Below are 115,343 nucleotides of genomic sequence, written 5' to 3' on the forward strand. Positions count from 1 at the left end.
CAGTTGCCGCCGAGGCGGGAGGTGATGTGCAGGCGGGTGACTTTGCCCTGCTCCCAGGCCAGGTCCACCACGTAGCCGCCCCGGGCCACGAGGCCGCGTACTTCGCCGGTGGGCCAGGCATCGGGCAGGGCCGGCAGGATGTCGATAGCACCATCGTAGCTCTGCACAAACAGCTCGGCCAGGCCCGAGGTGCAGCCGAAATTGCCGTCAATCTGGAACGGCGGGTGGGCGTCGAGCAGGTTGGGGTAGGTGCCGCCGCCGGTGGCTTCGTTCACCTTTTCCACGGTGCCGGGCAGGAGGCGCAGCTGGTTGGTGAGCAGCTTATACGCGTGGTTGCCGTCCTGCATGCGCGCCCAGAAATTCACCTTCCAGCCCATCGACCAGCCCGTGGAAATGTCGCCCCGCTGGGTGAGCGTGACGCGGGCGGCCTCGAACAATTCGGGCGTGTGGTAGGGCGAAATCTGCCCGCTCGGGAACAGGCCGTAGAGGTGTGAGATATGCCGGTGCGTGCCCTTGGGGTTGTCGAGGTCCTGCAGCCACTCCTGCACCTGCCCGTACTGGCCAATCTGCATGGGGGCCAGCCGCGCCCGCATGGTGCGCAGTGTATCGGCAAAGGCCTTATCGGTCCCCAGCAGCTCACTGGCCCGGATGGTTTTGGAAAACAGGTCCGTCACCAATTGATTGTCCATGGTGGTGCCGGCCACGATGCTGATTTTGGTATTGTCAAGCTGGTAAGAGTTTTCGGGCGACATCGACGGGCTCACCACCAGCCACTTGTGTGTGGGCTCCTCCTGCAAGGCATCCACGTAGTAGGTGGCCGCGCCCTTCAGCACGGGGTAGTATTCGCGCAGAAAAGCCTGGTCGCCGGTGAACTGGTAATGGTCCCAGAGGTGCTGCGAGAGCCAGGCCCCGCCCATCGGCCAGAGGCCGTAATTGGGCTTATCGACTTGCCCGGTGATGCGCCAGATGTCGGTGTTGTGGTGCATCACCCAGCCGCGGGCGCCGTACATGGTGCGGGCGCTTTGCTGGCCGGTCACGCTCAGGTCTTTGAGCATGGCGAAGAGCGGCTGGTGCATCTCCGGCAGGTTGGTGGGCTCGGCGGGCCAGTAGTTCATTTCCGTGTTGATGTTCACGGTGTACTTGCTGTCCCAGGGGCCTTTCAACTTGTCATTCCAGATGCCCTGCAGGTTGGCCGGCTGCCCGCCCGGCTGCGAGCAGCTGATGAGCAGGTAGCGGCCGTACTGAAAATACAGGGCCGCCAGGGCGGGGTCCTGGCCGTTGGCGAAGTTGGCCAGGCGCACATCGGTGGGCTTTTGGGCGGCGGGCGTCACGCCCAGGCTCAGGCTCACGCGGTTGAAATACTGCTGGAAGGCGGCCACGTGCGCGGCCCGGGCGGGCTCGTAGGGCTTGCCCACGGCCTGGGCCAGGTAGGCGCTGGCCCGCTGGGCAGCATCGCCGCTCACGTCGTGGTAGTTGATGAAATTGGTGCCGATGGAAATGTAGAGCGTGGCGCTGGTGGCGTGCTCGATGCGCAGGCCCTGCGGCTCGGCCAGCACTTTGCCGCCCTCGGCCACCACTTGCACGCGGGTCTGGAACTTGATTTGGCCGGGCTGGCCTTCGTGCTCGTTGCCGCTGCCGTCGAGAATCAGCTGATTATTTTCGGTGCGCAGGGTGGATTTTACCAGCGTTTCTTCGCTGAGCTGGCAGTCGATTTTGCCCGGCTTGCTGGCCGTCAGCCGCACCACCATCACTTGGTCGGGAAACGAGCTGAACATTTCGCGCTTGTAGCTCACGCCGTCCAGCTGGTAGCTCACCGAGGCCACGGCGCGGCCAATGTCCAGGTCGCGGTAGTAGCTGGTGGCTTTTTCATGGCCGGGGAAGGTTAGGTAGAGGTTGGCCGCCATCTGGTAGGGCATGCCGCTGTTGCCTTGCGGCAGCATTTTTTCCTGGGCCAGGGCCTGGGCTTCTACCTGCTGGCCGGCTTTCAGCTGCTCGCGCAACTGCCGGATGATGGGCAGCGCGTCGGGCTTCACGTTGTTGTTCGGGCCGCCGGCCCAGATGGTCGACTCGTTCAGCTGTAGCCGCTCGCGCTCGGGCGTGCCGAAGACCATTGCGCCCAGCCGGCCGTTGCCGATAGGCAGGGCCTCGTTCCAGTTGGCGGCCGGGTGGTCGTACCACAGCTTGAGCGGCGTGACTGGCAATGGTTTGGCAGCAGCGGGCGATACGCCCGCCGCCAACAGGCCCAGGCCGATGGACAGGTACGTGGAGGCCTTCCGGCGCAGCGGCACTACTTTCATCAGGAAAGAATAACGTGGAAAAAGCAAGCGAACAGGGCGAAAAAAACGGTGGGCAACCCCACCCGATGCTCGTTTACAGCACCGGTTGGAGTTGCCCGAACAGCCCCCATTTGGACTCCCACCCGAATGAGGCTGTTCATGTCGTTTCAGGCTTACAGGTAGCCGAAATTCTGCTTGAGGTTGGGGTTGGAATCAACCACGGTTTGCGGGAACGCCAGCAGCTCGTCGCCCGAATTGGGCACGTAGTTGGCGGCAAACAGGTCGATGAACGTGGACGTCGTCCCCCCCGTCAGCGCCTGGCGCCAGCTGAATTTGGCTGCCGTGGCGGTGGAGCCCGGAATCGGAATGGTGTTGGTGCTGACGTCAAACGGCCGGTAGAGCGAGCGGACGTAGCGCAGTTGGTCGTTCACGGCGTAGCCGTACACATACAGCGGAACTCTGGCCCCGATGCCCGTGCCATTGCGGATATCGGTCATGATGGCCTTGGCTTCGGCGATTTTCGCGCCCAGCAGGTTCCACCGAATCAGGTCGTATTTGCGGATGCCTTCGCCGCCGAATTCGAGCAGGCGCTCTTTCACCAGCGCGTCGAAGAAGCCGGTTTTGGTGCCCACCTGGGTGGTGGGCAGGGCAGCGTAGCGGCTGGCGGGGTAGGCCCGGCGGCGTACTTCTTCCAGGGCTTGCACCGGTGTGGTGCCGTGGTAGGCCGTGGCGGGGTCGGCCAGTTCGTTCTGGGCTTCGGCAAACATCAGCAGCACGTCGGCGAAGCGCACAATGGGCCAGTTCAGGCCCAGAGTTTGCGACGAGCCGGTGAGCAGCGGCACGCGCCAGTCGCGGCGGAATTTGCCGTCGCGCAAGGCGTTCAGCGTGGTGCTGGTTTGGGTGTTGGGCGTGGCGGCCACGGTCTGGTAGAGCGTCACAGTCACGTCGCGGCGCACATCAGTCGAGTCGAAGGTGTAGAAGTAGTTCGGGTTGATGGTGTAGGAGCCGCCGCCCTGGCCCCATTTCGAGGCCACGTCGAGGCGCGGGCCGTTGTTGTAGCCCAGCTTGCTGTCCGAGGCGGCCGAGCCCGAGCCCATGCCCACTTCAAACATGATTTCGCCGTACTGCGTGTCGAACTTGGCCTCGTTGATGTTGCGCCACACCTGCTCGTAGCTGGGGTTGAGGGTGTGCTGGCTGCGGTTTTGCAGCAGCGTGTCGCATTCGGCGCGGGCCATGGTGTAGTAGGTCAGGTAGTCGCTGGGGCGTTCCATCTGGCCGGTGCGGGCGCTGGAACGCCAGCCGCCGCGGGCCAGGGCAATGCGGGCGCGTAGGGCCTTGGCCGCGCCTTTGGTGAACCGCTCGTAGGCGTTCACGTCCGACTCCCGGCGCCAGGGCAACAGCTTCGAGGCCAGGGCGAGGTCGCCCAGAATCTGGTCGTAAATCTCGTTGCGCGGGGTCTGGGGCAGGTTCAGGTCGGTGTAGGCCGAAGAGGGCTTGAACTGCGCCGGCACGTCGCCCCAGTTCCGCACTATTTCCATGTAGTACAGCGCCCGCAGGGCCAGCACTTCGCCGTAGGCGCGGCGCAGGGCCTTCTGCTCGGCGGCGGTGCCGTTTTTATAGAGCGCCATCTGCGGGATGTTCTGTATACAGATGTTGGCGCGCTCCACGCCTTGGTAGAGCGTGGTGAAGGGCCCAATCAGCTCGGTGGTGCCGGCCGTCACGCGGTAGCGGTTGATGTCGCGGCTGCCACCGTCGGCCGCGCCGGCCCGGTTCTGGCCCTCGTCGGTGTCGGAGGGGTAGCCCGTGGAGAGGCGCACGCCGTAGCCGTTGTCGCCCGACAGCGGGTCGTAGGCGCCAATCACGGCGCTGTTCACGTTGGCCACGCTGCTGAATACGTCGTCAGAAATGTAGGACGAGGCCGGGCTTACGTCGAGGTAGTCTTTGCAGGCCGTGAGCAGGCCCGTGGCACCCAACAAAGAGCTGGTGGCCAGGGCGGCGCGAAGGATGAAGGAAGATTTCATATCAGGAAGCGGGTGGGAATTAAAGGGTCAGGTTCAGGCCGGCCAGGAAAGCGCGGCTGCGCGGATAGGCCGCGTAGTCGACGCCCGGCGTGAGCGGCGTGCCGCGGCGGGTGTTCACCTCGGGGTCGTAGCCCGAGTACTTGGTGAAGGTGTACACATTGTTCAGCGTCACGTAAAAGCGCAACTGCGTGAGCTTGGCGCGCTGAATAATCGACTTCGGCAGCGAGTAGCCCACCGTGATGTTGTTCACGCGCAGAAACGAGCCGTCCTCGATGGCCCAGGAGCTGAGCAGGTAGCGGCCGCGGGTGGGCCGCCACACCTGGGCGTTTTCGTTGAGGGCGGCCAGGGCCGTGGGCTCGGTCACGAGGTTGCCGGCGGCATCAATCGTGCGAAACCGGTCGCGCATCAGGCCCAGCACGTTCTGGTTGGCGTTGTAGCCGCTGGTGAAGTCGATTTTGTTGGCGTTGTAGATGTCATTGCCCACCACGAAGTTGAGGAACATGCTGGCATCAAACCCTTTGTAAGCAAACTGCTGGTTGAGGCCGCCCGTGAACTTGGGGTTGGCGTTGCCAATCACCGTGCGGTCGTTGGTGTCCACCACGCCGTCGCCGTTGATGTCCTTGAACTTCATGGCGCCCGGGGTGGGCTGCAGGTAGCCGCCCTTGGGGGCCGGCACGCCGGTCACGGTGGGCACGGTGTAGCCGGTGTTGTCGGCCACCACGCCGTTGTTGTTCGGCACGCCGTCCTTCAGCACGTAGTTCCAGCCGCCGCTGCCGTTGGGCGTGGCGTTGAAGTCGCTCACTTTGTAAAAGCCGTCCGACACGTAGCCGTACATCAGGCCCACGGGCTTGCCGGGCTGCACCAGGTAGTCGGTGCCGGTGTCGCTGGTCCAGCCCGAGTTGATGCCAGGCAAATAAGCCTGGCCGCCCAGGTCCTCCACCCGGTTGCGGTTGAAGGAAATGTTGCCGTTGATGTTCCAGGTGAAGTCTGGGGTCCGTACCGCCGTGCCGCTCAGCTGCAGCTCAATGCCGCGGTTAGACGTCTCGCCGATGTTGCGCAGCTGCGTGGCGTAGCCCGACGTCACGGGCACGGGCTGGGCAATGAGCAGGTCGTAGGTCGAGTTGTAATAGAGGTCGGCGGTGAGCTGCACGCGGTTGCTGAACAGGGCCAGGTCCACGCCCAGGTTGCGGGAGTGGGTGGTTTCCCATTTCAGGTTGGGGTTGGCCAGGGCCGAGGTGGCCAGGCCCGGCGTGCGGCCGTTTTCAACGGAATACTCCACGCCGCTGGTCGAGTAGGTTTCGCGGAACAGGTTGTTGCTGATGCGGTTATTGCCGGCCAGGCCGTAGCTCAGGCGCAGCTTCAGGTCCGACACGGCTGTCAGGGGCTGCATAAAGGTTTCCTTCGACAAGCGCCAGGCCACCGAAGCCGCCGGGAATACGCCCACGCGCTTGCCCTCCGCAAATTTCGACGAGCCATCCACGCGCATCGTGCCCGTAAACAGATATTTATCATCATAGGCATAGTTCACCCGGGTGAAGCCCGACAGAATGCGGTTGGGGTCTTCGTTGGTGGTGGGGGAGGGCTGCACGAAGCCGGCCGGAGCCTGGGCCTGGTTGAAGTTGGCCAGCGCCTTTTCGGGCTCGATGTCGGTGGGCAGGTAGAAGGCCGAGATGTTGAGCGAGTTGTTCAGGGTCTGGTACACTTCCTGGCCCAGCAACACGTCGAAGCTGTGCTTGCTTTTGGAAAACAGCTTGTAGGTCAGTACGTTCGAGTTGTTGAGCGTGAACTGCGTGCCCGTGCCGATGGAGGCCGTGGGCTGGTTGCCGTTCTGGCGGGCCACGCCGGTCACCTTGCTGTTGAATGCCTCCGTGCGGGTGGCGCGGTAGTCGATGCCCACCGTGGAGCGGAAGCTCAGGCTCTTGGTGAAGTTGTAGTTGACGTAAGCGCTGGAGTTCACCAGGCGCTGGCCGTCGCGGCGATACTCCGAATTGGCCAGCACGATTGGGTTAATCAAGCCGTTGTTGCCGCCGCTCAGGATGTAGTATTCCTCGTCTTCCTGCGTAGGGTCGAGCACTACGCCGGTGCCCAGGTTGGTGGTGAAGGGGCGGTACTGCACCGTGTTGCGCAGGCGCGACGAACTGGCCAGCCCGCCGCTGGCCGTGCCGGCCCCATTGATGGTCTGGTCGTTCAAACGCACGTTGAAGCCAAGACGCAGCTTATCGGTAGCCTTGTTGTCGAGGCGGAAGTTCAGTAGCTTGCGGTCGAAGTCCGAGGCCAGCTGAATGCCCTGCTCGCGGTTGCTGGTCAGGCTCAGCGAGTACACCGTGCCCTTGCCCCCGCCCGACACCGTCAGGTTGTGGGTTTGCTGGAAGGCATCGCGCCCAAACACCTCATTCTGCCAGTCGGTAAACGGCGACTGCCGCGCCCGCGCCAGCGTATCGCTCAGGAAGTTTCGCGAGCCATACGCCCCGCGAAACGCGGCCAAATCCGCGCTGCTGCGTGCGGCGCGCTCGTATTGCAGGTCGATAAATTCGCCGGGCTTCAGTACGTCCAGGCTTTTCACCAGCCGCCGCACCCCGGCAAAGCCGCTGTACGCCACCGTAGTGCGGCCCTCAATCCCGTTTTTGGTGGTGATAATAACCACGCCATTGGCCCCGCGAGCGCCGTAAATGGCCGTAGAAGCCGCGTCCTTCAGCACATCCACCGAGGCAATGTCCTGGGGCGAAATCACGTTCAAAGCATTCTCAATTTGAATGCCGTCCACCACGTACAGCGGCGAGTTGTCTTGGGTAATAGAGCCGCCGCCGCGCACCCGGATGGTGACGTTGGCCCCCGGCGTGCCTTCCGATGACGTGAGCTGCACCCCGGCCAGTCGGCCCGTAAGGGCCTCGGCGGCGGAGTTTACCGGAATATCCTTGATTTGGGCAGCGCTCACCGATGATACCGACCCCGTCAGCTCGCTACGCTGCACCGAGCCGTAGCCAATCACCACCACGTCGTCGAGCTGCTTGTTGTCGGCCGTCAGGGTCACGTCGTAGGTGGTGCCGCTGCCCACGGCCACTTCCTGCGACAGGAAGCCCACGTAGCTGAATACCAGCGTAGGGGCCGCAGTGCCCGCCGGCACGGCCACTTGAAAGCGGCCATCAGGGCCGGTCGAGGCCCCGCTGGTGGTACCCTTTACCAGCACGGTCACGCCGGGCAGGGCATCGCCCTTGGCATCCTTCACCGTGCCGGAAAGCGAGCGGTTTTGGGCCGCCGCCAGACTAATGCTCAGGCAGAACAAAAGCCAGTAAAGCAGGAAATTTCGTTTCATAATAAAGGTCATTGAGAGTGGGAATTTTGAATCTGAAGCAGGGCTATTCCTTGAGCAGGGGCACCGCAAACTGAGTTGCGCCACTGGTGTAGCGCACCAGGTAGCGGCCGGCTGCGAGGCCGTGGAGGTCGAGCGATGTTTGCTGGGTGCCGGGTGCGCAGGCCACCGTGGCCACCCGCTGGCCCGTGGCCGAGTACAGCGAAATGCTGGCCTCGCGGCCCACGGCCGGGTGTAGTAGCAGGCACTGCGCCGTAGCCGGGTTGGGGTAGGCTTCCAGGCCCATTTTCCCTTCGGCGGCTTTGGTAGTCAGCAGCACGCTGGCAATGCCGTTGAGGTAATTTTCGAGGTTCGTGTAGCCGTTGGCGGCCACGCCCTGGCGGTCGGCGGCGTTGTTAGGATTCAGGCCGTTGGCAGTTTCGTAGGCGTCGGTCATGCCGTCGTGGTCCGAGTCGGCGGGCGCGGTGCCGCAGCTTAGTACCGGCCAGGCCGCCTGCGACACGCTGTAAGGCGTAACGTGAGCCGGGTAGCCCCCTTGCACGTCAATCAGCCCGCCGGTTCGGTTGCGCACGTCGTTGATAATGCGCTGGTCCAGCACATCGCGCACGGGCAGCACGCAGCCAGCCTGGGCCAGCACGGCCGTGTAGGCATCCTGCGCCGTTTGGGTGGGCAGGGGCGTGGTGGCAAACGGCACGGTCACCTTTATGCGCGTGGTATCGGAGCGGGGGGCGCTGCCGGGGGCCACGCCCAGCCAGTTGTTGCGGGTCACGGCGGGGTAATTGTCCACGTAGTTGCCGCTCAGGTAGGCCTGCGGGAAGGGTAGGGCCGCGCTGAAGAACGGGTAAAACATCATGGACTTGATGGCCACGCCGCTGGTCGAGCCACTGGAAGTGGCCGGGCCATACTTATAGTAGTTGTTCACCAGGTTGTAGGCCCCGCCCTCGCCGCCGTTGGTGTTGTAGGAGCCCCAGTCGTAGATGACGTTGTTGCGGAAATCGGCCATTTCCGCGCCGGCCACTGCTGGCGTAAGGCCGCCGCTGCCCGAGAACCGGGGCATGCGCCCCTTGCAATGCGCAATCAGGTTGTGGTGGAAGGATGCGTGCCGCCCGCCCCACACCCCGCCAAATCCGTGGTGCTCAAAATCGGTATCGCCCGCTTCAAAGTGGTAGGAATAGTCCAGCGGCTCCGAAATCAGATTCCATTGCAGCGTAGTGCTGTCGCCCTGGTAAAAGGAGCAGGCCTCGTCGGTGCTCCAGCTCATGGTGCAGTGGTCCACCATGGTTTTCACATTGAAGCGGCCCCCAAAAGCATCATCGGAGCCGGCACCATCTACCATGCCTTGGTTCTGATACCGGTCGCCCATGCGGAAACGCACGAAGCGCACCAGCACGTTGTTGCCGTTCACCGTTACGGGCCGGTCGGCCAGGCAAATGCCATCGCCGGGAGCGGTCTGGCCCGCCAGCGTGGTATTGGCCGGAATGCGCAGCTGCGTGAGCAGGTGGATGGTGCCACACACCCGAAACACCACCGTGCGGTTGGGCACAGTGGTGACCGACTGGCTCAGCGCGTAGCGTAACGTGCCCGCCGTATTGGTGTCGGCCAGACTCGTCACCTCATACACTGTGGTTGGGGCGGCGGCCGTACCGCGCCCGCCAGAGGTGTACTTCCCAGCTCCTTCCGCCCCCGGAAAAGCAATGAGCCGCTGGCCTTGAGCAGTCAGCGCGCCGAAAAACAGGGCCGCAAATACGGGGATAACACCGATGTTGGAATGCAATAGCTTTTGACTGTTGCTCGGTCTGTTTTTCATGGTCCGGGTGGGTGGGGTAAGGATGGAATGAAAGTGTGGACTCAGCCTTCATGAAGTAAATGTGAATATCATTTTTAATAGAAACAACAAAGTTGGGATATAAATCGTCGGGAACGATGCCGGGAACGATGCCGAAAGATGATTCAATATGTAAAGGGAGCGGGGCGAAGTGGTTTTTGCTTTTGCAGGAGCGTATTAAATATCTTCTTAACGAATGTAAAAGATGCTGCTATACAATTGATTGCAATTAAAAATTAGCAGTCATGCGTTCGTTGCTTCGATATAATCGAGCCAAAAATAAGTAAAGTACTATTATTTTGACTGTCTTATCACAAATCAAAGAATGTGTACACAGTACAGATAATTGGCTGCTAAATTCGATTGGTTCAACAATGCGGTATCGATACCGAATTGTATAAAATCATAAAAGAGTCGTTAATTTGTGAATCAATTAATGACTCATTCAGCAGCTGTTTCGATAGCTTTGCTCAATCATGAAGTGCTTCCATCCGCTCTATAGCTTCCTGCTTCCTTTTATGGCAAAGAGTAGTATCCGCTACCGGTTTATCCTGCTGCTAGCACTCGTAGGGAGCTACCACCAGGATGGCCAGGCGCAGTCGTTGCCGCCCGGCGTTTCCAAAGTCTGGGTACCCGACCTAGGTAATGGCACCTATAAAAACCCGGTGCTCTACGCCGACTATTCCGACCCCGACGTAGTGCGGGTTGGCAGCGACTTCTACCTCACGTCTTCCAGCTTCAACGCGGTGCCGGGCCTGCAAATCCTGCATTCCAAGGACCTGGTGAACTGGTCCATTATTGGGGCGGTGTTTAAGCAACAGCCGCCGCTGGCCCGCTACCGCGAGCCCCAGCACGGCAATGGCGTGTGGGCGCCCGCCATTCGCTACCACAACCAGGAGTTCTATATCTACTACCCCGACCCGGATTTAGGCATCTTCGTCACGAAGGCTAAGAACCCGGCCGGCCCGTGGTCGGCACCGGTGTGCGTGAAGCAGGCCAGCGGCTGGATTGACCCTTGCCCGCTCTGGGACGCCGACGGCAAAGCCTATCTGGTGCACGGTTTTGCGGGCTCGCGGGCCGGCATCAAAACCGTGTTGGCCGTGAGCCCGATGAGCCCCGACGGACAGCGCCTGACCGGTGATGATGTGCTGGTATTTGATGGCCACGCCGGCCACCCCACGCTGGAAGGCCCGAAGTTTTACAAGCGCAACGGCTACTACTACATCTTCGCGCCGGCCGGTGGCGTGCCCACTGGCTGGCAACTGGTGCTGCGCTCCCGGAACGTGTACGGGCCTTACGAAGAGAAGATTGTAATGGACCAGGGCAAAACGCCCATCAACGGTCCGCACCAGGGTGCGTGGGTAGACACCGATGCGGGCGAGGACTGGTTTCTGCATTTCCAGGACCAGGGCGCCTATGGCCGGGTGGTGCATTTGCAGCCTATGGTGTGGAAAAACGACTGGCCCGTAATTGGCGAAGACCCGGACGGCGACGGCAAGGGCCAGCCCGTGCTCACGCACCGCAAGCCCCGCATCAAGAGCCCCGCGCAGCCGCTGGCCACGCCGCCCACCTCCGACGAGTTCAGTGCCGCTAAGCTGGGCCTGCAGTGGCAGTGGCACGCCAACCCGCAGGACTACTGGGCCTACCTGAACCCGGCGCAGGGCCAGTTGCGCCTGTATTCGGTAGCTCTGCCCGAGGGCTTCAAAAACTACTGGCAGGTGCCCAACCTGCTGCTGCAAAAGCTGCCCGCTGAAACCTTCACTGTCACCACCAAACTGACGTTCACGTCGCGCATCGAAGGTGAAAAAGTGGGTCTGATGATGATGGGGCTTGATTATGCGTACCTCTCACTCACCAACCAGGGAGGCAAGCTGCAGCTCAGTCAAACGGTTTGCAAGGATGCCGACAAGCTGAAGCCGGAAACCACGACGGCCCCGGTGGAGGTGCCCGCCGCGCTGGCCGGCAAGCCGCTCTACCTGCGCGTGACTACCAAGGCCGGGGCCAAATGCCAGTTCAGCTACAGCTTCGATGGGCAGACTTTTCAGCCGCTCGGGGCGGAGTTCATAGCCCGCGAAGGCAAGTGGATTGGCGCGAAGGTGGGCTTGTTCTGCTCGCGCACGGCCAAGTTCAACGATGCCGGCAGCGCCGATGTTGACTGGTTTCGCATTGATAAATAAGCCGGTTGTAGTGGCTTGTTATCCTGTTCTTACTCATTGATTTTCAACTATGCTGCTGCTCGGAATAGACCTGGGAACTTCATCCGTCAAGGTGTCGGTGGTAGATGCCGACACGCGCCAGTGCCTGGCCTCGGTGAGCTACCCCGACACGGAGCGCGAAATTCTGACCCGCCAGCCCGGCTGGGCTGAGCAGGACCCGCGCCAGTGGTGGCTCGATGTGCGGCAGGCTATTCTGAAAGCCAATGCCACCCAAGCCTATGACCCGCAGGAGATTGGCGCTATCGGCATTGCCTACCAGATGCACGGCCTGGTGGTGGTGGATGCGCAGCAGCACGTGTTGCGCGACGCCATCATTTGGTGCGATAGCCGGGCGGTGCCCTACGGCGAGGAGGCCTTCGCCGCCATCGGCGCAACCCGCAGCCTGGAGCATCTGCTCAACTCGCCGGGCAACTTCACCGCCGCCAAGCTGGCCTGGGTGAAAGCCGAGGAACCAGAGGTGTACGCCCGCATCGACAAGGTGTTGCTGCCCGGTGACTTCCTGGCCCTGCAGCTCACCGGCAAAGCCACTACCAGCATTTCGGCGCTGTCGGAAGGCATTTTCTGGGACTTTGCCGAGCACGCGCTTTCTGAGGACGTGTTCCGCTTTTTCGGGTTTGACAAGGAGTTGATTCCGCCGGTGCAGCCGGTTTTTGCGGCGCACGGCCGGGTGCTGGCGGCGGTGGCCGCAGAGCTGGGGCTGCGACCGGGCATTCCGGTGACCTACAAGGCGGGTGACCAGCCCAATAACGCCTTGTCATTGGGTGTGTTGGAGCCGGGCGAGGTGGCGGCTACGGCCGGCACCTCGGGCGTGATTTATGCCGTGACCGACCAGCTGTTTGTCGATGCGCAGTCGCGGGTGAATGCCTTTGCTCACGTCAACCACGCCGCTGAGCAGCCCCGCCTGGGCGTACTGCTGTGCATCAACGGCACGGGCAGCCTCAACCGCTGGATGAAGAGCATTGCCGGTCCGCAGCTGAGCTACCCCGAGATGAACGAGCGCGCTGCCGCCGTGCCCGCCGGCTCCGACGGCCTGCTCTGCCTGCCCTTCGGCAACGGCGCCGAGCGCATGCTGGCTAATCAGCAGGTCGGCGCGCACCTGCACAACATCGACCTGAATCTGCACACGCCCGGCCACCTGCTGCGCGCCGGGCAGGAAGGCGTGGCATTCGCCTTCCGCTACGGCCTGGATTTGATGCGCGAAAACGGCCTGCACCCCACGGTGGTGAAGGCCGGCAAAACCAATATGTTTCTGAGCGAGGTCTTCGCCCAAGCTTTCGCTAATGCCACCGGCCTCACGGTAGAGCTGTACCAGACCGATGGCAGCGTGGGCGCCGCGCTGGGCGCGGGCATTGGGGTAGGGGCTTACACCACACCCGCTGAGGCTTTTCAGCGCATGGAGCGCCTGCAAACCATTGAGCCCGATGACGAAGTCGATATTTACGAGCAGGCGTATCAGCAATGGAAAGCGCTGCTGATGAGCCGGCTAAATCTGGCAGCTATATCCCAACACCAGCCGGCATAACACGCCGAATCATTTCATACGAACCTTTAAAATACCCCTAATATGAGCATCCTCACAAGCGAAAAAACTTTGTTTTCCAGCATCCCACAAATCAAGTTTGAGGGCCTGGAATCCGATAACCCGCTGGCTTTCCGCTGGTACGATGCCGAGCGTGTGGTGGCTGGCAAGCCGATGAAAGACTGGCTGCGTTTTGCCGGGGCCTACTGGCACTCCTTCAACGGTAGCGGGGCCGACCCGTTTGGCGAGCCTACGCACCTGTTTCCGTGGGATACCGAGCGCGACCCCATCACCGCCGCCAAGGCCAAGATGGATGCCGCTTTTGAATTCCTTACCAAGCTCAACCTGCCGTATTACTGCTTCCACGACGTGGACGTGGTGGACTACACCAACGACGTGGCCGACAACGAGCGCCGCCTCCAGACCATGGTGGCATACGCCCAGGAAAAGCAGCGCGAAACCGGTCTGAAACTGCTCTGGGGCACGGCCAACCTGTTTTCGCACCGCCGCTACATGAACGGCGCGGCCACCAACCCCGACTTCCACGTGCTGGCCCACGGGGCGGCCCAGGTGAAGGCGGCCATTGACGCCACTATTGCGCTGGGCGGCGAAAACTACGTGTTCTGGGGCGGCCGTGAGGGCTATATGTCCTTGCTGAACACCAACATGCAGCGCGAGCAGGAGCATTTTGCCAAGTTCCTGCACACCTGCAAGGACTACGCCCGTCGCAACGGCTTCACGGGCACGTTCTTCATCGAGCCCAAGCCCATGGAGCCCACCAAGCACCAGTATGATTACGACGCGGCCACCGTCATCGGCTTCCTGCGCCAATACGATTTGCTGGGTGATTTCAAGCTGAACCTGGAGGTGAACCACGCCACGCTGGCCGGCCATACCTTCCAGCACGAGCTGCAGGTGGCCGCCGACGCCGGCATGCTCGGCAGCATGGACGCCAACCGCGGCGACTACCAGAACGGCTGGGATACTGACCAGTTCCCGAACGACATCTACGAGCTGACCGAGGCCATGCTGGTGGTGCTCGAAGCCGGTGGCCTGCAGGGCGGCGGCATCAATTTCGACGCCAAAATCCGTCGCAACTCGACCGACGTGCAGGACCTGTTCCACGCCCACGTTGGGGGCATGGACCTCTTCGCTCGCGCCCTCATTACGGCCGATAACGTGCTGCAAAAATCTGACTACAAGCAGATTCGCCAGCAGCGCTACGCTTCCTTCGACAGCGGCGCGGGCAAGGCCTTCGAGCAGGGCCAGCTCACGCTGGAGCAGCTGCGCGACTACGCCGCCGAAAACGGCGAGCCCGCCATCATCAGCGGCCGCCAGGAGTATATGGAAAACCTGCTGAACCGCTACATCTAGCGCCTTTCGACCGGACCCAAAGGCCGTCCTGCGGTGCGCCGCCGAAGCAGCTCGCGTGTGGTGGTAATTCTCTTATTGCGATTGGATTACTCACTACGTGCGAGCTGCTTCGGCGGCGCGCCGCAGGACGGCTTCTTTGTGCCATTGCCGACCATTCTTAAAGCCTAATCCAGCCATCATTCCTCAATTTATGCCCGTTTTCACTGCCTTCCGCCGGTTATTGCTCGCCGGGTTGTGTAGCCTCGGCTTCACGGCTAATGCTCAATCCGATAATGGCCGATTCGTGCAGGATTTATCGAATCAGGACTGGCGAATGTGGCTGGATAAGGCTGCACCTTGGGCGATGGACCGCCTTTATGCGCCACCAGTGAACATCAGTCAACTGCCAGTAAACCAGCCCACGGGCGGTTGGGCGACGTTGGCCAAAGGCGAAGGGAAAATCGTGCGCCTGCCGGCCACGGTGGAGCAGTATTACTGGGGGCAGAATGGCAATAGCTTCGGGCTGAGCGGCAATTACCTCGGCGTGTCGTGGTTCAGTACGCGGTTGGCGGTACCGGCCGCGTTACAAGGTCAGCGAGTGGTCCTACGCTTCGAGAGCGTGCGGTTTCGGGCCGAGGTGTTTGTGAACCAGCAACTGGCGGGCTACGACTTGGTGAACAGCACGCCGTTTGAAATCGACGTAACGAAACTGCTGCACTACGGGCAGGCCAACGACGTGGCCGTGCGCATCACCGACCCCAACGGCAATTTCGACTGGCGCGACTCGCAGAATTTTATGTGGGGCAGCTACCGCACCCAGCCCACGCACGGCTTCGGCGGCATCACGGGCAAGGTGGAACTGGTGGCCACGCCGCTGGTTTTTGTGCAGGATGTGTTCGTGAAAAACAAGCCCGCCCTGCGCGAAGTCGACGTACAGGTGACCACCGCCAACCAAACCAGCCAGCCCACCAGCGGGACCCTGCGGCTGGAAGTAAAGGAATTTGGCGGTGCGCAAAAGACGGTTTTCACCCAGGAACTGCCCCTGGCACAAGTGCCGGCAGGGCAGAGCACCCAAACCGTGAAGGTGAAGGTGCCCGAAGCCAAGCTCTGGAGCGTCGAAAGCCCCAACCTATACCAGTTCACGGCCACTTGGAAGGGTGCCAATAACGCCACCGATACCTATCACCAGCGCTTCGGCTTCCGCTGGTTTGAGGCGCGGGACGTGGCGGGCGGCGACCGGCAGTTTTTCCTGAATGGCAAACGCATTGTGTTGCGCACGGCCATTTCCTGGGGCTTCTGGCCGGTGAATGGCATTGCGCCGAGCGATGCGCTGGCCCGCAAGCAGGTGGAAACCGCTAAGGCGCTGGGGTTGAACATGCTCAACTTCCACCGCACCATCGGCCAGACCAACGTGCTGGACTACGCCGACGAGCTGGGCCTGCTCTACTTCGAGGAGCCCGGCGGCAACCAGTACCCGGCCAACCTGATGAACGCCACCGATTCGCTGGGCAAAAAGCAGGCGGATTTTTACCTGGCCGCCCGCACCGAAAAGGTGCTGCGCATGGTGCGCCGCGACCGCAACCACCCCTCGCTCATCATCTACAACTTCCACAACGAGCGCGGCGCGCCACCCGAACCGCAGGACCGCACCGAGATGAGCGCCGCCCACGCCCTCGACGAAACGCGGCTGCTCACCTATAATTCTTCCAACGGCGACCCCACCCTCAAGCCCAATCCGCGCTTCAAGCTGCACCTGCGGCCCTACGACGCGAAATTTTACGATTACGGCTGGTTCGACCAGCACCACGCCGGTGGGCCAGGCGTGTACAACAATGCCCTGTACTCCGGCCCCGGCAAGTACCTGCGCTTCACCGACCACAAGGACGAAATCATCTATTGGGGCGAGGACGGGGCCATCGGCACGCCGCCGCGCCTGCAGCTCATTCGGGACGAAATTCTGAAAACCGGGAAGGACATTGGCTGGGAAAGCGCCAGCTATCTGCAGTGGTACAATGCCTACGACCAATTCCTGACCAACACGCCCGGCTTCCGCCAGGTCTTTCCGACGGTGGATGCCCTGACCACGGCCATGGGCAATACTGCCTACTACTACCAGGGTCGGGCCATCGAAAACGTGCGCCTCAACAACGTGGCCGATGGCTACGCCGTGAACGGTTGGGAAAGCATGATGTTGGAAAACCACTCCGGCATCGTGGACAATTACCGCAACCCCAAGGGCGACGTGCAGCTCATCGCCCGCTACAACCGCCCGGTGTACGTGGCCGTGAAGCTGACCCGCAAAGTGCTGGGCGTGGGCGACACCGCCCGCGCCGATTTCTACCTCATCAACGAAGTCAACCTGCACGGTAAATACAAGCTGCGCGTGCAGGCCACCGACGAGCAAGGCAAGGTAGTTTTCACCAAAACCCTGTCCGTAAAAGCCACCGGCGGTACCACCTACGGCGAATTGCTGACGGCCGGGCTGCCCATTATCCCCACCAATGCCGGCTACACTACCGTGCGGGCCGAGCTGCTGAGCGGCAGCACTGCCGTGGCCAACGGCGACGATAAGCTCTACGCCGTGCGCCTGAATACCGCCGGCCTGCCCGCCACCGGCATGGTGGCCGATACCAGTGGCGTACTGGCCGGCTACCTCAAATCCGTCGGTGTCAACTCGTTCAAAGAATTTAAATCGGGCCGGCCAGTGGGCGACTATCTGCTGGTGGGCGCCTTCAATCCGCAGCAAACCGGCAACCCGCTGGTAACCGACATTCTGGAATGGGTGAACGAAGGCCACACGCTCATCGTGGTGAACAACATTGACAAATGGGCCACCCATCTGGGCCGCAAGGAAGTGGTGGACTACCGGGGCTCCAAGGAACTGGGCACCAGCTGGTACGGCGGCAACTACTTCGCCAAAAGCCACCCGTTGTTTGCCGGTCTGCCGCCGGCCGGGGTTTTCAACTGGGAGTACCAGTGCTTTGCCACCTACGACCGTGCCCGGCTGGGCCTGCGCCTGTTCAATGGCGAAACCATTGTGGGGTGTGTGTCCGACCACAAGAAGGAAGTGTACTCAGCCCTGAGCGTGGTGCCGCACGGCCGCGGCCGCATCATCCTCTGCGCTCTGGATATGTTCTCGACCCTGCGCGGTGTGAAAGTGGGCAAAAAAGCCGAAGGCGACGGCGAAAATGCCGCCCTCACTTCGCTCGACACCTCGCGCGGCAACCGGGCCAACCTCGTGGGCCAGCAACTGCTGCTGAACATGCTGCGGTGGAATGGCGCGCCGCAGTAGCCTGTTGCCCGTGAGCTATTGCGACTTCGTGGTGGCTGCTTGCCCGTGCAGCGAGGACTCGCGAATCATCAGCTTGGGCTTGAGCACAATGCGCTGCCCGGTAAATGTGTCGGAGCGCTTTTGCAGCTGCAGGAATAGCTGGACCGCCGCCTCGCCCATCAGCTCGCCGTGCTGGTCTACCGAAGTCAGTTGGGGCTTCACCATGGTGGTGAACGGCTCGTTGCTGAAGCCCGCCAGGGCCATGTCCTGCGGCACCCGGATGCCGTGTTCCTCCAGCACCCGCAGGGCCCCGGCCGCCGCAAAATCATAGGCCGAAAAGATGGCATCAGGCCGTGCCGGGCCTGCCAGTAACTGTTCCGTTGCCGCTGCGCCGGCCTTTTCGCGGGAGTTGGCCAGCGGAATCACGAGGGCCTTCTCATAAGGCAGTCCGTGTTTTAGCAGGGCATCGTGGTAGCCTTGGTGGCGGTTGAATGTAATGTTGAGGTGCTGCGGGCCGGCCAAGTGCGCAATGCGCCGGCAGCCCTGCGCAATCAGATGTTCGGTGAGCTGGTAGGCCCCGCGGTAGTCGTCGGCCACCACGCCGCACACGTTAGGGATATCCGGCATGCGGTCGAAAAACACCAGCGGAATGCCTTTGCGGCGCACCTGTTCAAAGTGCGCAAAATCGCGGGTGGTGTTGGACATGGACACCAACACGCCATCGACCTGCGCCTTCAGCAGGGCGTTGATGTGCTTCTTTTCGCGGTCCACCTCCTCGCTCGACTGGCATATCATCACGTTAAAACCTGCCTGGCTGGCCAGGCGCTCGATGCCGTGCACGACGGCCGGAAAAAAGGCCCCGTTGATGTGGGGCACAATGACACCCAGTACGTTGCTGCGCCCGCTACGTAGCGATGCGGCCATGCTATTGGGCTGGTAGTTTAGCTTTTCGGCCAGCGCCCACACCTGGGCCTTCGTGGCATCGCTCACATCGACCGCATTGTTGAGCGCCCGGGAAATGGTCGATACGGAAAGGCCCAGTTCCGCCGCCAGGTCCTGAATAGAAATACGTTTGCTGCCTTTGGCCATAGAATTATCGAGGAACACCGCCAGTAACCAGCTATCGGTCAGCCTGCCAACTATGCCTTAACGTGACTGTTCGCCAAGACTATCAGTCAGGTTCGGTAGTTTCCGGTCAACGAATCTACTTCGTTTTCACGGAGTGGGTCATTGCCTGCCGCGGCTTCAGGGCGCACCCATCGCATTCAAACCGGCGCATAGCCCCGAGCATCTGCTGCACGCCTTGCAAACCAATGGGTGCATTTTTAATAGATTAAGGATAGTAATTGCTGTGAATAGTTGAATGCCACAGGTTCGATATAGCTTGGGTTGACTTTGTGCGCATTTGGCATGGCTAAAGGGTTGCTGGTTTCTACAATTCACCTGAATCATCATATAATGTGTAGTTTGCAGCAGGCATGAGCTGTTGGCTCACCTGGCTCATACGTTTACCCCGTAGTTTCTTGTTTTCAATATATAAGTGGCTGATTACCTGAGCTTATTTTGGTGTCGAATCTTGCTGCTGATGCAAGTAGGGGCCTTATTGGGAGGCTGCGCCGCTGCTCCGCCCGAACCCGTTTACCGCATCGGCTTTTCGCAGTGCACCATGGGCGACGACTGGCGGCGGGCCATGCTGGCGGGCATGGAAAAGGAGCTGAGCTTCCATCCCAATGTGCAGTTTCAGGTACTGGATGCCCACAATAACAGCGAGTTGCAGCGCCAGCAGGTCGAGCAGCTGATTAAGCAGAAAGTCGACCTGCTGATTATTTCTCCCAACCAGTCCGGCCCGCTCACGGCCCTCACCGAAACGGCTTACAACCAAGGGATTCCAGTGGTGATACTGGACCGCCGCACCACTTCGCGCCTCTACACCGCCTACGTGGGCGGCAACAACCTGGAGGTGGGCCGCACCGCTGGGCGTTACGTGGCCCAGCTGCTGCACCAGCGCGGGCAGGTGCTCGAAATACTGGGCCGGCCGGGCTCCTCACCCGCCACCGACCGCGCCAAGGGCTTTGCCCAAGTGTTGGTCGCTTACCCCGATATCCGCCTGACGGCGCAGATAGCCGGCGACTGGCAGCCCGCCTCGGTGCTGCGCCAGCTGCCGGCGGTGCTGCGGGCGCACCCCGAAACCGACCTGATTTTTGCCCACAACGACCCCATGGCCCGCGCCGCCTACCAGGTGGTGACGCAACTGGCGCTGCCCCACCCCATCCGCATCATCGGGGTTGATGGGCTGGCCGGGCCCGGCAATGGCCTGCAATTGGTGGAAGATGGTGTGCTGAATGCCACCATGCTCTACCCAACGGGCGGCGAGGAGGCTATCCGGACGGCGCTGCACATCCTGCGCCACGAGCCTTTCGCCAAGGAAAATATGCTGGAAACGATGGTCATCGACTCAGCCAACGTGGGGCCGATGCGCGCTCAGACTGAGCAATTAGCCATCCAACAGCACGACCTGCGGCGGCAGCAGCAGCAGCTCGAATCGGAGATGCACCGCTATGCCAGCCAGCGCACCGCCGTGTATCTGCTGTTGGCCAGCTTGCTGGTTGCTACGCTGTTGGGCGCGTCGGCGTGGCGGGCGCTGCGCCTCAACCGACGCATCCGGCGGCAGCTGGAGCAGCAGAACGCCGAAATCAGCACCCAGCGCAACCAGATTGAGCAGCTGGCCGAGGCCGGCCGCCGCACGGCCGAAGAAGCCAGCCGCTCCTCGGAAGCCAAGCTGCGGTTTTTTACCAACTTCTCGCACGAGCTGCGCACGCCGCTCACCCTAATTTTGGGGCCGGTGGAAGAGCTGCTGACCGATGGGGCCGACCTCTCGGACGGGCAGCGTCAGGACCTGCAGTTAGTGCGCCGCAACGCCCAGCGGTTGCTGCGGCTGGTGAACCAGCTCATGGATTTCCGTAAAATCGACGTGGGCCGGATGTCGGTGCGGGCCACCGAGGGCAACCTCGTCGACTTCGTGCGCGAGTTGATGGACGTGTTTGAAAAAACGGCGCGGCGGCGCAACATCACCTACCGGTTTCTGCCGGCCGAGCCGGTGGTGCAGCTCTGGTTCGATGGCGAAATTCTGGACAAGGTGTTTTTCAACCTCTTATCCAATGCCTTCAAGTACACGCCCGATGGCGGCCACATCACGGTGAGTCTGCAGCCTGATTTGGTGGCCCACGTGGTGCGCGTGAGCGTGGAGGACAACGGCCGGGGCATTGCCGAAGTCGACCAGCCGCACGTGTTTGAATGGTTTTACCAGGGCACCCGGTCGTCGGCCAACAGCTCGGGCATCGGCCTAGCGCTGGCCGAGGGCCTGACGCGGCTGCACGAGGGCTCGCTCACGTTTCGGACCGAGCACGGCCATGGCACCACCTTCGAAGTGAAGCTGCCTCTGGCCCGGCCCGCCACCTTCCTCGAAGCCGACCCCGAGTCGCGCTCAGCCCCCACCGCCGAGCTCCTGCCCGATGACGAGCTCGCCGAGCCCGCCCCGCCGCTGGCCCGCACCGATGCCACCGCCCTGGTGATTGAGGACAACGACGACGTGCGCAACTTCCTGCTCCAGAAGTTGCAACCGTACTTTCAGGTCAGTTCCGCCGCCGATGGCCTCACCGGCCTGCGCCTGGCCGGCGAAACCATCCCCGATGTGGTGGTGTGCGACGTGAACCTGCCCGGCCTGAGCGGCCTGGAAGTGGTGGCTAAGCTGCGGGCCGACTGGCGCACCTCGCACATCCCGCTGGTGCTACTCACGGCCCGCAGCGCCCCCGAGGAGCAGGTGGCCGGCGTGCAGGCCGGAGCCGACCTCTACCTCACCAAGCCCTTCAATCCCACTTTCTTAGTAGAAAGCCTGCGCACGCTGCTGCGCAACCGCGACCAGCAGCGCGAGCATTTCCGCCGCGAGCTGAGCGTGGACACCGCCACCGTAGCCCCGCAGCGCGTCGACCAGAAATTCCTCGCCGACCTCACCGCCATCATCGAAGCCAACCTCGACCAGCCTACCCTAAGCGTGGACGACGTGGCCCGCAGCCTGGGCGTGTCCCAAATGCAGCTTTACCGCAAGGTGAAAGCCCTGCTCGGCACCGGCGTGTCGGACTACATCCAGAGCCTGCGCCTTACCAAAGCCCGGCTGTTGCTGCTGCAGGAAGGCAGCACCATCGCCGAAATAGCCTACCTCACCGGCTTCTCCTCGCCCTCGTACTTCTCCACGGCCTTCAAAGGCAAGTACCAGGTGTCGCCCTCGGAGTTTAAAGCCCTGCATACGCCCGGGCGCACCTGAAATATTTTTGCAAATCGGGTCGGATTAATGAAAGCCAGGCTGAAGTAGCACGTTGATTGGATGAAATTAAGTCGCAGATAATAAGTTATTTGTGATGAGTGCGAGCTTATGTAAGAATTCTGTAAGGAATTGAAAGAAACGAGCAAGCCATTGGGATGCCCGCACCGGACTTTTGAGCAAACCTCATCTCGTCCCGCATTCTCATGGTGCAGCGCAAAGTCCTTTTCTGGTCCATCGTCACGGCACTGGGCGGCTTCCTGTTCGGCTTCGATACGGCGGTAATATCGGGCGCGGAGAAAGCCATTCAGCAGCTCTGGCACCTGAGCGCGGTCGAGCACGGCTTCACCATTTCCATTGCCCTCATCGGCACGGTGCTGGGGGCCATTTTCGGCGGCATTCCGTCCGATGCGCTCGGGCGGCGGCAAACGCTGCGGTGGATTGCGGTCTTGTATCTAGTATCGGCGGTAGGGGCGGCGCTGGCCCCGGCTTGGGTGCCGTTCATGGTGTTTCGGTTTTTGGGTGGGCTGGGAGTAGGGGCGTCGTCAGTGACGGCACCGCTCTACATCTCCGAGATTTCGCCGGCCGAATCGCGGGGCAAGCTGGTGGGCTTGTTCCAGTTCAACATCGTGTTCGGCATCCTTGCCGCCTACCTTTCCAACTACCTGCTGGCCAATGTGGGCGAGCATTCCTGGCGCCTGATGCTGGGCGTGCAGGCCGTGCCGGCGGTGCTGTTTCTATTGTTCCTGTTCCGGGTGCCCGAAAGCCCACGCTGGCTGCTGCTACACGGCCGCCTCGAAGAAGGCCGCGAAGTGCTGCGCATCATCAGCCCGGCCACCGTGGATACTGATGTAACGGCCATCCTCACCTCCCAGGCGCATGATGCCGGGCAGGATGAGTCGCTCTGGAGCACGCAGTACCGCACGCCGGTGCTGCTGGCCGTGGCCTTCGCCTTCTTCAATCAAGTGTCTGGCATCAATGCCATCATCTACTACGCGCCGCGCATTTTTGAGATGACCGGGCTAGGGCAGGGTGCTTCGCTGCTGTCGTCGGCGGGAATTGGGCTGGTCAATTTCATCTTCACGCTGCTGGGGGTCAATCTGATTGACCGGTTTGGGCGGCGCACGCTCATGCTGGTGGGCTCGGTGGGGCTCATTGCCACGCTGGGGCTGGTGGCGCGGGCCTTCTACACGCAGCAGTTTGGCGGGGTGCTGGTGCCGGTGCTGCTGTTCGTGTACATCGCCTTTTTCGCCTTCTCGCAGGGGGCGGTTATCTGGGTTTTCATCTCCGAGATTTTCCCCAACGCGGTGCGGGCCAAGGGCCAGGCGCTGGGCTCCAGCACGCACTGGGTGATGGCCACGGTCATCGCCTTCACCTTCCCCTGGTTTGCCGAGCACCTAGGTGGGGGCAACACATTCGCCTTTTTCTGCGGCATGATGGTGCTGCAACTCATTTTCGTCCTGCGCTTTATGCCCGAAACCAAGGGCACTAGTCTGGAGCAGGTCGATAAAGCTTTGGTTATGCACTAGCGCGTCGACCACGGTCATTACCGCCCGCCGCCACTCACTCTCACCTCCAAAACCCACCCCTCACGCCATGGCCATTGCCTGCTTCGGAGAAATGCTCTGGGACGTGCTGCCCACCGGAAAGCAACCGGGCGGTGCCCCGCTCAACGTGGCGGTGCACCTGCGCAATTTCGGGCTCGAAGCGCAGCTTATCAGCCGCGTGGGGCACGATGATTTGGGGACTGAGCTGCTGGCTTTTGTAGAAAGCAAAGGCTTGAGCACGAAGTACGTGCAACGCGGCGAAACCCACCTGACGGGCGTGGTGAAAGCCAACGTGAGCAATACCAATGAAGTGACTTATAAGATAGTCCAGCCGGTGGCCTGGGACTACATTCAATATGAACCCGCGCTTAGCGACTTGGTTCAGGGGGCCGAAGCCTTCGTCTTTGGCAGCTTAGCTGCTCGCAGTCCGGTGAGCCGCGAAACCTTGTATCGCCTGCTGCAACAGGCGCCACTGAAGGTCTTCGACGTCAATCTTCGGCCCCCTCATTATTCGCGCGACGTGGTGCAATACCTGTTGCGCCACGCCGACATCGTGAAGCTCAACCACCACGAGCTCACCGAAATCATGGACTGGTTCGGAGCCAGTCCGGCCGAGGAAACGGCCCTGGAATGGCTGGCGGCCCGCTTCCAGCTGCAAGCCGTGTGCGTGACCAAAGGAGCCGACGGGGCCGCCCTCTGGACCGGCGGGCAGTTCTACCGCAGCCCGGGCATCGCCGTGGCCGTGCAGGACACCATCGGGAGCGGCGATGCTTTCCTGGCGGCCCTGCTTCGGGGCCTGCTCAGCCACCAGCCGCCCGCCGACAACCTCGCCTTTGCCTGCGCGGCTGGCTCGCTGGTGGCCACTTTCCAGGGAGCCACGCCGGCCATCTCCGAAAGTATGGTGCGCGAGCTGGCCGCCGCTACTGCCTGATTATTTGACTCTATCATCTGCCTCAAGCTGTCCATTTCCCACCCGATGAACCGATTGCTCCTCTGCGCTTTGCCTCTGCTCGTGAGCATCTCCAGCCCGGCCCAAACTCCGGTGCCGGCCGCCGACCCGTACCGGCCGGTGTACCACTTCACGGGCCCCAAAAACTGGATAAACGACGCCAACGGCTTGGTGTACAGCAATGGGCAGTACAACCTGTTTTATCAATACAACCCGCAGAGCGCCCAGCCCGGCCACCTGGCCTGGGGCCACGCCACCAGTCCCGACCTGCTGCGCTGGACGCATCAGCCCGTAGCCCTGACCGAGTACGCCAGCCCCGACGGCAGCAATACCATGATTTTTTCGGGCAGCGCGGTGGTCGATAAAGACAACACCTCGGGCCTGTTTCCGGCCGGCAAAACCGACGGATTGGTGGCCTTTTACACCGGCCACCAAGAGCGTGCCGGCGCGGTAGTGGCCCAGCACCAGAACCTGGCCAGCAGCCAGGACGGTGGCCGCACTTGGCAGCGCTACGCCGGCAATCCTGTGCTCGACATCGGCAGCAAGGAGTTCCGCGACCCCAAGGTGTTTTGGTACGCGCCGCAGCAGAAGTGGGTGATGGCCACTGTGAAAGCCGACCGCCAACAGGTGTACCTCTACGAGTCAAAGAACTTGAAAAACTGGACCTTCCTGAGCCGCTGGGGCCGCGCCGGCAACACGGTGAAGGAGTGGGAATGCCCCGATTTATTCGAGCTGCCCGTGCCCGGCGGCGGCACCAAGTGGGTGCTGCTGATTTCGGCCGGCAACCCGGTGGAGCAGTTCCGGGGGCAGCAGTATTTTCTGGGGCATTTTGACGGCAAGACGTTTACGCCCGACCAGGCTTACGAAGAGCCGGCTTACCTCGACTTCGGCAAGGACTACTTTGCCGCCGTCACCTTCAACAACGTCCCCGATGGCCGCCGCCTACTGGTGGGCTGGGCCAACGACTGGGCCTACGCTCAGGCCGTGCCCACCGGTACCGAGTGGCGCGGCAGCTTCGCCGTGCCCCGCGAGCTGAGTTTGCACCGCACCGCCGCTGGCCTCGTGCTTGCCCAGCAGCCCCTGGCCGAGCTGCGCCGCCTGGGCAAGGAAACCCTGACCGTGAAAAGCCGCGACCTCAAGCCCGGCGCTGCCGGCTACGAGCTGCCGTTTCGCGGAGAATCCTACGATTTGGAGCTGACCCTGAAACCCGGCAAAGCCAATTTGCTTACCCTGAACCTGCTGCAAAGCGCCGACGAGAAAACCGTGCTGCGCTATGACGTAGCCAAACAGGAACTCACGCTCGACCGGCGGCAGTCGGGCAACGTGGCCTTCCATCCCATGTTCGCTATGAGTCTCGAAACTGCGAAAGTGCCCCTGCGCGACGGCCAACTCCAACTGCGCCTGCTAGTGGACAAGTCAGTGGTCGAGGTTTTCGCCCAGGATGGCGAAACTACCCTCACGGACCTGGTTTTTCCCCGGCAGCACACCGGCCGCATCACCATAGTCACTGACGGCCCAGCGCAACTGACCAGCTTACGTCTGGTTGACCTCAGTCAATCGGTAACGCCTTAAAAAACTGTTTGTTAAAGAAAATAATTTCTGTTAACTTTTCGAGTGATGCCACTTTCCACATCCGCTTCCTTCCTGCTGAATACCACCGGGCTGCTGTTGCGGCGGCTGGTGCCGGGCGGCGCGTTGCTGCTGGCGCTGGCGGGCTGTGGGCATAGCGAGAAAAAAGCTGAAACTGTCGAAAAGCCCACAACGGGCGCGGCTGCCGTGACGGACAGCACGGTGGCCAAAAAGCCCGACTGGTGGAAGGAAACGGTGGTGTATCAGCTCTATCCGCGCAGCTTCCAGGATAGCAACGGCGACGGCGTGGGCGACCTCAAAGGCATCAATTCGCGGCTCGACTACCTGAAAAGCCTAGGTGTGGGCGCGGTGTGGCTGAATCCCATCTACGCCTCGCCCAATGATGATAACGGCTACGATATCAGCAACTACCGGCAGATTATGCCCGAGTTCGGCACCATGCAGGATTTCGATGCGCTGCTCAAGGGCATGCACCAGCGCGGCCTGAAACTGGTGATGGACCTGGTGGTGAACCACAGCTCCGACGAGCACGAGTGGTTTAAGCAGTCGCGCAGCTCGCGCACCAGTCCCTACCGCGACTACTACTACTGGTGGCCCGCCGAAAAAGGTACGCCCCCGGCCCGCTACAGTACCTTCGACGTGAAGCGCAACGCCTGGCAGTACGACTGGCTCACCAACGCCTACTATCTGCACTACTTCTCGCGCAAGCAGCCCGACCTGAACTGGAACAACCCCAAGCTGCGCCAGGAAATCTACGCCATGATGAAGTTCTGGCTGGATAAAGGCATCGACGGCTTCCGGATGGATGCCTTCCAGTTTGTGGCCAAAGACCCCACATTCCCGCCCATGCCGGGCCTGAATGAGCGCAACTACACCAACGCCTATAACCACGGCCCGCACCTGCATGACTACCTCCAGGAGATGAACCGCGAGGTGCTGAGTAAGTACAACATCATGACCGTAGCCGAAGGCGCGGGTCGCAACCCCCAGGAAGCCATGGTCTTCGTGGACCCCGCCCGCAAGGAACTGAACATGACCTACCACTTCGACGCGGTGGGTGTGGGCAACTCGGCCGCCGGCTACAAGCTCACCGACCTCAAGCGCGTGTTCACGCGCTGGGACAGCGCTTTTGCGGGCAAGGGCTGGCAGTCCATTTACCTCGGCAGCCACGACCAGCCGCGCATCGTGAGCAAGTTTGGCGACGACCGGCCGGCCTTCCGCGCCGCCTCGGCCAAGCTGCTGAATACCTTTCTGCTCACCATGCGCGGCACGCCATACTGCTACAACGGCGACGAGCTGGGCATGACCAATATCGGCTTCAACAGCATTGCCGACTATCGCGACGTGGCCGCCCGCAACGGCTACCAGCTGGTGAAAGCGCAAGGCGGCAATCTGCCGGCTTATATAAAGAATCTGGCCCGCTTCTCGCGCGACAACTCCCGCACGCCTTTCCAGTGGAACGCCACGGCCCAGGCCGGCTTCACCACGGGCACGCCCTGGCTCAAAGTCAACCCCAACTATCTTACCGTCAATGAGGCGGCGGAGGAGAAAGACTCGGCTTCGGTGCTGAACCATTTCCGCCGGGCCACGGCCCTGCGCCGGGCGCATCCGGTGCTGGTGTATGGGCAATACCACGTGCTCGACGCAGCCAACCCGCACATCTACGCCTACACCCGCATGCTGGGCGCTGATAAGGTGCTGGTGGTGCTCAACTTCTCCTCGGTGCCCCGCAGTTGGGCTGTGCCCACGGACCTGAAGCCCGCTGGAGCCGCCTGGCTCAATAATTACCCCACCATTCAGGCCAGTTCACCGGCGCTGGCGCTCCAGCCTTGGCAGGCCGTGGTGCTCCCGCTGCAATAAAAGCAGCGGGCTTTTCTCGACAACTCATCTTTCTCACCTAACGCTGCAATACATGAATAGACCCGGAGTTCGCCGCCAATTATTCCAGAATCGTTTGCAGGAATCGTTTTCTGGGAATTGCCAACCACTCGCTGCTTAAAAATTTCCCACCATTTCACTTTTAAAATCATGAGAAACAACGTGTACAAACGGTATAATCCGGGGGAGCTGCCGGCCGCCCCGGCGGGCCGCGGCCCAACAACGCTTCTGAAGCTGTTGCTGTTGGGAGCCTTATTTATCTTGTTTCCGCTGTTGAGCCAGGCCCAGGCCAACCGTTCGATTTCGGGCAAGGTGACGGATGAATCTGGGGTCGGCCTGCCCGGCGTGACAGTACTGGTGCCCGGCACCAGCACCGGTACCAGCAGCGGGGCCGATGGCGGCTTCCAGCTCGATGTGCCGGCTACGGCTACGAAGCTGTCGTTTTCGTTCGTGGGCTATTCCACGCAGGTGGTGGACATCACGGGCAAATCCACGGCATCGGTGGCGCTGAAAAGCGACGCGCAGGCGCTGGGCGATGTGGTGGTAGTGGGCTACGGCACGGTGCAGAAAGCTGACCTCACGGGTGCCGTGAGTACCCTGACCCCCAAGGATTTCAACAAAGGAACGTTCACCTCGCCCGACCAGCTCATCCAGGGTCGGACCTCGGGCGTGCAGGTAACGCAAAACAGCGGGCAGCCCGGCGGGGCCGCTACCATCAAAATTCGCGGCAATTCGGCCGTGACCGGTACCGGCCAGCCGCTGTACGTGGTGGATGGCGTGCAGCTCGACGGCCGCTCGGCGCGGCCGGGCCTGACTACGGCTTTCGGCGACAGCCCCGACAGCAACCCGTTGAACTTCCTGAACCCGGCCGATATTGAGAGCATTAACGTACTGAAGGATGCCTCGGCTACGGCCATTTACGGCTCGCGGGGAGCTTACGGCGTGGTTATCATCACCACCAAGCGCGGTAAAATCGGCGAGGCTAAAATCGACTTCAGTGCTTCGAGCGGCTTCTCGAAAATCCTGCGCAAGATTGACGTGCTCGATGCCAGCCAGTACCGGCAGGCCCTCACTTACTACGGCGCGCCCGCAACCAACGACAAAGGTCTGAGCAACGACCCATTGGGTGCCATTTTGCAAACTGGTACCGTTCAGAACTACAACGCGTCGGTGAACGGTGGCAACGAAAATGCCCGCTACCGCCTCTCCATTGGCTACCTCGACCAGCAGGGTATCATCAAGAAAACCGATTTCAAGAAGTACACCGCCAACTTTGCGACCAACCTCAAGTTCTTGGAAAGCAAGCGTCTGGGGGTAGATATCAACATCACCACCAACCAGTTTCGCGAGCAATTGGCGCCCATCACTAACAATGGTGACTTCCGGGGCAGCCTCATTGGGCAGGCCCTGGCCTGGAACCCCACCGACTCGCTGTACAGTGCCAACGGCCAGCCGGTATCGCGGCTGGGCAGCTCCACCATCAACCCGGTGGCGATGCTGGAATACACCAACGATAACTCGCGGGTGACGACGGCGCTGGCCTCGGTGTCGCCCTACTACAAGTTCACCGACTGGCTGGAATATCGGGCCCTGATAGCCGTGAACTACAGCACCGGTATCCGCCGTACCTCCTATGACCAGCGGCTGAACATCAGCGACTACCAGCAGTACGGCTACGCGTCCGTGAACACCACCGAGCTGCAGACCCAGCAGCTGACGCAAACCCTGAACTTTACCAAGCAGATTGCGACTGACCTCAACCTGACGGCTCTGCTGGGCTATGAGTATAACAAATACTTCTACTCGGGCACGGGCCTGAGCGGGCTGGGGCCGGTGAAACTCGTGAATGGCGTGTCCGTACCGGTCGGCTTTGGCACCTACGGGCTCGATTACACCAATTACCTGCAGTACTCGAACCCCTCGGGCCGCAAGATTTCATCGTTTGCCGACCCGGAAACGACTCTGCAATCGTACTTCGCCCGTGTCGTGCTGAACTACAAAGGGCGCTACCTGCTCACGGCCACCATGCGCGCAGATGGCAGCACCAAATTCGGCTCGAACAACCGCTATGGCTACTTCCCCTCCGCGTCGGCGGCCTGGGATATCAGCCAGGAGGACTTTCTTAAGGTAGAGGCCATCAACCAGCTGAAGCTGCGGGTGGGCTACGGCCGCACCGGCAACCAGGAGTTTCCGGCCGGCTCGGCGCAGGGCCAGTACACGTTCCAGGCCGATAACAAGGGCCTGGGCCAGCTCACCAACCCTAACCCGGACCTGAAGTGGCAGTCCGATGAGCAGTACAATGCCGGTATTGACGTAGCCCTGTTCAACAACCGCGTGACGCTGACGGCCGACTACTTCAATAAGCGCACCACGGGCCTGCTGTATCCGCAGCCTCCGGGGCAGCCCGCGGCCCCCGGCGGAGCCGTGGTGTGGAGAAACCTCGACGGCGTGGTGGTGAACAAAGGAGTGGAGCTGCTGGCTGGCCTTACGGCTATTGAAAGCGAGCGTTTTGGCTTGACTTTCAATGCCAACGCCACCTTTGTGAAGAACGAAGTATCGGGCCTGCCCGCTGCGCTCATCATTCAGACGGGCGCCCTCAGTGGGCAGGGTTTGTCGAACGTGTTTGCCGAAACCATTCAGAACGGCCAGCCGCTCAACGGCTTCTACGTGCCCACCTACAACGGCATTAACAGTGCCACCGGCCTCTACAACGAGTTTGGGAAGGCCAGCTACGTGGGCAACCCCAACCCCACCACGCTGCTGGGCCTGGGGGTCACCGCACGCTTCATGAAGTTCACGCTGACGGGCAACTTTACCGGGAGCTACGGCAACGTGATTTACAACAACACGTTCAACAGTGTGCTCAACGTGAGTCAGATACGGGCAGGCAAGAACATTGCCCTGTCCGAATACCAGTCGGGCGTGAAGGAGTCGCTTTCCAACGCTGTGACGCCCTCGACGCGCTACCTGGAAAGCGGCAACTACACGAAGCTCTCCAACCTGACGCTCTCGTACGCCATCGGCGACGTGGCCAAGGTAGTTAAAGGAGCCAGCGTTTTCGCTACGGGCCAGAACGTGTTCCTCATCACTAAGTACCACGGCTTCGACCCCGAAGTGAACACCAGCAAACCCAATGGCGTGGTGCCGTCGGTCGGCATCGACTACACCGGCTTCCCACCGTCCCGCACGTTCACGTTCGGCCTCAACTTTTCGCTGTAACCCACCCTACTCGCCTTATCGATATGAAAAAGATACTCAGCACCGCCGCCTTGCTGGCGCTGCTTCCGCTGGCCAACAGCTGCCAGATTACCGAGCGGCTCGATGCCACCCTGACACCCGAGCAGGCAGCCTCGGGCAATGCTTCCTCGCTGCTTGATGGGGTTTATTCATCCATGCGCAGCCCCTTCCAGGGCGCTACCCAGGTGTTTGCGCTTTCGGAAGTGACCACCGATGAGCGCCTGATGCCCACCCGGGCCGGCGACTGGGACGACAACGGCCAGTGGCGCTCTCTGCACCAGCGCACCTGGGATGCCAACCACGGCCAGATTCGCGACGCGTTCAACAACCTGAGCGGGGTGGTTTTTGCGGCTACCGACATGCTCCAGCCGAAGTTCAAGGCCAATACCCAGCAGCAGGCCGAAGCCCGCTTTCTGCGCGCCTTCGCCATGTACTGGCTGCTCGACCTGTTCGACCAGGTGCCCTACCGCGAACCCGGCGAGCTGGTAGTGGCCGCGCCGCGCGTGTACAAGGGCAGCGCGGCCCTCGACTACATCATCAGCGAGGTAACGGCCGTGCTGCCCAACCTGCCCGATGCGCCCGCCTCGCAGGCGACTAAGGATGCCGCCCGCACCCTGCTCATGAAGTGCTACATCAACCGGGGCGTGTATGCCAACCGGCAGACGCCCACCTTCGCGGCGGCCGACATGAACCAGGTGATTACCCTGGCCGACCAGGTAATCAACGGCGGCCGCTTCCGGTTTGCCGCCAACTACTTCGACAACTTCGCGCCGGACAACTCCAACATCGGCACGGAAAACATTTTCACCGAGCTGAACCAGGGTGGCGTAAGCAGTGGGGCGCAGTATGATTTGTGGCGCTTCATCTCGCACTACAACATGACCCCCAGCGGCTACAACGGCCCCTGCGCGCTGTCGGATTTCTACAACAAGTACGAGGCCGTGGATAAGCGCCGGGGCCAGTATTACACCTACACCAACGGCCCGACCAACCCCGGCCACCGCGTGAATGTGGGCTTCCTGATTGGCCAGCAGTACAACCTGACCACCGACGCACCACTGAAGGACCGCCTGGGTGCGCCGCTGGCGTTCACCGCAAGCGTGGCCATCATCGAAACCGGTGCCAACCTGGAAGTAACCGGCATCCGGCCGATGAAGTACCCTCCCGATTTCACCAATAACTCGGCCGGCGCCATCGATAACGACATGGTACACTTTCGCCTGCCCGACGTGTTGCTGATGAAGGCCGAAGCCATCCTGCGCGGCGGCACCGGTACCACGGCCGGCGTTTATGGCAGCACGCCGCTGGCCTTGGTCAATTCCATCCGGACGAATGCCTCGCGCGGGGCCACTGCGCTGGCCACCGTGGACCTGAATACTCTGTATGACGAGCGGGGCCGCGAGCTGTATCTGGAGCTGTGGCGGCGGCAGGACATGGTGCGCTTCGGCAAGTTCCTGGGGCCATTGCAGGAAGGCCCCACCAGCACAGATGCCCACTACCTCATCTTCCCCATCCCGAACCAGCAGCTTGCGGTGAGCCCCAACTTGGTGCAGAACCCGGGCTACTAAGGGATAACTGCGGAGGCAGGCGAGCTGGCAACAGCAAGCCACCGCCAGGAATTGTAAAAAAGGGTAAGCCTGTGCTTACCCTTTTTTATTCCACCTCATTACTTCTCTGGCATTTTTAACATGGTGATTTCTGAATCCAACTGGCTGCGTCCATTCCGTTGCGCGGTGGCGTTGCTGTTTATAGCCGCCGCCCAGCTTCCCGCCGCCGCCCAAACGCCCGACCCCTGGCGCATCGTTGCCGACAAGGTGGACCCGGCCAACTACTACGGTGTGACGGTGGCCAATGGCATCATGGGCGTGGTGTCGTCGCCCGAGCCCTTTAAGGTGAAGAACGTGGTGCTGGCCGGGGCCTACGACCAGTACGGCCGGGGCCGGGTGAGCAATTTCCTCAACGGCATCAACCTGCTGAATATGTACATGGAAATCGACGGCCGCCGCCTGGGTGCCGCCGATGCCAGCCACTTCCGGCAGGAACTGGACATGCAGAAAGCCACCCTCACCACCACCTTCGACTACCAGGACAAGGCCACCATCAGCTACACCACTTATGCGCTACGCCACCTGCCCTACACGGTGCTGCTGGACGTGTCCATCGTGGCCAAAAAAGACATTGCCCTGACCGCCGCCAGCGTGATGGACACGCCCGACGCCCTGCGCGACGTGCAGAATTACTACAACGAAATCGACCGGCCGCACGCCACTGTGCGACTTCTCACGTCCTCAGCCAAAAGCCCGACGGGCAAGCTGCTGCTGTGCGCGTCCACCACGTTTTTGTTCACGGAAGGGCAGGGGCTGGAGCCGCGCGTCATCCACGAGATGTGGGACAATGGCGAGCACCTGATGAAGTTCAGCAAAGCCCTGAAAGCCGGGCAGACCTACGGCTACGCCGTGGCGGGCTCGGCCATCACCTCGGCCCACCACCCCGACCCGCTGAATGAGGCCGAGCGCATGACCATCTTCGCCCGCCTCGAAGGCCGGGAGCGGCTGCTGGCCTTCCACGCCAAAGCCTGGCAGGACCTGTGGCAGAGCGACATCCAGATTGGCGGCGATGCGCAAGCGCAGCAGGACGTGCACAGCATGCTCTACCACCTCTACAGCTTTTCGCGGGCCGGCACCGATTATTCGCCCTCTCCGATGGGCCTTTCAGGCTTGGGCTACAACGGCCACGTGTTCTGGGATGCCGACCTGTGGATGTTCCCGGCGCTGCTGGTGCTGCACCCCGAAATTGCTAAGTCGCTGGTCGAATACCGCTTCCGCCGGCTGGAGCCGGCCCGACGCAACGCCTTCGCCCACGGCTACCAGGGGGCCATGTACCCCTGGGAAAGCGCCGACTCGGGCGTGGAGGAAACGCCGGTGTGGGCGCTGAGCGGCCCCTTCGAGCACCATATTTCGGCCTGCGTGGCCCTGGCCGCCTGGCAATACTACTGCGTGACGCAGGACAAAGACTGGCTGCGCGAAAAAGGTTGGCCGATGCTCTCGGCCACCGCCGACTTCTGGGCCAGTCGGGTGGAGCGCAACGGCCCCGGCCACTACGATATCAAGAACGTGGTGGCTTCGGATGAGTGGGCTGAAAACGTGGACAACGACGCCTTCACCAACGCCGCCGCCAAAGTCAACCTGCAAAACGCCGCCGTCGCCGCCAAGCTACTCGGCCTGCGCGCCAACCCCGACTGGGCGCTGGTAGCCCAGAACATTCCCATCCTGAAAATGGCCGACGGCGTGACTCAGGAGCACGCCACCTACCACGGCGAAGGCATCAAGCAGGGCGACGTGAACCTGCTGGCCTACCCGCTGAACGTCATCACCGACCCCGCCCAAATCAAAAAAGACCTCAGCTACTACGAAACCCGCGTACCCAACGAAGGCACCCCGGCCATGACGCAGGGCATTTTCGCTCTCCTCTACGCCCGCCTGGGCAATGCTGATAAGGCCAAGCTCTGGTTTAAAGATGCTTACGAGCCTAACCTGCTGCCGCCCTTCCGCGTCATCGCCGAAACCAAGGGCGGCACCAATCCTTACTTCGCCACGGGAGCGGGCGGGGTGCTGCAAGCCGTGCTCATGGGCTTTGGCGGCTTGGATATCACGCCGGCCGGCATTGCGCAGCGCAAATCCACGCTGCCCACCGGCTGGCAATCGGTGAAGATTACGGGCGTGGGGCCGCAACGCCGCACGTACTCTGTGAGTCGATAAAAAATTGATTGTCAATTAGTAAATTCTGGATTTATGAGCAACCTGTATCACGCGTATGGCCGCCTTAGCGGCAAGTTTTCGATGGTGGTTTTGCTGGCTCTGCTCGGCAACCAAGCTGCCTCCGCGCAGGCTCTCGCGCCGCAGCTGGGTAAGGCTCCGCTGAAGGAAATCCTGGCCGCCCTCACCACTGAGGAAAAGGTAAAGCTGGTGGTGGGCATGGGCTTCTATCCCGCCGGCTTCCCCGAAGGCATCCTGCCGCCCTCTGACCCTGCCGACCGCAAGGTGCCCGAGAAAGTGCCCGGCGCGGCCGGCCGTACCCACGCCATTGCCCGGCTCGGCATCCCGTCGCTCACGCTTTCCGATGGGCCGGCGGGTGTGCGTATTGCCCCCATTCGGGGCGGCGACAGTACCCGAACCTATTACGCTACGGCCTTCCCGGTGGCCACGTTGCTGGCGTCGAGTTGGGACACCGAACTGGTGTACAAAGTGGGCGTGGCGTTTGGGAGCGAGGTGCGGGCCTTTGGCATTGATGTGCTGTTGGCCCCGGGTATGAATATCCACCGTAACCCGCTGGGTGGGCGCAACTTCGAGTATTATTCCGAAGACCCGGTGGTGACCGGCAACATCGCGGCGGCTTTCGTGAATGGCGTCGAGTCGAACGGCGTGGGCACGTCCATCAAGCACTTCGCGGTCAATAACCAAGAGTTCAACCGCATGAAAATGAACTCGCAGGTGAGCGAGCGGGCGTTGCGGGAAATCTACCTCAAAGGCTTCCAGATTGCCGTGCGCAAGGCCCAGCCCTGGACGGTGATGTCGAGCTATAATCTCGTGAACGGCACTTACACATCCCAGAGTCACGAATTGCTCACGGCGCTGCTGCGGCAGGAGTGGGGCTTCAAAGGCTTGGTAATGACCGATTGGTACGGCGGCCAGAACCCGGTAGCCCAGCTAAAAGCGGGCAACGACCTGCTCATGCCCGGCACCACGGCCCAGACGCAGGCCCTGCTGGCGGCGGCCAAAAGCGGCCAGCTCACGCCCGCACAGCTCGATGCCAACGTGACCCGCGTGCTGGAACTGGTGCTCAAGTCACCCACCTTCCTCGGCAACAGCTACACCAGCCGCCCCGCGCTGCCCGCCGATGCCGCCGTGGCCCGCCAGGCCGCCGCCGAAAGCATGGTGCTGCTGCGCAACGAAGCCCTGGCGCTGCCGCTGGCCGCTGGCCAGAAGTTGGCCCTGTTCGGCAACACGTCCTACAACCTCATTGCCGGTGGCACTGGCAGCGGCGACGTGAACCGCGCCTACACCATCTCCATTGAGCAGGGCTTGAGTAAGGCTGGGTTTTCCGTCAGTTCTCCCATTAGCCAAGCCTACACGCAATACCTGCGGGCCGAAAAAGCCAAGATTCCCCCGAAAAAGACCTTCTTCGAACCCGTCCCGGTTATTGCGGAAATGGGGCTGGATGCGGCTACGCTGCAACAGCAGGCCCAGGCGGTCGATGTAGCAATTGTCACCCTCGGCCGGAGCGCGGGCGAAGGTGGGGACCGTAAAGTGACCGACGATTTCACGCTAAGGGCCGATGAAAAGGCCATGCTTCAACAAGTTGCCACAGCTTTCCATACCCTGGGCAAGAAAGTGGTGGTGGTGCTGAACGTAGGCGGCGTAGTGGAAACCGCCAGCTGGCGCAACCAGGCCGATGCCATTCTGCTGGCCTGGCAGCCCGGCCAGGAGGGCGGCCACGCCGTGGCCGACGTGCTGAGCGGCCAAACCAACCCCTCGGGCAAGCTGGCCACCACGTTTCCGATGGCCTACACCGACATCCCATATAGCCAGGATTTCCCGGGCAAAGTGAAGGCCGGCGCAGCCGCGCCAGCTAATTCGTTGGGCGGCCAGGAATCGGAAAACACGTATTCCGAGGGTATCTACGTGGGCTACCGCTACTTCAATACTTTCCAGAAACAGCCGGCCTATGCCTTCGGCCACGGCCTGAGCTACACCACCTTCGCCTATGGCCCGCTGAAACTCAGCGCGTCCGCGCTCAACGACAAGCTCACGGCCACGCTCACCGTCACCAATACCGGCAAAACGGCGGGCCGTGAAGTGGTGCAGCTTTACGTAAGCGCCCCCAAAGGCAAGCTCGCTAAGCCCGTAAGCGAGTTGAAAGCCTTCGCCAAAACCTCCCTGCTCGCGCCCGGCAAGGCGCAGACGCTCAGCTTCACCCTCACCGCCGCCGACCTGGCTTCCTACGACACTGCCGCCTCGGCCTGGGTGACGGATGCCGGAACCTACACCGTGCAGGCCGCCGCCTCATCAGTAGACGTGAAGCAGCGCGCCACCTTCCAGGTGGGTAAGCCGGTGGTGGTGGCTAAAAGCCGCCATTTGCTGGCCCCGCAGGCCCCGGTGACGGAAATGGCGCCACCCACGGCCAGTAAATAACAAGCTTGCCTACTCGCGCTGGCCGCAGGTTAGCACGTTGCGCGCTAACCTGCGGCCAGCGCAGCACAATATAAGCCGCGTGCGCGGAGTAGCTTCGCAAGGCCGCCCCCGTACCAGCGGGGGCGGCCTTGATTATTTATGCGATATTCTGACTTTCCTGCGGGTCAATCGGGCCGCGCTCGTCGCTTTCGGCGCTTCCGCTATGCGATGTTGGGCGGGCTTCTGATGCTGGCCTTTCTGCCCAAAACTGCCCAAGCGCAGGCGGTGACGCCCGCATCAGCCGCCACACTGTTGCGCCCCGCCGCCGTGTTCGATGGCCAGGAAATGCACTCAGGCTGGGTCGTGCTGGTCGAAAACGACAAAATCACGGCTGCCGGCCCAGCCGCTAAAGTAGCGGTGCCGTCAAACGCTCGCACCTTGGAGCTACCCGGCCTCACGTTGCTGCCCGGCCTTATTGAAGGCCATTCGCACCTGCTGCTGCACCCCTACAACGAAACTACTTGGGACAACCAGGTGCTACTGGAGTCGCAGGCGCTGCGGGTGACGCGGGCCACGGTGCACGCCCAGCGTACGCTGCTGGCCGGCTTCACCACCGCCCGCGACCTTGGCACTGAGGGCGCAGGCTTCGCCGATGTGGGCATCAAGCAAGCCATTAATCAGGGCATCATTCCCGGGCCGCGCCTGCTGGTAGTCACGCGGGCACTGGTGGCTACGGGCAGCTACGGCCCCAAGCTTTCGGTAGATGAAAATGTGCCCCAGGGCGCGCAGGAAGCCGATGGTGTCGACGGCATCATCCGGGCCGTACGCGAGCAGATTGGCAAAGGGGCCGATATTATCAAGGTGTATGCCGACTACCGCTGGGGGCCCGACGGCTCGGCCCAGCCCACGTTTTCGCAGGAGGAACTGACGCTGATTGTGCAAACCGCGCGCTCCACCGGCCGGGGCGTGGTGGCCCACGCCAGCACCCCCGAGGGTATGCGCCGCGCCATCCTGGCCGGCGTCGAAACCATCGAGCACGGCGACTATGGCACCCCCGAAATCTTCGCCCTGATGAAAAAGCGCGGCGTGGCCCTGTGCCCCACCGTGGCCGCCTCCGATGCCACCGCCCAATACAAAGGCTGGCACAAGGGCACCGACCCGGCCCCGCCCCGCATCCAGCAAAAGCACGCGAGTATGGCCGCCGCCCTCAAAGCCGGCGTGACGCTGGCCCAAGGCGGCGATGTCGGCGTATTCGCCCACGGCGACAACATCCGCGAAGCTGAGCTGCTGGTGCGCGACTACGGCCTCACGCCGCTACAGGTGCTACGCCAGGCCACCAGCGGCAACGCCCAAATCTTCCACCTCGCCGACCGGGGCCAAATCCGCCCCGGCCTGCTGGCCGACCTCGTGGCCGTGGCCGGCGACCCCACGCAGGACGTGGCCGCCCTCCGCCAAATCCGCTTGGTGATGAAGGGTGGCGTACTCTACCGGCAGCCTTAGCGGCTATTCCCGTTTTCCTTTCAGCATGGTTTTCAGCGCGGCCAGCTCGTCGCGCAGCTTGGCGGCCGTGAGGAAGTCGAGGTCCTTGGCGGCGGCTTCCATCTGCTTTTCGGTGGTTTTGATGAGCTTTTCCAACTCGGGCCGGGTCATCATGGCTATCACCGGCTCGGCAGCCATGGCCAGGGCGGCCCCGCCGTCCGTGTCGGCGTAGGGCAGGGTATCGAGCACGCGGTAGTCGGCCAAATCGGTCTGGCCCATGATTTCGGCGTGGCTCTTGCGCACGGTGCGCGGCGTGATGCCGTGCTCCTCATTGTAAGCCGCCTGCGTGGCGCGGCGGCGGTTCGTCTCATCAATGGCCCGCTGCATGGAGCCGGTCATGCGGTCGGCGTACATAATTACCTTGCCCCGGTCGTTTCGCGCGGCCCGGCCCATGGTCTGAATCAGGCTGCGCTGGTCGCGCAGGAAGCCTTCCTTATCGGCATCAAGAATGGCCACGAGGCTCACCTCAGGCAAGTCTAGACCTTCGCGCAGCAGGTTCACGCCAATCAATACATCGATTTCGCCCAGCCGCAGCTTGCGCAGAATTTCCACGCGGTCCAGCGTTTTCACGTCGGAGTGCACGTATTCCACCTTGATGCCGAGGCGGTCCATGTACTTGCTCAGCTCCTCGGCCATGCGCTTGGTGAGGGTGGTCACGAGCACGCGGTCGCCCATTTTCACGCGGTTGTCCACTTCGTCCAGCAGGTCGTCAATCTGGTTGATGCTGGGGCGGAGGTCAATTTCGGGGTCGAGCAGGCCCGTGGGGCGGATAATCTGTTCCACTACCACGCCATCGGCCTGGGTCAGCTCATAGTCCGACGGCGTGGCCGATACATACACCGCCTGTTGGAACATGCTCTCGAACTCATTGAAGGTCAGCGGCCGGTTGTCCAGGGCCGAGGGCAGGCGGAAGCCGTACTCAATCAGCGCCGTTTTGCGGCTGCGGTCGCCGCCCCACATGGCCCGGATTTGGGGCATGGTGGCGTGGCTTTCGTCCACTACCAGCAGGTAGTCTTTGGGGAAATAATCGAGCAAACAGAACGGCCGCGAGCCCGGCGTGCGCCCATCAAAGTAGCGCGAGTAGTTCTCGATGCCCGAGCAGTAGCCCAGCTCCCGAATCATCTCCAAATCGAACTCCGTACGCTCCATGATGCGCTTGGCTTCCGAGTCGCGCCCTTCCTTCTCGAAGTAGGCGTGCTGCTGCACCATGTCATCCTGAATCTGCTTGATGGCCGAGTTCAGGGTGTCTTTGCCGGTCACGAACAGGTTGGCCGGGTATAGCGCGATGCCGTTGGCCTCATCGCTCAGTTTCTTGCCGCTGATAGGGTCAATCTTGTGCACCGACTCAATCTCATCGCCGAAAAAGTAGATGCGCACGGCGTAGTCCGCATAGGCAGGAAACACGTCCACGGTATCGCCCTTCACCCGAAACGAGCCACGCGTGAACTCCACCTCGGTGCGCGAGTACAGAATCTGTACGAACTGATAGAGCAGGTTATTGCGCGTGTAGCGCATGCCCGGCTTCAGGAAAATGACGTTTTTGGCGAATTCCTCGGGGTTGCCGATGCCGTAGATGCACGACACTGAGGCAATTACAATCACATCGCGCCGCCCGCTGAGCAGGGTGGAAGTGGTGTGCAGCCGCAGCTTCTCGATTTCCTGGTTGATGGCCAGGTCTTTCTCGATGAAAACGTCGGTGCTGGCGATGTAGGCTTCCGGCTGGTAGTAGTCGTAGTAGCTGATGTAGTACTCGACGGCGTTGTTCGGAAAAAACGCCTTGAACTCGCCATAGAGCTGCGCCGCGAGGGTTTTGTTGTGGCAGAGCACCAGCGCCGGCTTGCCCGTCTGGGCAATGACGTTGGCCATGGTGAAGGTTTTGCCGGTGCCGGTGGCGCCCAGCAGTACCTGGGCGTGCTCGCCGTTGTTCACGCCTTCCACCAGCTTGGCGATGGCGGTGGGTTGGTCGCCGGTGGGCTTAAATTCTGAGGTCAGTTGGTACTCCATGCAACGCGAAAGGTAGGCCGAAATGGTCAGCCTACCTTAACCCAAATGCCGGGGAATGGGTTTCGCGGCATTTGGAAAAGGGCAGGGGAGGCTTGAGAAAACACGACCGTCATGCTTCGCTGCGCTCTGCATGACGGTCTTTTCTTCCTTCAAGCGGCTCTACCGTCCAAACTCCACGCCTGCCTCTATACCGAAGCTATATGGGTGGCTCTGGGCCAAATAGCTTTGTACCGGGTGGGCATTCAGCGCCACCAGACCGATTTCAGCAACTGGTCCCATCGTGAAGGCCCATTTGCCCGTGCTGGTGCGGAACTGCGTGCCCGCCGCGCCGCGCAGGCTGCCCATCACGCGGCGGTAAGGCCCGCCCGTGGAGGCGATGGAATAGGTGCGGGTGGCTTCCGGGTCGCCTTCTACATCGCTGCGCACACCCAGCAGGGCCGTTACTACACCGCCCAGGCGGCCGTAGATGCTCCAGCCGCGCTTCACGGGGTTAGAATAGCGCACTTCCAGCGGAATGCTGGCCATGCTGTAGCGGAAATTGGTGGTGTGCAGCGTGTGTTTGCTGCCCTGGCCCAGGTCGAACAACTGCTCGCCCACGAAGGACGACGAGGACGCCGACTGTGCCGTGGCCTGGCTGAATTCGGCCCCGGTGCTCAGCGACCAATGGCCGCGCAGGTGGCGCGTGGCCAGCAGCGCGATGCGCTGGCTCAGGCCCGGCCGCAGGTTGTTGCGGTATTCGGTAGCGGCTACTTCGGTAAGCTTCGGGGAGTCCGTGCCGAAGGCGGGACCCCGGTCATAATCGAACTCTGGCTCGATGCCGGCCCGCGAGAAATTAACGTTAGGGTTGAATACGCCGGCCGTGTAGCTGGCCCCGTAATGCCAGCGGTGTGCATCAATGGCGGGCAGTTCTTCAACCGGCACCGTGGCTAAGCCGTTGGGCAACGTGGTGGCGTTGGCCAAACTCAGTGAAGTTTGACGGGCAGCCAGCAGGCTCACTTCCTCGGGAGCAACTGTGGCTGCCGAAGCGGTGGTAGCGGCCAGCGAAGTCGTAGCTGCTACACCGCTGCCCATTGTGCCAGCCGAACTGCCGCCCGCAACCGCCGAAGCGCCGGCCGCAGCCGTGCCCGCTACGTCAGCCGCTGCCAGCATCCGGCCGGAATTCTGATTTGAGGTCGATTCTTCGGACTGTGCCTGGGCTGCCACTTGGTTGGTGGCCACAACGGAGGTTTCGCCAGCGGCTACTGCTACAGTAGCGGCTACCGTGCGGCTTGCCGAAGCAACGCCAGGCTGCAAAGCGGATTCAGCCGCTGAATTTTTGCCAGCTGAATAGCGGGCCGTTGAAGCCGAACCGAAACCGGTGTACTGGCTTTGAGTAGCCGCAGCTACGGCCGCCCGGTCCGCAGTAGCAAAGCCCTGATTACCTGATGATGTAATTGTGGAGTTGTTATTCGTTGCGGTGCTGTTATTAATAGAAGCCTTACCCGACAAAGCCGCACCCCTAGTACCAACTGCCGAGCCGTTAGCCGCCAGCGACGCATCGGACGGTCCCGCTACGTCTTTCATGCCCAGCGTGGCCGGAATGTTGGTGCGGCCCATCCGAGTGCCCGTCGCCGCTGGCCGGCTGTTCGTAGCCATTTCGGCACCGCCAAGCATATCGGCGCGGTTGGCCCACCAGCCGGTGCCGGCCAGCGTGGCCAGCAGCAGGCTGGCCGCCGCCACCCAGCGCGTAGCCACGAGGCGACGGCGGTAGGTTTCGTTCTGCCGAATCAGCAGCGAGTTATCAATCTGGTCCCACAGCATGGGGCGCGGGGGCACGGCGGCCTCTTCGCCCAGGTGGTGGCGGAATAATTCCTCCAGGCTGCCGGTGGTTTTAGGCGTAGTGTTGTCTTCGATAGGATTAACGGACATGGCGGGTTGGGGCACCGAGGCGCTCCAGTTTAGTTTGTAGGATGACGCGGGCCCGGGAATATTGGGATTTGCTGGTGCCCTCGGTAATGCTTAATAATTCGCCGATTTCTTTGTGGGTATAGCCTTCGATAGCATAGAGGTTGAAAACCATGCGGTAGCGCGGAGCCAGCTCCTGCACCATTTCCAGCAATTCGTTGAAGTTGAAGTTGCTGAGGGTGAATTCTTCGCTGGATAGGGTTTCGGGGTAGTCACCGTCGCTCACTGCTACCAGCGAGGCGTTGCGACGGTGCTGGCGCAGGGCCGCGTTAATCATAATACGGCGAATCCAGAATTCCAGCGGGCACTCGCGCCGGAAGCTGGCCAGCGTGCGAAACACCGTCAGGAAGCCTTCCTGCAACACGTCCTCGGCCTCAAAAGTGGTTTGGGCATAGCGCAGGCACACAGCCATCATTTTGCCGGCGTATTTGTCATAAAGCAGCTTCTGGGCCAGCTGGCGGCCGCGCAGGCAGCCGTCAATCAGCTCGGCTTCGGTGGGCGGGCTGGTTACGGCCGCGCTACGGCTGGCCGTGAGGCGCGGTGCCGTGGCGGGCTGGTCGGGCAGCACGTCATCGGCCCCGAACGCGAACCAGGAGAGGGCGCCGCTGCTCATGCCTGCGCCCGGTAACCCGTGCCGGCCAGGGAAAGAAGGGTAGAAGAGTCCATTTTCGCTTGCATAGAAAGGTGTGTCAATCAGAAAGTAGCCAGCAATGTGGTGGGCTGGCTTATGGGAGATGCACACCCATCGGAAAAGGTTGCAAATGGATTTTAGTTATCAGTCTGCGGTCCCATTATTCCAGATATCCCAGGCGGCTTCGGCTTGCAGACACAGCATTTCGAAGCCGTTTTTCACCTGCGCCCCGGCCGCGCGGCCTTTGGCCATAAACAGCGTTTCGGCCGGGTTATACACCAAATCATAGAGGTAGTGCTGCGCCGTCAGGGCCTCGTAGGGCAGGCGTGGGCACTCGTCTACCAGCGGAAAAGTGCCCAGTGGCGTGGTGTTGATGATGAGCTGATGCGCGGCCAGCACCTGCGGCGTCAGGTCGTCATAAGTCAGGCCGTGGCCCAGCGGGTTCCGCGTTACCGACCAGTAGGCGATGCCCAAATCATTCAGCGCCACGGTCACGGCTTTAGCCGCGCCGCCCGCGCCCAGTACCAGCGCCCGTGCCCCAAGCGGGGCCGGAAAAAACTGCCGCAACGACTCCCGAAATCCCACCACGTCGGTGTTGTGGCCGCGCAGGCGGCCGTCGGGCAGCCACTCAATCACGTTCACGGCCCCCACGCGGCGGGCCGAGCTGGCCAGCTCATCCAGGTAGGGCACCACGCTTTCCTTGTACGGGATGGTCACATTCAGGCCCGCCAGGTCAGGATTTGCCGCCAGCAGGGCCGGCAACTCGCCGATAGTAACCATCTCAAATAGCTCATACGCGTGGTCGGCCAGGCTCTGCGAGTAGAACTTCTGGCTGAAGTACGTCTGCGAGAACGAGTAATTGAGGGTGCGGCCAATGAGCCCGAACTGACGCATGGAGTTAAAATTAAAACCGAAAAACAACCTAAAGTAGCGCAAAAAAGCCGTCCCGGATATGAAAATCCGGGACGGCTTACGGTTTGGCGGAAGGTACGCTTCCGTGCGGAGCGGCCCGCCGGCTACCGGGCCGGTGCGTCGGCCGGGCCAGCCAGCTTGCCTTTCACAAACGACCACAGCGGCGGCAGCACCGACAGCGCAATGATGCCCAGAATCACCAGCTCGAAGTTCTTTTGCACCACCTCAATGTTGCCGAACAGGTAGCCCGCCAGCGTGAGCACCACCACCCACAGTACCGCACCCATGATGCTGTACGACGCAAAGTAGCGGTAAGTCATGGTGCCAATACCCGCCACAAACGGCGCAAACGTGCGCACGATGGGCACGAAGCGCGCCATGATGATGGTTTTGCCGCCGTGCTTGGCGTAGAAGGCCTGCGTCTGGTCGAGGTACTTGCGGTTCAGGAACTTGAAGTCCTCGCGGAACACTCGCGGCCCCAGGTAGTCGCCTACGGCATAGTTCACGTTGTCGCCGATGAAGGCGGCCGCAATCAGCAGCGGAATAATTATCCACACGCTCAGGCCGGTTTCGGGGCGGGCAGCTAGGGCGCCGGCCGCAAACAGCAGCGAATCGCCGGGCAGGAAAGGGAACACGATGATGCCCGTTTCGGTGAAAACGATGAGGAAAAGCACCAGATAGGTCCAGGTGCCATAGTTGTGGACAACGTCTACCAGGGTCTTGTCGAGGTGCAGCAGAAGGTCGAGAAAGTGTTTGATAATTTCCATGCCGGGCGTGAAGTGAGCCACAAAGAAAACCGGTGGCCGCCGAAACTACCCCGTTCACTGGGCATCAGCGGTTCGCGCGTCCGGTTTATTATTCCCCGCAGTTAGTGTCCCGAGCCTGTGCTTCTTACCTTTGCGGCCCGATTGGCTAACCGGGTACCGGACTTGGTATTTATCAGGTATTTTTTTCAATGCGACTAAATCATCCGGTTCCGGGTAGTGAGCCTGTTATTGAGCAGTGTAAAGCATCGACGTACGGTTCAGGTAAGCGTGGTGCGGCAAAACGTGGCATGACCTGTGATGAGGCCCGCCGCACCGCACCTACGAATTGGCCAGCTGCCCATTTTCACTATTCTACTGTGCGGCTAAGCAGGCTCAACCCCGGCAAATGATTTGCCGTTGCAGGACAAAAAAAATACTTACTCAATGATTGTTTATCAGGGCGGAGATTGGTGGCGGGCCTTGTGGCACTTTCATACTTCGGCGGTTATCCGCCTGTTGTTGAAGCGCGTAGCCCTGGTGGGACTCTACGGGTCGGCCATTGCCATCATCAGCCTCGATTTTCATACCCTCAACGTCCGCATCGGGCGCGAGTACCTGTCCATCCTAGGCATTCTGCTCAGCTTGCTGCTGGTGTTCCGCACCAACACCGCTTACGACCGGTACTACGAAGGCCGCCGCGTGTGGGGCCAACTGGTGTCGCACTGCCGGGGCCTGGCCATGGAAATGAACGCCCTGTTGCCCCGCGAGGCCAAATCCAGCCGCCGTTACTTCGCCGCCCTCATCTCCAACTTCCCCATCGCCCTCGAAGGCAGCCTGCGCAACAAAGTCCGCTTCGATAAGATGGAGGCGACCCCCGACATCATCGAGCGCCTCCAGAAGGCCGAGAGCGTGTGCTCCACCATCATTGCCGTGCTCATGGAGAGCGTGGAGCAGCTGCGCCAGGTCCAGATTTTCGACCCCATTCACCTCATCAACATCAAGCAGCACTACCTGGGCATGATGACCGTGAATGGCACCTGCGAGCGCATCAAGTCCACGCCCATCCCGTATTCCTACAGCTTTTTCATCAAGTGCTACATCACCGTTTTTATCATGGTAATGCCCCTGGTGCTGGTCGATTCCTGCGGCTGGTGGATGGTGCCCGTGACCATGATTGGGGCCTACGCCATGCTCGGGCTGGAGATGATTGGCAACGAAATTGAGAACCCGTTTGGGTACGACAGCAACGACCTGCCCATCACCCAGCTCTCCAATAAAATCCGGGTAAGTGTACATGATTTGCTGGGCGTGGAACTACCAGCCGAGAAAAAGGCTTTGGCGACCGTGCCCTACAGCGTAGTCCATTAACCGACGGTTTTTGTGCATTCAGCCAGTAATAAATAGCATTCATCCATAGTCGCTTGATAATATCAAAAAAGCCTTATTTGGATAGATTCGGCATTTGTGTAAATTTTCTCAGACCAGCCCAGCCTTTTTTTAAACCCCTGCGTATATGCGCCTCGTCGTGTAATCCGCATTCCAAGCGTTTCATCCTCTCTAACATTCAACCCCCAATTACATGCAAACTTTAACCTTTACTCAGAAGCTGTCGCGACAGCGGCGCTTTCTAAGCTCCTTACTTCCGCTCTTCGCCATCTTCTTGGGCCTGGGCTCCTCGCTGACCGCGCAAGCTGGCATTATCATCTCCAACTCGACGGTGACTATTAGCCGTAATGGTGGGGCCAATGAGAACATTGCGGCAGCGCAGTTTGATACACAGCGCCTTGGTACATACAATATCAATACTGGCCGTCTATTGCTCAACGGTGGCAGCTTTACGGCTACTGCTACGTCCACGACTACTCTTAACGCAGGCTTTGTAGATTATACGGTCGCCGACTCGCTTGGCAATCCTGTAAGCAGTGGTTCAATTCAGCTCACCGGTACTCCTGCTTCTGGTAGCCCGAGAAGTTTCACCTTTTCGACTGCTGGTATAAATCTGTTGAGCGGCATTACTACTGCTGGTGATGGGTACAACGTATCGGTTGTCTTCAGAGCTACAGGTCGTACTGGTGTAACCAACACTACAGTTCGTGATGACAACGGTGGCAGTGGTTATACTGGCCTTTTCAACGTAGTCGGCGTTATTCCTCCCCCCAGCTCGGTTGTCTTCTCCGGCGAATCGGTTACTGTTGACCAAGGCAACGGCAGCGTTAACTACCCCGGCTCTTCCTTCAACACGAAACTGCTTGACCAGAAGCCCGGCGCGACAGCACCTTTTGCTTTCGACATTAATGCTGGTCAGCTTATCCTGCAAGGCGGCACGGTAACGACTACCGAAACCGGTTCTTTCGTTGTGAACGGTGCCAACTTGGACTACACCCTGTATGACCCGAGCTTCAATCAAGTGAGCACGGGTACGCTGCAACTGCAACAGAACGGTGCCGTCAACAACGGTGTGCGCCAATTCTCTATTGGTAGCGGCAACACCAACCTGATTAGCCTGATTGCCAGTGCTGGTAACGGCTACACCATCCAAGTGTCGTTCCATGCTACCTACCAGGTAAATGGTACAGGCCTGCCGCAGCGTGCCAACGACAATAACTCGTACGCCGCTACTTTCGATGTGACCGGCACCAAAACGCCGCTACCTACCGTGCAGGGCAATACCATCGGCATCGCTCCGAACAACAGCGGTACCGTTATCTACAACATCAACCCCAACACGCCGCGCCCCTTCCAAAATGCTGACCTGAGCTCGTCGGCCAACAACGGCACGACTTACGACGTGAACAACGGCCAGCTGCGCCTGAACAGCACGACGGTAACCACCACCGAAGCCGGTGCCAATACCATCACCAGCGTGGTGCTCTACTACCGCACTCGCCTGGCTGGTACGTCCGGTGGCGCTTTCCAGCCTATCAACCTCACGCAGTCCGGCAACACCGTTAACGGCACGCGCACGTTCATCCTCGACCCCGGTGTTAACGGCATCAACCCCCAGCCTAACCTGATTGCTACGCCCGCCGTCACGGCTGCCGGCAACTATGTGGTTGACGTGTACTACCAGGCCAGCGGCTCGAACTCGATTACGAACACCAACTTCACTATCACCGACCCGAACGGTGCTCCTGGTAATGCCTACTCGGCTGGATTCACGGTATCGGGTACGCCGGTCGCCCAAACCATCTGGACGGGCTCTATCAACGACAACTGGTTTGATGCCCGCAACTGGAGCAATGGCGTGCCGGACCAAACTAAGAATGCCCTGATTCGTGACTTGGGTGCTGGCAGCGGCGTTCCTTACCCCAACATCAACTCCGACGTTGCGACGCCTACCTACAGCAACATCGGCTCCGGCCCGGCCAAGACCCGTAACCTGATTATGGGTGGTACCTCGCAAGGTTCGCGTTCCATTACCCGCCTCGTGCGCGGCCAGTTGCAAGTGTTCGGTGATTTCGACAACAGCTACGACAGCTTTATTCAGCGCGAAAACACCATCATGGAGTTTGCCGGTGGCGTAACCCAGACCATCACGGGCGGCTCATTTGTCCGGATTGATATCTCGGGTGGTGGCCGTAAGGATGTAGTTGGTATTATGAACGTTTCGGAAGCTATTAACTTCCTGACCCCCACCGTAAGCGCGGTTAACACGGTCATCCCGAACCCATACACTACGCTCAATGCAAATGCCGGCATTCTGACTACTGACATTCTCCAGCCCCTGCTGTCGGTGATTGTCCTTTCTGACCGCGCGCTCACCAATGGCAACAACGGTGCACAGCTCAACGGTGAAACCGATGATTCCTACCTGCGTGGCTTTGTTCGTACTACCCGTCAGGGTGTACTGGTAGGCGAAACGCGTACGTATGGCAACATGGGCATGACCCTGACTTTCAACGGTGCTAACAGCCCCGGCAACGTGGATGTGACCCGTAACACGGTAGAGGCTTATGCTCCGGTGAGCGGCCGCTTCGGCATCCGTCGCATCTTCGGTGTGCGTCCTTCCGACCAGGCTACCAACAACGGCGGCCTCACTGCTACGATGATTTTCCACTACCGCGATTCGGAAACCCGTAACCTGAATGGTGCCGACATCCGCACCCCCGGCAACAGCACCATCCCGGAAGACCAACTGACCATCTTCATCTCGACCAACGGCGGTGGTGCCTTCGGCCTGATTGGCCGCGACGGCCCGGTTGACCAGGTGAACAACAACGTGACCAAGACCGGCGTAACTCAGTTCGCCACCTTCACGCTGGGCAGCACCGAAACCCCTCTGCCCGTTCGCCTGATGGCGTTCGATGCCAAGCGCATCGGCAACGATGCTCTGGTGACCTGGCAGACGGCTTCGGAAGAAAACAGCAAAGGCTACGAAGTGCAGGTTTCGACAAATGGCACTGAGTACCGCACGCTGTCCTACGTTCCGAGCGCTTCGCCGAACACCACGCAGGTGACCAACTACAGCTACGTAGACAAAGAAGCCAACAAATCGGGCAAGCGCTACTACCGCCTGCACCAGATGGACTTGGACGGCAAAGATGCCTTCTTCGCCCCCACGGTGGTTAGCTTCGATGGCAAGGCTCCGGCCTCCAGCTTCGTGGCCTACCCCAATCCTCTCAATGCTGGCAACGAACTCCACGTAGCCCTGCAATCGGCAGCTACGGGCACGGCCAAACTGTTGGTGACCGACATGACGGGCCGCACCCTGCAGCAGCAGAACGTTGTCCTGAACGGCAGCCTCACCGATACTTCGGTAGCTGGCATGGGCGACCTGAAAGCTGGTGTGTACCTGGTGAAAATCACCTTGCCTACCGGCGAAGTGAAGAACCTGAAAGTGGTGAAGCAATAAGCTAACCACGGCTTCGGCCCACAGAAAAGCCGGCTTCCGCAAGGAGGCCGGCTTTTTTTGTGAACGATAGATAGGCAAGCGAGCCTAAAAAAGCCCTTCATGCCGAGCATGAAGGGCTTTTAATTTACTGGTCAGCGCACTCGGCTGGCGGTGGCTGCTTAGCCGCGGGGCATGGAAGTGCCGGGCTTGCCGGTCTTGGCCGCTGGCTGGAACATGGGGTCCACGGCATCCATATCGAGGAAGTGCGAGAACGTGTCGCCACGCAGGCCCAGACGAATGGTTTCGAGGCTTACTACTTCGTTAGGAGCAATGTTGCCGAGGTTTACGTTGGCCCCCAGCAGCTTGATGAACCATACTTGCTGGGCTTTCTGTGGGGCTTCCCACAAGATTTTCTCCGAAGGAATCTTGGTCAGAATTTCCTCTACCAGGCCCGAGCGCACCTCGCCGGTGCTGCGGAACAGGCCCACGTTACCGCCCTCGCGGGCCTCACCGATTACCTTGATGGCCCCGGCCTCAAGCTCGGTCTGCATCTGCGAAATCCACTTGTAGGGCGGGATGATTTTCTCGGCATCCTTCGAACCTACTTCGCTCAGTACGCGCACGCTCTTGCTCAGGTCGCGGATGTACTCGCATTTGCGCTCGTGGTCGAGGTCGATGCTGCCGTCCGATACCTCGGCGTACTCCATGCCGTAAGTGTCCAGCAGACGGCGGTAATCGTCGTATTGGTTGCGGATTATGAAGGCCTCAAACAGGGTGCCGCCGAAGTACACCGGAATATTGGCTTCGCGGTAAATTTCGAGCTTGCGCTTCAGGTTGGGCACCACGTAGGAAGTGGCCCAGCCCAGTTTCACCACGTCGGTATAGGTCTCGCCTACCTCCAGAAAATCTTCTACTTCGCGCAGGCTCATGCCTTTGTCCATTACCATGGTGTAGCCCTGCTCGCGGGGCTTGGGGGTGCGCTCCGGCAGTTGAGAGAGGTCGTAATTCATTAAAATTGAGTAAAATATGAGAATTTGGGGAAAGCTTGCCCGCTCTAAAAAAACGGGTGGCGCGGGCAAAGAAAAACCGCCCGTCGGCTGACGGGCGGTTACAAAAGTAGCATTAAGCCAAAATGTTATTTCCGAAACTGCTCAATAAGCCGTTTCAAACCCGGCTGCTCACGCAGTTGGGGGAAGTAGTCGAACAGAATAACGTGCTGTTCATAGTTGAGCGTGAGGGCCGTTTCGAGTACGCCGTATGCTTCTTTCATCCGCCCATCGGCCAGCAAATAAGCGCACAGCATGTAGTGAAAATGAGCTTCGTGGGGGTGCAGCTCCACGGCGTGGCGCACCAAATCCACGGCTTCGCTGAAATGGCCCTGCTCGTAGAGGATGGCGCTCCAGCTCACCCAGCCCTGCACGTCGTCGGGGGCCACTTCGGTGGCTTTCTCGTACGATTCGAGCGCGCTCACCACGTTGCCCACCTGGTTTTCGGCCGCGCCCAGCGCCGACCAGTACTCGCCGCTTTCGGCGTACAGCTCAGTCGCCTTACGGAAGTAGTGAATGGCCTCGAACCAGCGCCCCTGCTCCTGCAGCAGCACACCCTGGCCAAACCAGGCCTCGTCCATCTCGGGGTTCAGCTCCAGCGCCTGACGGTAGAACTTGCGGGCGGGCTCCCACTCGCGCAGCTTCTCATAGCACTCGCCGATGTTGCACAACGCCTCATCGGTCGGCTCGCCGGGTGGGTAGGCCATTTCGAACTCCGGAATGGCTTTTAGGTACTCCTGCTGGCACACAAAAGTGTCGGCCAGCCAGTGGTGAGCATCATAGAAATCGGCCCGGATGGTCACAGCGAAGTCGAATGCCTCGGCAGCCTTCGTGAAATCCTCGCGGCGGTACCAGTACTGGCCCAGGTTGTACCAAGCCGTGGCCGAATAAGGGTCGTCGTCGGTAAAGCGTTTGAAGAAATCTTCGTGCTCCTCCAGCCGCGCCGTGATGTCGAGGCAGTGCAGAAGCTCCTGCACGCCGGTTTCGTTGTCGGGATTGAGGCGCAGGCTCTGCTTGTAGTGCTTGGCCGCGCTTTTGAACTTCTGCCAGCTCTGAAAAGCCAGGCCCAAGTTGAAGTGAATGTCCTCACGCTCGGGCTCCTGCTCCAGGCCGGTGCGGAAAAACTCCACTGCCTGCGCAAATTCGCCCCGCTGCGTGCTGATAATGCCGCGCGTCACCGCCACGTCGGCGTTGGTGGGGTCCAGGGCCGCCACGGCGTCAATCTGGCGCTCGGCTTCGGAGTAGTCGCCACGCATGGCCGTCACTTGCGCGCGGTCAATCAGCAGCTCAGTAGAAAAAGGGTATTGGCCGAGGGCAGCTTCGCAGGCCTGGAGGGCCTTGTCAAACTCTGCACTCGTCACGTAATGGTCAATGATGTTCTCGAAGTCTTCCAGGTCGAAGAAAACAGATTCCTGCTGGGCCACCATGCGCTCGAAGCGGCGCACGGTATCCAGCACGGTCCGGTCGTTTTCAAAATGTTCGTTCATGCGCATAAAACCGCAGTTAAGTGGATTAATCTGGTTTTGTGAATTAGCGAATCCAGCAACCGGAGGTGGTTATGCCACTGCTTGCCAGAAACGTTCCACTCCACTTTTTCAGTACTCTATCAATAATAACAAATATTGGCCAAAACCGTGCAATCTAGTTGTTGCTAAGATACGATAACCGGTTCGAGGCGCTTGGGTTTTGCCGCTAACTCAGCCGCGCACCACGTCAGCGTATCAGGTAATGGGCGGAATTTCAGTCCTGTAGCGCTTTGCACTTTGGCGTGGCTGTACACCACCGGCTGCCGGCCCGCCCGCGCGGTGTCTTTGGTGATGAGCGGCCGGGCACCTGTAAGCACCGCCCGGGCATGCTCCAGCCGCCAGATAATTTCGGCGGCCCAGTCGGGCACGGCCACCGTGGGCGGGCGGCGCTGCATGGCCTCCGCCGCCTGCCGGAAGAAGTCGGCCAGGGGCACGGCCTCGGCACTCAGAATGTAGCGCTGGCCGCTGGCCTCGGGCTGGTCGAAGGCCAGGGCCAGCAACTGGGCCACCACGTCGCGCACGTCCACGAAGTTGATGAGGCCGCGGGTATAGAAGCGGTGCTGCTGGTGGGCGTAGCGCAGCAGGCGGGTGCTGCTGCGGTGCCAGTCGCCCGGCCCCAGCACCACCGATGGGTTTACGATGACGGCCGCCAGCCCTTCGGCCACGCCGCGCCATACCTCCAGCTCGCCTAAGTATTTGGAGGTGGCGTAGGCCGGATGTGCCGCGCCCAAGTCCCAGGAAGCCTTTTCAGTCACCGTCAGTACCTCACCGGGGGCGGCCGTAGCGCCCGCCGCTGGCCCGCCCAGCGCCGCCACCGACGACATGTGCACCAACCGGATGCCCGGCCGCTCCAGGCAGGCATCGACCACGGCGGCGGTGCCCTGCACGTTCACGCTCAGCAGCAGGTCCTCGTCCTGCGGCGCGTAGGAAACCAGCCCGGCGCAGTGGAAAACGTGCGTGACATCGGGCGTGAGGGCCACCCGCAGCTGTTCGGTATCGAGCAGGTCGCCGGCCAGCCATTCCACGCCGGGAGCAGCGTCGGTCGGCACCGCGCCCCGGTGCAACGCGCGCACGGCCAGTCCCCGCTCCCGCAGCGCCCGCAACAGAAAAGAGCCGATGAGGCCGGTGCCGCCGGTTACAAATATCATGAAATCAGTAGTTAACGCTCAGAGGCAAATGGATGGCATCAGCCGGCCCACAACGGCCTGCTAATTACTACTAACGGACCAGGTGTTAAAGCGTATTGTTCAGCAAAGGCAGCCGGAGCAGCTTTTCCATATAGGGCTGCACGAGTGTGCGCTTGGTCAACGTATCGGTGTGGCGCAGGTGGTGCGTATCGGTGCCCACAAAATCAACCAACTCGCCGTCAATTAATTGCTCAGCCACTTTTTTGGCGGCAGGGGAGTAGTAGCCCGCCAGCGAATTTAGGTTTACCTGGAGCAGCACGCCGTAATCGCGGCGCATTTTCTCAATCTCGGCAAAACGGCCGTATAAATAAGTATAGCGCTCAGGATGGGCCAGTACCGGCTGGTAGCCCTGGGACTTCATCTCGAAAATAATGTCGAACAGGTTCAGCGGCTCGTTCATGTAGGAGGTTTCGAACAGCAGGTAGCGCTTGTCGCCGCCGAAGGTGAGCATCTCGGTGCCATCGGCCAGCTTCCGGCCCAGAAACTCGTCGAGGTAGTATTCGGCGGCGCATTCGAGGGCTACGTCGTGCAGGCCGGCGGCGGCGGCGGCTTCGCGCAATAGCTTGAGCGCGGCCCGAATGCCTTCCGGCGTGTTCTTGTAGAAGTCGCCCATGATGTGGGGCGTCATCACCAGCTTGCGGTAGCCGAGGCCGCGCAGGGCCCGGAGCAGGTCCAGCGAATGCTCCACGGTTTCGGCCCCGTCATCGAGGCCGGGCAGCAGGTGCGAGTGCATATCGGCCATCAGGGCCGCCAGCGAAGCCGTAGCCACCGGAGCGGAAGTCGCCCCGCCAAAAAGACGTTGCCAGAGCGAAGCCATTTATCCTGTGGATATTAGGTGAAAAACTTCTTCAGCTTCTCGCCAAAGGTCAGTTGTTTGGTCGCGGGCTCTTCGTAGTAGCCCTGGCCATACGCGCCATAGCCGTAGCCGTAGCCATAACCGTAGCCATAACCGTAGCCGCCACCCGACTGTGCATCGTTGAGAATCGTGCACATGCGCGTGAAATTGTTGCTGCGCATCAGCCGGTTCATGTTCTTCACGAACGTCTTACGCGAGTAGCCGGCCCGCACGATGTAGAGCGGAATATCGGCCTTGCGCATGATGAGAATGCCGTCCGTAACCAAGCCCACGGGCGGCGTATCAATCAGGATAACATCGTAAAGCTGAAACAGCTCCTGAATCATGGTATCGAACCGGTCGCTCAAAATTAGCTCTGAGGGGTTGGGCGGCGTGGGGCCGGCCGAGATGAACTGCAAAGAGTCGATGCTCGTGGGCTGAATGCATTCCTGCACGCTGTGCCGGTCGATGAGGATGGTGCTCACCCCGCGCGTGTTTTCGGCCCCAAACGCCAGGTTGACCTTGGGCTTGCGCATGTCCAAATCCAGGATGATAACCTTCTGCCCCGAAAGAGCAATAATGCCGCCGAGGTTAACGGTTACGAAGGTTTTGCCTTCGCCGGAGATGGTGGACGTCACCGAAATCAGCCGCTTCTTTTTGGCTGAGCTGATGAAATCCAGATTGGTTCGGATGGAGCGAATGGACTCGGAAATGGCCGATTTAGGGTTCTTATCCACCACCAGGCGCGACACTTCCATCTTCTCCTTGTCGTAGGTCGGAATGATGCCCAGCACCGACGCTTTGGTGTTTCGCTCCAGCTCCCGCACGTTCGTCACGGTGTTGTGCATGAGGTAGCGCACCGCAATCAGGCCCAGGCCCAGCAGCAGCCCGCCGGCCAGCCCTACGGCATACACAATGAGCCTATTGGGGAAAATGGGCGGCGAGGGCGGCGAGGCCGGCGACAGAATCTGGAAGTCGGCCGTGGTGCCGGCTTTCTCGATGTTGAACTCCATTTTCTTGTCCAGCAGCATCAGGAAGGACTTTTCGTACAATTCCAGCGGGCGTTGCAGGCGGGCCAGCTCGGTGCCCTTTTCGGGCAGGCTTTGCAACTCGCCGGTCAGCTTGGCCCGCTGGGCATTGAGCTCGTCCATGCTGCGGCGCAGCAACTTTTGGTTTTGCAGCAGCAGGCGCTGGATGTTGTTGCGGGCAAAGTCGATTTTGGCCTGCTCGGCCTGCACTGCTTCCGTTTTATCGGTGTAGGAGCGCGACAGCCGCCGCAGGTTCCATTGCAGGCTGTTGAGCTCGGCCAGCTGTTCGCCCAGCTGCGGGTCTTTAATTTCCGCCAGCGCCGGGATACTCTGCTGCACAGTCTGGTTTTCGTCGCGCGTGAGGTTGCCTTGTTGCGCCATCTGTGCCACCTGGCTCAGCAGCGTCAGCGTTTCCGCCAGTTTCACCCGTTCTTCCTCCAACTGCTCCAGCTTTGTGCTAATCGTGCCTACCTCAGCCTTCACATCGTACGTGCCCGAGCTCTGAACAAAAGCCTGCAGGTTGTCTTCAGCTTCCTGCAGGTTTTTACGGGTTTCTTGCGAAATCTGGTCCAGAAACCGGAGCTGCTTCTGGGTGGCTTCCTGTTTGCTGGCAATTTTCTCGTCCAGGTATACCGAATCAATCTTATTGACAATGTCCTGCGCCTTCACGGCATTAAAATCGTTAAAGGAGATGCCAATTGTGTTGGCATCCGGGTTCACAATCTCAACAGTCAGGTTTTTATCCAGGTAAGCACTCACGGTATTATCGTCCTGCACCGTGAAGTGGTAGCTGCCCTCCAGCGCATCCGTGTCCAGGCGGGCTGTGGGCAGGATTTGCAGTGTAATGCCCGGCAGCGCGATGGTTTGCCCGAGGGCATATTCGCCGCCCTGCGGCCGGTTCTGATTGGTGAAATCAAGCTTAAACCGCTGCCTGTTCACAAATTTCAAGTCAAACTTCCGGTTGTACAGCGAGTTGTCTGTGATTTTGTACACCACCCGGAAAGGGGAGGTGCCGTACAATTCCGACTCCAGCACCGTGCCCTGCATGTAGTAGTTCACATCAAGGTCCAGCGAGTCCTTCAGCCGCCGGTAGATGATGTTGGACTTAATCAACTCCACCTCACCGGCCAGCTTGCTGCCTTGGGCCTTGTCTACCACGGCGGGGGCCATCTGCCCGGCCAGGCCTAGGGCGCTGCCCTGGTTGCGCTCCTCAATCTTGAGCAAGGATGTCGACTTATACACTGGCTTGGTATACCGCAGGTACAGCCACGACGCCGTAACGCCCAGAATAATCAGTAAGAGCATCCACAGCAGGCTGCGCCGGGCTACCAGTACCAGCGTGGCCACATCCAGGCTGGCGGAGTCATCGTCAGCCTCATTGCCTCCGGCGTTGGACACAACCGAAGGCTCCACGGCTCCGCCGTTGGCATTTCGAATAAGCTCTTCCAGCTCCGAGTTTTCGTTTACGGCCATTGTAATGCTATTACCAGCAAGCGCTGGGTATGATACTGGATATGATAAAAAGCTGCCGCTCAGCGCGCTATTTCACGAAATTTATGATAACAAGGGTAGTAGTCAGAATAAGCGAAGCAAAACTGATAATAGGTCCCGCGTCGTTCAGAGTTTCCAGCAACGGACGGTGCACTGGTTCTATGTAAATAATGTCATTCGGCTCCATTTGTAAGTTGGCCCGGCGCATCCCGTCCAGGGTTGTCAGGTCCACTTGCTGGATACGCGGGTTTTTCAGGTCGCCCCGGATAATCCGGATATTACTGGCCTTGCCGCCGTAGCGGTAAAACCCGCCGCCGCCGACGATGCTTCCGCCGCCGCCACCGCCGCCGCCGTCGATGCCACCGGCCAGAGCCAGTACCTCAATCAGGTTCATGTTGTCGTTGGCCAGTGTCACCACCTGCCCCCCTGGTGCCCCCAGAATGAACACCCGATTGTTGGTCACCCGCGTGGTCACGAAAGATTCCTTGTAGTATTCATTATAGCGAACCTGCAGCACACTGTCGGCCTGTAGCAATGATAAGCCACTTACCTTCACTCGGTTCACCAGGGGCAATACCACCGTGCCATCGGCCTGCACCAGAAACTCGGAGCCCGCCGTGGCGCTGCCAGCCGATTGGCCCACGGTGCGCTGGCCCGCGGCCGCGCGGGCATTGCCGCCGCCACCGCTACTGCTGGGGCTGGCACCGGCACCCGCGCTGCGGCTGGGCAGCGCCCCGCCGGGCTGGCCAAACTGCAGTTCGCCATTGGGGTCCAGAATGCGCTCGCCTTTATTCGTATTCACCCGCACTTCCAGGAAATCGTTGGGCTGGATGAGGTAGTTGCGTGCCGTGCGGTTCACGGCCAGGCGCAGCTTGGTGCTATCCAGCTGGCGGCCCTGGCTGTCGGTGAGCCGGAACATGGTGCGCTGGTTGTAATAGTGAGTGGAAACGCACGACGAAAAAAGCAGCAGCGCGGGCAAGGCCAGCAGCCACAGCGGCTTGAGGCGACGAAAGTGAAATGTCGGCATGAAGGCCAATTAGGGCGATATCAAACAAAAACCAGGAAAAATTTTGGCCTCGAAAGGCAGATTCCCCCCAAAAAGCCTCAAAAGTAACGCTTTTGCCGCGCCCATTCAACAACAGGCGGTTGCGACGGGCCGCGCCCTCCCCGTTGCCAACTGCCTGAATCGTACTTTTGTGGACTGCGAAGGGCCAAACCGCCGTTGCAGTACCGACGACCTTATATTCTCTCCAATCCCACCCTTAGTTCCCTTTACATGGAAGCCGTAGCCACCGAAAACCAGACCATGATAGCGCAGATGGTGCGCGACTTTGGCGCCCAGCACATCAAGCCCGAAATGATGAAATGGGATGAAAGCCAGGAGTTTCCCATCGACGTATTTCACAAGCTCGGCGAGCTGGGCCTGATGGGCGTGCTTGTGCCCCAGCAGTACGGCGGAGCCGGTTTTGGCTACGTCGAGTACGTAACCGCCATTGCCGAGCTGTCCAAGATTGACGGCAGCATCGGCCTGAGCATGGCCGCCCACAACTCGCTCTGCACCGGCCACATCCTCCAGCACGCTTCCGAAGAGCAGAAGCAGAAATACCTGCCCAAGCTGGCCTCCGGCGAATGGATTGGCGCCTGGGGTCTCACCGAGCCCAATACCGGCTCCGATGCTGGCAATATGCGCACCACCGCCGTGCTCGATGAGAGCGGCGAAAACTATATTATCAACGGCGCGAAAAACTTCATCACCCACGGTAAATCCGGCAACGTGGCTGTGGTTATCGTGCGGACCGGCGAAGTGGGCGACTCGCACGGCATGACGGCCTTCATCATCGAGCGCGGCACGCCGGGCTTCGAGGCTGGCCGCAAGGAAGACAAGCTGGGCATGCGCGCTTCGGAAACCACCGAGCTGATTTTCACCGACTGCAAAGTGCCCAAAGAAAACGTCATCGGCAACGTGGGCGACGGCTTTGTGCAGAGCCTGAAAGTGCTCGACGGCGGCCGAATCAGCATCGCAGCCCTCAGCTTGGGCATCGCCCAAGGCGCTATGGAGGCCGCTACCAAGTACAGCAAGGAGCGCCACCAGTTCAACCAGCCCATCAGCAACTTCCAGGGCATCGCCTTCAAACTGGCCGATATGGCCACCGAAATCGAAGCCGCCAGCCTGCTCACCTACCGCGCCGCCGATATGAAGGACCGCGGCCTGAACGTGAACCTGGAGTCCGCTATGGCCAAGCTCTACGCCTCGGAAGTGGCCGTGCGCACTGCTAATGAAGGCGTGCAAATCTTCGGCGGCTACGGCTACACCAAAGATTATCCGGCCGAGAAATACTACCGCGACGCCAAGCTTTGCACCATTGGTGAGGGCACCAGCGAAATTCAGAAGCTGGTTATTGCCCGCGTGCTGCTTAAGTAAACCGTGGATTCTGGCAGATTTCGCGGGTTTTGGGGTCAGTTCGGCCGCCAGCGCCTAGGCGTTGGAAATGAATCGACTACAAAATCCGTGAAATCCGTTTGAATCCGATAAATCCGTGATTATCTTTGCGGCCCGGTTTACACCGCCTCCCTCTGAAAATCTCCCTCATTCCCTGATATGATTATCATTCAAATCAAAGACAACGAATCGGTTGACCGCGCTCTGAAGCGTTTCAAAAAGAAATTCGAGCGCACCGGCGTTCTGAAAGAGCTGCGTCGTCGCACGTTCTTCCAGAAGCCCAGCATCACCGAGCGCAAGCTGAAGCAGAAGGCTGTTTACAAGCTCGCCACCTACGGCCAGCCTGGCGAATAGTCCGAAAGTTTTTCGGCCCGTTTAGCTTTGTTGAAAACCGGCTGGTTTGCCTCTATTGGCAAGCCGGCCGGTTTTTTCGCGTCCATACCGGAGCGATAAGCTTGGTGGAAAATAAAAAAATGCTACATTGGATGCCCGGCCCAACCGCCGGGCTTTTTTGGTGTTGGTATGGATGCTTTTCTCGATTTTTTGCGCTTTGAGCGGCGCTACAGTCCGCACACGATTGTCTCTTATCAGACCGATTTGGGGCAGTTTGCGGCCTACCTCAAGTCGGCCTACGAGCTGACTGACCTCACCCAAGCCACGCATCCGCTTATCCGGGGCTGGGTGGTGGAGCTGATGCAGGAAAACCTCGACCCGCGCACCGTGAACCGCAAAGTGGCCTGCCTGCGCTCATACTACAAGTTTCTGCTCCGCAACGGCCGCATCGAAGCCAACCCCATGCTGCGCATTAAGGCCCCAAAAATGGCCAAAAAGCTACCCGAATTCGTGCCCGAAGAGGCCCTGAACGGCTTGCTGAATACGTTTGAGTTCGGCGACGACTTTGCCGGGCAGCGCGACCAACTGGTGCTGGAAATGCTCTACGGCACGGGTATCCGCCTCTCGGAGCTTATCGGCATTCACGCCGACGATGTGAGCCTGGGGGCCAGCACCGTGCGCGTAACCGGCAAAGGCAACAAGCAGCGCCTCGTGCCACTCAATCCCACGCTGAAGCTCGTGATTGAGCGCTACCAGGCGAAGCGGGCGCACGAGTTTGGTACGGTGGGTGGCCCGTTGCTGCTCACCGACAAGGGTGACGCGATGTACGAAAAGTTCGTCTACCGCACCGTGAAGCGCTACCTGAGCCAGATTACGACCTCCGGGGCGCAGCAGCACCCGCACGCGCTGCGGCATGCCTTTGCCACCCACTTACTAGGCAAGGGAGCCGACCTGAATTCCATCAAGGAATTGCTGGGCCACGCTAGTCTGGCGGCCACGCAGGTGTACACGCACTTGTCCGTCGACCGCTTGAAATCCGTATTTGAACAGGCCCACCCACGGGCCTGAGTTTCTATTTACCCTTTTACCTCTTAATCACCCGCTTTATGAAAGTACAGATGCATTCGGTGCACTTCGACGCCGACCAGAAATTGCTTGATTTTGTTCAGCAACGTTTGAATAAGCTGGAAACTTTTTACGATAGGGTCACCGAAGGCGAGGTTATTATGCGCCTCAACAACAAGGATGGCATCGAGAACAAAACCGTCGAGATAAAGCTGCTGGTGCCCGGCAACATCTTGTTCAGCCAGGAAGATGCTGCTTCGTTTGAAGCTGCCGCCGATGCCGCTACCGAAAGCCTGCGCCGTCAGATTACGAAGCACAAGGAAAAGGCCATTGCCCATTAATAGATTCGGCATTCTGCCCAACAAAAAGCCCCGCCTGATGAGTCAGGCGGGGCTTTTTGTTATTGTCGGATGAGGCTTACAGCCCAAATTCAGCCTTAATCTGGGGCACGTAGTCGAGCTTTTCCCAGGTGAAGGTTTCGAAGGTTTTCTTCTCGCCGTTGGGCATCACCACGTCCACGGTGCCGGGCTGGCGGCCCATGTGGCCGTAAGCCGCCGACTGGGCGAAGATGGGGTTTTGCAGGCCGAAGCGCTTCACGATGGCGTAGGGGCGCAGGTCGAACAGCTTGTTCACTTTCTCGGCTACCTCGCCGTCGGTGAGGGGCTGGCCGGCCGCGTTTTTCACCTTAATGGTGCCGTAGGTGGTCACGAACACGCCCACGGGCTGGGCCACGCCGATGGCGTAGGCCACCTGCACCAGCACCTGGTCGGCCACGCCGGCGGCCACCAGATTTTTGGCGATGTGGCGGGCGGCGTAAGCGGCCGAGCGGTCTACTTTGGAGGAGTCTTTGCCGGAGAAGGCACCGCCGCCGTGGGCACCCTTGCCGCCGTAGGTATCCACGATGATTTTGCGGCCGGTGAGGCCGGAATCGCCGTGGGGACCACCGATGACGAACTTGCCGGTGGGGTTGATGTGGTAGGTGATTTTGTCGGTGAACAGGGCCTGGGCATCGGCGCTCAGGCCGGCTTTCACGCGCGGGATGAGAATCGACAGCACATCGGCTTTGATTTTGTCCAGCATCACGCTTTCGGACGCATCGAACTCGTCGTGCTGGGTGCTGATGACAATGGTATCGATGGCCTCGGGCTTGTGGTCGTCCGAATAGCGAATGGTAACCTGGCTCTTGGCATCGGGGCGCAGGTAGGGCATGGCCGTGCCCTCGCGGCGGATGGCGGCCAGCTCCTGGAGCAGGCGGTGCGAGAGGTCGAGGGCCAGCGGCATATAGTTGGCCGTTTCGTGGCTGGCGTAGCCGAACATCATGCCCTGGTCGCCGGCGCCCTGGTCTTCGTCCTTGGCGCGCTCCACGCCCTGGTTGATGTCGGGCGACTGCTCGTGCAGGCGGTTCATCACCTCGCAGGTGTCGGCGTTGAAGAGGTATTCGGGCTTGTTGTAGCCGATGCGGCGAATAGTCTCGCGGATAATGGGCTCGGCATCAACGTGGGCCGTGGATTTGATTTCGCCGGCAACGAGGGCAAAATCGGTCGTCACGAGGGTTTCGCAGGCTACTTTGGCAGTGGGGTCCTGGCGCAAATACTCGTCGAGGATGGCGTCGGAAATCTGGTCGGCAACTTTATCGGGATGGCCTTCCGAAACCGATTCGGAAGTGAACAGATAGGGCATTGAATGCGCGAAAAGAGCGGAAGATAGAAACGAAGCGCGCCCGCCAGGCCGAAACCGGCGGGCGGGCGCGGCACAAAAGTACGGAAATCCGGGCTATTGGTGGCTATGCAGTTGGCGAGGAAATGCAGTAGGGTTCAGCAGCCCACGGAAAATAGCTGCCGTAAGTGGTGAGGCTACAGTTGAGCCAGCCGGCCGCCATCTACCACCAGCGTGGTGCCGTGTACGAAGCTGGCTTCGGAAGAAGCCATGAAGGCAATGGCGGCGGCCAGCTCCTCGGGCGTGCCCACGGTGGCTTTGTCGATTTTCTCGGTGCCGTTTTTCACGTTGGGGTTGCTCCAGAGCATGGGTGTGTCCACGGCCCCGGGAGCCACGGCGTTGATGCGGGTCTGCTTTCGGTCGAGCTCCAGGCTCATGCCGCGCACGAAGGCTTCGAGCGCGCCCTTGCTGGTGGCGTAGGGCACCACGTTGGCGGTAGTCTGGTGGGCGTGTACTGAGCTGATGGCCACGATGGCGCTGCCGGCCGGCATATGCGGCAGGCAGAGTTGGGTGAGCTGGGCCAGGGAGCGCAGGTTCACCAGCATCAGCAGGTCCCATTGCGTGAGGGGCAGGTCCACTAGATGGTCAAAGGTCATCATGGCCGCGTCGCATACCAGCACGTCGATGCGGTGATACTTGGCCAATACTTTTTTCACTACGCCGCTAATGGCGCGGGGCTTGGACAGGTCGCAGGCCATGAAAATAGCTTTGCCGCCGGCTTTGGTAATCAGGCGCACGGTTTCGGCCCCGTCGGCTTTATCGCAGCCCAGCACCACTACGGTGCCGCCTTCGGCTCCCAGCCGCACGCAGCAGGCCCGGCCAATGCCGGATGTTCCGCCCGTCACCAGGCACACTTTATCTGTAAAACGCATTCCTGAATTATTGAGTGAAGAGCCCCGCGCTAATTGCGCAACTGCTCTACGGCACACAACCGGCTAAGGCGGGTTTTGTGCTGGATAAATGGTGTGCCGCGCCAGGTTTCAGGCAACAGCAGGGACGCCATTCACCGGGGCCGTAAGCTTTTCGCACACCAGCACCACCAGCCGGCCGCGCAGGTCGGTGGTGGCAAACAGGTACACCTCGCCGCCCTCGCGGATGCCGGTGCGCCGCCGGAAGTCGGCCACTGAATCGGGGAAATTGCGGGTAGTGACGTGGGCGCGCGCCTCGGGTCCCAGGTGCGCCTTGAGGGCCGCGCCATCGGCTTTCTCCACGGCCAGGATTTTGAAAACCCGGCCCGGGAAATCGGCCCGCAGCACATCCGAAGTGTAGAGGTGGCTGTGCTGGTGCAGCTTGAGCAGTTCGAATGCGGTGCCGATGCTGCGAAAAGCCCCCGCTTTGAGCACGGCCGCGTTGGGCTCGTAGAGGTACTGCTGGGCCTCGGCGTAGCGGGGCGTGGCGCGGGCCTCGCGGGCGCGGTTGAGGCGGAATTCCTGCTGGGTGCCGTCGCGGCGCAGGTTCAGGGCGTAGCGCTCGGGGTCCACGGCAGGCTCCTGGCCCAGCTCGTAGAGCACTTCTTTCACCTCATTATCCACGGCCACCACCCAGAGGCGCCGCACATGGGCCAGGCCCTGCACGGCAAGCTCAATGTCGAGCATGGGCGAGGTTTTGAGCAGTACCTTATCGGCCTTGTGGAGCAGCAGCGGCAGCAGTTTTGCCACGTCGGGTTCGCAGTCGCGCAGCAGGAAAATCTTGCGAGCGGCGGTGTCGCGCCGGGCCGGGTCGAGGTAAACCCAGTCGTAATGGTGCGGCGTGCTTTTCAGAAATGCCACCGCGTCGGCCGCATTAATGGTCACGTTATCAATGCCGAGCTGACTGAAATTATAACGCACTACGCCAGCCAGCGCGGGGTCACGCTCCACGTAGTCGACCTGTGCCACGCGGGCGGCGAAGGCGGCCGAGTCGGCCCCGAAGCCGCCGGTGAGGTCGGCCAGACGCTGGCCTTCCACCAAATTGGCTTTGAAAGCCGCCGTGCGGGCCGACGAGGCCTGCTCGACAGATAAGGCGGGCGGAAAAATCAGTTCCGGGTTATCGGCCCAGGCGGGGAGCTTGGCGCGGGCTTTCTGGCGGGCCTGAATCTGGCGCACCAGCTCGGGCACGGGGAGGCCGGGGTGGCGGCGGGCTTGGAGGGCCAGGTGGGCGGGGTCGTCGTGCAGGTGCGCGGCCACGTACCGCCGGGCCGCTTCGGGCAAGGGGTAGTCCATGGATGACCTTATACGGAGAAACGCGGCAGTTAGCGCAACGCCCAGCGCAGCGAAAGCAAAGGCTGGCCCGTGGGCGCAGCCGCAAAGCCGATGGCGGCCGGCTGCAAGCGCTGCCACGTGCCGTTGTGAGCTACGTCGTGGTTAAAAGTCTTTACCGCCCGTTGCAGGTGCGAGTTGGTATTGCGATTGATAAAAACCGTGGCCAGCAGGCTGGTAGCGAACACGCCGATGGCTACCTGCTGCGTCGAGTTGAAATACACCCGGTCGCCGTGAGCCAGAATCTGCTGGCCGTACAGGCCAAACGACCCGACGGCCACCAGGCGGTCAATCAGGAAAAAAGTCTTCTGGCGGCGGTACTCGTCGAGGTGAGCCAGGGCATCGGCGTTGCCCGCCAGATAGGGGCGGAGCTTCTGTCCAAAAAAACCAGCCGTCTGGTAATTGTCGCCGCTGGCACCGGGGGCCAGGAAATCAAAATTGTGCTGCGGGCCACCCAGGCCGCGCCCCTCATCTTCGGGCGATAGGCGTATGCTGCCAGGACCTTGCTGCGCCAACGCAGGAGCTAATAAGCTAACTGATAAGATAATAGTGGCTGCGCCACGGAGCTGCCAGTTAACTGTGCGCAGCTGGTTGATTTCGTGCATAGTAACAAATATAATGATGCCTGAAGAGCTGAAAAGAACACCTCCGCAATATTTTCTGGCCGCCAACCCAACAAAGCCGGGTTGTCACACGTTCAGGCCGAACCGGCTAATCACCCCTTGGGCCGCGTGTTTCACCATCCAACCGAATATTTTACATGAAAACATCCTTTGTATTCCGCCGCGCCATTCAGGCCCTTCTGCCGGCTACCCTGCTTTTGGCCGCCTGCGGCAAGAGTGACACACCCGCGCCGGCGGTAACTCCCGATACGGCCAAAGTATTGGCCGTTCACGGAGCGGTAAACAACTCAACGCGTCCAATCAAGGTGACGGTGGGTGACAAAGAAGGCCCTTCGGTGACTTACGGCACCAACACCCCCTACCAAACTGTTGCAACGGGCAACCTGGCCGTAAAGGCGACCATTGATGCCTCAGGCGGGGCAACGCTATACAATATGCCGCAAACAGTGGCGAAAGACAAAAGCTATTCGTTTTTCGCTTACAGCGTTCCGGGGCAATCAACCGCTACTGTATCCGGCCTTTGGGTAGAAGATGTGCTGACCGCCCCGGCTGTTGCGACCAACGCCAAGGTGCGGCTGGTACACATTGGCCAGGACCTCGACTCTCCGCTGACACTGAGCAAGACGCCTAGTGGCGGCGGTGCATTGGTACCCGTGACCACTGCTACTGCTGCCGGGCAGGCATCGGCATTTGTCGAAATTCCAGCCGGCGCAGCCAGCTATAACTTGGCTAACAGCAACAATAGCGCTATCCAGCCAGCGTTCGGAGGAACAATCTTGAATACTGCATTCGTTGCCGGAGGTATTTACACCATCATTGTACGGGGAGCCTCCGCTGCCACTGCGCCTACCGATAATGAGAAATTTACATTGCAATTGATAAAGAATAACTAAAGCAATTGCCAAACCTTGCTGCAAAAGCCCGCGCCCAACCGGCGCGGGCTTTTTTGTGTTCCACGGCGAACAAATCCCGTATCTTTGCGGTTGAATCGCCACACAATAATTAATCCGTATCATGGTGGAAACCACGACGAAAACGTACGTTCCGTACAAAGTAAAGGACATGAGCCTGGCCGAGTGGGGCCGCAAGGAAATCCGCCTCGCCGAAGCCGAAATGCCCGGTTTGATGAGCCTGCGCGAGGAATTTGGCGCGGCGCAGCCCTTCAAAGGGGCCCGCATTGCCGGCTGCCTGCACATGACCATCCAAACGGCCGTGCTCATCGAAACCCTCAAAGCATTGGGCGCGGAGGTGACGTGGTCGTCGTGCAATATCTTCTCGACCCAGGACCACGCCGCTGCGGCCATTGCCGCTGCCGGCATCCCGGTGTATGCCTGGAAAGGCATGGACGAGGCCTCTTTCGACTGGTGCATCGAGCAGACGCTGTTTTTCGGTGAAGACCGTCAGCCGCTGAACATGATTCTGGACGACGGTGGTGACCTCACCAACATGGTGCTGGACCGCTACCCCGAGCTGGCCGCCGGCATCAAAGGTGTTTCGGAAGAGACGACGACCGGCGTGCTGCGTCTGTATGAGCGTGTGAAAAACGCCACGCTGCCCTTCCCCGCCATCAACGTTAACGACTCGGTGACGAAGTCGAAATTTGATAACAAGTACGGCTGCAAAGAGTCGGCCGTGGATGCTATCCGCCGGGCTACCGACACGATGATGGCTGGCAAAGTGGCCGTGGTGGCCGGCTACGGCGACGTAGGAAAAGGCACCGCCGCCTCGCTGAGCGGCGCGGGTGCCCGCGTGATTGTAACCGAAATTGACCCCATCTGCGCCCTGCAGGCGGCCATGGACGGCTACGAAGTGCGCAAGATGAAGGACGCCATTCCGCGCGCCGACATCGTCATCACCACCACCGGCAACTGCGATATTATTCGCGAGGAGCATTTCCGCGCCCTGCGCGATAAGGCAATTGTCTGCAACATCGGTCACTTCGATGATGAGATTGATATGGCGTGGCTGAACTCGAACTACGGCCACACCAAAGACACGGTGAAGCCGCAGGTGGATATCTACACCATTGAGGGCAAAGAGGTGATTATCCTCGCCGAAGGCCGCCTCGTAAACCTGGGCTGCGCTACCGGCCACCCCTCGTTCGTGATGTCGAACTCGTTCACCAACCAGACGCTGGCCCAGCTGGAGCTGTGGGAGCGTGGTGCGCAGTACGAAAACCAGGTGTACACCCTGCCCAAGCACCTCGATGAGAAGGTGGCCCGCCTGCACCTCGCCAAAATCGGCGTGGAGCTGGACGAACTGACCGCCAAGCAGGCCGACTACATCAAAGTGCCGGTAGAAGGTCCGTTCAAATCGGATTTGTACCGCTACTAGTAGTTAACCGTAGTATTGAAAAAGGCCGGCTCACGCAAGTGAGCCGGCCTTTTTGTTGTTGATAAAACTGAATCAGGCGATGGGCTGACTAATGAGCGCCGCCCGTACGGCCGGTGCCACCTGCGTGCCCAGCAACTCGATGGACCGTAGCACGCTTTGGTGCGAAATGCCTTCGATGACGAGTTGGGCCAGGAAACGGGTGTTGTTGAACAGCTTGTGCTGGTAGAGCAGCTTGGCGATGATATCCTGCGGGCTACCCACCAGGAGCGGACCCTGCGGGCCGCAGAGATAGTCGAAGTGGCGGCGGTCCATAGGGGACCAGCCGCGCTCACGGCCGATGCGGTTCATGAGCGTGGAGTAGGGCGGGAAGAATTCGTCGCGGGCCTGCTCGGCGGTATCGGCGAGGTGCAGGTGGCAGTTGATGGCGAGTTGTAGCGACTCTATGTCGTAGCCAGCTTTCTGGGCCGATTCGCGGTAGAGCTCGGCAAACGGCACGTATTGCGCGGGCGCGCCGCCCAAGATGGCAATGGTAAGCGGCAGGCCCAACTGCCCGGCCCGAATGACGGACGCGGGCGTGCCGCCCACGCCAATCCAGACTGGGATTTTGGCCTGCGCCGGGCGTGGGTACACGCCTTTGGCCTCAATAGAAGCGCGGTGCTTGCCCTGCCAGGTTACCACTTCGTTGTCGTTGATTTTGAGCAGCAGCTGGAGCTTCTCAATGAACAGTGCGTCGTAATCCTTCAAGTCCTGCCCGAACAGTGGGAACGACTCGATGAAGGAACCGCGTCCGGCAATGATTTCGGCCCGGCCGTTGGAAATGAGGTCGACGGTGGCGAAGTTCTGGAAGGTGCGGACCGGGTCGACGGAGCTGAGGACGGTGACGGCGCTGCTCAGGCGGATGCGCTTGGTGATAGCGGCGATGGCGGCCAGGATGACTTCAGGGGCCGAGATGATGAAATCGGGGCGGTGGTGCTCGCCGAGGGCCAGCACGTCGAGGCCAGTTTCATCGGCCAGCTTGCCCATGGCTAGGAGCTCCTGCATGCGTTGGGCTGCGGCGTGGTCCTGGCCGGCTACGTGGGCGGGGGCGATTTCGCCAAATGAGCTGATGCCTATTTGCATATGATGGGATAAATTGATAGGGAAAGAACTGGGAAGCGTTGGGACAGCGAAAGGTTTTAGGGATAGTAAAACGTCATGCTGAGCGCAGTCGAAGCATCTTTACCGCCAGAGTAAAAATTACTGCTGCGGTAGAGATGCTTCGACTGCGCTCAGCATGACGTTCTTTTTTGTTCAAATAAACTGGCTACTTCACCTCCGGCGTCACGCCCATGTTGGCGTAGCAGAAGCTCCAAACGTCGGCCCACTCGTCGATTTGCAGCTTGGTGCTTTTGCCCGCGCCGTGGCCGGCGTTCACGTCCACTCTAATCAGGGTGGGGTTGGGGCCGGTGTTAGCGGCCTGCAGGGCGGCGGCGAACTTGAAGGAGTGCGCGGGTACCACCCGGTCGTCGTGGTCGGCCGTGGTTATCATGGTGGCGGGGTAAGCGGCGGGCTTCAGGTTGTGCAGGGGCGAGAACTTGCGCAGGTTTTCGAACTGCTTCTGGTCGGCCGAGGTGCCGTATTCGGGGGCCCAGTTCCAGCCGATGGTGAAGGTCTGGTAGCGGAGCATATCCATTACGCCCACAGCGGGCAGGGCTACTTTGCAGAGGTCGGGGCGTTGGGTCATGGTGGCCCCTACGAGCAGGCCACCATTCGAGCCGCCCGCGATGGCGAGGTGGTCGTAGTCGGTGTACTTGTTGGTTTTGAGGTACTCGGCGGCGGCGATGAAATCGTCGAACACGTTTTGCTTGTTGGGCGTCATGCCGGCTTTGTGCCAGGCCTCGCCGTACTCGCCGCCGCCGCGCAGGTTAGGGATGGCCAGCACGCCGCCATTTTCCAGCCACAGCATACGGGCCACCGAGAAGCTCGGCGTGAGCGAGATGTTGAAGCCGCCGTAGGCATAGAGGTAGGTGGGGTTCTTACCATTCAGCTCCACGCCTTTTTTGTGGACGATGAACATGGGAATCTTCGTACCATCCTTGCTGGGGTAAAATACCTGCGTGGTCACGTATTCCTGCGGGTTCACGTCCACTTTCGGGGCGCGGAAAACGGTGCTGGTGTTGGTGGCGAGGTCGTACTTGTAAATCGTGGTGGGGTAGGTGAACGAGGTGAAGGCGTAGTACACCGCCTTGGCATCGCGCCGGCCGCCGAAGCCGCTGGCCGTGCCGATGGCCGGCAATTTCACGTCGTGCTCAAACTTGCCTAACTCCGAATACACCTTCACCTGCGAGCTGGCATCGTTCAGATAATCCGCCACCAGCTTGCCGCCTACCTGCGTCACGCTTTCCAGCTTGTTCTTGCTTTCGGGCAGCACGTCGTGCCAGTTCGCTTCGGCGGGCTTCTTCGGGTCGATGCGGATGACGCGGTAGTTGGGGGCCTTATAGTTGGTGTACACCAGCACCTCGCCGCCCACGTTGCCGATGACGTTGTTGTTGAATTCGTAGCTCGAAATGAGCATGGTCCAGGTTTTGGCCTGCTTGGGGTCGGTGAGGTCGCGCACCAGCAGCTGGTTGCCGTCGGCCTTGCCGTCAGTGAGCGTCAGGGCCAGGAACCGCTCGTCTTCGGTGGCCGTGGCGAAGCGGAAGCCGAGGGGCATTTTGGGGTTTTCGTACACCAGCTGGTCGGCGCTTTGGGGCGTGTTCAGCTTGTGGAAATAGACTTTGTGGAACTCGTTCTTGCCCGAGAGGCCGTTTTCGCCGGCCTTGGGCGCGTCGTAGCGGCCGTAGTAGAAGCCGTTTTTGGTCCACGAGGTGCCGGAGACTTTCACCCATTCCAGGGTTTCGGGCAGCAGCTTATTCGTCGTCAAATCCATGATGCGGACCTTGTGCCAGTCGGAGCCGCCGCCGCTGGTGGCGTAGGCCAGGTAGCGGTGGTCGTTGCTGAACTCGGTGCCGGCCAGGGCGGTGGTGCCGTCGGCCGAGAATTTGTTGGGGTCGAGGAGGACCTGCGGCTCCTCGGTGCCGCGCTGGCGGTAGAGCACGGCCTGGTTCTGCAGGCCGTCGTTTTTGCTGAACACCAGCTCCGCGCCCACCTGCTCGGGCACGCCAAACCGCTCGTAGTTCCAGATTTTGGTGAGACGCTCGCGGATTTTATCGCGGAACGGAATCTGCTTCAGGTAGCCAAAAGTCACTTCGTTCTCGGCCGTCACCCAAGCCTTGGTTTCGGGCGAGTCGAGGGCTTCGAGCCAGCGGTAGGGGTCGGCCACTTTGGTGCCGAAATAGGTGTCGGTGAAGTCGGTCTTGCGGGTTTCGGGGTATTTCACGGGGGGCAGGGGAGTGGGCAGCTCCAGGCCGGCGCGACGGCTGGGCTCGCCTTTTTCGGGCACGGTGGTTTCGGTGAGGGCCTGGTGGTTGGGGAGGGTGTTGCGGGCGGGCGGGGCAGTGGCCCGGCAGGCCGTGGCCGCCGCCAGAACGGCAACCAGAGGTAAAACAGCTTTCATATGGTTTGGGAAGAATAAAAGAACGTCATGCAGAGTGCAGCGAAGCATCTCGCGTGCAACAGTGACTCAATCGATTGGATTACTTACTACAAGCGAGATGCTTCGCTGCGCTCTGCATGACGTTTTGCTAGTCCAGCTGCACATCATCAGCCACCGCGCCGCCCTGACTGCGGGGAGTAGCATCAGGCGCGGGCGCGGCTTCTGTCACCGCCGCATCCGCTGTAGGTTGGCTGATGGCGGAAGCCACCAGTTCGGGCAGGTTGGCGCGCAGCCAGCGCAGCTCCTCGTCCACGCGCTGGCTCACCAGGCGCTCCACTTCCAGGCGCTGGGCGGGGCTGAGCCGGTCGAGAACCGGCTGGGCGGGGGCATTGTTGGCCTCGGGCGCGGCCGAAGCGGCGAGTATCAGGGCTTCGGCGCGTTTCACGCGGGCCACGGAGTCGGCCACGGCGGCGCTGGTTTCAGCGGCGGCGGCTTGGGCGGCGGTGGCGGCCTGCTTGGCCAGGAGGGTTTCGCGGCGCTGCTGGCGGCGCCACTGGCCCAGCGTCACGCGCAGCATGATGTAGAGCACCAGGCTCAGAATGCCCAGAATGAGCGCCAGCGGGGCCGCAAACCGGTAGAGCAGGCTGCCCGGGCCGGTAGCGGGCAGGGCCACGGCCGAGGTGCCGGCGGCGTCGCGCTCGGCGGCGGCCTGGGCTTCGGCGGCCTCGGCCGGGCCGGGCGCGCCGGGGGCAGTGGCGGCGGTATCGGCCACTTCGGGGGCCATCGCGGCCGAGACTTCGCCCAGCGGCGTGCCCGAGGTCACGTAGTTGGTGAGGGCGGTTTCGAGGGCGGCCACGCGGGCCATGCGGGCGGGGGCTTTGCGGCGGGCAGGCGAGCTTTTCAGCTTGCTTACAATGGCTTTGGTGAGGGCGGCCAGCCGGGCGGGGTTGTCTTTCTTGCCCTGATAAATGGCGCCCCGGCCTTCGATGGACTGGTAGAGCACGCTGTACACGCGCAGGCTGTCGGGCCGGATGCTGGCGGCCAGGGCGTCGAGGTTGCCGCCGTCGCAGCGCACGGTGCTTTTGAGGTTGGGCCGGCCGGCATCATCGTACACGAAGCGCACCGTGGCGCACCAGATTTGCACCTTGGATTCATCAAGCGAGGGCTGGCCGAGGGGCGTTTGGGCGCGGGCGGTGAACAGAACAAGAGCCAGCAGAAAGGCCAGAACGGGGCGGAAAGTCATAAGCAGCGCGATTTTACCGGAAAAGTACGGTTTTGGGCGCAACTTATTAGGGTTTTCATACTATCGCCCCACGGTGGCAGTACCCACCGGGCCAGGCCAGGGCTGAGCCGGCCAAGTGCAGGTGTTGCCCAAATGCCCCGCCGGGGAAATAGCGGAAGCATGGCTTTCACATAATATTGATTAACAATATTTATTTGAGGTTGGATATGATTAAGTTTGGCCAGGTATCTATCATAAAATCAGAAATTCATGTTTTGCAGCCGTTTCAATCCTTTTCTACCCCGGCCAGTAGCCGGTTTTATGGTCTTTCTGTTGATGGTTTTGCTGGAGGCCTGCGCCCCGCGCATGGCCCGCAAAGCCTTGGAGCGTGACCCCGATGGCGATGGCGTGGCCCTGGGCCAGGACAAATGTCCCGACACGCCGGCCGGGGTAGCAGTGGATGCCAACGGTTGCCCCCTCGATACCGACGGCGACGGCGTGGCCGATGCCCAGGACCGCTGCCCCACCGCCAAAGGCTCACCCGCCCTGTCGGGCTGCCCCGACCAGGACGGCGATGGCGTGGCCGATGTCCAGGACCGCTGCCCCACCCGGCCCGGACCGGCCTCCAACAAAGGCTGCCCGGAAATCCGCGTGACCATGAGCCCCCGGCCGGCTCGCGACCCCATCGAACAGATGGTGCAGGCGCAGGAGCAAAAGGAGAAAGCCAAACGCATGGTCACCGTTTTCTTCTGCACCAACCGCAATCTGCTGCCCGTAAACCCCAAGGCCAGGCAGGCCATTAATTTTGGCAAGGAAAAGGCCATTACCCGGTATGGCACTTGCCAGGTCAGCATTCCGCGCGACCACAAGCTGGGGCAGGTGGAGCTGCCGGCGACCTTCATGGGCTACGAAATCGGGAAGCCCAACCCGGCCAAACACCTCATCCTGGAGTCAACCAAGCTGCTCTCGCAGGAGGATTTGCTGAACCTGATGAACTACAAAAGCGACGCGTCGGCCAACCGGGATGCGTTCGTATTCGTGCACGGCTTCAACAACGACTTCCGGACGGCGCTGTTTCGCACGGCCCAGTTCACCTACGATTTGGGCTTCAAAGGGGCTCCGCTCTTGTTTAGCTGGCCTTCGCAGGGCAGCGGCCTGGCTTACCGCATCGATGAGAAGCGCAATCAGGCATCGGTGGCGCAATTTGAAGCCTTTATGCGCACGTTTCTGCAAAAATCCTCGGCCACCAACATCTACCTGATTGCGCACAGCATGGGCAACCGCATTATGCTGGCCACGCTGCAAGACCTGATGCAGAAGGAGCCGCAGTTGTTTCGCAACCGCCATGTGCGCGAAATCGTGCTGACGGCCCCCGACATCAGTGTGGCGGATTTCAAGACCAAAATTGCTCCGGTTATCAACGGCAAGCTGAACGTGACGCTCTATGCTTCCAGCAACGACAACGCGCTGCGGTTGTCGCAGCGCATCAACCATAACATGCGGGCCGGGCAGGCGGGGCCTGGGATGCTCCTGATGCGCGGCGTGGAGACGATTGATGCCACGGGGGTGTCAACCGACTTTCTGGGGCATTCATACTTTGCGTCCGAAGGCACCGTGATGAGCGACTTGCACTACCTGTTTGTGGACAGCATGCGCGCCGGCAAGCGAACGTGGCTGATGCAGCCGAAAGGCAAATCCTACTGGACGTTCCGGCGGCCGCTAAAGCGCTGATTTTAAAGAGTGGGGTTGGTGCGTGTTGGCGTTTCTGCTGACATTCTGGGTGAGTGGTTTGGGGCTGGAAACGGGGTGCCGGGGCCTATGAGGCAACCGGGGGCGGCGGGGCGCAGCCCGGGTTAGCTGCCGGGGAGCTACCGCCGGGTGTTTGGCCAGCGCCAGGACGGCAGCCAGGCGGCCGAAATGGTAAAGAACCGAATGACCCTAAAAGAATTACGCAAACAACGGCTAACGCACTAGATTTGCCGATGTGTTTTCCCCGAACACTTTTTTCACCCCCTTTTTCTTTTTTAAGCATGGTAAATCATTTACAAATCACGCCCCGCCGCGCGCGGAGTGGCCGTTGGGCCGGCGCGCTGGCGCTGCTGGCCTGGCTGCTGCCGGCGCTGGGCCACGCCCAGAGCCGGGCCGATGCCTACGGCTTCACCCAAAGCACGGGCACTTACACGGCCATCACCGGCACGGTCATCAGCACCGCCAGCGACGATAACGTGGTGTACCCCGCCACTACGCTGCCCTTCACGTTCACCTACGCGGGCACGGCCTACACCACCCTGCGCATCACCTCGAACGGGTACATCACGTTTGGCGCTACCGCGCCGGGCACTGCTACCTACACGCCCATTTCCTCGACCACCGGCTACGACGGGGCCATCTCCGCGTTTGGCCTCGATGGGGGCGGCCGGAGCAATACGGGGGCGGCCATCAGCACCTCTACCGAAGGCACGGCCCCGAACCGCGAGTTTGTGGTGCAATACGCCAACTGGGGGGCCTACGGCGGCCTGAACGGGGTAGAGAACTACCAAATTCGGTTGGTTGAAACCAGCAACGTTATCCGCATCGTGTACGGCAGCTTCACCGGCCTGGGCACGGGCACCAACCCGCAGGTGGGCCTGCGCGGGGCCGCCGCCACCGACTTCAACAACCGCGCGAGTGCCGTGGGCTGGGACCAGACCAACACCGGGGCCGCCCTCACCAGCACCTCCACGGTAGCCGTGAGCGCCACCCTGATTCCAGCCTCGGGCCTCACGTATACCTACACGCCTTCCGCTAAGGCGGAGCTGCCGGCCATCCGGCCCACGACCACGGCCGTCACGGGCAACTCGGCCACGGTGGCCTTTGTGGCCCCGGCTGCGGCTACCGCCCCCACTTCTTATACCGCCACCGTGACGCCCGCCGTCACCGGCAGCCCCTTCACGGTCACGGCCTCGCCCTTCACCATCACCGGCCTGGCTGCTAATACGCCCTACGCGGTGAGCATTGTGGCCACCTACGCTACCGGAGCTTCGCTGCCCACCGAAACCCGGTTGGTGACGGCCACGGCCTGCGCGGCTCCCACGGCGCTTACCATCAGCGCCATTACCACCACCTCGGCCAGCCTGTCGTTTACCGCGCCCACCTCGGGCGTGGCCAACTACACCGTGACGACGACGCCCGCCACCAACACCTACACCATCACCGATGCCACGACGGCCGCCCCGCTCGTGCTCACCGGCCTCACGGCGGGCACGCCCTACACGGTGAACGTGGTGAGCAACTGCTCCGTCGGGGGCGTTGCGGCCACCGCTACCACCACCTTCACCACGGCCTTTGCCTGCGTGACGCCCACGTATGCCACGCTGCCCTACACGCAGACGTTTGAGAACACCTGGGTGAGCAACTGCGCCCTGCGCGACGTACCCAGCCTGAACTGGAAGCTGACCCCCGGCGCTACCGACCCGGACGCCTCGTTCCGCCGCTACGACGACGGCGTGGCCGGCAACTGGACCGGCGGCTCGACCAACTACGGCTACACGCCGGCCGGCAGCAACGCCGGCGGGGCTACGTCGGCCTTCTCGGCCCGCTACCACTCCGGCAACGTGTCGCCGGTGACGGAATTCGCCTTGTTCGACCTCTACGCCAACGCGGGCGGTAGCACGGGCACGCCCACGCTCACGTTTGATTACATCAATACTTCGGGCTCGGATAAAATTGAAGTGCTGCTGAGCACCGATGGCGGGGCCACGTTCGGCACGCCCTTGTTCACACAAATCCTGGCTGCCAGCTGGACCACCTACACCGTGCCGCTGACCGGCGCCACGGCCACGAGCATCATCCGCTTCCGCGCCACGGGCGACAACGGCAGCACCGACATCGGCCTCGATAACGTGAATGTGAGCTACGTGACTTGCTCCATCGTGGCAAGCCTGGGTGTGGCCAACATCACCGCCACCACCGCCAACGTGACCTTCACCGCTCCGAGCGGCGGGGCCAGCTACACCGTGACCTATACCCCCGCCGGCGGCACGGCTACCACCGTCACGCCCGCCCCCACGGCCTCTCCCGTGCCCCTGACGGGCCTCACGCCCAACACCACCTACACCGTGAGCGTGACCACCAACTGCGCTGGCAGTACCACTTCGGCGGCGGTCACCACTACCTTCACCACCGCCTGCGTGGCGGCACCCTACGTCGCCCTGCCCTACACGCAAACCTTTGAGAGCACCTGGGCCAATGCCTGCGGCACCCGCGATGTGCCCGATGCCAACTGGCGCTCCTCTCCGCTGACGGGCAACAACGCCTGGCGGCGCTTCGACGACGGCACCGCCGGCGGCTGGAGCACCACCAGCGGCGCCTACACCCCGGCCGGCAGCAATGCCGCCGGCGCTACGTCGTCGTTCTCGGCGCGCTTCCACTCCTATAACGCCACCGCGGGCAGCCAGGGCCAACTCGACCTTTATGCCAACGTGAGCGGCGGCACGGGCACAGCCACGCTGACTTTTGACTACATCAACACCTCGGGCACGGATAAGCTGGAGGTGCTGCTGAGCACCGACGGCGGGGCCACCTTTAGCACCACGCCTTTGTTCTCGCAGGTGCTGGCCGCTACCTGGACCCCCTACACAGTGGCCCTGACGGGTGCCACGGCCACGAGCATCATCCGCTTCCGCGCCACCGGCGATGACGGTCTGAGCGACATCGGCCTCGACAACGTGAGCATCAGCTACGTGACTTGCGCACCGCCCACGACGGTGGCAGTACCGGCGGCTAACATTACCACGACTACGGCCCAGGTGACCTTCACCGCTTCGCCCAGCACCCCGACCAGCTACACGGTGACCACCTTGCCGGCCACCACCCAAGCCAACGCCACGACTTCGCCCATCACTCTCACCGGCCTGACGCCCGGCACCACCTACACCGTGACGCTGACTGCCAACTGCTCAGGCAGCAGCGGCAGCTCGACGACCACGGCCCCGGTGAGCTTCACTACGGCCTTCGCCTGCGTGACGCCCACGTATGCCACGCTGCCCTACACGCAGACGTTTGAGAACACCTGGGTGAGCAACTGCGCCCTGCGCGACGTACCCAGCCTGAACTGGAAGCTGACCCCCGGCGCTACCGACCCGGACGCCTCGTTCCGCCGCTACGACGACGGCGTGGCCGGCAACTGGACCGGCGGCTCGACCAACTACGGCTACACGCCGGCCGGCAGCAACGCCGGCGGGGCTACGTCGGCCTTCTCGGCCCGCTACCACTCCGGCAACGTGTCGCCGGTGACGGAATTCGCCTTGTTCGACCTCTACGCCAACGCGGGCGGTAGCACGGGCACGCCCACGCTCACGTTTGATTACATCAATACTTCGGGCTCGGATAAAATTGAAGTGCTGCTGAGCACCGATGGCGGGGCCACGTTCGGCACGCCCTTGTTCACACAAATCCTGGCTGCCAGCTGGACCACCTACACCGTGCCGCTGACCGGCGCCACGGCCACGAGCATCATCCGCTTCCGCGCCACGGGCGACAACGGCAGCAGCGACATCGGCCTCGATAACGTGGGTATCAGCTACGTGGCCTGCGCGCCGGTAACGGCTCTGGCGGTGCCGGCGGCTACCATCACTACCACCACGGCCCAAGTGACGTTCACGGCTCCGGCCAGCGGTTCGACCAGCTACACGGTGACGACTGTGCCGACCACCACCCAGGCCAACGCCACCACCTCACCCATCACCCTCACCGGCCTCACGCCCGGCACTAGCTACACCGTAACGCTGACCGCCAACTGCACCGGCGGCGGCAGCTCGACCCCTGCGACGGCCACCTTCACCACGGCCTTCGCCTGCGTGACACCAACCTACGCCACGCTGCCCTACACCCAGACGTTTGAAAACACGTGGGTGAGCAACTGCGCCCTGCGCGAGGTGCCCAGCCTGAACTGGAAAATGACGGCGGGCAATGACCCCGACGCCTCGTTCCGCCGCTACGACGACGGCGCGGCTGCCAACTGGACGTCGACCTCGTATGGCTACACGCCGGCCGGCAGCAATGCGGGCGGGGCTTCGTCCTTGTTCTCGGCCCGCTACCACTCCGGCAACGTGTTCCCGGTAACGGAATTCGCTCTGTTCGACCTCTACGCCAACATCAGCGCCGGCACGGCCACAAGCGTGCCTACGCTGAAGTTTGACTACATCAATACTTCCGGCTCGGACAAAATCGAGGTGCTGCTGAGCACCGACGGTGGGGCTACGTTCAGCACCACGCCCTTGTTCACGCAGGTGCTGGCCGCCAGCTGGACCACCTACACCGTGCCCCTGACGGGTGCTACGGCCACGAGCATCATCCGCTTCCGCGCCACGGGTGATAACGGCAGCACTGACATCGGCCTCGATAACGTGAACGTGAGCTACGTCGTGACCACTGCTACCACCACGGCCCTCACGGCCACCGGGGTGAGCGTGTACCCCAACCCGGCCCACGAGAGCTTCACCGTGCGGGTGCCCGCCGTGGCCAACGCCACGAGCGTACAGGCCGAACTGCTCAATGCCCTCGGGCAGGTGGTGCGCAAGCAGTCGGTAGCGTTGCCCGCTGCCGGTGCCTCGTTCACGGTGCCTACCGCCGATTTGGCGACCGGCGTGTACACGCTGCGTCTCCGGGCCGGCGATGCCAGCCTGGCCAAGCGCGTGGTTATCAACTAGATTTTCTGAGCCGGCTCCGCGTTGGGGCCGGCTCTCAGGTAGGCTTGATTGAGCATACTAAAAAGCCCCGACTGCACTGGCAGTCGGGGCTTTTTGGTTTTGATAGCAGCGGTAATCGCGCGGCCCGCGCCGTCTTAACTGTAATCAATTTCCGTGTTATCACCGATGTTCAATGAGTGGTTCATGCCCCGGAAAGAGGCGTCGGAGCCCACGATGCAGTCGTGCATCACGGCCGCCCGCAGCTCCGAGTAGCTGCCGATGATGGAGTCGCTCAGGATGCAGTTTTTGACAATGGTTTTGTCGCCGATGGCTACGTTGGGGCCGATGATGGAGTGCGAAATCTGGCAGCCGCGCCCGATGCTGACCGGGGGAATAATAACCGTATCGGGGTATTCGGAATAGTCCTGGCCTTCCAGAAACTCGGGGCGGTTCAGCAGGCGGGCGTTGGCTTCGAGCAGCGTTTCCTTGCGGCCGCAGTCGAACCAGTTGTCTACCGGGCACGTCGTCATCACCTCGCCTTCTTCGATGAGGTGCATCAGCGCATCGGTAAGCTGAAATTCGCCGTGGGTGCGCACGTCCGAATCGATGAGCCATTCCAGGGCCTGAGCCAGCTTTTCAGGGTAGGCCAGCTTGTAGAGGCCCACCATGGCGAAGTTCGATTTCGGAATTTTGGGCTTCTCCACCACCTTGTTTACCCGGCCGCTGTTGCCGGTTTCCACCAGCCCGAACATGCTGGGGGTTTTCACTTCCTTCACGGCGAGTACCGAGCCGGGCGTGGCCATCAGGGCGGCCAAGTCCACGTCCACGATGGTGTCGCCGAGCATGATGAGCACGCCGTCGGGGTCGTGGCGAAACTCCTCGCGGGCCAGCCACAGGGCGTGGCCGATGCCCTCGCGCGGCTCCTGTACCACAAACGTGGCCTTGAGCTCGGGGTACTGGCGGCGCACGTAGCGCACGATTTTATCGCCCAGATAGCCCACGATGAACACAAAATCGGTGAGGCCGGCGGCCTGCAAACGGTCGATGATGTGGCCCAGAATGGTGTTGCCGGCCACCGGCACCAGGCTTTTGGGCTGGGTGTGGGTGTGGGGGCGCAGGCGCGAGCCAATGCCGGCAACGGGAATAACAGCTTTCATGAAACAGGGCTGTGTAATGAAGTAGGCGGGAGGACGATAAATGAAGGCGTTCGGGCCAGCTAAGCAGCAAGCTACAACTACTAGGGCTAAGCTGCGTACTTTGCCCCAAACCCGGTACCCAACCGGGGCAGCGGCCGTAGGTTTGGCCCGCGGCGCTTTCAACCCCCGAATACCCTTCACCAACACCCTTCACAACCCATCATGAAACGCTTTCTTCTCTATTTCGCGGGCCTGGCCCTGTTGCTCACTCAGTCCTCTTGCGGCTACAACGGCATGGTGACGCGCGACCAAGCCGTGAAAGCCCAGGCCGGCAACGTGCAAAGTGCCTACCAGCGCCGCAACGACCTCATCGGCAACTTGGTGAACACCGTGAAAGGGGCCGCCAAGTTTGAGCAGGGCACCCTCACCAGCGTCATCGAAGCCCGCGCCAAAGCCACCAGCGTACAGCTGAATGCCAACGACCTGACCCCCGAAAACATCAAGAAATTCCAGGAAGCCCAGAGCCAGGTTTCGGCCGGACTAGGCCGCCTGCTGGCCGTGTCGGAGAATTACCCCGACCTGAAGGCCAACGCCAACTTCCAGGAACTGCAGGCCCAGATTGAAGGCACCGAAAACCGCATCAACGTGGAGCGCAACAAGTTCAACGCCGTGACCAACGACTATAACACGTTCACCCGTTCGTTCCCAAATAACCTGTTTGCCGGGATGTTCGGCTTCCAGCCCAAGCCGTATTTCGAGGCTGACGCGGCCGCTAGCAAGGCTCCTACGGTTCAATTCTAAGTTTAATTGATAGAACGTCATGCTGAGCGGAGTCGAAGCATCTCTACCGCGCAAGTAATTAATTGCTATTGCAGTAGAGATGCTTCGACTGCGCTCAGCATGACGTTCTGTTAACTTCTAACTTACCATGACTTCCCCCCTCACTCCCGCCCAGGATGCAGCCCTAGTAGCCGCCATCCGGCAGGCCGAAATCACCACTTCCGGCGAAATTCGGGTGCATCTCGAAGACACCTGCCCCACGCCCGAGCCGCTGGACCGCGCCGCCCAGGTATTTGGCGAGTTGAACATGCACAAAACTGCCGCCCGCAACGGCGTGCTGTTTTACCTGGCCTGGCAAAGCCGGCAGTTTGCCGTGGTGGGCGATTCGGCCATCAATGCCGCCGTGCCAGACGACTTCTGGGAAACCACCAAGGAAGCCGTGCTTGAGCAGTTCCGGCACGAAAACTACGTGCTGGGCCTGGAGCGCGGCATCAAAATGGTGGGCGAGCAGCTCAAGCGCTATTTCCCCTACAACGCCGCTACCGACCAGAACGAGCTGGACGATTCCATTTCTTTCGGCGGCCAAAAACCGTCTTCCGACGCATGAAAAATTCCGTGGCTACTGCCAGGATATCGACTTTGTTCCGCTTCTCCCTGCTAAAACCGGGCGTGCCAAAGCGGTGGCTGCCAATGCTGCTGCTGTTGCTCGGGCTGGTTTCAGCCCTCAGTAGCGCGGCGCAGAACATCCCGCCCCGGCCCAATCCCCCGCGCCTTGTCAACGACCTGGCCGGGCTGATGCAGGGCGGCGAGGCCGACCAGCTGGAACGCAAGCTGGTGGCGTACAACGACAGCACGTCGTCGCAAATCGCCGTGGTCACCGTGCCCACCCTCGACGGCGACGACATTGCTGACTACGCCCAGAAGCTGTACGAAGGCTGGGGCATTGGCCGCAAGGGCAAAAACAACGGCATCCTGATTCTGGTGGCAAAGCAGGAGCACACCGCCCGCATCCAGACCGGCTACGGCCTGGAAGGAGCCGTGCCCGACGCTCTGGCCAAGCGCATCATCAGCAACACGCTGGTGCCGGCCTTCCGCCAAAACCAGTACTACGCGGGTCTTGATAGAGCCACCGACCAGCTCATTGCCCTCGCCAAAGGCGAATACCAGGCCGACCCCGCCGACGCCCAGCGCCAGGACCGGGGCGACCGCACCGGCTCGGGCTTTCCATTCTGGATTATTATTCTCGTGATGGTCATCGTGTTCACCATGATACGCAACCGGGGCGGCGGCGGCGGGCGCGGCAACCGGGGCTTTGGCGGCGGCTTCATTCCGCCCATCATCTTCGGCGGCGGCGGCTTCGGCGGCGGTGGCGGCGGCTGGGGTGGAGGGGGCGGCGGAGGTGGCGGCTTCGGCGGATTTGGCGGTGGTAGCAGCGGCGGCGGCGGTGCCAGCGGCAGCTGGTAAAGTCCCCGCTGCTGATAATTGAAAAGAAAACAGCCCGGTCGAGAATATCTCGGCCGGGCTGTTTTGCTGAAATAACTACTGTTAGCGAGGGATTGACGCTAACCTTTTTGGTACGGGCACAGTATCAGCCCTAACCCCGCAGCCAGCGTGCTACGCGGCTTTCACCTCCCTTCTTCATTCTTTCACGCCATGAACGCCTCCCGTCTTTCCATCTTCATCTTTCTCTTCGCCCTGGCCACTACACTCACCGGTTGCGCAGTCATTGGCGACATTTTTAAAGCCGGTGCCTACACGGGCATCATCGCCGTGTTTATCGTAGTGGCGCTGTTGTTCTTCATCGTGAGCAAAATGCGTGGCCCCCGCCCCTAATTCGGCACGTAGCGACAATAAAAAAGCGCGGCTCCTAAGCAGGAGTCGCGCTTTTTGCGTCTTAGCCTTATCGAAAAGCTAGGCGCTTTTCTTGCTGGGCATAGTGCCGATGATGTGGTCCCAGAGCGTGCTGCTCACGCCGAAGGCTACCTCGTCCTGCCGGTAGTGGTGCTGGCTGTGGTGCGTCCACCACACCTTCAGGAAGTTTTTTGGCGGCGAGTAGGCGTGAATGGCGTAGTGCACAAACAGGTACATGGCGTAGCCAAACGTGAAGCCCGACAGCAGCCCAAACGCATACGAGCCGAAGCTGAAGCGGAAAATGAAGAACAGCAGCGACGCCACAAACACCGTGATGATGGGCGGCATAGCCAGCCGGGTCTTGTCCTTGGGGTATTCGTGGTGCACGCCGTGCATGGTGTACTGGAACTTGGCGCGGCCCGGCGTGGTGGCCGGAATGTGGTACACGTAGCGGTGCACCAGATACTCAACGAACGTAAAAGCCAGCAGCCCCACCAGGAACAGCCCCAGCGCGGCCACGCCCGTCATGAAGCCGTGCGTGAGGCCATAATACATGCTGATGATGCCCGTAGCGGCAAAAATGCCCACCGGCAGCGCAATGTGCGTGTGCGAAAGCCGCTCCAGCACCGGGTTCTGGAAAAGCTGGGCAGAGCCTTTGTGCTTGGGCCGGACAGGGGCTGCTGTAGCGGGTGTAGGAGCCTCGTTTACAGCCGGTTCTTCGGTGGATACTGATTGCATAGGGGTAACAAACGTCGAACGAATCAATTAACAAAATTACGATGCAGGCGGCAATGTGGCGGGCAGAGCAAATCCGGCCCCCGCCAGCTGGGCCACCACGGCCGGCAACGTGCAGGCCGCCCCGCACCGCAGCCGCGCCTGGGCATAAAACTTACTTCGGGCGGCAAGAGTTTCGCGCAGCCAGGCTTCGGCCCCGCCGGCGGCGGCCAGCAGGGGGCGTTTAGCTACTTCCTCGGGGGGCAGGCGGGCGGCCAGCACCTCGATGGGCACATCGAGCCAGAGCGTGGGGCCGGCCTGGTTGAGCAGCGCCATGTTGTCGTGAAAACACGGAGTGCCGCCGCCTGTGGCCAGCACCAGCGGCGGGCCGGCGTGGGCGAGGGCCTCGCGTAGCACCGAAGATTCCACAGCCCGAAAACTCGCCTCGCCGTCTTCGGCAAAAATGGCGCGCACGCTGCGGCCGGTGCGGGCTTCAATGGCCACATCCAAGTCCAGAAAGGGGCGGTTGAAGTGGGCGGCCAGCTGGCGGCCAAGCGTGGTTTTGCCCGCGCCGGGCAGGCCCACCAGGCTCAAGTGCCCGGAGCCGCCGCGAGAAATGATGGAGTCGGGGAGAGGCTGCTTCACAAGTCCTGACGTGAATTGAGATTATGCTGGCGCAGCTTTTAGCTGAGCTTCACGCGCGGGTCGAGCACGGCGTATAACACGTCCACTACAATATTTATCAGCACAAACAGGGCGGCCACGAACAGCGTTGAACCCATAACCACCGGAAAATCAAGGTTCTCGACGGCGCGTAACGTCACCGTGCCCAGGCCTTTCCAGTTGAAGATGTATTCGATGAAAAACGCGCCCGCCATGAGCGAGGCCAGCCAGCCCGACACGGCCGTGACCACCGGGTTCAGGGCGTTTCGGAGGGCGTGATGCAGCACGGTGGCGGTGCGGCTCAGACCTTTGGCGCGGGCTGTGCGGATGTAGTCCTGGCTTAGCACATCGAGCATGCTAGAGCGCGTGAGCTGCGTGATAATGGCCAGCGGCCGGATGCCCAGCGCCACGGCCGGCAGCAGCAGATTGCGCAGCACCAAGTGCCGTTCGCCCGTGAACGGGTCCGTTTCATAGAGCTGGCCGGTGAGGCTCAGGCCCGTCCAATGGCTCCAGTAGAAGCCGAAGGTGACGGCAATAAGAATGGCGGCCACGAACGACGGCACCGAAATGCCCAGCACCGAGGTGCTTACCAGCACCCTATCGAGCCACGACTGGGGCCGCAGCGCCGCCACCACGCCAAAGGCCACGCCGCCCACGCTGGCAATGAGCATGGCCGCCAGCGCCAGCCACATGGTGCCGGGGAAATAATCGAGCAGAATGCGCAGCACGTCCTTATTGCTCTGGAAGGAGCGGCGCAGGTAGGGCGTTTTCAGTACCAATGCTTTAGTGCCCAGCGGCAGCAGCGCGAAGCCGCCGTAGCGGGCGCGGCCGGCCGAGTCGGCGGGGTGCAGGCCCAGCGGCGAAATATCGTTGAGGTAGCCCACCAGGCGGGCGGGCAGGGGCTGGTCGAGGCCGAGGTCGGCGGTGATGGCGGCTTTGGTGGCCAGGTCGGAGCGTTGGCCAGCGAGCAACGCGGCGGGGTCGCCGGGCAGCACGTTGAAGAGCAGAAACACCGTGCAGGCCACGCCCACCAGCACGAGCACGCCCTGAGCTAAGCGGCGGAGGATGAAGGCGAGCATACCGTTACTCCTTGAGCACCTTTTCTATCTGCCACAGTTCTGGAATGTCGTGGTAGTGGTACTTGGCTTTCACCACGCCGTTTTGCAGCACCATGAGGCCGGGGTTGGAGCGAATGATGGATTTGAGCACCGTGGCATCGGCGAAATAGTAGGGGCCGGCCAGGTTCACGTCGTGGCGGAACGAGTCGAACTTGGCCGCGCTGGTGCTGGTGATGGTGAGCGCCGTGATGCCGCGCCGCGACTTGGCGGCATCTTCCATCAGCTTGTTGATGGCCGTGAACCGGTCGCGGTCTGTCTTGTTGGTGTTCTGCACGATGAGCACCAGCTTGCTGCCTTTCAGCAGCTCCTGGGTGTAGGAGTTGCCGTTGACATCCGATACCTCGAAATCGGTGATGACCGGGGTGGAGGTTTTGGGATTCAGCGATTCCATGGCCTGGTATTTCCAGGTGGTATCAGTGGGGTAGGCGTCGAAAGTCTTGGTTTCGCCGTTGCGCGTCATCGTGTAGCGGTATTGGGCGGGCTCGGCGGGCTTCATCAGCTTGCCAATGTCGTTGCCGACTTTATAGGGCAGGAAATCGAAGTAGGGGAGGTGGCCCAGCGCCCGCACCCCAATGCCGATGGCAATAGCCGTGGCAAACGTCATGACCATAATCCCGAACGTGCCCGTGACGAAGGAATGCCGCAAAAACCGCTGGTGCGTGAACACCACCAGCCACAGCACCAGCAGGAACATGTCCTTGGCAAACGAGGTCCAGGGCGTGAGCTTGATAAAATCGCCGAAGCAGCCGCAGTCCGTCACCTTGTTGAAGGCCGCCGAATAGAAGGTGAGGAAGGCGAAGAAAATAAGCAGCCCCAGCAACACCCACAGCGTGATGCGCAGGTGCCAGCGCAGCAGCAGCGCCACGCCCAGAATCACTTCGAGCGAGCTAAGCAGGATGGACAGCGTGCGCGAAATGTCCTTGAACCAGAAGAAGAAACCCTCCAGCGCGGGCACCGAAACGGCAAACACCTCGAAGTATTCTTCCAGCTTGTAGGCCGTGCCCACCGGGTCGTTCAGCTTAATCAGGCCCGAAAAAATGAACAGCGCGCCCAGCAAAAACCAGCACACGCGGGTGATGGTGCGCAACAAATGAGGGGCCGGCGCGACGGCCGGAGCGGAGCTAGTTGGAGACATAGAAACAAAGGTAAGCCGGTGGCAAAACGCAGGGGCTTGGTGTGGGGTTATGAGACATTAATAAGAACGTCATGAACAAGAACGTCATGCAGAGCGCAGCGAAGCATCTCGCGTGCTATAACTAATTAATGGTGGCGGGCAAGATGCTTCGCTGCGCTCTGCATGACGTTCTACCCCTCCCCGCGCAAAATCAGCGCAAACACCGCGTAGTTCAGCATGTCGCGGTAGCTGCCTTCCACGCTCTCGCTCACCAGGGCCGCGCCGCCGATGTCTTCGAGCTGCTTCACGCGGTGCAGCTTCATCAGAATCAAATCCGTGATGCTGGCTACGCGCATTTGCCGCCAGGCTTCGCCGTAGTCGTGGTTTTTGGCCAGCAGCAGGCGGCGGTTTTCGGCGGCTTCGTGGTCGTAGGCGAGGGCCACGGCATCGGGGGCCATGTCGAGCGGGGTTTCCTTGGGCAGGTGCAGCTGCATCAGGGCGATGAGGCAATAGTTGATGATGGCCACGAACTCCTCGTTCACGTCATCGGCCACCATTTGCACACCCGTTTCCTGAATGGTCCGGATGCGGTTGGCCTTGATAAAAATCTGGTCCGTGACCGAGGGCAGGCGCAAAATGCGCCACGCCGTGCCGTAGTCGTGGGTTTTAGCCAGAAACAGGGTGCGGCAGCGGGCCAGCAGCAGGTCGTAGTGTTCGGGGGTGTTCAATGGGTGAATAAGTGAATGGGTGAATGAGTGAATGAGCGCAGCACCGGCTTCACTGCCGCAAGTTCGCCCTCGTGGTTGGATATTGAGCCTTCGTAGCCCCGAATCCTGCCTCATGCGTTCTTTGGTTCATTCACCCATTCACCCATTCACCCATTCACTTTTATCGCCCCACGGCCGCCTGCTCGATTTGCGCCGGCCGCAGGTGATGGGCATCCTCAACCTCACGCCCGACTCCTTCTTTGCCGATAGCCGCGTGGCTTCGGAAAAAGACCTCCTTGCCCGCGCCGAAGCCATGCTGCACGCTGGGGCCGCCGTGCTCGACCTCGGGGCCTACAGCACCCGCCCCGGCGCTGAAGATATTTCCGAATCTGAAGAAACCCGCCGCCTGCTGCCCGCCGTGGAAGCCCTGCGCCGGGAATTTCCGCAGGCCTTTCTCTCCGCCGATACCTTCCGGGCCGGTGTAGCCGAAGCCGCCGTGCACGCCGGGGCCGACCTGGTGAACGACGTGGGCGGCGGCACCCTCGACAAGGAAATGTTTGCCACCGTGGCCCGCCTGCGCGTGCCCTACGTGCTGATGCACTTGCGCGGCACGCCCCAAACCATGGCCAAGCTCACGCACTACGAAGACGACCTGGTGCTCACCCTGCTGCGCTATTTCCGCGACGGCCTGGCCGCCCTGCGCGCCATGGGCGTGACCGAGGTGCTGCTCGACCCCGGCTTCGGCTTCGCCAAAACGGCCGCCCAAAGCCACGAGCTGCTGCGTCGCCTGCCCGAGCTGCAGGCGCTGGGCCTGCCCGTGCTGGCCGCCCTCTCGCGCAAGCGAATGGTGTACGGCCCCCTCGGCCTCGGCCCCGAAACGGCCCTCAACGGCACCACGGCCCTGCACATGGTGGCCCTGCAAGGCGGCGCTAAGCTCCTGCGTGCCCACGACGTGGCCGAAGCCCGCCAAACCATACAATTATTTGCCAACACCTTTCCAATGGCGGAATAAAGGCCGTAATTTGAAGGGCGTTTGTCATCCTGAGCTTGCGAAGGACCTTGTCACGTCTGGGCCGGTTGAAACTACTGCAACTAGTTCAGCAGTGATAAGGTCCTTCGCTATGCTCAGGATGACAAGCGTCTCCTCATTCTCCCAACCCACCCGATGACCGGCCCATTCCCCATCAATTTCCTGCACTTCGGCTGGATTGACGCGGCCGATGTATTGCTGGTGACGGTGCTGCTCTACCAGCTTTACAAGCTCTTGCGCGGCTCGGTGGCCCTGAATGTGGCGCTGGGGCTGGTGTCGTTCTACTTGCTCTATCTGGTGGTGAAGGCTACGGGCATGGAGCTGCTCACCAAGATTCTGGGGCAGTTTATGAGCGTGGGCGTGCTGGCCAGCATCATTTTGTTTCAGCAGGAAATCCGGCGGTTTTTGCTGAACGTGGGCAAGGCCACGGCCCTGGAGCGGATGCGCGGCTGGGCCTGGGGCCGCCCAGCCGAGGTGGCCCCGCTGCCCATCAGCCCGTTCGTGGAGGCCGCCAAAAGCCTCTCCAACAAGTACACCGGCGCGCTCATCTGCTTCACCCAGACCGCCGACCTCACGGCTTTCGCCGATTCCGGCGACCGGCTCGATGCCGAAATCAGCAAGCGCCTGCTGCTCTCCATCTTCAACAAAACTTCGCCCCTGCACGACGGGGCCGTGATTGTGGCCAACGGCCGCCTGCGGGCCGCCCGCTGTATCCTGCCCGTGAGCGAAAACCCCGACGTGCCCGCCTCGCTCGGCCTGCGCCACCGCGCCGCCATCGGCCTGAGCGAAATCACCGATGCCGTGGTGCTCGTGGTGAGCGAGGAAACCGGGGCCATGAGCCTCGTGCGCCACGGCGAAGTATTCCGCAACCTGGGCACCGGCGAGCTGCGCGCCCGCCTGAACGAATGGCTGTTAGCCCCGGCTCCCGGTGCCGCCAACGCTGCCCGCAAAGCCGAAGCCGCCGCCTGATAAAGGCCCCGCTGAGTAAGGGTAAGGCGCAATCCATCAACTCATTTTGTAGAGGGTAATTTATTGAAGGCTAACTGCCTGAGTGGTGGATTGGCGGGTGGGGGCGCCGGTGGTAGCCGGGGAGGGATTAGGTTTTCGAACTTTTCGTTTTTACTTTTCTCAGACGTTCTGTGCTGTGCCTTTCAGGCAGTTGGGTTTTGGTGCGACTCACCCAGCGCACTCAGAAGCCAAAGCCCGCCGACTGCCGGCGCAAACCCCGTTGCCAGTTACGGCGCTACCACCCGGTTGCTTTTTCATTCATTCCCCTTTTTCACCCTCGTATTCATCCACTTTACTCTTTTTTTCGATGCACAAAAAAATACTCCGCGAGCAGCAGGGGCTGCGGCTCCGTGTCCTGTCGCCACCAAAGCAGCTGACGCGCCTGTTGGGCGCGGGCCTGCTGCTGCTGGGAGGCCTGGGTGCCCAGGCCCAGACCACCACGGTTTTCAACGAAACCTTTGAGGGTACGACCAACAGCTTCACGCTCGTCAACGGCTCCGTGGTTAACCAGTGGGCGGTGGGTAAGGCGGGGGGCAACGGCCCTACCACCACAGGCACCAATGCGGCTTACATCAGCAACGACGCGGGCGTGACCAACGCCTACACCATTACTTCGTCGTCCGTCGTGCACATGTACCGCGACGTGACCGTGCCGGCCGGCCAGGGCAACATTCAGCTGGCTTTTGACTGGAAGGCGGCGGGCGAAAGCACCTACGACTACATCTTGGTGCAGGTAGCGCCCACTTCGTTTACGCCGGTGGCGGGCACGACGCTGAGCACCAGCGGCGTCACGGTGCTGGCCCAAATCAACCTGCAAACGGCCTTTGGCCGCACCACACTCCAACTGCCGGGCAGCCTCAGCGGGAGTACCCAGCGCCTGATTTTTACCTGGCGCAACGATGGCACGGGCGGCGCACAGCCCCCGGCTACGATTGACAACATCACGGTGACGAGCCAGACGGCTAACCCCCTCAGCGGGGCGTACACCATTAATAACGCCCTGGCCACGGGGGGCACCAACTTCGCCAGCTTCACCGATGCCGCTACGCGCCTGAACCAGGACGGCATCAGCGGCCCGGTGACCTTCACGGTATCGGGCGGGCCGTACACCGAGCAGTTTCTGCTGGGCGAAATAGCCGGCGTGAGCGCCACCAACACCATTGTGGTGAACGGCGGCGGGCGCACCATCCGGTTTGCCTCGGCCAATACCAATCAGCGGGCGGTGGTGCAGCTTAATGGCACCGACTACACCACCATCAACAACCTGAACATTGATGCCACCGGCGGCACCGGCACCAGTGGCACCTACGGCTACGGCGTGCTGCTGACCAACGCGGCCGACAATGACCGCATCAGCAACAACACTATCAACGCGGACATCGCCACCACGTCGACCAACTTTGCCGGCATCGTGGTGAGCGGCTCCACGTCCAGCGCCACCACCAGCGGCAATTCGGCCAACAACCTCCTCATCGAGGGCAATACTGTGAACGGGGGCTACTACGGCATTTCGCTGTACGGCAACAGCACGACTTCGCTCAACACCGGCAATACCGTGCGCAACAACAACGTGCGCGATTTCTATACTTACGGGATTTATACAGGCTACCAGGACGGGGCCCAGTTCATCGGCAACGACATAAGCCGCTTGCTGCGCACCAACCCCAGCAGCTTCTACGGCCTCTACACCTTCGGCTCGTCGCGCAGCTTAGCCATTGAGAAAAACCGCCTGCACGACCCATTCACGGGCAACCCGACTTCGGCCAGCACCCTGTACGGTATTTACCTGGCCAACAGCACCGGGGCCACCGCCGCCACCACCAACGACGTGGTGAACAACGTGCTCTACAACATCAACGGCACCAGCACGCAGTACCTCATCTACAACTCGGGCTCGGCGTTCAGCCACATCTACAACAACTCCATCAACGCCGACGACCAGTCGGCCGTCGTCTTCACCACCTACGGCATCTACAACTCCGGGGCCAACACCGAGGTGAAAAACAACGTGGTGAGCATCACGCGGCCCAGCACGGGCACCAAGTACGGCCTGTACTACTCGACGGCCCCAACCAGCAGCGACTACAACGACATTTACGTGCCCAACGGCAACGTGGGCTACTTCAGCGCGGCCCTGTTGACACTGGCTGACCTGCAAGCCGCCAACGGCAAAGTGTTTGACGCGAACAGCATCTCGACGGACCCCGCCTTTGCGGGGGCCAGCACCGGCAACCTGTTGCCCACTAATGTGCTGCTGAACAACGCCGGCACGCCGCTCGCCCGCGTCACCCAAGACATTACGGGGGCTGCCCGCGGCACCGTGCCCGACCTGGGCGCTTACGAGTTTACCCCGGTGGGCATCGATGTTGCCCCGGTAGCCCTGCTGGGCCCAGCCACGGGCACCAGCTGCTACAGCGCCGCCGAAGCGGTGGTGGTGCAGATTCGCAACGCCGGCACCGCCACCCTCAACTTTGCCACCAACCCGGCCACGGCCACGGTGGTCGTCACGCTGCCCGGGGGCCTCACCCAAACCCTCACGGGCACCGTGAGCACGGGCACGCTGGCCAGCGGCGCGCTGCTGAGCGTGACCCTGAACAACACGCTGAACCTGAGTGTCCCGGGTGCCTACACCTTTGCCGTGACGGCTACCGTGACCGGCGATGCCAACACCGCCAACAACGTGCTCACCCCCGCCGCTACCCGCACGGTGGTGGCCCCGGTGGCCGGCGTGCTCTCGCCCGCTGCTTTCAACATCTGCGGCAGCGGAACTGCGTCGCTGAGCCTGGCCGGTGCCTCTAGCGGCAGCCTCCAGTACCAGAGTAGCAGCAGCGCCACCGGCACCTTCACAGACATTGCCGGCGCTACCGCGGCCACCTACACCACGCCGGTGCTCAGCAGCACCACTTACTACCGCGTGCGCAGTACCTGCAACGCCAACACAGCCTACAGCAACGTGGCCGCCATCACGGTGAATAACCCGGTGATTTCGGCGGCTCCTACGCCGCTCAGCACCTGCGCGGGCGGCACGGCTACGCTGGCGGCTACGGTGCCGGCGGGCATTTCGGTGCGCTACTTCACGGCCGCTACCGGCGGTACGGCCGTGGGCACCGGCAGCCCATTCGTAACGCCGGCCCTCACGGCTAACACGACGTACTACGCCGAAGCCTTCGCGGGCGGCACCGAAAACGTGGGCAAAGCCCTGACCAACGGTGCTGACGGTACCAATACGGGTGGTGGCCTGTATTTCACTACCACTGGCCCCACTACCATTGCTACCGTGACGGTGTACCGCACGGCCAACGCGGCAGCTGGCACCGCTACCATCTACCTGCTCTCGGGCAGCACTACGAGCACCACGGGTTCGCTGGCCACCATCATAGCGCCGGTGCCGGCCAACACCACGGCCGCCGTGTCGCCCACGGTGCTTACCCTGAATTTTGCCGTGCCTGCCGCCGGCAGCTACACGCTGTACCTGAGCTCTGCTACGCCGGCCCTCGTGCGGGACTATACCACGGCCGTGCCGGCCACGGCGTACCCTTACACCTCGCCCAGCGGCACGGTGAGTATCACGGGCGCTACGCTGGCCACGTACTATTACTTCTTCTACAACTGGCAGATTGGCTCCGAGTGCGTGGGCACTGCCGCCCGCACCCCCATTGTGGTGAACGTGGGCAGCGCGGGCCTGGTGGCTTCGCTGCCGGCCGCGTCGGCCGGCACTTGCGGCCGTACGCCTTACCAGTTGGCTGGCACCATTGCCGGCACGGCTACGGGCGCTACCTACACCAGCACCGGCACGGGCACGTTCTCGCCCAATGCCTCCACGCTCAACGCCACCTACACGCCCTCGGCGGCCGATGTGACGGCGGGCAGCGTAACCATCACCCTCACGCCCACCGGCCCGGCTGCTTCGTGTACCACGACCGGGCAGGTGGTGCTGGCCATCGCGTCGGCCCCGGCGGCTACTTTTAGCTACCCATCGGGCACTTATTGCTCGGGCTCGGCTAGCACGGTAGCGGCCACGCTGGCCACCGGCACCACGGCCGGCACGTTCTCGACCACCGGCACCGGCCTGGGCCTCAACACCACCACGGGTGCCATCAACCTGGCCGCTTCGACGGCCGGCACCTACACGGTAACCAACACCGCGGCGGCTGCCGGGGCTTGCGCCGGCACCACGGCCACGGCTACCATCACCATCGTGGCCGGACTGGCTACGCCCACGCTCACGGCCACGCCCCAGGCGGGCGGCGGCGTTCTGCTGAGCGCACCGGCGCTGGCCGGGGCCACCTACCAGTTCTCCCGCAACGGCAACCTGGTGGGCACGGCCGGTACCAGCAACACCCTGCTGCTGCCCGCGGGCTCCCCGAACGGCAACTACACAGTGGTCATTACCTCAACCTCGGGCTGCGCCTCGGCACCTTCGACGGCGCTGGCGGTGGTGGTAACGGCTGCGCAAACCGCTTCGCTCGCCGGCGTGAGCCTGCGGGTGTACCCCAACCCCACGCCCAACGGCAGCCTCACGCTGGAGCTGCGCGGCCCCCGCGCCACGGCCTCGCAGCTGCTGGTGCTGAACTCGCTGGGCCAGGTGGTGCACACCAGCACCATCGCCCCCGGCTCGGCCTCGCTGAACCTGGCGCACCTGGCGTCGGGCGTGTACACCTTCCGCGTGAAAACCACGGAAGGCGTGCTCACCCAGCGCGTGGTACGCGAATAGGTTAGCGCCTCGCGCCAAGCAAAAAGCCCCGCTGGCAGCTGCCAGCGGGGCTTTTTTGTGCTTGATAAAATAGATTTAGCAGTTGACTGAGCCAGTATTCTATTTCAGAACGGCCAGCTCTTTGCCTACTTTGGTGAAGGCGGCAATGGCCTTGTCCAGATGCTCCCGATTATGGCCGGCGCTGAGCTGCACCCGGATGCGGGCCTTGCCCTGCGGCACCACGGGGTAGTAGAAGCCCACCACATAAATGCCCTCCGTGAGCATGCGGGCCGCGAATTCCTGGGCCAGCTTGGCATCATACAGCATAACGGGCACGATAGGGTGCTCGCCGGGCGTGATGTCGAAGCCGGCGGCCGTCATCTTTTCGCGGAAATATTTGGTGTTCTCTTCGAGCTTGTCACGCAGCTGGGTGCTTTCCGTCAGCAATTCTAGCACGCGCAGGCTGGCGCCCACGATGGCTGGGGCCAGCGTATTTGAGAACAAATAGGGGCGGCTACGCTGGCGCAGCATGTCCACAATCTCCTTGCGGGCCGAGGTGAAGCCGCCCATGGCCCCGCCCAGCGCCTTGCCCAGCGTGCCAGTGATGATGTCGACGCGGCCCATCACGTTGCGGTACTCGTGGGTGCCCCGGCCGGTTTTGCCCAGGAAGCCGCTGCTGTGGCACTCGTCCACCATCACCAGGGCCTGGTATTTATCGGCGAGGTCGCAGATTTTGTCGAGCTGCGCGATGGTGCCGTCCATCGAAAACGAGCCGTCCGTCACGATGATGCGGTGGCGCGTGCCTTTGGCCACGGCGTCCTGCAGCTGTTTTTCCAGGTCGGCCATGTCGTTGTGGGCGTAGCGGTAGCGCTGGGCCTTGCACAGGCGCACGCCGTCGATGATGCTGGCGTGGTTCAGCGCATCCGAAATAATAGCGTCCTGCTCATTAAACAGCGGCTCGAACACGCCACCATTGGCATCAAAAGCTGCCGCGTAGAGAATGGTGTCCTCGGTGCCCAGAAACTCGGCCAGCTTAGCCTCCAACTCCTTGTGAATGTCCTGCGTGCCGCAGATGAAGCGCACCGAGCTCATGCCGTAGCCGTGCGTATCAATGGCTTCTTTGGCCGCTTTGATGACCTCGGGGTGCGAGCTCAGGCCCAGGTAGTTGTTGGCGCAGAAGTTTAGCACTTCGCCGGCTTCGTCGGTTTCAATCTCCGCGCCCTGGGGCGAGGTGATAATGCGCTCCTTTTTGAAAAGGCCGGCATCTTTGATTTCCTGAAGCTGCTGGGTGAGGTCGGGCTGGAGAGTGGCGTACATATTTGGTGGGATGGTGAGTTTAATGAAGCAAAATTACATTGTCAGTAGGGGCGGGGCCTGCCCCCGCCCGGTCGTTAGCGCCGTTCTAACGATTCCGTTCAACGACGGGCGGGGGCAGGCCCCGCCCCTACCTCTAACGGCTAAAAAACGCCTGCGCGCCCTTGCGCCCGCTATCCATCAGCTGCTTTTTTTGCTCATTCGAAATCCGTTTGATTTTCGGACTAAAGTTCAGAAAGTCGATGCTGATGGTGCGCTGCCAGTCGGCGGGCTGCACGGGGTTGAGGTTTTCGAGGGCCACGGTGTAGAGGGCGCCCATGTAGGTGTTGAAATCGGTGATGTCGTAGGGGGCGAGCTGCCGGCGGCCGGCGGGCGCGCCATCCAGCGGAATCTGCTCGGCGCGGTCGAGGCGCAGGCCCAGGGTTTCGGGGTTGAAGACGTGGCCGCGCGCATCGGGCGGGCCGGTGAAGCCGGCGGCCAGGTAGCGCGGGTAGTCGAACAAATCGATGGGGTAGTTGGCCAGCAGGCCGCCATCGACGAGCACCTGCACGGGCTGGCTGGGCGCGGGCGTGCCGGTTATCACCTTGTTCTCCGCATCGAGCAGCACGGCCCGGAAGTAGAGTGGAATGCTCATGCTGATGCGGACGGCATCGGCCACGCGCATGGTGGGCGTGGTTTCGTAGCTGAACACCTGCACGCGCTGCTGCGTGAGGTTGGTACCGGTGGTGTAAAGGTCGCGGAAGCGGGTGGGTTCTTTGAGGGCCAGCGCATGCAGCTCGCCGAGGGTGAGGTGGGCGTTTTGGGTTTTGCGGGCCACCAGCTCGCCGAGGTAGGTACTGAACTCATCGCCCCGGTACCAGCCGTATTCCTTCACCAGCCGGTGCGTGCCGCCGAAAAAGATGAACCGGCCATCGTTCAGCCGCTGCACGGGCGTGGCATTCACCACGTCGATAATTTCCTGGGCCGAGTAGCCCACCGCCAGCAGCGCCGCCTGAATGGCCCCGGCCGAGGTGCCCCCCACCCGCGTGAGGCCGGCCAGCACGCCGCGCTGCTCCAGCTCCAGCAAGGCCCCGCCGTAGGCAATGCCCCGGATGCCGCCGCCTTCCATCACCAGGTTGCGGTAGCGCGGCGAGGCAGGGGCTTGGGCGCGGGCCACCGCACTTCCCAGCAGTCCGATTCCCAAATACAAGAGCAGCAAACGCACCTTCATGGCCCCAAAGATACCGCCAGCCGCCAGCCGGGCCGCCGGACGCTATTGGTCCTGGGCGCGGCCTTGTGCGAACTGATGCAACAGCTGCGCCACCTCCTGGGGCGGGTGCGGCGCGTGGCCGGGGGCCGCCGCCAACGGCAGGAAGCCGGTGATTTTTTCCAGGGCCTTGGCATCGGCCGGAACGTAGGCCATGCGCCAGTCGGGAAAGGCGCGCTCCGTGATGGGGCCGTAGGCCAGGGTGCGCACGGCGTAGTGGCGCGGGTCGGCCTTGATGCGGGCGTAGAGCTGGCTCAACGCGGGCTCGGGGCCTTCGAGCACTTGCATGAATTCGCCGTTGGCATACAGCAGCAGGCCGCCGAGGCGGCTGCGCTCGTTGTGCAGTCGGGCGCGGCGCAGCAGCGGCGGCAGCGTCACTTCGTGCACCGCCCGCGAGGCCTGGCTGCGGTAAATCAGGGTGTAAAGCAGGGGTTGGGGTGGCATGGGGCGGAGCGGGGTTGGTGTAACTAAGGCGCTCCAACACCGTTGTGGGCAAAACGGTGCCCTTGCCCACGGTCCGGCTACGGCCGCCCCGGTATCTTTGCAGCCCAAGTCCCACTCTCCCCATCTCAACCTGACCCCCCGCGCATGGCCACCACTCCCGGCGACACTGAAACTTCTGTATTACCCGGCTCCGTGCTGGTTATCGGCGCCTGCGGCCAGCTGGGCCTCGAACTGGTAGCCGCCCTGCGCCAGCGCTACGAGCCCCACCTGGTGGTAGCCGCCGACGTGCGCCCGCCCAAAAACCCGGACCTGCTGGCCGGCGGCCCCTTCGAATTGCTCGATGTGCTCGACCGCACCCGGCTCGACAAGCTCATCCGCCAGTATCGCCCGAAGCAGATTTATCATCTCGCCGCCCTGCTCTCGGCCACGGCGGAAAAGAACCCGCTCTTCGGCTGGCAGCTGAACATGGACGGCCTGCTCATCGTGCTCGAAGCGGCCGTGGCCCACGGTGTGGCCCAGGTGTACTGGCCCAGCTCCATCGCCGTGTTCGGGCCCGATACCCCGCGTGACAACACGCCGCAGGTCACCATCATGAATCCCAACACGGTGTACGGCATCAGCAAGCTGGCGGGAGAGCAGTGGTGCGAGTGGTACCACCGCAAGCACGGCCTGGACGTGCGCAGCCTGCGCTACCCCGGCCTCATCGGCTACAAGAGCCTGCCCGGCGGCGGCACCACCGACTACGCCGTGGACATCTACCACAAGGCTGTGGCCGGCGAAAAATACGAGTGCTTCCTCGAAGAAGACACCTACCTGCCGATGATGTACATGCCCGACGCGCTGAAAGCCACGCTGGACCTGATGCACGCTCCGGCCGAGCAAATCAAAGTCCGCACCAGCTACAACCTGGGCGCGATGAGCTTCTCGCCGGCCGAAATCACGGCCAGCATCCAGCAGCACGTCCCCGATTTCGAAGTCACCTACAAGCCCGACGGCCGCCAGCAAATCGCCAACTCCTGGCCCGCCAGCATCGACGACTCGAAAGCCCGGCAGGACTGGGGCTGGCAGCCCGACTTCGACCTGGATAAGATGACGGCCGACATGCTGCTGCACTTGAAGGAAATGCAGCCGGCGTAGCAAGGTAGCTTCGTTCAAATCACAAAAAACGCCCCGTATCAATTGATACGGGGCGTTTTTTGTGAAGCCTGCGCCCTGAATAATTACACCTGTTGCTTCGTGGCTTCGGCGGCTTTCGTTTCGGTGGGGCGGCTGCCGCCGGCGTGCCGGGGCACATTGAAGAGCAGCGACGTGGCCCACGGCACCGCGAAGGCCGCCACCGTAAGGATGGTAATGGCCACGTCGGCGGCTTCGCTTTCCAGGGCCTCGCTCACGGGATGGCCGGGCAGGAAGTGGGCCACTAGCGAAAGCACCAGCTTCAGGCCCAGCAGGCCGATGACCCCGAAAGCGGCGGTTTCCAGAAACGGGTACTTGCCCATGAGCAGCACGAAGCCCTGCGCCACCAGCCGCATGGCCAGAATGCCGATGAACACGCCCACGCAAATCAGAATCAGGTTGTCGGTGAAGGCCACCACGGCAAACACGTTGTCGATGGAAAAGGCCAAATCCATGAGCTCAATCAGCGCCACCGTGGCCCAGAATTTCCCGAACAATCCCAGCGTGTTGCGGTAAATCCAGCTTTTTTGCTTGTCGATGGCTTCGTCGTCGTGTGCGGGGCGGGCCTTGAAATGGTCGTAAACCAGGTACAGCAGGTAGAGCCCGCCGAGCGGCTTCAAAAACCAGAACTTGATGAGAAACGAAGCGAACAGAATGCACAGCCCCCGAAAAATATAGGCTCCGAAAATGCCATAGCGCAGGGCCTTGTGGCGCTGGTCTTTGGGCAAATCGCCCACCATGGTGGCCAGCACGGCAGCATTGTCGACCGAGAGCAGGCTTTCGATGATGACTAGGTTGCCCACGATGGCCAGCGAGGCCAGCGGGTTGTGCAGAATTTGCTCGATGTATTGATTCACGGGGTAAAGCTAGGATAGCGGGATAGTAGAGACGCATAATTGTGTCTCGTCGTTGAACGACTAGGTCTGCGCTCAATTCCACAGACATAACCGCATCAGCAAAATGTCGTTCAGCGGAGTCAACGACGAGACGCAAATATGCGTCTCTACAACTGGATGATGCCCAGTAGCAGCGACACCACCAACATCACCAGCACCGTGCCGCCAGCCCATTTCAGGGTGAAGCGCTGATGCGCGCCGATATCAACTCCCGCCAGGCCCACCAATAAATACGTGGACGGCACCAGCGGGCTCAGCAGATGTACCGGCTGGCCCAGCAATGAGGCTTTGCCCATGGTAGCCGCCGAAATCCCAAACTGCGCCGCCGCCTTGGTGAAAAACGGCAGGATGCCGAAGTAAAATGCGTCGTTCGACATGAAGAAGGTAAGGGGCGCGCTCACCAGCCCAGTCAGCACCGGGAAGTGCGGGCCGAGCGAAGTAGGCACCAGCTGCACGAACGTCTGCGCCATGGCATCCACCATGTGCGTACCGTTGAGGATGCCGGTGAAAATCCCCGCCGCAAACACCATCGCCGCCACCGACAGCGCATTGCCCGCGTGGGCCGCAAACCGCTGCCGCTGCTGCGATAAATTCGGGTAGTTCAGCACGGCGGCCAGCGCGAAGGCCAGCATAAACAGCACCGGCAGCGGCAGCAGCTCGCGCACCAGCGCCACCATCAGCGCAATGGTGAGCAGGGCGTTTACCCATAATAACTTGGGCCGGCGCAGGCCCTTTTCTTCGGGCGAGAGCTCCAGGTCAGGGCCTTCCGGCAGGGGCTGGGGCAGGCCGGCGGCGAGGTTGAATACCACGGCTTTCTTGTTGGCATCGGCTTCGTTAAGATGCTCCAGCCCCAACCGTTTCCGCTCCCGCTTGCCAAAGCGCCAGGCTACAAAAAACACCCACACCAGCCCTGCGCCCATAGCCGGAATCAGCGGGTTGAAAAGCTGCGTGCTGTCGAGGTGCAGTACGCTCATGGCGCGGGCCGTGGGGCCGCCCCAGGGCAGGATGTTCATCACGCCGCCTACCAGCATATTCATGCAGGTTAATATCAGCGGGTTGATGCCGAGCTGGCGGTAGAGCGGCAGCATGGCCGTGACCACGATGATGTAGGTGGTGGCCCCGTCGCCGTCCAGCGACACGAGCAGGGCCAGCAGCGCCGTGCCGATGATGATTTTCAGCGGGTCGCCGTGGGCCACGCGCTGGATGCGGCTGATGACCGGGTCGAACAGCCCGGCGTCCGTCATCAGTCCAAAATAGAGGATGGCGAACACCAGCATGATGCCCGTGGGCGCAATGTTCTTGATGCCGTCGAGCATCATCGGCCCCATCTGCGAGCCGAAGCCGGTGAGCACCGCAAACGCCACCGGCACCAGCAGCAGCGCCGTAATGGCCGACAGACGATTCGTCATAATCAGCACCATGAAGGTGAGAATCATGGCAAAGCCAGCGAGTGCGAGCATGGTGGTGAAGGGGTGGGTTGATGGATTGGTAGATTAAAAAAGAACAATCATGCTGAGCGAAGCCGAAGCATCTCTACCGCTTCGTTGCGCGGCCTCACCAACCACAGGCAACGAATTCGTCCCACCTCATTCGTTGCAGCAAACGAGTTACTTGCGCGGTAGAGATGCTTCGGCTTCGCTCAGCATGACGTTCTGATTTTCAACGTTCAGCCAATTAGAAGCTGAACCGCAGCGAAGTGAAATAATACGCCCCCATGAAGCCGAACTGCGAGGTGAAGCGCGTGTAGGGCGTTTGGCCCGAGGCCGTGAGCGAGGGGAAGGCGATTTCGTCGGGATACACGTTGAAGACGTTGTTGGCGCCCACGGTCAGGCCCAGGCGCGGCGTGAAGCCGTAAGTGAGCGAAACATCGGTGATGGTTTTGGCCGAGAAGGTCTGGTCGAGTTCGGCGCTGGACTGGATGGCCGTCACTTCGCCGAAGCGGGTGGCGCGCACCAGGCCTTCGATTTTCTTGTAGCGGTAGTTGGCCGAGCCGATGAACTTGGAGCGCGGCTGGGCCTTTTCAATCAGGCCAATCATCACGCGGTCCACCAGCGGGGTGCCGAGGTTGGCGAGCTGGGCCGGAGTGCGGACTTCGCCCACCACTTTGGTTTCGTTGAGGGCCATGGCCAGGTTAAGGCCCATTTCCTGGTCGCGGTCCATCTTTTTGCGGTAGCTGGCCACCACGTCGAGGCCGCGGGTGCGGGTGTCGAGGGCGTTGGAGAAGAACTGTACCTGGGCGTAGCCGGAGCCGGCAAACGTCGGTTTGAGGGCCGGGCTGGCGGCATCGAGCTGGCCCGAAATCACCACCCGGTCATTGATGTCAATCTGGTAGGCATCGGCCGTGAACACGAGGTCGGGCGTGACCTGGGCCGTGAAGCCGAGGTTGTAGTCGAGCGTGGTTTCGGCTTTGAGCTGGCCCACGCCCAATTTCTGCACGTAGGGGTTATCGTTGCGCAGGTGGGCAATGGGGTAGGAGTCGAACACGCCGTTGAGCGTCAGCCACTGGGCATCGGCGTAGTTGGAGTAGTAGAGCTGGTGCATCGAGGGGGCGCGGAAGCCCCGGTTGAGCGAACCGCGCACCGAAAACAGGTCGGTGAACTTGTAACGGGTCGAGATTTTGCCGCTCACGTTCGAGCCGAAATCCGAGTAGCGCTCGAAGCGGCCGGCTGCGCCCACCAGGAATTTATCGGTGATGTCGCTCAGCACGTCCACGTACACGCCGGCGTTGTTGCGGGTGCGACTCACGGCGTTCACGGCCGCGATGCCTTCGCGCCCGCTGCTGCCCACGTCGGGGTTGTTGGTGGTCACGGGGCCTTTTTTCCAGGAGGCTTCGTCGCCGGCCAGCAGCTCGTACTGCTCCACCCGGAACTCGCCACCGTAGCTCAGACTCAGCGATTTCAACCCGCTTACCTCAAAAGACTTCGACACGTTCACATCGGCCAGCACCTGCCCAAACTTGTTGGTGCCGGTGTAGAACGACGTGGGTGAGGCGTTGCCGTACGACGGGTTCACCGTGTGGTTGGCGTAGGTCTTGATGATGTTCTGGCCGCCGCCGAGGCTGAAATCGAGGTTCCAGCCGCCGGCCGTTTTGCGGCGCAGGCCCACCGTGGAGGCCACGTCCTGCACCGTGGCCGGGAACACGGGGTTGTAGCCATTCGGGAAAAGCGAAAGGACGGCCCGCGCCTTGTTGCTCGGGTTGCGGAAGAAGCCATAGGCCGTCATGTCCTTATATGAATACCCGCCGAATGAGTACAGCCGCCAGGCCTCGCCCAGCGCCACCTCGCCGTTGTAGAAGAACTGCCCCATGGTGTTGCGGGCCGTGCCGTATTTCGTGACGTGGCGGTTGAAGCCATTCTGGGCCACCAGGGCATCGTCGGTGGCTTTATCGGAGTTGTACACGCGGCCGGTGTAGTCGCCCGAGCGGTCGGTGGGGTCGTTGTGGTGGCCCTGCACGGTCAGGTTCAGGAAACCGTCGCGCTTGCCCACGGGCAGGCCCAGGTTCAGGCCGGTGTCGTAGGTCGCGCCGTCGCCCTTGTCGGTGATGCCGTAGCTGCCGGTAACCACGCCGCCGCGCGGGTTTTTCTTCAACACAATGTTCACGATGCCCGCAATGGCATCGGAGCCGTACTGGGCCGCCGCGCCGTCGCGCAGAATCTCCACCCGCTCGATGGCGGCCGTCGGAATAGCGTTCAAATCGGTGCCCACCGAGCCGCGGCCCACCACGTTGTTCACGTTCAGGGCGGAGGACTGGTGGCGGCGCTTGCCGTTGATGAGCACCAGCGTTTGGTCGGGGCCGAGGCCGCGCAGCGTAGCCGGGTCCACATACGAAGTCACGTTGCTGATGGCGTGCTTGGTAGAGTTGAACGAAGGCGCGGTGAAGTGAATCATCTGGCCCAGTTCGGTCTGGCCGGTTTTGGTGATTTCCTTGGCCGTGAGCACGTCCACGGGCACGGGCAGGTCCACGTTGGTGCGGGCCTCGGAGGCGCGGTTGCCCACCACAATCACGTCGGCGGTGGTGTGAGTGGCAGTTTTCATGGGCACGTCCAGGGTGTTGGCCCCGGCGGGCACGGCAATTTCGCGCAGCTCGTAGCCCACGTAGGAAATCACCAGCACGTCGCCATCGTCCACGTCGAGCTTGAAGCCGCCGTCGGCATCGGTGGTGGTGCCGCGGTTGGTGCCTTTAATGGCCACCGAGGCAAACGCCAGCGGCTTCTGGTCGTTGCCATCCAGAATGCGGCCGGTAAGGGGGCGCCGTGCCAGCGGAGCGGAATCGTTTGGGGCCGCAGCCAAAAAAGCAGCCGGCGAAGCGGCGGCAGCCGGGCCACCGGCCACCGCGCAGGCAGCCAGCAGCAGCGCCGCGCCCGCCGTCCGGGCCGAAAGGGGAGAGGAGGGTAAGTTTCGCTTCATGGGAATTTTGAGAAAGAGGGAATGGATTCGCAATTGATGAAGCGAAGTAGCGAGGCGATTTAGAATACATTTGGAAGATTTGGCGTTTTGTGAAAAATAAGTGAGGGAGTGCTTACTTATTTGATTTTTAAGCTGAGGCGAAAGCTTGTCATCCTGAGCGCAGCGAAGGACCTTATCACGCTGGCATGATTTGCTCAAATGTGATAAGGTCCTTCGCTGCGCTCAGGATGACAGCCTTTATAGATTCATCGACTCCCGAACGGCGCTACCTTGCCCCTCATTCCCATCTATTCCCATGAAACTGCTTCTCGTCGAAGACGAACCGGCCCTGCTGGCCAGCGTGGTGAGCTACCTGCAAGCCCAGCACTACGTGTGCGAAGTGGCCACCACCTACGCCCAGGCGCAGGAAAAAATGCTGCTCCACGACTACGAGTGCATCGTGCTCGACCTCACCCTGCCCGGCGGCGACGGCCTCGACCTGCTCCGCGAGCTGCAGCGTCACCACAAGGCGGCCGGCGTCATCATCACCAGCGCCCGCGCCGGGGTCGACGACCGCATCACCGGCCTAGAGCTGGGGGCCGACGACTACCTGCCTAAGCCCTTCTACCTGCCCGAGCTCAGCGCCCGCATTGCCGCGCTGGTGCGCCGCCGCCACTACCAGGGAACGAACTTATTGCAAGCCGGCGAGCTGGCCGTGGACGTGCCCGCCCGCCGCGCCGCCGTGGCCGGCAAGGCGCTGACGTTGACGCGCACCGAGTTCGACCTGCTGCTGCTGCTGCTGGCGAATCAGGGCCGCGTCATCACCAAAGGGGCCATTGCCGAGCATCTTTCCGGCGACGCAGCCGAGCAGTTCGATACGTTTGAAAACGTGTACGCCCACGTCAAAAACCTCAAGCGCAAGCTGACGGAGGCGGGCGCGCCGAACTACATTCGGATGGTGTACGGGCTGGGGTATCGGTTTGAGCCAAACTGATGAAAGCACGACAACTCCCCTCCTTGGATAAGGAGGGGATATTTTAGCGCAGCTAAAATTGGGGTGGTTTGATTCGTTGAACGACTCGCGCCTGGTTCGTTCGGGTGTCGTTCAACGAATCAAACTACCCCCGTTCGAGCCCTTGGCTCGAACATCCTCTCCTCGTCTGAGGAGGGGAGTTTGATGTTCAATGCTCCTCATGAAGCTGCTGGCCCGCACCACCGTCATTTTTCTGATTTATGCCAGCGTGGTGGCGGCGGCGGGAACGTTCGTGTACTTCCACTTCATCCGCAAAATCTACTACGGCTACGTGGACCGGACCCTGAGCCGGCGCAAGCTGCGTGTGGATAACGACCTGCGCCTCTACCTGCGCTCGCCCGCTGATTTGGAATTCTGGCACCGGCTCGACCACAACGTGGAATTTGTGCCGCTGGCCGCGCCCGGGCCGCCGGCTGCCTTCAGCGTGCGGATGATGTACAATCAGCTGGTGAAGAAAACGGTGCCGTACCGACAGCTGGCCGCGCCGGTGATGTTTCAGGGGCGCCCCTACCGATTGGAATTGCGCACCACCATGCTCGATAGCCAGGAGCTGCTGGCGCGTATCGGGCAGGCGGGGGCGCTGCTGTTTGGGGCGCTGCTGGTGGGGCTGCTGGTGCTGCAGCACGTGCTGGCGCGGCGGCTGTGGGCTCCGTTTTACCAAACGCTGGGCGAGCTGCAGCGCTACAAGCTCGACCAGCCCGAGCCGGTGCACCTCGCGCCCACGCGCATCCCCGAGTTCAAGGCGCTGAACGCGGCCATCGGGCGGGTGCTGAGCCGCAACCAGCGCATCTACCACCGCCAGAAGGAGTTTACCGAAAACGCGGCCCACGAACTGCAAACGCCCCTGGCCATCCTCCGCACCAAGCTCGATATGCTGGTGCAGGCCCCCGGCCTCACGGAGGAGCAGGCCGGCCACATCGAGCCGCTGCTGGACGTGACGCAGCGCCTCACCCACCTCAGCCGGAGCCTGCTGCTGCTGGCGCACCTCGACCAGCAGCTATTCTTCCCCACCGAAACCGTGGACCTGGCCGCCGCCATCCGCGCCCAGCTGGGGCAGCTGCGCGAACAGCTGGCCGGGGCCGGCCTCATCCTCGCCACTGACTTGGTGCCCACGCTACCGGTGGCCGCCAACCGCTCGCTGATTGATATTCTGGTGAGCAACCTGCTCAGCAACGCCATCCGGCACAACGTGCCCGGCGGGGAAGTGCGTGTGGTGCTTACGCCGGAACTATTGACGGTGGAAAATACTGGCCGCCCCCGCGCCCTGCCCGCCGACCAGCTCTTCGTGCGCTTCCGCCCCGGCCCGGAGCGCCCGCCCGGCAGCGTGGGCCTGGGCCTGGCCATTGCCCGCCAGATTTGCGAGACCAGCGGGTTTTTGCTGAGCTACCATTATGAGGAGCCGGGCCGGCACCAGATGCGGGTGCGGATGTAGCGCGGACTTTGTAGTCCGCGTGCCCGCGGAAACCCAAGCGGCGCAGCGGCGCGGGCTACAAAGTCCGCGCTACAGCAGCCCGCTCATCTCCTCCAATATTGCCTCCCAGTTTTCCAGATACAGCATGTGGCCCTGGCCCGGCAGCAGGTGCAGGGGGGCGCCGCCCAGTCGCTCGGCCAGATAGGGAATATTGCCCGGCCCCCACACGCCGTCGGCCTGGCCGTGCCAGAGGCGCATGGGGGCACGCACGTCCTCGATGCGGAAGCCGGGCGGGCGGCACCAGGCTTGCGCGTCATCATACACGCCCCGGCCGTGGTTGGCGAAGCCGGCCACCGCCGCATCGCGCAGCAGGGCGCGGTGCCGGTCCGTGACGCGGGCCTCGGCCGGGCGCATGCCTCGGATAAACCAGTCAATCGTGCGGTCGGGGTGGCGTTGCCATTGCTGGCTGAGCCAGAGGAAGGTGGTCCGGTTCAGCCAGGGGAAGCCGATTTGGCCCCAGCGCAGGGCCTTCCAGAGGGGAGAAAGGTGCCGGTAGGCGGCCCGCTCGCCCAGCGGTAGGCAGGTGCTGAGCAGCTGCCCGGCCGCCACCCGCTCCGGATGCCGGGCCGCCAGCGCCAGCGCGTGCACCCCGCCCACGGACCAGCCCATCACGCCCACCGGCCCGCGTATTTCCAGCGCATCGAGCATGGCCACCACGTCATCGGCAAAGGAAGGAAACGTGAGGGGCCGGTACACGCTGGACCGGCCCACGCCGGGCCGGTCGGGGGCCAGAATCTGGAGCTGCAACCGGGCCAGCAGAGCCGCATCAGCCGGCAATTCCAGCCCCGAGGAGCCGAAGCCGTGGTGAAACACCACCGCCCGGTGCGCGGGGCTGCCGTAGCGGGTGAGGCCCAGCGTACGGCCGTCGGGCAACAGGACAGTGAGCGGGGTGGGGCCGACGGCGGGGTACTCAGGCATGGCCGAAAGTACGGCCGCCGGGCCGGGTGGTTTTACTCGACAACCAGCCGGCTGGTGGCCGTGCCGCAGCGCACGAGGTAGAGGCCGGGCACGAGGCCCTGCACATCGAGCGTGGCGGTGGTGGCGCGGGCGGGCAGCTCCTGGCGGCGCACCGTGCGGCCCAAGTTATCGAGCAGGAGCAAGGGGCGAGGAGTAGCCGTTGCTTCGGGACAGCTCAGGCGCACCTGGGCGGTGGCGGGGCCCTGCCCGGTAGGGCCGTGCCCGGCAGGGTTGGGGGCCAGGGTGAAGACTTCGGCCGGCCGGGCGGCGCGGGCGGCCAGGGATAAGTTGCTGACGCGGGCCACGTAGCCGGCCTTGTTGCCGGTGCTGAGGGCCAGCTGGCCAAAGCGGGCCGAGCCATTGAACTGGCCCCCGATGGTGGCATTGCCGTTGGGTTCCAGGGCCAGGCTGGTGGCCTGGTCTTCGTTGGGGCCGCCAGCCTGCGCCGCCATCAGCCACTGCCCGGCCGCGTCGAGCCGCCCCACAAACACATCTGCGCCCCCGGCGCTGTACAGCGTGGTGCTGCCGAAGCTGGCGGAGCTGCCCCCGACGGAGCCGCTCGTACTGGCCGCGCCAAATGTGCCCGCCATCACCAGGCTGCCGGTGCCGTCCAGGGCCAGGGCCGTCACGATGTCATCGCCGGCCCCCCCCAGGCGGGTGGCCTGCGTCCAGAGGCCGGCGGGGCTGAGCTTAGCCACAAACCCGTCGGTGCCCCCCGGCGAGGTGAGCACGGTGCTGCCAAACGTGGCCGTGGGGGCCAACCAGCCGCCGAAGCGGCCGCCCACGTAGGCGTTGCCCGCCGCGTCCAGGGCCAGGGCCATCCCGGCATCGGTGCCCTGGCCGCTGGCCTGCACGGCCTGCGTCCACTGGCCCGTGGGGCTGAGGCGGGCCACGTACACATTGCTGGTGCCGGCGCTGGCCAGCAGCGGGGTTTGCCCAAACTGCATCAGCCCGAAAAAGCCGCCGGTGAGCACGGCCTCGCCGGTGGGCATGAGGCGGAGGGCCTGCACATCGGCCCCTTCCACGGTGCCGGTGCCGATGCCCAACAGGGCCTGCGACCACTGGCCGGCGGCACTGAGGCGGGCCACAAAAACGGTGGGGCAGGAGCGCACCGTGCCGTTGATGGCCGTGAAGTTGGGCAGGCCGGTGAGGGTGGTGCCCCCGATGGTGATGGTGGCGCGGGGGGTGGGCGTGAGGCCCAGCTTGTAGAAGCTGCCCGCCAGCACGGCGTTGCCGGCGGCATCCACGGCCAGGGCACTGGGCCGGCAGTAGTCGCTGCCCGGCAGCAGGAAGGCCTGCGTCCACTGCCCGGCGGCGTTCAGGCGGGCCACGAAGCCGTCCTGCCGGCCCACCGAGGTAAGCGTGATGCTGCCAAAGGTGGACGGTTCGGAGATGGCGACGGTGTTGTTCGTGGCCCGCGGCAGGTAGCCCGCCACGGTCACCGTGCCGGCCGCGTCCACGCCCATGTCCAGCAGCACATCGCCCGAGGGGCCGCCGCCGCTCACGGCCTGCACCCACTGGCCGGCGGGGCTCAGGCGGGCCACAAATACGTCGCTGCCCAGCGTGGTGCCCGCACCGGTCAGGGTGAACGGGCCCAGCGTGAGCGTGCCCCGAAAGGTGCCCGCCACCACGGTGGTGCCGTTGGCCTCCACCACGGTTTTGGCCACGATGGGCTCCAGGGAGCTGACATTGCTCTGGTTGGCCTGGCTGACCCATTGCCAGTTGGGCTGCTGCGCCCGGGCCGTGCCGGCCAGCAACAGCAGCAGCCACAGCGCCCGCAGGCGGAGGGTAAAAGGTAGCATCATTGGAAAGGAATGTTATCGGGTTAAAGAAGGCGCGAACCGGCGGTTCATCAACCGGCGTGCTATTCACCTGAAAAGATTACTCCACCACCAGCCGGCTGGTGGCCGTGCCGCAGCGCACGAGGTAGAGGCCGGGCACGAGGCCCTGCACATCGAGCGTGGCGGTGGTGGCGCGGGCGGGCAACTCCTGGCGGCGCACCGTGCGGCCCAAGTTATCGAGCAGCAGCACGGGGCGCGGGGCGGCGGTGGCCTCGGGCCAGGCCAGGCGCACCTGGGCAGGGCCGTGCCCGGTAGGGTTGGGGGCCAGGGTAAAGATTTCGGCCGGCAGGGCGGCGCGGGTGGCGGTGGCCAGGCCCGCGAGGCGGGCCACGAAGGCCGACGAGTTGGGGGAATTTCCGCTCAGGGTGAGGGGGGCAAAACGGGCCGCGCCGGTGATGGCCCCGGCCACCGTCACGTCGCCGTTCGGGGCCAGGGTGGTGGCCAGGGCATAGTCATCGAGCTGGCCGCCGGCCGCCACGGCCTGCGTCCACTGGCCGGCCGTACTGAGCCGGGCCACGAACAAATCCTGCCGCCCGGCACTGGCCAGGGTCGTATTGCCAAAGCTGATGGGGTGGCCCATCGGCGGGGGAGTGGGGGTCGAGTCGAGGCCGAAATAGCCGACCACCGTGGCAGTGCCGGCCGCATCTACCGCCACAGACCGGGGCACATCGCTGCCGGGGCCGCCGGCCTGCACGGCCTGGAACCATTGCCCCGTGGGGCTGAGGCGGGCCACAAACACATCGGACCCGCCGGCCCCGGTGAGCGTGGTGCTCCCGATGCCGACCGTGCCGCCCGGGGCGGTGGTGGTGATGATGCCGGCCACCACCACGTTGCCGGCCGCATCCAGGGCCAGGGCCTGGCCCTGGTCGCTGGTCGGGCCACCAGCCCGGACGGCCTGGGTCCACTGCCCGGCGGCGTTCAGGCGGGCCACAAACACATCGGCCCCGCCCGTACCCGCATTGACGAGGATAAATGGATTCGGGGCCTCGATGCGCATGTTGCCGTAGAACCAGCCCGTGACCACGATGCCATTGGCGGCATCCACGGCCACGGCCCCCACCGACGTGTTGTTGGTGGGCGCGGCACCCCCCGCCTGCACGGCCTGCGTCCACTGGCCCGCCGCGCTGAGCCGGGCCACGAAAACGTCCTGCGAACTGCCGGACGTGAGGGTGGTGGTGCCAATGGTCAGCACATTGGTAAAAGTGCCGGCCACCACGGCCTGGCCCTGGCCATCCAGGGCCAGAGCCTGCGCCTGGATGATGCCCCCGGTGCCCAGGCGCAGGGCCTGCGTCCAGGCACCCGCCGGGCTGAGGCGCGCCACAAAGGCATCGACGAAGCCCCCGCCGCCGGTGAGCACGGTGGAGCCGAAGGTGGCGGAAGCCAGTGGCTGGCCCACGCCGTAGTTGGTGAAATGGCCGATGATGGTGACCGTGCCCGTGGCGTCCACGGCCAGGCCCGTGATGCTGTCGTCATCGGGCCCGCCGGCCCGCACGGCCTGCGTCCATTGGCCGGTCGGACTGAGCCGGGCCACGAACACATCGTAGCGGCCCGCACTGACCAGCGTGGTGGTGCCCAGCGTGAGCGTGCCCGTGAAGGAGCCGCCTACTATCGTATTGCCGCCGGCATCGGCCACCATGGCCGTGGCATAAGACGTGGCATTGGCGGAGGCCACGCCCTGGCTGGCCCACTGCCAGGTGGGCTGCTGCGCCCAGGCCGGCCCAGCCAGCAGCAATAGAAACAACAGCGCCCGCAGGCGCAGGGTAAAGGTTTTCATAAACAAGCGTGGAAAGGAAGGTGGAATTTTTTCAAAGGTAGCCCGGCGGGTGGGGGCTTGGCAGAGCTCTGCCGAGGGGTACAGGCCAGCCCGGACCCCTCGGCAGAGCTCTTTTTAGGGGTCCGGGCGCGGCCGGCCGCCTCGGCAGAGCTCTGCCAAGCCCTCCGGCCGCGCCCGGACCCCTAAAAAGAGCTCTGCCCGGCACTCCGGTCGTGGCCGGGGCATCGGGCAGAGCTCTGCCGAGGGGTCCGGACTCGGCCGGACTACAAAACAGAGAATGTTTTCTCGTTCCTGTGCAATTTAGCTGGCCGGATGGGCTGGGGCGGGCAATGCGGGCAGGTTGCCATCGGCCGCCGCCCCCACGGTGTTGGGGAAGGGGAAGAAGCTGTAGGCCACCTCAGGGTTTTCGAAGTACTCGTGCAGCCGCCCGGTGTAGGCGCGGTAGAGGCCGAGGCACACCTTGAGCTCTTCGGCATCGACGGCGGCGCTGCCTTCCTGGCGGGTGGCGTGGTCGGTGACGCGGCCTTCCAGCGCATCTCTCAACAGCTTGAACTGGGTTTCGGCTTCTTTGGTGTCCACCTTGGTTTGGTTGCTATAGGTGGTGCCAATGCGGTCGAGGTAGTACCTGGCGCGCTTCAGAATGTTGGTGTAATCGGCCTGATACAACGCATCCATGCCGCCGGGAAAAATATCGATGCGCTCGGCCTGGTTGCGGTCCGGGAACGCCGGAAACACCTTGGTGGTGTTGGTGAGCTTGGCCCAGGCCAGAAAGTTTTTCACGGCCGTGCGCAGCGTGGCCGCCGTGGCCGACTTGCCCTGCTCGCCGCGCTGCCCGTGGGCGGTGCGCAGGCCCTCCACCAGGGGCGCGAGGTAGGCAATATCGTCGGCGTGGGCGGCGGCATCGCGGTTCAGGTTGGCCAGCACGGTATCGGCGAAGGCCAGAAACTCGTCGTCGCTCAGGGCGGCGCACAGGGGGATGAAGAAATTGTGGAAGTAGGTTTTGTGGGTCATCCGAAGTTGGGAGAAAAGATGATGAAAAAGGAATTTGTGGGGCCAAGGTAGGGGAAAATAACAGTTAGCCTACCCCCGGAACGTCATGCTGAGCGGAGCGCAGCGGAGTCGAAGCATCTCTACCGCGCAACTAATCTGTTTACTGCTGCGGTAGAGATGCTTCGACTCCGCTGCGCTCCGCTCAGCATGACGGTTTTGCATCGTCCCAATCCGCCCCCACTTCTCCCTTTCCATTCCTCTTTCGCCCTCTTCCCCATGATAGTCAACTCCACGCCCGCCGGCTGGCAAATCATCTACCAGCAGGCCCACGCCCTGCTGGCCGCGCAGCTCGCCTGGCACTGGCCGCCCACGCTGCCGCCCGATAAGTGGGTGGGCCTGCTGGCCGCCATCGCGCAGCACGACGACGAGCAGGCCGCCTGGCGCGGCCACGGCGGCCACCACGGCCTCACCGCCGCCGGTGCCCCCGCCAACTTCACCCAAAAAGCATTCTCGATGGAGCAGGCCGCCGGCGTGCTGGCCGCCGCCCGCTTCCAGGGGCGCTGGCGCAGCCTCCTCACCAGCCTGCACCTAAGCTGCCTCTACGAACACCTGCGCGGCCAGCGCAAGGAAATCGACGGCTTTCTCGATGACCTCAAAGCCCGCCAGCAGCAGTGGCAAAAAGAACTCAAGGCTTCTCGCAAAGAAGCCGCCCAGGCCTACGCCCTGCTGCACTGGTGCGACCGCCTCTCCCTCATCCTCTGCCGCCACGAAATCCCGGAAATGGGCCGCGCCGTCGAAATCCATCGCGGGCCGGACGGCACCACCCACACCCTGGCCCAGCCCGCCGGCCCCGGCGGCCCGGTCATCATCACCCCCTGGCCGTTTCAGGCCAAGGAAATCGAAGTGAGCGTGGAGGCCAGCGTGCTCACCCAGCTTCAATATAAAGACGATGCCGAGCTGGCCGCCGCCCTGCGCGCCGCCCCGGTCGAGACGCTGCGCTGGACGCTGGCGTGCCCGTAGCGCGGACTAAAAGTTGGCGCTACGGTCCCCGCCGCGCCAACGCTGGCCCGGCCCGGCCGTACTAGCAAGCGCACTCCCGCTTTTCGGCATTCCCCTTTCCAGTTCTGCATGGCTACGCACTACAAGTTTTCTGATGTTCTCGCCGTCCTCAAATCCTCGGCGGGCGAGTTCAGCAACAACAACTCCTTCCGGCACGCGGCGGCGCTGTCGTACTACACCATTTTCTCCCTGCCGCCGCTGCTGCTCATCGTCATCACCGTGGCCAGCGCCGCGTATGGCGGCGAGGCCCTCACGGGCCAGATATACGGGCAGCTGAAGGGCCTGGTGGGGCCGGATTCGGCCAAATTCCTGCAGGACAGCATTGCCAAGTTCACCCTGCAGCAGCGCGGGCCGGTGGCCACGGCCATCGGGGTGGGCACGCTGGTGTTCGCGGCCACCACCTTCTTCGTCACCCTCCAGGAAAGCATCAACGACATCTGGAACCTGAAGGTGAAAACCACCGGCATCGGCATCGGGGCGTTTCTCAAGCAGCGGTTCCTCTCGTTTGGGCTGATTCTGAGCGTGGCCCTGCTGCTGCTCATCTCCTTCGTGGTGAGCGCCGTGCTCAGCGCCTTCACCGGCTGGCTGTCGCGCCAGATTCCCGAAGCCGGGGTCATTGCCATCAAGCTGGTCGATTTTACGCTCTCGCTGGGCATCACCACGCTGCTGTTTGCGCTCATCTACCGCTTCCTGCCCGATGCCATCATCCGCTGGCGCGACGTGGGCGTGGGGGCCTTCATCACGGCGCTGTTGTTCGTGATTGGTAAGTTTCTCATCGCCTTCTACATCGCCAAGTCCGACCCCGGCTCGGCTTTCGGGGCGGCGGGCTCGGCCATCGTGCTGCTGCTGTGGGTCAATTATTCGTCGCTCATCATCTTCTTTGGGGCCGAGTTCACCCAGGAGTTTGCCGATGCCTTCGGCCAGAAAGTGCAGCCCAAAGCCCACGCCGTGCGCGTGCGCCTGGAGGAAGTGGCCCCCGGCGAGTCGGACGAGGAACGGGCCACCGGCCGCCCCCGCAGCACCGGCAAGTGGAAGTCCTGAGCGCCCCTGCCGCTGTCGCCAAGCCACAAAAAAGCCCGCCCAGCTATGCCGGACGGGCTTTTCAACTTTCGGGCGTGAACCCCGCAGTGTGTTCTTAGAACGCGATGCCGAACGTGATGCCCGTGCGAATGCCGAAGCCCTTGAAGGTGCCGGCATCGAGCGTGCCCGTGTTGGAGCCGTTGCTCTTGTAAGTCACCGAGCCGCCGTTGTACGACGGGCCCAGGAACGTATCGAGCGAGAAGCGCTGCTTGAAAATCCACTGGTGGCCGATAAGCACCCCGCCCCCGAACGTGTCGAGCGACGCTTCGTCGGTTTGCGATTGGTAGGTGCCGCTGCCGCTGCCCGTGTACACGTAGCTGTCGTGGGTGTCTTTCAGCGTCAGGTTCTGGTAGCGCAGGAAAGGCGCTACGTAGAAGCCCTGCATGGCCTCTTTGCTTTCCGACAGGTAGAAGCGGTACTCCGGCGTGATGGCGAAGCCCGTAATTTTCGTGTCATTAATGCTCCAGTTCGTGAACAGGGCCCCCAGCTGAATGCTGCTGTTGGGGTTCAGCTTGTGCTCAAAGAAGAACGAGCCCGTTTTCACGATGGGGCTCAGGATGTTCACTTTGATGTTGTTGGTTTGGGCCGAAGCCGAGCCGGCTGCCAGGAGCAGGCCGGATGCAAGTAGTAGCTTTCTCATGCAATTGTAGAAAAAAGTGGAAAAACGGTATCCGACAAAGGTATACTGCTGCATTCGAATAGTCACTACTTAAAAGGCAAGGCCGAATTAAAAAGCAATGCCGAAGGTGGCTCCGCCCCGGAAATCGTAGCTGTTGTTGTTGAGGTAGCCCACAAAATCGCCCTTCCGGGGCGTGTAGCCCGGCTGGTTCGACGAGGTGCTGGTGAACGTGTAGCCGGGGCCGGTGAAAATATCCAGCGAAAAGCGCTTTTTGAAAATCCAGTGCCGGCCCACCACCACGCCCAGCCCGAAGGCCGAAAGCGAGGATTCATACTTCTGGTTGTAGCCGCCGCCGTTGTTGTTGGCGATGTAGCTGGTGCCGGTCTGGCTCAAGTACTGGTAGCGCAGGTAGGGGGCCACGTAGAAGCCCTCCAGCGCCGGGTGCTTCTCGGAGAGGTAGAGGCGGTACTCCGGCGTGATGGCGAAGCCCGAGGTGCTGCGCCCGTCGTAATAGCCGTTCGGGTTGAAGCTGTAGTTGCCATCTTCCTGATAGCCAAAAGTGCCCGACAGGCCCACCTGCACGCTGCTCGACTCGCTGAGCTTGTGCTCGAACGACAGGGCCAGGGTGTTGATGATGGGCTGAAAGATGTCAACCTTCACGGCGTTATCCTGGGCGTGGGCGGCCCCGGCCATGAGCAGCAGGGCGGGCAGGAGTAGGGTTTTTTTCATGGGATTTGAAGGAAAGAAAATGAGGGAGGAAAGAAAACAGGAGATACAAAACTACGGCCGCGCGCACATGATGCCGACGGCTGCGGCAGGGTTGCACAAGTGCGAAAAAGCAAATGCCCCGGCTCAACTTCTGAGCCGGGGCATTTATTGTGGGTGGCGGGGTAG

The 115,343-nt window shown here is 61.9% G+C and carries 77 protein-coding genes; 36 read left to right on the top strand and 41 right to left on the bottom strand.

Annotated features, from left to right (window positions below):
* From AAFH49_RS00005 to AAFH49_RS00020, 4 genes are all read right to left on the bottom strand, one after another.
* Nucleotides 1-2,297 (bottom strand): glycoside hydrolase family 95 protein (locus AAFH49_RS00005; RefSeq protein WP_342295003.1); only part of this gene is annotated, 2,297 nt, incomplete at its 3' end.
* Between the two features lie 152 nt (nt 2,298-2,449).
* Nucleotides 2,450-4,297: a RagB/SusD family nutrient uptake outer membrane protein gene (locus tag AAFH49_RS00010; protein WP_342295004.1), complete on the bottom strand. Its 1,848-nt coding sequence runs from the start codon at nt 4,295-4,297 to the stop codon at nt 2,450-2,452.
* A 19-nt stretch (nt 4,298-4,316) separates the two neighbouring features.
* The gene (locus AAFH49_RS00015) at nt 4,317-7,610 is read right to left on the bottom strand and encodes a SusC/RagA family TonB-linked outer membrane protein (RefSeq protein WP_342295007.1); all 3,294 of its coding nucleotides are present in this window, start codon (nt 7,608-7,610) and stop codon (nt 4,317-4,319) included.
* Between the two features lie 43 nt (nt 7,611-7,653).
* Nucleotides 7,654-9,414 (bottom strand): T9SS type A sorting domain-containing protein, encoded by a 1,761-nt coding sequence (locus tag AAFH49_RS00020; protein WP_342295009.1) that lies wholly within the window; start codon nt 9,412-9,414, stop codon nt 7,654-7,656.
* Nucleotides 9,415-9,950: 536 nt separating this feature from the next.
* Here AAFH49_RS00020 and AAFH49_RS00025 point away from each other — a divergent pair.
* The 4 genes from AAFH49_RS00025 (at nt 9,951) to AAFH49_RS00040 (ending at nt 17,812) form a co-directional block, all read left to right on the top strand.
* Complete coding sequence (locus AAFH49_RS00025; RefSeq protein WP_342295010.1) at nt 9,951-11,609, top strand: glycoside hydrolase family 43 protein; 1,659 nt, start codon at nt 9,951-9,953, stop codon at nt 11,607-11,609.
* A gap of 49 nt (nt 11,610-11,658) precedes the next feature.
* Nucleotides 11,659-13,170 (top strand): FGGY family carbohydrate kinase, encoded by a 1,512-nt coding sequence (locus tag AAFH49_RS00030; RefSeq protein ID WP_342295011.1) that lies wholly within the window; start codon nt 11,659-11,661, stop codon nt 13,168-13,170.
* Nucleotides 13,171-13,212: 42 nt separating this feature from the next.
* Nucleotides 13,213-14,541, top strand: coding sequence for a xylose isomerase (gene xylA, locus AAFH49_RS00035; RefSeq protein WP_342295012.1), 1,329 nt, complete (start codon nt 13,213-13,215; stop codon nt 14,539-14,541).
* 190 nt (nt 14,542-14,731) lie between these two features.
* On the top strand, nt 14,732-17,812 hold the full coding sequence (locus AAFH49_RS00040; protein ID WP_342295013.1) for a glycoside hydrolase family 2 protein: 3,081 nt from the start codon (nt 14,732-14,734) through the stop codon (nt 17,810-17,812).
* 15 nt (nt 17,813-17,827) lie between these two features.
* Here AAFH49_RS00040 and AAFH49_RS00045 read toward each other — a convergent pair whose 3' ends face one another.
* Nucleotides 17,828-18,880 carry a LacI family DNA-binding transcriptional regulator gene (locus AAFH49_RS00045; RefSeq protein WP_342295014.1) on the bottom strand — a complete coding sequence of 351 codons (1,053 nt, stop codon included), beginning with the start codon at nt 18,878-18,880 and terminating at the stop codon, nt 17,828-17,830.
* Nucleotides 18,881-19,376: 496 nt separating this feature from the next.
* On the opposite strand from AAFH49_RS00045, the gene AAFH49_RS00050 reads away from it, so the two are divergent.
* From AAFH49_RS00050 to AAFH49_RS00095, 10 genes are all read left to right on the top strand, one after another.
* The gene (locus tag AAFH49_RS00050) at nt 19,377-22,112 is read left to right on the top strand and encodes a hybrid sensor histidine kinase/response regulator transcription factor (protein WP_342295016.1); all 2,736 of its coding nucleotides are present in this window, start codon (nt 19,377-19,379) and stop codon (nt 22,110-22,112) included.
* Nucleotides 22,113-22,315: 203 nt separating this feature from the next.
* Entirely contained in the window at nt 22,316-23,638 is a 1,323-nt protein-coding gene (locus tag AAFH49_RS00055; protein ID WP_342295017.1) for a sugar porter family MFS transporter, read from the top strand.
* 67 nt (nt 23,639-23,705) lie between these two features.
* Complete coding sequence (locus AAFH49_RS00060) at nt 23,706-24,587, top strand: carbohydrate kinase family protein (RefSeq protein ID WP_342295019.1); 882 nt, start codon at nt 23,706-23,708, stop codon at nt 24,585-24,587.
* Between the two features lie 45 nt (nt 24,588-24,632).
* Nucleotides 24,633-26,177, top strand: a complete 1,545-nt coding sequence (locus AAFH49_RS00065) for a glycoside hydrolase family 32 protein (protein WP_342295020.1) — start codon at nt 24,633-24,635, stop codon at nt 26,175-26,177.
* Between the two features lie 45 nt (nt 26,178-26,222).
* Nucleotides 26,223-28,055 carry a glycoside hydrolase family 13 protein gene (locus AAFH49_RS00070; protein WP_342295340.1) on the top strand — a complete coding sequence of 611 codons (1,833 nt, stop codon included), beginning with the start codon at nt 26,223-26,225 and terminating at the stop codon, nt 28,053-28,055.
* A 168-nt stretch (nt 28,056-28,223) separates the two neighbouring features.
* Nucleotides 28,224-31,292, top strand: a complete 3,069-nt coding sequence (locus AAFH49_RS00075; protein WP_342295021.1) for a SusC/RagA family TonB-linked outer membrane protein — start codon at nt 28,224-28,226, stop codon at nt 31,290-31,292.
* A gap of 23 nt (nt 31,293-31,315) precedes the next feature.
* Complete coding sequence (locus tag AAFH49_RS00080; protein ID WP_342295023.1) at nt 31,316-32,878, top strand: RagB/SusD family nutrient uptake outer membrane protein; 1,563 nt, start codon at nt 31,316-31,318, stop codon at nt 32,876-32,878.
* Nucleotides 32,879-32,998: 120 nt separating this feature from the next.
* Complete coding sequence (locus tag AAFH49_RS00085; protein ID WP_342295026.1) at nt 32,999-35,068, top strand: kojibiose hydrolase; 2,070 nt, start codon at nt 32,999-33,001, stop codon at nt 35,066-35,068.
* A 33-nt stretch (nt 35,069-35,101) separates the two neighbouring features.
* Nucleotides 35,102-37,501: a glycoside hydrolase family 3 C-terminal domain-containing protein gene (locus tag AAFH49_RS00090; protein ID WP_342295028.1), complete on the top strand. Its 2,400-nt coding sequence runs from the start codon at nt 35,102-35,104 to the stop codon at nt 37,499-37,501.
* Nucleotides 37,502-37,726: 225 nt separating this feature from the next.
* Nucleotides 37,727-38,980 carry a metal-dependent hydrolase family protein gene (locus tag AAFH49_RS00095; protein ID WP_342295031.1) on the top strand — a complete coding sequence of 418 codons (1,254 nt, stop codon included), beginning with the start codon at nt 37,727-37,729 and terminating at the stop codon, nt 38,978-38,980.
* A 3-nt stretch (nt 38,981-38,983) separates the two neighbouring features.
* Here AAFH49_RS00095 and uvrB read toward each other — a convergent pair whose 3' ends face one another.
* From uvrB to AAFH49_RS00120, 5 genes are all read right to left on the bottom strand, one after another.
* Nucleotides 38,984-41,023: an excinuclease ABC subunit UvrB gene (gene uvrB / locus AAFH49_RS00100; RefSeq protein WP_342295033.1), complete on the bottom strand. Its 2,040-nt coding sequence runs from the start codon at nt 41,021-41,023 to the stop codon at nt 38,984-38,986.
* Nucleotides 41,024-41,182: 159 nt separating this feature from the next.
* Nucleotides 41,183-42,931 carry a hypothetical protein gene (locus AAFH49_RS00105; protein ID WP_342295034.1) on the bottom strand — a complete coding sequence of 583 codons (1,749 nt, stop codon included), beginning with the start codon at nt 42,929-42,931 and terminating at the stop codon, nt 41,183-41,185.
* Nucleotides 42,921-43,580 carry an RNA polymerase sigma factor gene (locus AAFH49_RS00110; RefSeq protein ID WP_342295036.1) on the bottom strand — a complete coding sequence of 220 codons (660 nt, stop codon included), beginning with the start codon at nt 43,578-43,580 and terminating at the stop codon, nt 42,921-42,923. The genes AAFH49_RS00105 and AAFH49_RS00110 overlap by 11 nt, the downstream gene beginning before the upstream one ends.
* Nucleotides 43,581-43,742: 162 nt before the next feature.
* A complete protein-coding gene (locus AAFH49_RS00115; RefSeq protein WP_342295037.1) occupies nt 43,743-44,492 on the bottom strand; it encodes a shikimate dehydrogenase family protein in 750 nt (249 codons plus the stop codon).
* 122 nt (nt 44,493-44,614) lie between these two features.
* Nucleotides 44,615-45,277 (bottom strand): DedA family protein, encoded by a 663-nt coding sequence (locus AAFH49_RS00120; protein ID WP_342295038.1) that lies wholly within the window; start codon nt 45,275-45,277, stop codon nt 44,615-44,617.
* A 423-nt stretch (nt 45,278-45,700) separates the two neighbouring features.
* Between AAFH49_RS00120 and AAFH49_RS00125 the strand changes: the two genes are divergently transcribed.
* Entirely contained in the window at nt 45,701-46,624 is a 924-nt protein-coding gene (locus AAFH49_RS00125) for a bestrophin family protein (protein ID WP_342295040.1), read from the top strand.
* A 211-nt stretch (nt 46,625-46,835) separates the two neighbouring features.
* Complete coding sequence (locus AAFH49_RS00130) at nt 46,836-50,108, top strand: T9SS type A sorting domain-containing protein (protein WP_342295042.1); 3,273 nt, start codon at nt 46,836-46,838, stop codon at nt 50,106-50,108.
* A gap of 158 nt (nt 50,109-50,266) precedes the next feature.
* Here the strand turns inward: AAFH49_RS00130 and AAFH49_RS00135 are convergent, their stop codons facing one another.
* The 6 genes from AAFH49_RS00135 to AAFH49_RS00160 all read right to left on the bottom strand — a co-directional run bounded on the left by AAFH49_RS00135 (nt 50,267) and on the right by AAFH49_RS00160 (nt 58,227).
* Nucleotides 50,267-51,097: a phosphosulfolactate synthase gene (locus AAFH49_RS00135; protein ID WP_342295044.1), complete on the bottom strand. Its 831-nt coding sequence runs from the start codon at nt 51,095-51,097 to the stop codon at nt 50,267-50,269.
* 125 nt (nt 51,098-51,222) lie between these two features.
* The gene (locus AAFH49_RS00140; RefSeq protein WP_342295046.1) at nt 51,223-52,620 is read right to left on the bottom strand and encodes a tetratricopeptide repeat protein; all 1,398 of its coding nucleotides are present in this window, start codon (nt 52,618-52,620) and stop codon (nt 51,223-51,225) included.
* Between the two features lie 164 nt (nt 52,621-52,784).
* Nucleotides 52,785-53,807 carry an NAD-dependent epimerase/dehydratase family protein gene (locus AAFH49_RS00145; protein WP_342295047.1) on the bottom strand — a complete coding sequence of 341 codons (1,023 nt, stop codon included), beginning with the start codon at nt 53,805-53,807 and terminating at the stop codon, nt 52,785-52,787.
* A gap of 85 nt (nt 53,808-53,892) precedes the next feature.
* Nucleotides 53,893-54,663: a tyrosine-protein phosphatase gene (locus tag AAFH49_RS00150; RefSeq protein ID WP_342295048.1), complete on the bottom strand. Its 771-nt coding sequence runs from the start codon at nt 54,661-54,663 to the stop codon at nt 53,893-53,895.
* A 14-nt stretch (nt 54,664-54,677) separates the two neighbouring features.
* Nucleotides 54,678-57,182, bottom strand: coding sequence for a polysaccharide biosynthesis tyrosine autokinase (locus AAFH49_RS00155; RefSeq protein WP_342295049.1), 2,505 nt, complete (start codon nt 57,180-57,182; stop codon nt 54,678-54,680).
* A gap of 67 nt (nt 57,183-57,249) precedes the next feature.
* Nucleotides 57,250-58,227, bottom strand: a complete 978-nt coding sequence (locus tag AAFH49_RS00160) for a polysaccharide biosynthesis/export family protein (RefSeq protein WP_342295050.1) — start codon at nt 58,225-58,227, stop codon at nt 57,250-57,252.
* Between the two features lie 249 nt (nt 58,228-58,476).
* Between AAFH49_RS00160 and AAFH49_RS00165 the strand changes: the two genes are divergently transcribed.
* The 4 genes from AAFH49_RS00165 to hpf all read left to right on the top strand — a co-directional run bounded on the left by AAFH49_RS00165 (nt 58,477) and on the right by hpf (nt 61,379).
* Nucleotides 58,477-59,622: an acyl-CoA dehydrogenase family protein gene (locus AAFH49_RS00165; protein WP_342295052.1), complete on the top strand. Its 1,146-nt coding sequence runs from the start codon at nt 58,477-58,479 to the stop codon at nt 59,620-59,622.
* Between the two features lie 177 nt (nt 59,623-59,799).
* Complete coding sequence (rpsU, locus tag AAFH49_RS00170; RefSeq protein ID WP_342295054.1) at nt 59,800-59,994, top strand: 30S ribosomal protein S21; 195 nt, start codon at nt 59,800-59,802, stop codon at nt 59,992-59,994.
* Nucleotides 59,995-60,162: 168 nt separating this feature from the next.
* Nucleotides 60,163-61,041 carry a tyrosine-type recombinase/integrase gene (locus AAFH49_RS00175; protein ID WP_342295055.1) on the top strand — a complete coding sequence of 293 codons (879 nt, stop codon included), beginning with the start codon at nt 60,163-60,165 and terminating at the stop codon, nt 61,039-61,041.
* Nucleotides 61,042-61,079: 38 nt separating this feature from the next.
* Nucleotides 61,080-61,379 (top strand): ribosome hibernation-promoting factor, HPF/YfiA family, encoded by a 300-nt coding sequence (hpf, locus tag AAFH49_RS00180; RefSeq protein WP_198069793.1) that lies wholly within the window; start codon nt 61,080-61,082, stop codon nt 61,377-61,379.
* Nucleotides 61,380-61,455: 76 nt separating this feature from the next.
* Here hpf and metK read toward each other — a convergent pair whose 3' ends face one another.
* From metK to AAFH49_RS00200, 4 genes are all read right to left on the bottom strand, one after another.
* A complete protein-coding gene (gene metK, locus AAFH49_RS00185) occupies nt 61,456-62,718 on the bottom strand; it encodes a methionine adenosyltransferase (protein ID WP_342295058.1) in 1,263 nt (420 codons plus the stop codon).
* A gap of 173 nt (nt 62,719-62,891) precedes the next feature.
* Nucleotides 62,892-63,626 (bottom strand): SDR family NAD(P)-dependent oxidoreductase, encoded by a 735-nt coding sequence (locus AAFH49_RS00190; protein ID WP_342295060.1) that lies wholly within the window; start codon nt 63,624-63,626, stop codon nt 62,892-62,894.
* A 108-nt stretch (nt 63,627-63,734) separates the two neighbouring features.
* The gene (locus AAFH49_RS00195; RefSeq protein WP_342295062.1) at nt 63,735-64,955 is read right to left on the bottom strand and encodes a class I SAM-dependent methyltransferase; all 1,221 of its coding nucleotides are present in this window, start codon (nt 64,953-64,955) and stop codon (nt 63,735-63,737) included.
* 29 nt (nt 64,956-64,984) lie between these two features.
* Nucleotides 64,985-65,596, bottom strand: a complete 612-nt coding sequence (locus AAFH49_RS00200; RefSeq protein WP_342295065.1) for a hypothetical protein — start codon at nt 65,594-65,596, stop codon at nt 64,985-64,987.
* Between the two features lie 155 nt (nt 65,597-65,751).
* On the opposite strand from AAFH49_RS00200, the gene AAFH49_RS00205 reads away from it, so the two are divergent.
* Complete coding sequence (locus AAFH49_RS00205; protein WP_342295066.1) at nt 65,752-66,507, top strand: DUF4397 domain-containing protein; 756 nt, start codon at nt 65,752-65,754, stop codon at nt 66,505-66,507.
* A gap of 121 nt (nt 66,508-66,628) precedes the next feature.
* Complete coding sequence (ahcY, locus tag AAFH49_RS00210; RefSeq protein ID WP_342295068.1) at nt 66,629-67,948, top strand: adenosylhomocysteinase; 1,320 nt, start codon at nt 66,629-66,631, stop codon at nt 67,946-67,948.
* A gap of 72 nt (nt 67,949-68,020) precedes the next feature.
* On the opposite strand, the gene AAFH49_RS00215 is transcribed toward ahcY, so the two are convergent.
* The 3 genes from AAFH49_RS00215 to AAFH49_RS00225 all read right to left on the bottom strand — a co-directional run bounded on the left by AAFH49_RS00215 (nt 68,021) and on the right by AAFH49_RS00225 (nt 72,705).
* The gene (locus AAFH49_RS00215; RefSeq protein ID WP_342295070.1) at nt 68,021-69,067 is read right to left on the bottom strand and encodes an LLM class flavin-dependent oxidoreductase; all 1,047 of its coding nucleotides are present in this window, start codon (nt 69,065-69,067) and stop codon (nt 68,021-68,023) included.
* 184 nt (nt 69,068-69,251) lie between these two features.
* Nucleotides 69,252-71,483, bottom strand: a complete 2,232-nt coding sequence (locus tag AAFH49_RS00220) for a prolyl oligopeptidase family serine peptidase (protein WP_342295072.1) — start codon at nt 71,481-71,483, stop codon at nt 69,252-69,254.
* A 127-nt stretch (nt 71,484-71,610) separates the two neighbouring features.
* Entirely contained in the window at nt 71,611-72,705 is a 1,095-nt protein-coding gene (locus tag AAFH49_RS00225) for a hypothetical protein (RefSeq protein ID WP_342295073.1), read from the bottom strand.
* 300 nt (nt 72,706-73,005) lie between these two features.
* On the opposite strand from AAFH49_RS00225, the gene AAFH49_RS00230 reads away from it, so the two are divergent.
* Both AAFH49_RS00230 and AAFH49_RS00235 read left to right on the top strand, forming a co-directional pair.
* Nucleotides 73,006-74,415 (top strand): alpha/beta hydrolase, encoded by a 1,410-nt coding sequence (locus AAFH49_RS00230; protein ID WP_342295075.1) that lies wholly within the window; start codon nt 73,006-73,008, stop codon nt 74,413-74,415.
* Between the two features lie 299 nt (nt 74,416-74,714).
* Nucleotides 74,715-79,373, top strand: a complete 4,659-nt coding sequence (locus AAFH49_RS00235; RefSeq protein ID WP_342295076.1) for a T9SS type A sorting domain-containing protein — start codon at nt 74,715-74,717, stop codon at nt 79,371-79,373.
* Between the two features lie 134 nt (nt 79,374-79,507).
* Here the strand turns inward: AAFH49_RS00235 and AAFH49_RS00240 are convergent, their stop codons facing one another.
* Nucleotides 79,508-80,509: a sugar phosphate nucleotidyltransferase gene (locus AAFH49_RS00240; RefSeq protein ID WP_342295078.1), complete on the bottom strand. Its 1,002-nt coding sequence runs from the start codon at nt 80,507-80,509 to the stop codon at nt 79,508-79,510.
* 201 nt (nt 80,510-80,710) lie between these two features.
* Between AAFH49_RS00240 and AAFH49_RS00245 the strand changes: the two genes are divergently transcribed.
* From AAFH49_RS00245 to AAFH49_RS00260, 4 genes are all read left to right on the top strand, one after another.
* The gene (locus AAFH49_RS00245) at nt 80,711-81,289 is read left to right on the top strand and encodes a LemA family protein (RefSeq protein WP_342295079.1); all 579 of its coding nucleotides are present in this window, start codon (nt 80,711-80,713) and stop codon (nt 81,287-81,289) included.
* Nucleotides 81,290-81,416: 127 nt separating this feature from the next.
* Entirely contained in the window at nt 81,417-81,875 is a 459-nt protein-coding gene (locus tag AAFH49_RS00250) for a TPM domain-containing protein (RefSeq protein WP_342295081.1), read from the top strand.
* Nucleotides 81,872-82,732 (top strand): TPM domain-containing protein, encoded by an 861-nt coding sequence (locus AAFH49_RS00255; protein ID WP_342295083.1) that lies wholly within the window; start codon nt 81,872-81,874, stop codon nt 82,730-82,732. The genes AAFH49_RS00250 and AAFH49_RS00255 overlap by 4 nt, the downstream gene beginning before the upstream one ends.
* Before the next feature lie 189 nt (nt 82,733-82,921).
* Nucleotides 82,922-83,101, top strand: a complete 180-nt coding sequence (locus AAFH49_RS00260; RefSeq protein ID WP_342295085.1) for a hypothetical protein — start codon at nt 82,922-82,924, stop codon at nt 83,099-83,101.
* A gap of 78 nt (nt 83,102-83,179) precedes the next feature.
* Here the strand turns inward: AAFH49_RS00260 and AAFH49_RS00265 are convergent, their stop codons facing one another.
* The 5 genes from AAFH49_RS00265 to AAFH49_RS00285 form a co-directional block, all read right to left on the bottom strand.
* Nucleotides 83,180-83,857: a sterol desaturase family protein gene (locus AAFH49_RS00265; protein ID WP_342295087.1), complete on the bottom strand. Its 678-nt coding sequence runs from the start codon at nt 83,855-83,857 to the stop codon at nt 83,180-83,182.
* A 36-nt stretch (nt 83,858-83,893) separates the two neighbouring features.
* Nucleotides 83,894-84,478, bottom strand: a complete 585-nt coding sequence (locus tag AAFH49_RS00270) for a shikimate kinase (protein WP_342295089.1) — start codon at nt 84,476-84,478, stop codon at nt 83,894-83,896.
* A gap of 38 nt (nt 84,479-84,516) precedes the next feature.
* Entirely contained in the window at nt 84,517-85,575 is a 1,059-nt protein-coding gene (locus AAFH49_RS00275; protein ID WP_342295091.1) for an ABC transporter permease, read from the bottom strand.
* Nucleotides 85,576-85,579: 4 nt separating this feature from the next.
* A complete protein-coding gene (locus AAFH49_RS00280; protein ID WP_342295093.1) occupies nt 85,580-86,749 on the bottom strand; it encodes a BT_3928 family protein in 1,170 nt (389 codons plus the stop codon).
* 170 nt (nt 86,750-86,919) lie between these two features.
* Nucleotides 86,920-87,456 carry a DUF1599 domain-containing protein gene (locus AAFH49_RS00285; RefSeq protein ID WP_342295095.1) on the bottom strand — a complete coding sequence of 179 codons (537 nt, stop codon included), beginning with the start codon at nt 87,454-87,456 and terminating at the stop codon, nt 86,920-86,922.
* 112 nt (nt 87,457-87,568) lie between these two features.
* Here AAFH49_RS00285 and folP point away from each other — a divergent pair, with 112 nt between their 5' ends.
* The 3 genes from folP to AAFH49_RS00300 all read left to right on the top strand — a co-directional run bounded on the left by folP (nt 87,569) and on the right by AAFH49_RS00300 (nt 94,187).
* A complete protein-coding gene (gene folP / locus AAFH49_RS00290; protein WP_342295097.1) occupies nt 87,569-88,447 on the top strand; it encodes a dihydropteroate synthase in 879 nt (292 codons plus the stop codon).
* A 153-nt stretch (nt 88,448-88,600) separates the two neighbouring features.
* Nucleotides 88,601-89,434 (top strand): diadenylate cyclase CdaA, encoded by an 834-nt coding sequence (gene cdaA, locus AAFH49_RS00295; protein WP_342295100.1) that lies wholly within the window; start codon nt 88,601-88,603, stop codon nt 89,432-89,434.
* Nucleotides 89,435-89,780: 346 nt separating this feature from the next.
* Nucleotides 89,781-94,187 (top strand): beta strand repeat-containing protein, encoded by a 4,407-nt coding sequence (locus tag AAFH49_RS00300; protein WP_342295102.1) that lies wholly within the window; start codon nt 89,781-89,783, stop codon nt 94,185-94,187.
* Nucleotides 94,188-94,286: 99 nt separating this feature from the next.
* Here AAFH49_RS00300 and kbl read toward each other — a convergent pair whose 3' ends face one another.
* From kbl to AAFH49_RS00315, 3 genes are all read right to left on the bottom strand, one after another.
* Entirely contained in the window at nt 94,287-95,483 is a 1,197-nt protein-coding gene (gene kbl, locus AAFH49_RS00305) for a glycine C-acetyltransferase (RefSeq protein ID WP_342295104.1), read from the bottom strand.
* Nucleotides 95,484-95,616: 133 nt separating this feature from the next.
* On the bottom strand, nt 95,617-96,690 hold the full coding sequence (locus AAFH49_RS00310; protein WP_342295106.1) for a patatin-like phospholipase family protein: 1,074 nt from the start codon (nt 96,688-96,690) through the stop codon (nt 95,617-95,619).
* Nucleotides 96,691-96,732: 42 nt separating this feature from the next.
* Nucleotides 96,733-97,170, bottom strand: a complete 438-nt coding sequence (locus AAFH49_RS00315) for a BLUF domain-containing protein (RefSeq protein WP_342295107.1) — start codon at nt 97,168-97,170, stop codon at nt 96,733-96,735.
* A 144-nt stretch (nt 97,171-97,314) separates the two neighbouring features.
* Here AAFH49_RS00315 and AAFH49_RS00320 point away from each other — a divergent pair, with 144 nt between their 5' ends.
* Nucleotides 97,315-98,307, top strand: a complete 993-nt coding sequence (locus AAFH49_RS00320; protein ID WP_342295108.1) for an NAD-dependent epimerase/dehydratase family protein — start codon at nt 97,315-97,317, stop codon at nt 98,305-98,307.
* A gap of 83 nt (nt 98,308-98,390) precedes the next feature.
* Here AAFH49_RS00320 and AAFH49_RS00325 read toward each other — a convergent pair whose 3' ends face one another.
* The 3 genes from AAFH49_RS00325 to AAFH49_RS00335 form a co-directional block, all read right to left on the bottom strand.
* Entirely contained in the window at nt 98,391-99,200 is an 810-nt protein-coding gene (locus tag AAFH49_RS00325; RefSeq protein WP_342295110.1) for a DUF475 domain-containing protein, read from the bottom strand.
* A gap of 146 nt (nt 99,201-99,346) precedes the next feature.
* Nucleotides 99,347-100,699 carry a CitMHS family transporter gene (locus tag AAFH49_RS00330; RefSeq protein WP_342295112.1) on the bottom strand — a complete coding sequence of 451 codons (1,353 nt, stop codon included), beginning with the start codon at nt 100,697-100,699 and terminating at the stop codon, nt 99,347-99,349.
* Nucleotides 100,700-100,913: 214 nt separating this feature from the next.
* On the bottom strand, nt 100,914-103,646 hold the full coding sequence (locus AAFH49_RS00335) for a TonB-dependent receptor (protein ID WP_342295113.1): 2,733 nt from the start codon (nt 103,644-103,646) through the stop codon (nt 100,914-100,916).
* 295 nt (nt 103,647-103,941) lie between these two features.
* Between AAFH49_RS00335 and AAFH49_RS00340 the strand changes: the two genes are divergently transcribed.
* Together AAFH49_RS00340 and AAFH49_RS00345 are read left to right on the top strand one after the other, a co-directional pair.
* Nucleotides 103,942-104,619, top strand: a complete 678-nt coding sequence (locus tag AAFH49_RS00340; protein ID WP_342295116.1) for a response regulator transcription factor — start codon at nt 103,942-103,944, stop codon at nt 104,617-104,619.
* A 199-nt stretch (nt 104,620-104,818) separates the two neighbouring features.
* Complete coding sequence (locus tag AAFH49_RS00345; RefSeq protein ID WP_342295117.1) at nt 104,819-106,090, top strand: sensor histidine kinase; 1,272 nt, start codon at nt 104,819-104,821, stop codon at nt 106,088-106,090.
* A gap of 69 nt (nt 106,091-106,159) precedes the next feature.
* Here the strand turns inward: AAFH49_RS00345 and AAFH49_RS00350 are convergent, their stop codons facing one another.
* The 4 genes from AAFH49_RS00350 to AAFH49_RS00365 all read right to left on the bottom strand — a co-directional run bounded on the left by AAFH49_RS00350 (nt 106,160) and on the right by AAFH49_RS00365 (nt 111,712).
* Nucleotides 106,160-107,047: an alpha/beta fold hydrolase gene (locus AAFH49_RS00350; RefSeq protein WP_342295118.1), complete on the bottom strand. Its 888-nt coding sequence runs from the start codon at nt 107,045-107,047 to the stop codon at nt 106,160-106,162.
* Nucleotides 107,048-107,079: 32 nt separating this feature from the next.
* A complete protein-coding gene (locus AAFH49_RS00355) occupies nt 107,080-108,891 on the bottom strand; it encodes a hypothetical protein (protein WP_342295119.1) in 1,812 nt (603 codons plus the stop codon).
* A 76-nt stretch (nt 108,892-108,967) separates the two neighbouring features.
* Nucleotides 108,968-110,701 (bottom strand): hypothetical protein, encoded by a 1,734-nt coding sequence (locus tag AAFH49_RS00360; RefSeq protein WP_342295121.1) that lies wholly within the window; start codon nt 110,699-110,701, stop codon nt 108,968-108,970.
* Nucleotides 110,702-111,001: 300 nt separating this feature from the next.
* Nucleotides 111,002-111,712 (bottom strand): hypothetical protein, encoded by a 711-nt coding sequence (locus AAFH49_RS00365; protein ID WP_342295123.1) that lies wholly within the window; start codon nt 111,710-111,712, stop codon nt 111,002-111,004.
* Nucleotides 111,713-111,967: 255 nt separating this feature from the next.
* Between AAFH49_RS00365 and AAFH49_RS00370 the strand changes: the two genes are divergently transcribed.
* Together AAFH49_RS00370 and AAFH49_RS00375 are read left to right on the top strand one after the other, a co-directional pair.
* Nucleotides 111,968-112,711 (top strand): DUF3891 family protein, encoded by a 744-nt coding sequence (locus AAFH49_RS00370; RefSeq protein WP_342295125.1) that lies wholly within the window; start codon nt 111,968-111,970, stop codon nt 112,709-112,711.
* A gap of 108 nt (nt 112,712-112,819) precedes the next feature.
* Nucleotides 112,820-113,791, top strand: a complete 972-nt coding sequence (locus AAFH49_RS00375; protein ID WP_342295127.1) for a YihY/virulence factor BrkB family protein — start codon at nt 112,820-112,822, stop codon at nt 113,789-113,791.
* Between the two features lie 94 nt (nt 113,792-113,885).
* Here the strand turns inward: AAFH49_RS00375 and AAFH49_RS00380 are convergent, their stop codons facing one another.
* Together AAFH49_RS00380 and AAFH49_RS00385 are read right to left on the bottom strand one after the other, a co-directional pair.
* Nucleotides 113,886-114,470, bottom strand: a complete 585-nt coding sequence (locus AAFH49_RS00380) for a DUF3575 domain-containing protein (RefSeq protein WP_342295129.1) — start codon at nt 114,468-114,470, stop codon at nt 113,886-113,888.
* Nucleotides 114,471-114,557: 87 nt separating this feature from the next.
* Entirely contained in the window at nt 114,558-115,178 is a 621-nt protein-coding gene (locus AAFH49_RS00385) for a DUF3575 domain-containing protein (protein WP_342295131.1), read from the bottom strand.
* Between the last annotated feature and the right edge of the window lie 165 nt (nt 115,179-115,343).

Origin of the sequence: Hymenobacter segetis (assembly GCF_038448715.1) — a bacterium.
GTDB lineage: Bacteria > Bacteroidota > Bacteroidia > Cytophagales > Hymenobacteraceae > Hymenobacter > Hymenobacter segetis.

Bases quoted from the DNA above. Each gene is read 5' to 3' on its own strand.
- AAFH49_RS00205 (WP_342295066.1), top strand. From the start codon at position 65,752: ATGAAAACATCCTTTGTATTCCGCCGCGCCATTCAGGCCCTTCTGCCG.
- AAFH49_RS00190 (WP_342295060.1), bottom strand. From the start codon at position 63,626: ATGCGTTTTACAGATAAAGTGTGCCTGGTGACGGGCGGAACATCCGGC.
- AAFH49_RS00255 (WP_342295083.1), top strand. From the start codon at position 81,872: ATGAAAAATTCCGTGGCTACTGCCAGGATATCGACTTTGTTCCGCTTC.
- AAFH49_RS00370 (WP_342295125.1), top strand. From the start codon at position 111,968: ATGATAGTCAACTCCACGCCCGCCGGCTGGCAAATCATCTACCAGCAG.
- AAFH49_RS00010 (WP_342295004.1), bottom strand. From the start codon at position 4,297: ATGAAATCTTCCTTCATCCTTCGCGCCGCCCTGGCCACCAGCTCTTTG.
- AAFH49_RS00230 (WP_342295075.1), top strand. From the start codon at position 73,006: ATGGTCTTTCTGTTGATGGTTTTGCTGGAGGCCTGCGCCCCGCGCATG.
- uvrB (WP_342295033.1), bottom strand. From the start codon at position 41,023: ATGGAGTACCAACTGACCTCAGAATTTAAGCCCACCGGCGACCAACCC.
- AAFH49_RS00145 (WP_342295047.1), bottom strand. From the start codon at position 53,807: ATGATATTTGTAACCGGCGGCACCGGCCTCATCGGCTCTTTTCTGTTG.
- AAFH49_RS00080 (WP_342295023.1), top strand. From the start codon at position 31,316: ATGAAAAAGATACTCAGCACCGCCGCCTTGCTGGCGCTGCTTCCGCTG.
- AAFH49_RS00310 (WP_342295106.1), bottom strand. From the start codon at position 96,690: ATGAAGGTGCGTTTGCTGCTCTTGTATTTGGGAATCGGACTGCTGGGA.
- AAFH49_RS00340 (WP_342295116.1), top strand. From the start codon at position 103,942: ATGAAACTGCTTCTCGTCGAAGACGAACCGGCCCTGCTGGCCAGCGTG.
- AAFH49_RS00225 (WP_342295073.1), bottom strand. From the start codon at position 72,705: ATGACTTTCCGCCCCGTTCTGGCCTTTCTGCTGGCTCTTGTTCTGTTC.
- AAFH49_RS00345 (WP_342295117.1), top strand. From the start codon at position 104,819: ATGAAGCTGCTGGCCCGCACCACCGTCATTTTTCTGATTTATGCCAGC.
- AAFH49_RS00140 (WP_342295046.1), bottom strand. From the start codon at position 52,620: ATGAACGAACATTTTGAAAACGACCGGACCGTGCTGGATACCGTGCGC.
- ahcY (WP_342295068.1), top strand. From the start codon at position 66,629: ATGGTGGAAACCACGACGAAAACGTACGTTCCGTACAAAGTAAAGGAC.
- AAFH49_RS00020 (WP_342295009.1), bottom strand. From the start codon at position 9,414: ATGAAAAACAGACCGAGCAACAGTCAAAAGCTATTGCATTCCAACATC.
- AAFH49_RS00330 (WP_342295112.1), bottom strand. From the start codon at position 100,699: ATGCTCGCACTCGCTGGCTTTGCCATGATTCTCACCTTCATGGTGCTG.
- AAFH49_RS00375 (WP_342295127.1), top strand. From the start codon at position 112,820: ATGGCTACGCACTACAAGTTTTCTGATGTTCTCGCCGTCCTCAAATCC.
- AAFH49_RS00040 (WP_342295013.1), top strand. From the start codon at position 14,732: ATGCCCGTTTTCACTGCCTTCCGCCGGTTATTGCTCGCCGGGTTGTGT.
- AAFH49_RS00200 (WP_342295065.1), bottom strand. From the start codon at position 65,596: ATGCACGAAATCAACCAGCTGCGCACAGTTAACTGGCAGCTCCGTGGC.
- hpf (WP_198069793.1), top strand. From the start codon at position 61,080: ATGAAAGTACAGATGCATTCGGTGCACTTCGACGCCGACCAGAAATTG.
- AAFH49_RS00070 (WP_342295340.1), top strand. From the start codon at position 26,223: ATGCCACTTTCCACATCCGCTTCCTTCCTGCTGAATACCACCGGGCTG.
- AAFH49_RS00355 (WP_342295119.1), bottom strand. From the start codon at position 108,891: ATGATGCTACCTTTTACCCTCCGCCTGCGGGCGCTGTGGCTGCTGCTG.
- AAFH49_RS00260 (WP_342295085.1), top strand. From the start codon at position 82,922: ATGAACGCCTCCCGTCTTTCCATCTTCATCTTTCTCTTCGCCCTGGCC.
- AAFH49_RS00090 (WP_342295028.1), top strand. From the start codon at position 35,102: ATGAGCAACCTGTATCACGCGTATGGCCGCCTTAGCGGCAAGTTTTCG.
- AAFH49_RS00300 (WP_342295102.1), top strand. From the start codon at position 89,781: ATGCACAAAAAAATACTCCGCGAGCAGCAGGGGCTGCGGCTCCGTGTC.
- AAFH49_RS00380 (WP_342295129.1), bottom strand. From the start codon at position 114,470: ATGAGAAAGCTACTACTTGCATCCGGCCTGCTCCTGGCAGCCGGCTCG.
- AAFH49_RS00120 (WP_342295038.1), bottom strand. From the start codon at position 45,277: ATGGAAATTATCAAACACTTTCTCGACCTTCTGCTGCACCTCGACAAG.
- AAFH49_RS00385 (WP_342295131.1), bottom strand. From the start codon at position 115,178: ATGAAAAAAACCCTACTCCTGCCCGCCCTGCTGCTCATGGCCGGGGCC.
- AAFH49_RS00335 (WP_342295113.1), bottom strand. From the start codon at position 103,646: ATGAAGCGAAACTTACCCTCCTCTCCCCTTTCGGCCCGGACGGCGGGC.
- AAFH49_RS00350 (WP_342295118.1), bottom strand. From the start codon at position 107,047: ATGCCTGAGTACCCCGCCGTCGGCCCCACCCCGCTCACTGTCCTGTTG.
- AAFH49_RS00275 (WP_342295091.1), bottom strand. From the start codon at position 85,575: ATGCTCGCCTTCATCCTCCGCCGCTTAGCTCAGGGCGTGCTCGTGCTG.
- AAFH49_RS00130 (WP_342295042.1), top strand. From the start codon at position 46,836: ATGCAAACTTTAACCTTTACTCAGAAGCTGTCGCGACAGCGGCGCTTT.
- AAFH49_RS00175 (WP_342295055.1), top strand. From the start codon at position 60,163: ATGGATGCTTTTCTCGATTTTTTGCGCTTTGAGCGGCGCTACAGTCCG.
- AAFH49_RS00265 (WP_342295087.1), bottom strand. From the start codon at position 83,857: ATGCAATCAGTATCCACCGAAGAACCGGCTGTAAACGAGGCTCCTACA.
- AAFH49_RS00315 (WP_342295107.1), bottom strand. From the start codon at position 97,170: ATGCCACCCCAACCCCTGCTTTACACCCTGATTTACCGCAGCCAGGCC.
- AAFH49_RS00125 (WP_342295040.1), top strand. From the start codon at position 45,701: ATGATTGTTTATCAGGGCGGAGATTGGTGGCGGGCCTTGTGGCACTTT.
- AAFH49_RS00195 (WP_342295062.1), bottom strand. From the start codon at position 64,955: ATGGACTACCCCTTGCCCGAAGCGGCCCGGCGGTACGTGGCCGCGCAC.
- AAFH49_RS00115 (WP_342295037.1), bottom strand. From the start codon at position 44,492: ATGCGTCAGTTCGGGCTCATTGGCCGCACCCTCAATTACTCGTTCTCG.
- folP (WP_342295097.1), top strand. From the start codon at position 87,569: ATGCGTTCTTTGGTTCATTCACCCATTCACCCATTCACCCATTCACTT.
- AAFH49_RS00025 (WP_342295010.1), top strand. From the start codon at position 9,951: ATGGCAAAGAGTAGTATCCGCTACCGGTTTATCCTGCTGCTAGCACTC.
- kbl (WP_342295104.1), bottom strand. From the start codon at position 95,483: ATGTACGCCACTCTCCAGCCCGACCTCACCCAGCAGCTTCAGGAAATC.
- cdaA (WP_342295100.1), top strand. From the start codon at position 88,601: ATGACCGGCCCATTCCCCATCAATTTCCTGCACTTCGGCTGGATTGAC.
- AAFH49_RS00055 (WP_342295017.1), top strand. From the start codon at position 22,316: ATGGTGCAGCGCAAAGTCCTTTTCTGGTCCATCGTCACGGCACTGGGC.
- AAFH49_RS00110 (WP_342295036.1), bottom strand. From the start codon at position 43,580: ATGAGCAGCGGCGCCCTCTCCTGGTTCGCGTTCGGGGCCGATGACGTG.
- AAFH49_RS00150 (WP_342295048.1), bottom strand. From the start codon at position 54,663: ATGGCTTCGCTCTGGCAACGTCTTTTTGGCGGGGCGACTTCCGCTCCG.
- AAFH49_RS00155 (WP_342295049.1), bottom strand. From the start codon at position 57,182: ATGGCCGTAAACGAAAACTCGGAGCTGGAAGAGCTTATTCGAAATGCC.
- AAFH49_RS00065 (WP_342295020.1), top strand. From the start codon at position 24,633: ATGAACCGATTGCTCCTCTGCGCTTTGCCTCTGCTCGTGAGCATCTCC.
- AAFH49_RS00135 (WP_342295044.1), bottom strand. From the start codon at position 51,097: ATGAATTACGACCTCTCTCAACTGCCGGAGCGCACCCCCAAGCCCCGC.
- AAFH49_RS00075 (WP_342295021.1), top strand. From the start codon at position 28,224: ATGAGAAACAACGTGTACAAACGGTATAATCCGGGGGAGCTGCCGGCC.
- rpsU (WP_342295054.1), top strand. From the start codon at position 59,800: ATGATTATCATTCAAATCAAAGACAACGAATCGGTTGACCGCGCTCTG.
- AAFH49_RS00015 (WP_342295007.1), bottom strand. From the start codon at position 7,610: ATGAAACGAAATTTCCTGCTTTACTGGCTTTTGTTCTGCCTGAGCATT.
- AAFH49_RS00105 (WP_342295034.1), bottom strand. From the start codon at position 42,931: ATGTCCGTTAATCCTATCGAAGACAACACTACGCCTAAAACCACCGGC.
- xylA (WP_342295012.1), top strand. From the start codon at position 13,213: ATGAGCATCCTCACAAGCGAAAAAACTTTGTTTTCCAGCATCCCACAA.
- AAFH49_RS00220 (WP_342295072.1), bottom strand. From the start codon at position 71,483: ATGAAAGCTGTTTTACCTCTGGTTGCCGTTCTGGCGGCGGCCACGGCC.
- AAFH49_RS00240 (WP_342295078.1), bottom strand. From the start codon at position 80,509: ATGAAAGCTGTTATTCCCGTTGCCGGCATTGGCTCGCGCCTGCGCCCC.
- AAFH49_RS00085 (WP_342295026.1), top strand. From the start codon at position 32,999: ATGGTGATTTCTGAATCCAACTGGCTGCGTCCATTCCGTTGCGCGGTG.
- AAFH49_RS00060 (WP_342295019.1), top strand. From the start codon at position 23,706: ATGGCCATTGCCTGCTTCGGAGAAATGCTCTGGGACGTGCTGCCCACC.
- AAFH49_RS00320 (WP_342295108.1), top strand. From the start codon at position 97,315: ATGGCCACCACTCCCGGCGACACTGAAACTTCTGTATTACCCGGCTCC.
- AAFH49_RS00360 (WP_342295121.1), bottom strand. From the start codon at position 110,701: ATGAAAACCTTTACCCTGCGCCTGCGGGCGCTGTTGTTTCTATTGCTG.
- AAFH49_RS00030 (WP_342295011.1), top strand. From the start codon at position 11,659: ATGCTGCTGCTCGGAATAGACCTGGGAACTTCATCCGTCAAGGTGTCG.
- AAFH49_RS00045 (WP_342295014.1), bottom strand. From the start codon at position 18,880: ATGGCCAAAGGCAGCAAACGTATTTCTATTCAGGACCTGGCGGCGGAA.
- AAFH49_RS00050 (WP_342295016.1), top strand. From the start codon at position 19,377: ATGCAAGTAGGGGCCTTATTGGGAGGCTGCGCCGCTGCTCCGCCCGAA.
- AAFH49_RS00165 (WP_342295052.1), top strand. From the start codon at position 58,477: ATGGAAGCCGTAGCCACCGAAAACCAGACCATGATAGCGCAGATGGTG.
- AAFH49_RS00235 (WP_342295076.1), top strand. From the start codon at position 74,715: ATGGTAAATCATTTACAAATCACGCCCCGCCGCGCGCGGAGTGGCCGT.
- AAFH49_RS00280 (WP_342295093.1), bottom strand. From the start codon at position 86,749: ATGTCTCCAACTAGCTCCGCTCCGGCCGTCGCGCCGGCCCCTCATTTG.
- AAFH49_RS00365 (WP_342295123.1), bottom strand. From the start codon at position 111,712: ATGACCCACAAAACCTACTTCCACAATTTCTTCATCCCCCTGTGCGCC.
- AAFH49_RS00095 (WP_342295031.1), top strand. From the start codon at position 37,727: ATGCTGGCCTTTCTGCCCAAAACTGCCCAAGCGCAGGCGGTGACGCCC.
- AAFH49_RS00245 (WP_342295079.1), top strand. From the start codon at position 80,711: ATGAAACGCTTTCTTCTCTATTTCGCGGGCCTGGCCCTGTTGCTCACT.
- AAFH49_RS00160 (WP_342295050.1), bottom strand. From the start codon at position 58,227: ATGCCGACATTTCACTTTCGTCGCCTCAAGCCGCTGTGGCTGCTGGCC.
- AAFH49_RS00250 (WP_342295081.1), top strand. From the start codon at position 81,417: ATGACTTCCCCCCTCACTCCCGCCCAGGATGCAGCCCTAGTAGCCGCC.
- AAFH49_RS00215 (WP_342295070.1), bottom strand. From the start codon at position 69,067: ATGCAAATAGGCATCAGCTCATTTGGCGAAATCGCCCCCGCCCACGTA.
- metK (WP_342295058.1), bottom strand. From the start codon at position 62,718: ATGCCCTATCTGTTCACTTCCGAATCGGTTTCGGAAGGCCATCCCGAT.